This window comes from Agromyces sp. P2_B3 (assembly GCF_056404815.1).
Map to the genome: position 1 here is coordinate 111571 of NZ_JBFUDH010000001.1, position 113185 is coordinate 224755.

103 protein-coding genes and 1 pseudogene (2 of these 104 running past the window's edge) are annotated in these 113185 nt (G+C 72.6%); 48 read left to right on the plus strand and 56 right to left on the minus strand.

What is annotated here, in order from left to right; all coding sequences use genetic code 11:
- Together AC1DZA_RS00535 and AC1DZA_RS00540 are read right to left on the minus strand one after the other, a co-directional pair.
- Positions 1–1202, minus strand: partial view of a beta strand repeat-containing protein gene (locus AC1DZA_RS00535; RefSeq protein ID WP_476771270.1) — the 5' portion only. The gene continues 352 nt to the left of window position 1, outside the view; only the first 1202 of its 1554 coding nucleotides appear in the window; its start codon is at positions 1200–1202; its stop codon lies off the left edge, out of view.
- Positions 1203–1291: 89 nt separating this feature from the next.
- Positions 1292–2398: a hypothetical protein gene (locus AC1DZA_RS00540; protein ID WP_476771271.1), complete on the minus strand. Its 1107-nt coding sequence runs from the start codon at positions 2396–2398 to the stop codon at positions 1292–1294.
- 143 nt (positions 2399–2541) lie between these two features.
- Between AC1DZA_RS00540 and AC1DZA_RS00545 the strand changes: the two genes are divergently transcribed.
- Complete coding sequence (locus AC1DZA_RS00545; protein ID WP_476771272.1) at positions 2542–5886, plus strand: efflux RND transporter permease subunit; 3345 nt, start codon at positions 2542–2544, stop codon at positions 5884–5886.
- 9 nt (positions 5887–5895) lie between these two features.
- Here AC1DZA_RS00545 and AC1DZA_RS00550 read toward each other — a convergent pair whose 3' ends face one another.
- The 5 genes from AC1DZA_RS00550 to fdhD all read right to left on the minus strand — a co-directional run bounded on the left by AC1DZA_RS00550 (position 5896) and on the right by fdhD (position 12480).
- On the minus strand, positions 5896–7131 hold the full coding sequence (locus AC1DZA_RS00550; RefSeq protein ID WP_476771273.1) for a M23 family metallopeptidase: 1236 nt from the start codon (positions 7129–7131) through the stop codon (positions 5896–5898).
- 291 nt (positions 7132–7422) lie between these two features.
- Entirely contained in the window at positions 7423–8748 is a 1326-nt protein-coding gene (locus AC1DZA_RS00555; protein ID WP_476771274.1) for an RNA polymerase sigma factor, read from the minus strand.
- 1 nt (position 8749) lies between these two features.
- Positions 8750–9184 carry a YciI family protein gene (locus AC1DZA_RS00560; protein ID WP_476762959.1) on the minus strand — a complete coding sequence of 145 codons (435 nt, stop codon included), beginning with the start codon at positions 9182–9184 and terminating at the stop codon, positions 8750–8752.
- Positions 9185–9337: 153 nt separating this feature from the next.
- Positions 9338–11632, minus strand: coding sequence for an FdhF/YdeP family oxidoreductase (locus AC1DZA_RS00565; RefSeq protein WP_476771275.1), 2295 nt, complete (start codon positions 11630–11632; stop codon positions 9338–9340).
- A complete protein-coding gene (gene fdhD, locus AC1DZA_RS00570; RefSeq protein ID WP_476771276.1) occupies positions 11629–12480 on the minus strand; it encodes a formate dehydrogenase accessory sulfurtransferase FdhD in 852 nt (283 codons plus the stop codon). The genes AC1DZA_RS00565 and fdhD overlap by 4 nt, the downstream gene beginning before the upstream one ends.
- 46 nt (positions 12481–12526) lie before the next feature.
- On the opposite strand from fdhD, the gene mobA reads away from it, so the two are divergent.
- From mobA to AC1DZA_RS00585, 3 genes are read left to right on the plus strand one after another with little or no spacing between them, the layout of a single operon-like run.
- Positions 12527–13201, plus strand: coding sequence for a molybdenum cofactor guanylyltransferase (gene mobA / locus AC1DZA_RS00575; RefSeq protein ID WP_476771277.1), 675 nt, complete (start codon positions 12527–12529; stop codon positions 13199–13201).
- A complete protein-coding gene (locus AC1DZA_RS00580) occupies positions 13198–13473 on the plus strand; it encodes a DUF6457 domain-containing protein (protein ID WP_476771278.1) in 276 nt (91 codons plus the stop codon). The genes mobA and AC1DZA_RS00580 overlap by 4 nt, the downstream gene beginning before the upstream one ends.
- On the plus strand, positions 13470–14621 hold the full coding sequence (locus AC1DZA_RS00585) for a molybdopterin molybdotransferase MoeA (protein WP_476771279.1): 1152 nt from the start codon (positions 13470–13472) through the stop codon (positions 14619–14621). Before AC1DZA_RS00580 ends, AC1DZA_RS00585 begins: the two co-directional genes overlap by 4 nt.
- Positions 14622–14630: 9 nt before the next feature.
- Here the strand turns inward: AC1DZA_RS00585 and AC1DZA_RS00590 are convergent, their stop codons facing one another.
- A complete protein-coding gene (locus tag AC1DZA_RS00590) occupies positions 14631–16916 on the minus strand; it encodes a heavy metal translocating P-type ATPase (protein WP_476761442.1) in 2286 nt (761 codons plus the stop codon).
- Positions 16917–17111: 195 nt separating this feature from the next.
- Here AC1DZA_RS00590 and AC1DZA_RS00595 point away from each other — a divergent pair, with 195 nt between their 5' ends.
- The 4 genes from AC1DZA_RS00595 (at position 17112) to AC1DZA_RS00610 (ending at position 21208) form a co-directional block, all read left to right on the plus strand.
- Complete coding sequence (locus AC1DZA_RS00595) at positions 17112–18098, plus strand: NAD-dependent epimerase/dehydratase family protein (RefSeq protein WP_476771280.1); 987 nt, start codon at positions 17112–17114, stop codon at positions 18096–18098.
- A 93-nt stretch (positions 18099–18191) separates the two neighbouring features.
- Positions 18192–19139, plus strand: a complete 948-nt coding sequence (locus tag AC1DZA_RS00600; protein WP_476771281.1) for an arginase family protein — start codon at positions 18192–18194, stop codon at positions 19137–19139.
- A gap of 62 nt (positions 19140–19201) precedes the next feature.
- Complete coding sequence (locus tag AC1DZA_RS00605) at positions 19202–19684, plus strand: SixA phosphatase family protein (RefSeq protein ID WP_476771282.1); 483 nt, start codon at positions 19202–19204, stop codon at positions 19682–19684.
- A gap of 120 nt (positions 19685–19804) precedes the next feature.
- A complete protein-coding gene (locus AC1DZA_RS00610) occupies positions 19805–21208 on the plus strand; it encodes an HNH endonuclease signature motif containing protein (RefSeq protein ID WP_476771283.1) in 1404 nt (467 codons plus the stop codon).
- Positions 21209–21228: 20 nt separating this feature from the next.
- Here AC1DZA_RS00610 and AC1DZA_RS00615 read toward each other — a convergent pair whose 3' ends face one another.
- The 5 genes from AC1DZA_RS00615 to AC1DZA_RS00635 form a co-directional block, all read right to left on the minus strand.
- Positions 21229–21915: an ABC transporter ATP-binding protein gene (locus tag AC1DZA_RS00615; RefSeq protein ID WP_476771284.1), complete on the minus strand. Its 687-nt coding sequence runs from the start codon at positions 21913–21915 to the stop codon at positions 21229–21231.
- Between the two features lie 143 nt (positions 21916–22058).
- Positions 22059–22862, minus strand: coding sequence for a molybdate ABC transporter permease subunit (gene modB / locus AC1DZA_RS00620; protein ID WP_476761435.1), 804 nt, complete (start codon positions 22860–22862; stop codon positions 22059–22061).
- A complete protein-coding gene (gene modA / locus AC1DZA_RS00625; protein WP_476771285.1) occupies positions 22863–23690 on the minus strand; it encodes a molybdate ABC transporter substrate-binding protein in 828 nt (275 codons plus the stop codon). It lies immediately after the preceding gene.
- Positions 23687–24103, minus strand: a complete 417-nt coding sequence (locus AC1DZA_RS00630; RefSeq protein ID WP_476761433.1) for a TOBE domain-containing protein — start codon at positions 24101–24103, stop codon at positions 23687–23689. Before AC1DZA_RS00630 ends, modA begins: the two co-directional genes overlap by 4 nt.
- Positions 24104–24183: 80 nt before the next feature.
- Positions 24184–25851, minus strand: a complete 1668-nt coding sequence (locus AC1DZA_RS00635) for a molybdopterin-dependent oxidoreductase (protein WP_476771286.1) — start codon at positions 25849–25851, stop codon at positions 24184–24186.
- 131 nt (positions 25852–25982) lie between these two features.
- On the opposite strand from AC1DZA_RS00635, the gene AC1DZA_RS00640 reads away from it, so the two are divergent.
- From AC1DZA_RS00640 to AC1DZA_RS00655, 4 genes are read left to right on the plus strand one after another with little or no spacing between them, the layout of a single operon-like run.
- Positions 25983–27098 (plus strand): ThiF family adenylyltransferase, encoded by a 1116-nt coding sequence (locus AC1DZA_RS00640; RefSeq protein WP_476771287.1) that lies wholly within the window; start codon positions 25983–25985, stop codon positions 27096–27098.
- The gene (locus AC1DZA_RS00645) at positions 27098–28291 is read left to right on the plus strand and encodes a molybdopterin molybdotransferase MoeA (protein WP_476771288.1); all 1194 of its coding nucleotides are present in this window, start codon (positions 27098–27100) and stop codon (positions 28289–28291) included. Before AC1DZA_RS00640 ends, AC1DZA_RS00645 begins: the two co-directional genes overlap by 1 nt.
- Entirely contained in the window at positions 28288–29286 is a 999-nt protein-coding gene (gene moaCB, locus AC1DZA_RS00650) for a bifunctional molybdenum cofactor biosynthesis protein MoaC/MoaB (RefSeq protein WP_476771289.1), read from the plus strand. Before AC1DZA_RS00645 ends, moaCB begins: the two co-directional genes overlap by 4 nt.
- 7 nt (positions 29287–29293) lie before the next feature.
- The gene (locus AC1DZA_RS00655) at positions 29294–29713 is read left to right on the plus strand and encodes a molybdenum cofactor biosynthesis protein MoaE (protein WP_476771290.1); all 420 of its coding nucleotides are present in this window, start codon (positions 29294–29296) and stop codon (positions 29711–29713) included.
- A 273-nt stretch (positions 29714–29986) separates the two neighbouring features.
- Here AC1DZA_RS00655 and AC1DZA_RS00660 read toward each other — a convergent pair whose 3' ends face one another.
- The 3 genes from AC1DZA_RS00660 to moaA form a co-directional block, all read right to left on the minus strand.
- On the minus strand, positions 29987–30580 hold the full coding sequence (locus tag AC1DZA_RS00660; RefSeq protein ID WP_476771291.1) for a dihydrofolate reductase family protein: 594 nt from the start codon (positions 30578–30580) through the stop codon (positions 29987–29989).
- Positions 30581–30650: 70 nt separating this feature from the next.
- Positions 30651–30911, minus strand: coding sequence for a MoaD/ThiS family protein (locus AC1DZA_RS00665; protein WP_476771292.1), 261 nt, complete (start codon positions 30909–30911; stop codon positions 30651–30653).
- Entirely contained in the window at positions 30904–31971 is a 1068-nt protein-coding gene (gene moaA / locus AC1DZA_RS00670) for a GTP 3',8-cyclase MoaA (protein ID WP_476771293.1), read from the minus strand. Before moaA ends, AC1DZA_RS00665 begins: the two co-directional genes overlap by 8 nt.
- Positions 31972–32100: 129 nt before the next feature.
- On the opposite strand from moaA, the gene AC1DZA_RS00675 reads away from it, so the two are divergent.
- Genes AC1DZA_RS00675 through AC1DZA_RS00690 form a run of 4 tightly spaced genes read left to right on the plus strand, consistent with a single transcriptional unit; the run spans position 32101 to position 34110 of the window.
- Positions 32101–32691, plus strand: a complete 591-nt coding sequence (locus AC1DZA_RS00675; protein ID WP_476771294.1) for a sulfite oxidase-like oxidoreductase — start codon at positions 32101–32103, stop codon at positions 32689–32691.
- Positions 32688–33512, plus strand: a complete 825-nt coding sequence (locus tag AC1DZA_RS00680; protein WP_476771295.1) for an FAD-binding oxidoreductase — start codon at positions 32688–32690, stop codon at positions 33510–33512. Before AC1DZA_RS00675 ends, AC1DZA_RS00680 begins: the two co-directional genes overlap by 4 nt.
- Entirely contained in the window at positions 33512–33769 is a 258-nt protein-coding gene (locus tag AC1DZA_RS00685; protein WP_309976527.1) for a DUF6510 family protein, read from the plus strand. Before AC1DZA_RS00680 ends, AC1DZA_RS00685 begins: the two co-directional genes overlap by 1 nt.
- 44 nt (positions 33770–33813) lie before the next feature.
- The gene (locus AC1DZA_RS00690; protein WP_476771296.1) at positions 33814–34110 is read left to right on the plus strand and encodes a DUF503 domain-containing protein; all 297 of its coding nucleotides are present in this window, start codon (positions 33814–33816) and stop codon (positions 34108–34110) included.
- A gap of 50 nt (positions 34111–34160) precedes the next feature.
- Here the strand turns inward: AC1DZA_RS00690 and hutI are convergent, their stop codons facing one another.
- The 4 genes from hutI to hutH all read right to left on the minus strand — a co-directional run bounded on the left by hutI (position 34161) and on the right by hutH (position 40452).
- On the minus strand, positions 34161–35432 hold the full coding sequence (gene hutI / locus AC1DZA_RS00695; RefSeq protein ID WP_476771297.1) for an imidazolonepropionase: 1272 nt from the start codon (positions 35430–35432) through the stop codon (positions 34161–34163).
- On the minus strand, positions 35429–37120 hold the full coding sequence (gene hutU, locus AC1DZA_RS00700) for a urocanate hydratase (RefSeq protein ID WP_476762329.1): 1692 nt from the start codon (positions 37118–37120) through the stop codon (positions 35429–35431). The genes hutI and hutU overlap by 4 nt, the downstream gene beginning before the upstream one ends.
- An 89-nt stretch (positions 37121–37209) precedes the next feature.
- Positions 37210–38736 (minus strand): M23 family metallopeptidase, encoded by a 1527-nt coding sequence (locus AC1DZA_RS00705; protein ID WP_476771298.1) that lies wholly within the window; start codon positions 38734–38736, stop codon positions 37210–37212.
- 141 nt (positions 38737–38877) lie between these two features.
- Positions 38878–40452, minus strand: a complete 1575-nt coding sequence (gene hutH / locus AC1DZA_RS00710; RefSeq protein WP_476771299.1) for a histidine ammonia-lyase — start codon at positions 40450–40452, stop codon at positions 38878–38880.
- Positions 40453–40664: 212 nt separating this feature from the next.
- On the opposite strand from hutH, the gene AC1DZA_RS00715 reads away from it, so the two are divergent.
- The 3 genes and pseudogenes from AC1DZA_RS00715 (at position 40665) to AC1DZA_RS00725 (ending at position 42517) form a co-directional block, all read left to right on the plus strand.
- A complete protein-coding gene (locus AC1DZA_RS00715) occupies positions 40665–41438 on the plus strand; it encodes an IclR family transcriptional regulator (RefSeq protein ID WP_476771626.1) in 774 nt (257 codons plus the stop codon).
- An 82-nt stretch (positions 41439–41520) separates the two neighbouring features.
- Positions 41521–41856, plus strand: a pseudogene (locus AC1DZA_RS00720) (alcohol dehydrogenase catalytic domain-containing protein); the annotation flags it as partial.
- An 85-nt stretch (positions 41857–41941) separates the two neighbouring features.
- Positions 41942–42517 carry an MDR/zinc-dependent alcohol dehydrogenase-like family protein gene (locus AC1DZA_RS00725; RefSeq protein ID WP_476771300.1) on the plus strand — a complete coding sequence of 192 codons (576 nt, stop codon included), beginning with the start codon at positions 41942–41944 and terminating at the stop codon, positions 42515–42517.
- 39 nt (positions 42518–42556) lie between these two features.
- Here AC1DZA_RS00725 and AC1DZA_RS00730 read toward each other — a convergent pair whose 3' ends face one another.
- The 6 genes from AC1DZA_RS00730 to AC1DZA_RS00755 all read right to left on the minus strand — a co-directional run bounded on the left by AC1DZA_RS00730 (position 42557) and on the right by AC1DZA_RS00755 (position 48848).
- The gene (locus AC1DZA_RS00730) at positions 42557–43156 is read right to left on the minus strand and encodes an antibiotic biosynthesis monooxygenase (protein ID WP_476762548.1); all 600 of its coding nucleotides are present in this window, start codon (positions 43154–43156) and stop codon (positions 42557–42559) included.
- A gap of 25 nt (positions 43157–43181) precedes the next feature.
- Positions 43182–44540: an acyltransferase family protein gene (locus AC1DZA_RS00735; protein ID WP_476771301.1), complete on the minus strand. Its 1359-nt coding sequence runs from the start codon at positions 44538–44540 to the stop codon at positions 43182–43184.
- Between the two features lie 149 nt (positions 44541–44689).
- Positions 44690–45361 (minus strand): response regulator, encoded by a 672-nt coding sequence (locus tag AC1DZA_RS00740; RefSeq protein ID WP_476762546.1) that lies wholly within the window; start codon positions 45359–45361, stop codon positions 44690–44692.
- Positions 45358–46635 (minus strand): sensor histidine kinase, encoded by a 1278-nt coding sequence (locus AC1DZA_RS00745; RefSeq protein WP_476771302.1) that lies wholly within the window; start codon positions 46633–46635, stop codon positions 45358–45360. The genes AC1DZA_RS00740 and AC1DZA_RS00745 overlap by 4 nt, the downstream gene beginning before the upstream one ends.
- Positions 46636–46725: 90 nt before the next feature.
- Positions 46726–47757, minus strand: a complete 1032-nt coding sequence (locus tag AC1DZA_RS00750) for a YihY/virulence factor BrkB family protein (protein ID WP_476771303.1) — start codon at positions 47755–47757, stop codon at positions 46726–46728.
- Positions 47758–47834: 77 nt separating this feature from the next.
- Entirely contained in the window at positions 47835–48848 is a 1014-nt protein-coding gene (locus tag AC1DZA_RS00755) for an alpha/beta hydrolase (protein ID WP_476771304.1), read from the minus strand.
- A gap of 166 nt (positions 48849–49014) precedes the next feature.
- Here AC1DZA_RS00755 and AC1DZA_RS00760 point away from each other — a divergent pair, with 166 nt between their 5' ends.
- From AC1DZA_RS00760 to paaZ, 6 genes are all read left to right on the plus strand, one after another.
- Complete coding sequence (locus AC1DZA_RS00760) at positions 49015–49743, plus strand: hypothetical protein (protein WP_476771305.1); 729 nt, start codon at positions 49015–49017, stop codon at positions 49741–49743.
- Positions 49744–50024: 281 nt separating this feature from the next.
- On the plus strand, positions 50025–52295 hold the full coding sequence (locus AC1DZA_RS00765; RefSeq protein WP_476771306.1) for a DEAD/DEAH box helicase: 2271 nt from the start codon (positions 50025–50027) through the stop codon (positions 52293–52295).
- A 257-nt stretch (positions 52296–52552) separates the two neighbouring features.
- Positions 52553–53749, plus strand: coding sequence for an acetyl-CoA C-acyltransferase (locus AC1DZA_RS00770; RefSeq protein ID WP_476771307.1), 1197 nt, complete (start codon positions 52553–52555; stop codon positions 53747–53749).
- Positions 53749–54537, plus strand: coding sequence for an enoyl-CoA hydratase/isomerase family protein (locus tag AC1DZA_RS00775; protein WP_476771308.1), 789 nt, complete (start codon positions 53749–53751; stop codon positions 54535–54537). Before AC1DZA_RS00770 ends, AC1DZA_RS00775 begins: the two co-directional genes overlap by 1 nt.
- On the plus strand, positions 54534–55403 hold the full coding sequence (locus AC1DZA_RS00780; RefSeq protein WP_476771309.1) for a 3-hydroxyacyl-CoA dehydrogenase family protein: 870 nt from the start codon (positions 54534–54536) through the stop codon (positions 55401–55403). The genes AC1DZA_RS00775 and AC1DZA_RS00780 overlap by 4 nt, the downstream gene beginning before the upstream one ends.
- 49 nt (positions 55404–55452) lie before the next feature.
- Positions 55453–57552 (plus strand): phenylacetic acid degradation bifunctional protein PaaZ, encoded by a 2100-nt coding sequence (gene paaZ, locus AC1DZA_RS00785; RefSeq protein ID WP_476771310.1) that lies wholly within the window; start codon positions 55453–55455, stop codon positions 57550–57552.
- Positions 57553–57598: 46 nt separating this feature from the next.
- On the opposite strand, the gene AC1DZA_RS00790 is transcribed toward paaZ, so the two are convergent.
- Complete coding sequence (locus tag AC1DZA_RS00790) at positions 57599–59701, minus strand: RecQ family ATP-dependent DNA helicase (protein WP_476771311.1); 2103 nt, start codon at positions 59699–59701, stop codon at positions 57599–57601.
- Between the two features lie 43 nt (positions 59702–59744).
- A complete protein-coding gene (locus AC1DZA_RS00795) occupies positions 59745–60797 on the minus strand; it encodes an LLM class flavin-dependent oxidoreductase (protein ID WP_476761544.1) in 1053 nt (350 codons plus the stop codon).
- A gap of 124 nt (positions 60798–60921) precedes the next feature.
- On the opposite strand from AC1DZA_RS00795, the gene AC1DZA_RS00800 reads away from it, so the two are divergent.
- From AC1DZA_RS00800 to AC1DZA_RS00815, 4 genes are read left to right on the plus strand one after another with little or no spacing between them, the layout of a single operon-like run.
- Positions 60922–61161, plus strand: coding sequence for a hypothetical protein (locus AC1DZA_RS00800; RefSeq protein ID WP_476771312.1), 240 nt, complete (start codon positions 60922–60924; stop codon positions 61159–61161).
- A gap of 23 nt (positions 61162–61184) precedes the next feature.
- Positions 61185–61760, plus strand: coding sequence for a TetR family transcriptional regulator (locus AC1DZA_RS00805; protein WP_476761542.1), 576 nt, complete (start codon positions 61185–61187; stop codon positions 61758–61760).
- Positions 61757–62518, plus strand: a complete 762-nt coding sequence (locus AC1DZA_RS00810; protein ID WP_476771313.1) for an ABC transporter ATP-binding protein — start codon at positions 61757–61759, stop codon at positions 62516–62518. Before AC1DZA_RS00805 ends, AC1DZA_RS00810 begins: the two co-directional genes overlap by 4 nt.
- Positions 62515–63321: an ABC transporter permease gene (locus tag AC1DZA_RS00815; RefSeq protein ID WP_476771314.1), complete on the plus strand. Its 807-nt coding sequence runs from the start codon at positions 62515–62517 to the stop codon at positions 63319–63321. Before AC1DZA_RS00810 ends, AC1DZA_RS00815 begins: the two co-directional genes overlap by 4 nt.
- Positions 63322–63331: 10 nt before the next feature.
- Here AC1DZA_RS00815 and AC1DZA_RS00820 read toward each other — a convergent pair whose 3' ends face one another.
- The 4 genes from AC1DZA_RS00820 to paaI all read right to left on the minus strand — a co-directional run bounded on the left by AC1DZA_RS00820 (position 63332) and on the right by paaI (position 66246).
- Positions 63332–63718: a SpoIIAA family protein gene (locus AC1DZA_RS00820; RefSeq protein WP_476771315.1), complete on the minus strand. Its 387-nt coding sequence runs from the start codon at positions 63716–63718 to the stop codon at positions 63332–63334.
- A 46-nt stretch (positions 63719–63764) separates the two neighbouring features.
- Positions 63765–64412 carry a TetR/AcrR family transcriptional regulator gene (locus tag AC1DZA_RS00825; protein WP_476771316.1) on the minus strand — a complete coding sequence of 216 codons (648 nt, stop codon included), beginning with the start codon at positions 64410–64412 and terminating at the stop codon, positions 63765–63767.
- Between the two features lie 36 nt (positions 64413–64448).
- On the minus strand, positions 64449–65708 hold the full coding sequence (paaK, locus tag AC1DZA_RS00830) for a phenylacetate--CoA ligase PaaK (RefSeq protein ID WP_476771627.1): 1260 nt from the start codon (positions 65706–65708) through the stop codon (positions 64449–64451).
- Positions 65709–65826: 118 nt separating this feature from the next.
- A complete protein-coding gene (paaI, locus tag AC1DZA_RS00835; RefSeq protein WP_159601541.1) occupies positions 65827–66246 on the minus strand; it encodes a hydroxyphenylacetyl-CoA thioesterase PaaI in 420 nt (139 codons plus the stop codon).
- A gap of 140 nt (positions 66247–66386) precedes the next feature.
- On the opposite strand from paaI, the gene paaA reads away from it, so the two are divergent.
- From paaA to AC1DZA_RS00865, 6 genes are read left to right on the plus strand one after another with little or no spacing between them, the layout of a single operon-like run.
- Complete coding sequence (gene paaA / locus AC1DZA_RS00840; protein ID WP_476771317.1) at positions 66387–67376, plus strand: 1,2-phenylacetyl-CoA epoxidase subunit PaaA; 990 nt, start codon at positions 66387–66389, stop codon at positions 67374–67376.
- Positions 67376–67681: a 1,2-phenylacetyl-CoA epoxidase subunit PaaB gene (gene paaB, locus AC1DZA_RS00845; protein WP_159601545.1), complete on the plus strand. Its 306-nt coding sequence runs from the start codon at positions 67376–67378 to the stop codon at positions 67679–67681. Before paaA ends, paaB begins: the two co-directional genes overlap by 1 nt.
- Positions 67678–68556: a 1,2-phenylacetyl-CoA epoxidase subunit PaaC gene (paaC, locus tag AC1DZA_RS00850; protein WP_476771318.1), complete on the plus strand. Its 879-nt coding sequence runs from the start codon at positions 67678–67680 to the stop codon at positions 68554–68556. The genes paaB and paaC overlap by 4 nt, the downstream gene beginning before the upstream one ends.
- Positions 68557–68579: 23 nt before the next feature.
- The gene (gene paaD, locus AC1DZA_RS00855; RefSeq protein ID WP_476771628.1) at positions 68580–69107 is read left to right on the plus strand and encodes a 1,2-phenylacetyl-CoA epoxidase subunit PaaD; all 528 of its coding nucleotides are present in this window, start codon (positions 68580–68582) and stop codon (positions 69105–69107) included.
- A complete protein-coding gene (gene paaE / locus AC1DZA_RS00860) occupies positions 69107–70318 on the plus strand; it encodes a 1,2-phenylacetyl-CoA epoxidase subunit PaaE (protein WP_476771319.1) in 1212 nt (403 codons plus the stop codon). Before paaD ends, paaE begins: the two co-directional genes overlap by 1 nt.
- Positions 70319–70367: 49 nt before the next feature.
- Positions 70368–71153 (plus strand): enoyl-CoA hydratase/isomerase family protein, encoded by a 786-nt coding sequence (locus tag AC1DZA_RS00865; RefSeq protein WP_476761209.1) that lies wholly within the window; start codon positions 70368–70370, stop codon positions 71151–71153.
- A gap of 48 nt (positions 71154–71201) precedes the next feature.
- Here AC1DZA_RS00865 and AC1DZA_RS00870 read toward each other — a convergent pair whose 3' ends face one another.
- The 10 genes from AC1DZA_RS00870 to AC1DZA_RS00915 all read right to left on the minus strand — a co-directional run bounded on the left by AC1DZA_RS00870 (position 71202) and on the right by AC1DZA_RS00915 (position 83101).
- Positions 71202–72764, minus strand: a complete 1563-nt coding sequence (locus tag AC1DZA_RS00870) for a peptide ligase PGM1-related protein (RefSeq protein WP_476771320.1) — start codon at positions 72762–72764, stop codon at positions 71202–71204.
- Complete coding sequence (locus AC1DZA_RS00875; RefSeq protein ID WP_476771321.1) at positions 72761–73897, minus strand: adenylate/guanylate cyclase domain-containing protein; 1137 nt, start codon at positions 73895–73897, stop codon at positions 72761–72763. The genes AC1DZA_RS00870 and AC1DZA_RS00875 overlap by 4 nt, the downstream gene beginning before the upstream one ends.
- The gene (locus tag AC1DZA_RS00880) at positions 73887–74276 is read right to left on the minus strand and encodes a response regulator (protein ID WP_476771322.1); all 390 of its coding nucleotides are present in this window, start codon (positions 74274–74276) and stop codon (positions 73887–73889) included. The genes AC1DZA_RS00875 and AC1DZA_RS00880 overlap by 11 nt, the downstream gene beginning before the upstream one ends.
- The gene (locus tag AC1DZA_RS00885) at positions 74276–76468 is read right to left on the minus strand and encodes a hybrid sensor histidine kinase/response regulator (RefSeq protein WP_476771323.1); all 2193 of its coding nucleotides are present in this window, start codon (positions 76466–76468) and stop codon (positions 74276–74278) included. Before AC1DZA_RS00885 ends, AC1DZA_RS00880 begins: the two co-directional genes overlap by 1 nt.
- Positions 76469–76699: 231 nt before the next feature.
- Positions 76700–77062, minus strand: a complete 363-nt coding sequence (gene mnhG, locus AC1DZA_RS00890; RefSeq protein WP_476761214.1) for a monovalent cation/H(+) antiporter subunit G — start codon at positions 77060–77062, stop codon at positions 76700–76702.
- A 52-nt stretch (positions 77063–77114) separates the two neighbouring features.
- On the minus strand, positions 77115–77387 hold the full coding sequence (locus tag AC1DZA_RS00895) for an MrpF/PhaF family protein (RefSeq protein WP_309976597.1): 273 nt from the start codon (positions 77385–77387) through the stop codon (positions 77115–77117).
- Positions 77384–77995, minus strand: a complete 612-nt coding sequence (locus AC1DZA_RS00900; RefSeq protein ID WP_476771324.1) for a Na+/H+ antiporter subunit E — start codon at positions 77993–77995, stop codon at positions 77384–77386. Before AC1DZA_RS00900 ends, AC1DZA_RS00895 begins: the two co-directional genes overlap by 4 nt.
- A 20-nt stretch (positions 77996–78015) precedes the next feature.
- Positions 78016–79608 carry a Na+/H+ antiporter subunit D gene (locus AC1DZA_RS00905; RefSeq protein WP_476771325.1) on the minus strand — a complete coding sequence of 531 codons (1593 nt, stop codon included), beginning with the start codon at positions 79606–79608 and terminating at the stop codon, positions 78016–78018.
- Entirely contained in the window at positions 79605–80066 is a 462-nt protein-coding gene (locus tag AC1DZA_RS00910) for an NADH-quinone oxidoreductase subunit K (RefSeq protein WP_476761217.1), read from the minus strand. Before AC1DZA_RS00910 ends, AC1DZA_RS00905 begins: the two co-directional genes overlap by 4 nt.
- A complete protein-coding gene (locus AC1DZA_RS00915) occupies positions 80063–83101 on the minus strand; it encodes a Na+/H+ antiporter subunit A (RefSeq protein ID WP_476771326.1) in 3039 nt (1012 codons plus the stop codon). Before AC1DZA_RS00915 ends, AC1DZA_RS00910 begins: the two co-directional genes overlap by 4 nt.
- A gap of 160 nt (positions 83102–83261) precedes the next feature.
- On the opposite strand from AC1DZA_RS00915, the gene AC1DZA_RS00920 reads away from it, so the two are divergent.
- Complete coding sequence (locus AC1DZA_RS00920; RefSeq protein WP_476771327.1) at positions 83262–84119, plus strand: sulfurtransferase; 858 nt, start codon at positions 83262–83264, stop codon at positions 84117–84119.
- 1 nt (position 84120) lies between these two features.
- On the opposite strand, the gene AC1DZA_RS00925 is transcribed toward AC1DZA_RS00920, so the two are convergent.
- Positions 84121–84996, minus strand: coding sequence for a class I SAM-dependent methyltransferase (locus AC1DZA_RS00925; RefSeq protein ID WP_476771328.1), 876 nt, complete (start codon positions 84994–84996; stop codon positions 84121–84123).
- Positions 84997–85104: 108 nt separating this feature from the next.
- On the opposite strand from AC1DZA_RS00925, the gene AC1DZA_RS00930 reads away from it, so the two are divergent.
- Positions 85105–86082: an FKBP-type peptidyl-prolyl cis-trans isomerase gene (locus AC1DZA_RS00930; protein ID WP_476771329.1), complete on the plus strand. Its 978-nt coding sequence runs from the start codon at positions 85105–85107 to the stop codon at positions 86080–86082.
- 267 nt (positions 86083–86349) lie between these two features.
- On the opposite strand, the gene AC1DZA_RS00935 is transcribed toward AC1DZA_RS00930, so the two are convergent.
- From AC1DZA_RS00935 to AC1DZA_RS00945, 3 genes are all read right to left on the minus strand, one after another.
- Positions 86350–87201, minus strand: coding sequence for an energy-coupling factor transporter transmembrane component T family protein (locus AC1DZA_RS00935; protein WP_476771330.1), 852 nt, complete (start codon positions 87199–87201; stop codon positions 86350–86352).
- A complete protein-coding gene (locus tag AC1DZA_RS00940; protein WP_476771331.1) occupies positions 87198–88919 on the minus strand; it encodes an ABC transporter ATP-binding protein in 1722 nt (573 codons plus the stop codon). Before AC1DZA_RS00940 ends, AC1DZA_RS00935 begins: the two co-directional genes overlap by 4 nt.
- Positions 88920–89052: 133 nt before the next feature.
- Positions 89053–90357, minus strand: a complete 1305-nt coding sequence (locus AC1DZA_RS00945) for a glycosyltransferase (protein ID WP_476771332.1) — start codon at positions 90355–90357, stop codon at positions 89053–89055.
- Between the two features lie 204 nt (positions 90358–90561).
- Here AC1DZA_RS00945 and AC1DZA_RS00950 point away from each other — a divergent pair, with 204 nt between their 5' ends.
- Positions 90562–90978, plus strand: coding sequence for a transferase (locus AC1DZA_RS00950; protein WP_309976619.1), 417 nt, complete (start codon positions 90562–90564; stop codon positions 90976–90978).
- Positions 90979–91074: 96 nt separating this feature from the next.
- On the opposite strand, the gene AC1DZA_RS00955 is transcribed toward AC1DZA_RS00950, so the two are convergent.
- Positions 91075–92124, minus strand: coding sequence for an LLM class flavin-dependent oxidoreductase (locus AC1DZA_RS00955; RefSeq protein ID WP_476771333.1), 1050 nt, complete (start codon positions 92122–92124; stop codon positions 91075–91077).
- A 223-nt stretch (positions 92125–92347) separates the two neighbouring features.
- On the opposite strand from AC1DZA_RS00955, the gene AC1DZA_RS00960 reads away from it, so the two are divergent.
- Both AC1DZA_RS00960 and AC1DZA_RS00965 read left to right on the plus strand, forming a co-directional pair.
- Positions 92348–93805 carry an FAD-binding oxidoreductase gene (locus AC1DZA_RS00960; RefSeq protein ID WP_476771334.1) on the plus strand — a complete coding sequence of 486 codons (1458 nt, stop codon included), beginning with the start codon at positions 92348–92350 and terminating at the stop codon, positions 93803–93805.
- A 100-nt stretch (positions 93806–93905) separates the two neighbouring features.
- Positions 93906–95090, plus strand: a complete 1185-nt coding sequence (locus tag AC1DZA_RS00965) for a baeRF3 domain-containing protein (protein ID WP_476771335.1) — start codon at positions 93906–93908, stop codon at positions 95088–95090.
- Here AC1DZA_RS00965 and AC1DZA_RS00970 read toward each other — a convergent pair.
- Positions 95087–95482: a hypothetical protein gene (locus AC1DZA_RS00970; RefSeq protein ID WP_476771336.1), complete on the minus strand. Its 396-nt coding sequence runs from the start codon at positions 95480–95482 to the stop codon at positions 95087–95089. The two genes, AC1DZA_RS00965 and AC1DZA_RS00970, sit on opposite strands and share 4 nt — an antisense overlap.
- Positions 95483–95646: 164 nt before the next feature.
- On the opposite strand from AC1DZA_RS00970, the gene AC1DZA_RS00975 reads away from it, so the two are divergent.
- On the plus strand, positions 95647–96639 hold the full coding sequence (locus tag AC1DZA_RS00975) for an LLM class F420-dependent oxidoreductase (RefSeq protein ID WP_476771337.1): 993 nt from the start codon (positions 95647–95649) through the stop codon (positions 96637–96639).
- Positions 96640–96669: 30 nt separating this feature from the next.
- Here the strand turns inward: AC1DZA_RS00975 and AC1DZA_RS00980 are convergent, their stop codons facing one another.
- Complete coding sequence (locus tag AC1DZA_RS00980) at positions 96670–96948, minus strand: glutaredoxin family protein (RefSeq protein ID WP_476771338.1); 279 nt, start codon at positions 96946–96948, stop codon at positions 96670–96672.
- An 81-nt stretch (positions 96949–97029) separates the two neighbouring features.
- Between AC1DZA_RS00980 and AC1DZA_RS00985 the strand changes: the two genes are divergently transcribed.
- Positions 97030–97464 (plus strand): YdeI/OmpD-associated family protein, encoded by a 435-nt coding sequence (locus AC1DZA_RS00985; protein WP_476771339.1) that lies wholly within the window; start codon positions 97030–97032, stop codon positions 97462–97464.
- Between the two features lie 44 nt (positions 97465–97508).
- Here AC1DZA_RS00985 and AC1DZA_RS00990 read toward each other — a convergent pair whose 3' ends face one another.
- On the minus strand, positions 97509–101126 hold the full coding sequence (locus AC1DZA_RS00990; RefSeq protein ID WP_476771340.1) for a TM0106 family RecB-like putative nuclease: 3618 nt from the start codon (positions 101124–101126) through the stop codon (positions 97509–97511).
- Between the two features lie 88 nt (positions 101127–101214).
- Positions 101215–101841: a TetR/AcrR family transcriptional regulator gene (locus tag AC1DZA_RS00995; RefSeq protein WP_476763475.1), complete on the minus strand. Its 627-nt coding sequence runs from the start codon at positions 101839–101841 to the stop codon at positions 101215–101217.
- 93 nt (positions 101842–101934) lie between these two features.
- On the opposite strand from AC1DZA_RS00995, the gene AC1DZA_RS01000 reads away from it, so the two are divergent.
- The 5 genes from AC1DZA_RS01000 to AC1DZA_RS01020 all read left to right on the plus strand — a co-directional run bounded on the left by AC1DZA_RS01000 (position 101935) and on the right by AC1DZA_RS01020 (position 107586).
- Positions 101935–103500 carry a purine-cytosine permease family protein gene (locus AC1DZA_RS01000; RefSeq protein ID WP_476771341.1) on the plus strand — a complete coding sequence of 522 codons (1566 nt, stop codon included), beginning with the start codon at positions 101935–101937 and terminating at the stop codon, positions 103498–103500.
- Positions 103497–104543: an agmatine deiminase family protein gene (locus AC1DZA_RS01005; RefSeq protein WP_476771342.1), complete on the plus strand. Its 1047-nt coding sequence runs from the start codon at positions 103497–103499 to the stop codon at positions 104541–104543. The genes AC1DZA_RS01000 and AC1DZA_RS01005 overlap by 4 nt, the downstream gene beginning before the upstream one ends.
- A complete protein-coding gene (locus tag AC1DZA_RS01010) occupies positions 104540–106297 on the plus strand; it encodes an amidase (RefSeq protein ID WP_476771343.1) in 1758 nt (585 codons plus the stop codon). Before AC1DZA_RS01005 ends, AC1DZA_RS01010 begins: the two co-directional genes overlap by 4 nt.
- A gap of 19 nt (positions 106298–106316) precedes the next feature.
- On the plus strand, positions 106317–106700 hold the full coding sequence (locus tag AC1DZA_RS01015; RefSeq protein WP_476771344.1) for an HNH endonuclease: 384 nt from the start codon (positions 106317–106319) through the stop codon (positions 106698–106700).
- 130 nt (positions 106701–106830) lie between these two features.
- Positions 106831–107586 carry an SDR family NAD(P)-dependent oxidoreductase gene (locus AC1DZA_RS01020; protein ID WP_476771345.1) on the plus strand — a complete coding sequence of 252 codons (756 nt, stop codon included), beginning with the start codon at positions 106831–106833 and terminating at the stop codon, positions 107584–107586.
- Between the two features lie 2 nt (positions 107587–107588).
- On the opposite strand, the gene AC1DZA_RS01025 is transcribed toward AC1DZA_RS01020, so the two are convergent.
- Together AC1DZA_RS01025 and AC1DZA_RS01030 are read right to left on the minus strand one after the other, a co-directional pair.
- The gene (locus tag AC1DZA_RS01025; RefSeq protein WP_476771346.1) at positions 107589–108239 is read right to left on the minus strand and encodes a hypothetical protein; all 651 of its coding nucleotides are present in this window, start codon (positions 108237–108239) and stop codon (positions 107589–107591) included.
- A gap of 93 nt (positions 108240–108332) precedes the next feature.
- On the minus strand, positions 108333–110021 hold the full coding sequence (locus AC1DZA_RS01030) for a molybdopterin-dependent oxidoreductase (RefSeq protein WP_476771347.1): 1689 nt from the start codon (positions 110019–110021) through the stop codon (positions 108333–108335).
- Between the two features lie 123 nt (positions 110022–110144).
- On the opposite strand from AC1DZA_RS01030, the gene AC1DZA_RS01035 reads away from it, so the two are divergent.
- Complete coding sequence (locus AC1DZA_RS01035) at positions 110145–111089, plus strand: NADP-dependent oxidoreductase (protein WP_476761710.1); 945 nt, start codon at positions 110145–110147, stop codon at positions 111087–111089.
- Between the two features lie 10 nt (positions 111090–111099).
- Here the strand turns inward: AC1DZA_RS01035 and AC1DZA_RS01040 are convergent, their stop codons facing one another.
- The 3 genes in view from AC1DZA_RS01040 to AC1DZA_RS01050 are tightly spaced (at most 9 nt apart) and all read right to left on the minus strand, a layout consistent with a single transcriptional unit that may run on beyond the window.
- Positions 111100–111780 carry an alpha/beta hydrolase family protein gene (locus AC1DZA_RS01040; protein WP_476771348.1) on the minus strand — a complete coding sequence of 227 codons (681 nt, stop codon included), beginning with the start codon at positions 111778–111780 and terminating at the stop codon, positions 111100–111102.
- Positions 111777–112832: a DUF2207 family protein gene (locus tag AC1DZA_RS01045; RefSeq protein ID WP_476771349.1), complete on the minus strand. Its 1056-nt coding sequence runs from the start codon at positions 112830–112832 to the stop codon at positions 111777–111779. Before AC1DZA_RS01045 ends, AC1DZA_RS01040 begins: the two co-directional genes overlap by 4 nt.
- A gap of 9 nt (positions 112833–112841) precedes the next feature.
- Positions 112842–113185, minus strand: partial view of an aminotransferase class III-fold pyridoxal phosphate-dependent enzyme gene (locus AC1DZA_RS01050; protein ID WP_476771350.1) — the end only. The gene runs 2626 nt beyond the window's last position; 344 of the gene's 2970 nt are visible here — the last part of the coding sequence; its start codon lies beyond the right edge, outside the window; it ends in the stop codon at positions 112842–112844.

Sequence of the window (113185 nt, forward strand, 5' to 3'; positions counted from 1 at the left end):
TCGCCGATCACCGAGATCGCGTTGCCGCCGATCGTGATGGGCAGGGCGAGGTCAGGAATGAGCTGTGTTCCCCCGAGCAGCCCGTCCGATCCGTCCGTCGTCGCGGAACCGCCCCCGGTTCCCGGAGCCACGACCGTCGTGGCATCCGTCGACTCGCTGTCGCCGATCACCGAGATGGCGTTGCCGCCCGCGGTGATCGGTGCGACCAGGTCGGCGATGAGCTGTGTTCCCCCGAGCAGCCCGTCCGATCCGTTCGTCGTGGCGGAACCGCCCCCGGTTCCGGGTGCCACGACCGTCGTGGCATCCCTGGATTCGCTGTCGCCGATGCCCGAGATGGCGTTGCCGCCGAGCGTGATCGGCAGGCCGAGGTCGCCGAGCACCTGGGTGCCGCCGAGGATCGAGTCCTCGCCGGAGGTCCAAGCGTCGGTGCCCGAGCCGGTGTCGGCACCGGAGCCGCCGGAGGCGACCTCGGTCCATGCGCCGTCACTCGACGAGTCGCCGATGACGGAGATGGCGTTGCCGCCCAGCGTCACGGGCAGCGACAGGCCGATCAGGCCCTGCGTGCCACCGAGGATCGAGTCCTCGCCCGACGTCCAGGCGGCGTTGCCGCCGTCGGAACCGGGCGCGGATCCGGTCGCCACGGCGGTGCCGGCGCCGCTCGACTCGCTGTCGCCGATGACGGAGATGGCGTTGCCGCCGACCGTGACCGGCACCGAGATGCCGAGGAGCGCCTGCGTGCCGCCGAGCAGCGAGTCGTCGCCGCTCGTCTGGGCCACCGGCACGTCGGCCGCGGCGGTGTCGGGTGCTGCCGGCTCCGGCGCCACGGTCGTGGCGGCGTCGCTCGACTCGCTGTCGCCGATGACGGAGATGGCGTTGCCGCCCACCGTGACCGGCACCGAGATGTCGACCAGCGCCTGCGTGCCGGAGCCGATGCCGTCGTCACCGGAGGTGACGGCGACCGGTGCGGACGCGGGCTCGGAGGCGACCTCGGTCGACGCATCCGACGACTGCGAATCCCCGATGAGGGAGATCCCGTTGCCGTTCACGGTGACCGGGAGGTCGATCGAGATCCCGACCTGGGAACCCGACAGGATGCCGTCGTCGCCACTCGTCTCCGACGCGTGGGCGACCCCGGCTCCGAGGAGCGTGAGCCCCCCGGCGAAGAGGGTCGCATACAGCGCCCTCAAGGCCAATCGCTTCATGATGTAACTCCTGACTGATGTGGGATGTCTGCTCCCGAGGCAGGGAGCAATGACCGTTTCCGCCTGCGGACAGGCGGAGCGGACCCCGATCAGTCAGGGGTGGTGTCGGTGTCGAACACCGGCGACGACGGAAGTTCGTCGTCGACCGAGTTCAGCACCATCGACGCGAGGGCGTCGGCGCCGAGCGCGGCGAACGCCGCGTCGGAAGTTCCGGATGCACCGCTGGCACCGCCGGCTCCGGCTCCACCGGTTCCGCCGCCGGAGGCGGGGGAACCGGGAGCGTTGCCGCCGCTCGGAACGCCGTCGGCAGGCGCGATCGTGCCCGACAGGTCGGCGGGCACAGAAGTGGTGTCGGCGCCCGGCTGCGACGTCGTGGACAGCGCGCTGGAGTGCAGCGCGGACGGCCCGTTCGCGGGCGGCGCGGCGGCGGTGGCCGACGGCGCGGTGGCACCGAGCGGGTCGCCGAGGCCCGGAATCACGGGCGAGCCGGGCACTCCGATGCCGCCGGGCCCGCCCGGGAGGAGCGGGATCGACGGGAGCTGGGGGAGGATGCCGGAGCGGTCGGTGGGAAGCGGCCCCATCGAGCCGACGACCGCCTCGAGGGTGCCGTCGACGGTGTCGGCGACGCCGCCCACCGTCTTGCCGATGAGGCCCTTGGGCACCACGGCGCCGACCACGGGGACCGCACCGACGGTCGAGTCGACCGCGTGCCCGACGCCCTTGCCGACCGGGTGCAGGACCTTGCCGACCGCACCGCTGCCGGCGGCGGCCTTCGCGGTCGCGGAGACCGCGTTGCCGACGGTGCCGACGGCCGTGTTGGCCGTGCCGACGACCGCGTTCGCGGTGCCGGTGACCGCCGTGGTGACGGTCGGAACCGCCTCGACGACGGGCTGGACGACCGGAGCGACCGGCTCGGGAATCGCCTCGACGACGGGCTGGGTGACGGTGTTGACCGGCTCGACGACCGTCTCGACGACGGTGCCGACGGTGTCGCCCACGGCCGCGGTGGTCTGCGAGACCGCCCCGACCACGGCGCCGACGGCGCCGAGCAGTCCCTTGCCCTGGCCGTTCGGCTGGTTCTCGTCGGCCGAGGCGCCCGAGGCGCTCGCGAACAGGCTCACGGCGAGCCAGAGGGCGGCGATGATCGTGCCCAGGAGGGCGTAGCGGAGCCACGGCACCTGCCGTGTGCGATCCACTTCGATCATCGGTCTCTCACCCCCGCCCTCCGACGCTACCGTGAAAACTCTTTCCAGCCCGGCCCCCGTTCGGGGGGTTGCCATGGATGTATTCCCAGCTTCCCGTGACGTTCTCGTACGCATGCCCCTGCGAGAATCGGGGGATGCACCTGCTTGCCGCGCTCAGCATGAAGAACCGAGCGCTCATCGCGCTCGTCACCATCGTCGTCGCGATCTTCGGCGGCCTCGCGCTGTCGAGCCTCAAGCAGGAGCTCGCGCCGTCGATCGAGTTCCCGCAGCTCTCCATCGTCACGTCGTACCCGGGCGCGTCGCCCGACGTCGTGAACACGGATGTCTCGACCCCGATCGAGACCGCCATCCAGGGCATCACGGGCCTCGAGTCGACCTCGACGACGAGCTCGACCGGGCTGTCGCGGGTCGCGGCGAGCTTCACCTACGGCACCGACCTCGCCTTCGCCGAGCAGAAGCTGCTCTCGGCCGTGAACCGCATCGCGGGCCAGCTCCCCGAGGACGTCGACCCGCAGGTGCTCGCCCTCAGCCTCGACGACTTCCCGGTCATCCAAGTCGCCGTCACCGGCGCCGACGACATCAGCGCCCTCTCCGACGAGATCTCGCGCACGACGCTCGGCGAGCTCAACGACCTCGACGGCGTTCGCGAGGCCACCCTCATCGGCGACGTCGGGCAGCGTGTCACGATCACGCCGAACCCCGAGGAGCTCGCCGTCCGCGGCATCTCGCAGCAGGCCATCCGCGACGCGCTCCAGCAGAACGGCCTCCTCGTGCCGGCCGGCACGATCACCGAGGGCGACTCCACGTTCGCCGTGCAGACCGGCGTGACCCTCGGCAGCGTCGAGGACATCGCCGGGCTTCCGGTGCTCGGTGCGACCGAGCAGCAGCCGGCTCCGGATGCCGCGGGCGGCGGGTCCGACGGCGGAGCGGCGTTCCCCGGTGCCCAGGCGGGTGCCGGGGCAGCCGGCCCGGCCACGGCCGGCGTGCCCGTCGCGACGACCATCGGCGACGTGGCATCCGTGGAGCTCACCGACAACCCGGTGACCAGCATCTCGCGAGTGAACGGGGAGCCCGCGCTCACCATCGCGGTGACGAAGCTGCCGGCGGCCAACACCGTCGAGGTGTCGAACGCGGTGCGCGAGATCCTGCCCGACCTCGAGTCGTCGCTCGACACCACGAACCCGGGCGCCACCTTCACCGTCGTGTTCGACCAGGCGCCCTACATCCAGCAGTCGATCGAGTCCCTCGCGACCGAGGGCCTGCTCGGCCTGCTCTTCGCGGTGATCGTGATCCTCGTGTTCCTGATGTCGGTGCGCGCGACGCTCGTCACGGCGATCTCGATCCCGACGTCGGTACTCATCACGTTCATCGGCCTGCAGGCGTCCGACTACACGTTGAACATCCTCACGCTCGGCGCGCTCACGATCGCCATCGGCCGGGTCGTCGACGACTCCATCGTCGTCATCGAGAACATCAAGCGGCATCTCGTCGCCGGGGCGCCGAAGGACACCACCATCGTGCGCGCGGTGCGCGAGGTCGCCGGCGCCATCACGGCGTCGACCATCACCACCGTCGCGGTGTTCCTGCCGCTCGCGCTCGTCGAGGGGGTCACCGGCGAGCTGTTCCGGCCGTTCGCGCTGACGGTCACGATCGCGCTCGCCGCGTCGCTGCTCGTGTCGCTCACGATCGTGCCGGTGCTCGCGTACTGGTTCCTGAAGCCCGCGAAGCTGCACAAGCACGAGGAGGACAGCGAGGTCGCCGCGGCGGCGTTCGTCGACGAGGAGAACCCCAAGCAGGCCGTCGACGAGCTCGAGCACCCGTCGCGCCTGCAGCGCGGCTACCTGCCGATCATCGCGTGGACGCTGAAGCACGGCGTGGTGACGCTCGTGATCGCCGGCCTGGTGCTCGTGGGGACCCTGGCGCTCACGCCGCTCATGAAGACGAACTTCCTCGGGTCCTCCGGGCAGAACACGTTCCGCGTCACGCAGGAACTGCCGGTGGGCACCAGCCTCGACGCGCTCGCCGCGGCGTCGCAGCCGGTCGAGCAGGTCATCCGCGAGACCGAGGGCGTCGAGACGGTGCAGACGTCGATCGGCTCGGGCGGGCGCGGGCTCGCCGCGGCGCTCGGCGGCGGCAACGGCGCGACGATCACCTACTCGATCACCACCGACGAGGACGCCGACCAGGACGCGCTGCAGGCCGACGTGCGCGAGGAGCTCGACGACCTCGACGGCGTGGGCGACATCACGCTGGCCGCCTCGAGCGGCTTCGGCGCCTCGAACGACATCGCGGTCGACGTCACCGCGTCCAACGCGGAGGACCTGCAGGCCGCCACCGAGGCCGTGCAGCAGGAGCTCGACGGGCTCGACTCGCTCGCGCAGACCTCGTCGAACCTGTCGGAGTCGCGCGAGTACGTCGCCGTCGAGGTGAACCGGGCGGATGCCGCGGCCGCGGGCTACTCGGAGGTCGCCCTCGGCGGCTTCGTCTCGGCCGCGATGCAGCCGCAGTCGGCGGGTTCGGTCGTCATCGACGAGAAGACGCTCACGATCTACCTCGCCTCCGACAACCCGCCCGTGTCGGTGGAGGAGCTCTCGGCGCTCGAGGTGCCGACGCCGACCGGGCTCGTGCGCCTCGACTCGCTCGCGACCGTCGAGCAGGTCGAGGGGCCTTCGTCGGTCACGACGGTACAGGGCCTCCGCAGCGCCACGGTCTCCGCGACGCCGAACGACGACGACCTCGGCACCGCGAGCGCCGAGGTGTCCGCGGCGGTCGAGACCGCCGACCTGCCGGCCGGCGCGACGGCGTCGATCGGCGGCGTCTCGGCCGACCAGCAGGAGTCGTTCTCGCAGCTCGGGCTGGCGCTGCTCGCCGCGATCCTCATCGTCTACATCGTGATGGTGGCGACCTTCCGCTCGCTGCTGCAGCCCCTGCTGCTGCTCGTGTCGGTGCCGTTCGCGGCGACCGGTGCGATCGCGCTGCAGGTCATCACCGGCATCCCGCTCGGCGTCGCATCGCTCGTCGGCGTGCTCATGCTCGTCGGCATCGTCGTGACGAACGCGATCGTGCTCGTCGACCTCGTGAACCAGTACCGCGATCGCGGCATGAATGTGCGCGACGCGCTGCTGCACGGGTCGTCGCGACGTCTGCGGCCGATCCTCATGACCGCGCTGGCCACGATCTTCGCGCTCCTGCCCATGGCGATCGGCCTCACGGGCCACGGCGGGTTCATCTCCCAGCCGCTCGCGCTCGTCGTGATCGGCGGCCTCGTGTCGTCGACCGCGCTCACGCTCATTGTGCTGCCGGTGCTCTACGACCTCGTCGAGGGCGGACGCGAGCGTCGTCGGGCGCGGCGCGCGGCGAAGGCGGCGGGCACGGATGACGCGGGCGGCGGCCCTGCCGGGGGCAGCCCCGTGGACGGCCCCGCGGATGGCCCCGACGCACCGGCGCCCGAGCCCCTTCCGGTGCCCGAGAACGCCTAGCTGCCCGGGTCAGGGCGCGTTGTCGGAGGTGGCGGTCGCGCCGGTCGCCGGCTGCTCGCAGGCGTCCCCGAAGGTGTGCGGCACCGACGGCCCCCAGTCCACGGAGTCCGCCTGCACCTGGAAGTGCAGGTGCGGACCCGCCGTGCGCCCGGTGTTCCCCGAGCGTGCGATCGCCTGGCCCTGGCGCACCTCGTCGCCGACCGCGACGAGGACGCCGTCGTTCTGGATGTGGAAGTACCAGGTCGTGAACCCGCCGGCGTGCCGGAGGCGCACGGCGTTGCCCCAGTTGCGCAGGTCCCCGTCGGGGAACGGCGTGTTGTCGGGGCCGACGTCCTTCGTCGGGTTGAAGGTCCCCGTGAGGTTCTCCTGCAACCACTCCACGGTGCCCGCGCGCGCGGCTCGGATCTCGGTGCCCGCGGGCATGTCGAAGTCGAACGCCCAGGCCTGCACGCCCGTGTGTGACCCGCCCGCCGGCGAGTTGTTGCCCTGGCCGACCGTGTACGAATCGCCGCCCCTCCACGGGTAGCGGTACGCCCCGACCGGGTCGTCGTGCAGGACGAGGCAGGCGATCCGGAGGCCCCGGGCGAAGTACGCGCCGTCCTCCGTCGAGAAGTCGACGCCCCCGCGCCCCGCGCTCCACCACTGGGTGCCCTCGCCCGGTCGCCAGACCGCCGCGAAGCGACCGTGGTCCACCACGAGCGAGGTGATGCGCAGCCCGTCGGCGAAGTACGTGGCATCCGCCGCGCCGAACTCGTCGGCGCTCATGCCCCACTTGACCCACTGGGTGCCCTCGCCGGGTCGCCAGACGGCGGCGATGCGCCCGTTCTCGACCTCGAGGGACGTGACGCGCAGGCCCTGCGGGAAGTACTCGTTGTCGGCGGCGATGAAGTCGTCGTCGGTCATGCCCCACTTGACCCACTGGGTGCCCTCGCCGGGCCGCCAGACGGCGGCGATGCGCCCGTCGGCGATGTCGAGGGACGTGATGCGAAGGCCCTGCGGGAAGTACTCGTTGTCGGCGGCGATGAAGTCGTCGTCGGTCATCCCCCACTTGACCCACTGGGTGCCTTCGCCGGGTCGCCAGACCGCGGCGATGCGCCCCTCGTGGAACTCGAGCGACGTGATGCGCAGGCCCTGCGGGAAGTACTCGTTGTCGGCGGCGATGAAGTCGTCGTCGGTCATCCCCCACTTCACCCACTGCGTGCCGTCCCCCGGCTGCCAGACCGTGCTGAACGCGACGTCGGCCATGGGTCCCCCTCCCATCGATGGTGACGCGGGGTCACTCCCGATGGGACCGGCCGCGAGCCACCCCGCCATTCTCTGCCGCGAGCCGGGCGACTTCAATGGATGCCGACGAATCCTCAGGTCGCTCGTCCGGGCGTGGGCGCCCCCGCGCCGCGCGGCTCAGCGCGGCAGGTCGTGCCCGCGGTGAGCGTCGAGCGGGCGAAGTTGGCGAGGTCGCGGTCGCCGCGTCGCCAGGATCGCCCACTCGCGGAGCTTGCGCGGTGGAATGTGGCGCGGCGGTGGCGGCGACGCGGCTCAGCGCGGGAGCGCCGCCGCCTTCGCGAGCAGCGCGGCCCGCTCCCGCTCGTTGCCCGTGAGGCGGGCGGCGGCCTCGAGCTCGCCGCGCGCCTCCTGGTCGCGGCCGAGGCGGGCGAGCAGCTCGCCGCGCACGGCGGGCAGCCCCGGATACCCGGCGAGGCGGCCCGACCGCTCCAGCTCGTCGACGACGCGCAGTGCGCTCGCCGGACCCGTCGCCATCGCCACGGCCACGGCGCGGTTGAGCTCGACCACGGGCGACGGCGCGATGCGTCCGAGCGCCTCGTAGAGCAGCACGATGCGGGACCAGTCGGTGTCGTCCGCCGAGGGCGCGACCGCGTGGCACTCCGCGATCGCGGCCTGCAGCCCGTACGAGGCGCGGCCGCGGCCGATCCGGTCGGCGCGCGCCAGGGCGGCGCGGCCGCGCTCGATCTGCGCCCGGTCCCAGCGGCTGCGGTCCTGCCGGTCGAGGGGGATCGGCGTGCCGTCCCGGCCGACCCTGGCTCCGAAGCGTGACGCCTGGAACTCCATCAGGGCCACCAGCGCGTGCGCCTCGGGCTCCCGCGGCATGAGCTCGGCCACCATGCGCGCGAGCCGCAGCGCCTCGGCGGAGACATCCGGTCGCACCCAGTGCTCGCCCGCCGCGGGCAGGTACCCCTCGTTGAAGACGAGGTAGAGCACGCTCAGCACCGACCCGAGCCGCGCAGCGTACTCCTGCGGCTCGGGCACCTCGAACGGCACGTTGGCCGCGGCGAGGGTCTTCTTCGCCCGCACGATGCGCTGCTGGATCGTGGCGACCGGCACGAGGAACGCCCGCGCGATCTCCTCAGAGCTGAGGCCGCCGACGATGCGGAGCGTGAGCGCGATCTGCGCCTCGCGTGAGAGCACGGGGTGGCACGCCACGAACACGAGCCGCAGCACGTCGTCGTCGATGGTGTCGGGGTCCCAGAAGGTGCCGGATGCCTCGCCGTCCTGCTGCTCGAGGTCGCGGGCCATCGCGGCGTACCGCTCGTCGAGCCGCTCCCGCCGACGCCACCCGTCGATCGCGCGGCGCTTCGCGACCGCCGTGAGCCACGCGCCGCCGTTGCGGGGCACGCCCTCGGACGGCCACTGCCGCAGCGCCTCGAGCATCGCCTCCTGGGCGAGGTCCTCGGCCTGGCCGACGTCGCCGACGAAGCGGGTGAGCGTGGCGACGATGCGCGCGGACTCGATGCGCCAGACGGCGGCCAGGGCGCGGCGGGCGTGGTCGGCGTCGGCGCCCGCCGCAGCGTCCGCCCCCACGCCATCCGCGGGACGCGCCGCGCCCGGGGCATCCGTCGCGCTCATGTCAGCTCGCCGTGCCCGCCGCCTTGGCCTCGGCCTCGGCGCGCCAGCCGGCCTCCTTCTGGATCCACTCGTTGTCCTGCGGGAAGTCCTCGAGCTCATTCACCCGGCGCACTTCGAGTCGGGCGCCGGGGCCGAGCGGGCAGCGCTTCGCCCACTCGACGGCCTCCTCCTTGCTCGAGACGCCGATGATCCAGAAGCCGTTGAAGAGCTCCTTGGCCTCGGCGTACGGGCCGTCGGTGACGACCGGCGGGGTCGCGTCGAAGTCGACGACGAAGCCCTCCTTCGCGTCGGCGAGGCCCTCGCCGGCGAGCAGCACGCCGGCCTTGATGAGCGACTCGTTGTACGCGCCCATCGCCGCGATGACCTCGGCGAAATCCATCTGCTCGTAGTTGGCGATGCCCTCGTCGTCGGCCCGCATGATCAGCATGTACTTCATGGTCGTCTCTCCTTGATGGTGTGGATCGTGGCGGGCCGTGGTGCCCGCCTCACCCTTGCGTCGAACGGCCGTGGTGCCGGATCGACATCGGCGCGAAGGTTTTCTCCGACATGGTTGCACGCACCCGCCGACGCGACGAGGACGGCGTCGACCTCAGGATGCCGCGTGCGGCACGAGGCGCACGATGACGGCTTTCGACACGGGCGTGTTGCTCTCCTCCGCCGCGCTCTCGAGGGGCACGAGCACGTTCGCCTCGGGGTAGTACGCGGCCGCGCAGCCGCGGGCGGTCGGATACGCGACGATCCGCTGGTTGTGCAGCACCCGGTCGGCGTGCCCTCGCCACTCGCTGTGCACGTCGACCCGCTGGCCGTCGGCCAGCCCGAGCTCGGCGAGGTCGTCGGGGTTCACGAAGACGACGTCGCGTCCCTTCCGGATGCCGCGGTACCGGTCGTTGAGGCTGTAGATCGTCGTGTTGAACTGGTCGTGCGCCCGCAGCGTCTGCAGGATGAGCCGGCCCGCCGGCCGCTCGAGGTGCTCGAGCTCGTTGACGGTGAGCACCGCCCTGCCCGATGCGGTGTCGAAGCGGCGCTCGTCGCGCGGTCCGTTCGGCAGCACGAAGCCGTCCTTCCGCCGCACGTCCTCGTTGAACGACTCGAATCCCGGCACGACCCGCGAGATCCGGTCGCGGATGACGTCGTAGTCGTCCTCGAAGTCCTGCCAGGGCAGGTCGCCGCCGTCGCGCTCGCCGAGGGTCGCCCGCGCGAGCCGGCAGACGATCGCCACCTCCGAGAGCAGTCCCGGGGCCACGGGCGGGATCGCGCCGTGGCTCGCGTGCACCGCGCAGACGCTGTCCTCGACCGAGACGAACTGCGGATGCCCCTGCTGCAGGTCGACCTCGGTGCGGCCGAGCGTCGGCAGGATGAGCGCCTCCTCGCCGGTCACGACATGGGAGCGGTTGAGCTTCGTCGACACTTGCACGGTGAGCTTCGCGCCGCGCATGGCGGCCTCGGCGACGGCGGTGTCGGAGATGGCGCCGACGAAGTTCCCGCCGAGCGCGAAGAACACGTCGATCTCGCCGTCGCGCAGTCCCCGCACCGTGCGCACGGCGTCGGCCCCGTGGGCGCGCGGCACCGGGAAGCCGAACTCGGCTTCGAGCGCCGAGAGGAACCGTTCGGGCATCCGCTCCCAGATGCCCATCGTGCGGTCGCCCTGCACGTTGCTGTGGCCGCGGATCGGCGAGGCGCCGGCACCGGGCTTGCCGATGTTGCCGCGCAGGAGCAGCAGGTTGACGATCTCCTTGATCGTCGGCACGGCCTTCCTGTGCTGGGTGAGCCCCATCGCCCAGGTGATGATGACGCGATCGGCGGCGAGGTACTCGGCGGCGAGGTCGTCGATCTCGTGCGAGGCGAGGCCGGTGGCGGCGAGCACGGCGGCCTCGTCGAGGTCGGCGAGGTGCGTGCGAAGCGCCTCGAGGCCGACGGTGTGCTCGGCAAGGAACGCGTGGTCGAGCACGGTGCCGGGTGCGGCGTCCTCGGCGTCGAGCACCCGCTTCGACACCGCCTGCAGCAGCGCCATGTCGCCGCCCGAGCGGATCTGCAGGAAGCGGTCGGCGATGGCCGTGCCCTTCCCGACGATGCCCCGCACCCGCTGCGGGTTCTTGTAGCGGATGAGCCCCGCCTCGGGCAGCACGTTCACCGAGACGACCCGGCCGCCGTTGCGCTTCGTCTCCTCGAGCGCGGTGAGCATGCGCGGGTGGTTGGTGCCGGGGTTCTGCCCCATCACGATGACGAGGTCGGCCTTGGCGAAGTCGTCGTACGCCACGGTGGACTTGCCGATCCCGATCGTCGCGGTGAGCGCCGTGCCCGTCGACTCGTGGCACATGTTCGAGCAGTCGGGCAGGTTGTTCGTGCCGAACGCCCGCACGAAGAGCTGGTAGACGAACGCCGCCTCGTTCGAGGTGCGGCCGCTCGTGTAGAACGCCGCTCGGTCGGGGGAGTCGAGCGCGTTGAGGCGGTCGGCGATGAGGCGGAACGCGGCATCCCACGAGATCGGCTCGTAGTGATCGGATGCCGCGGCCTTGTGGACCGGCTCGGTGAGCCGGCCCTGCTGGCCCAGCCAGTATTCGTCCTTCTCGAGGAGCGAGGTGAGCGAGTGCTCGGCCCAGAACGAGGTGGGCACGGTGATCGGCGTCGCCTCCCAGGTCGTGGCCTTCATGCCGTTCTCGCAGAACTCGAGCACGTTGCGGTGGCCGGGATCGGGCCACGCGCAGCTCATGCAGTCGAAGCCGTTCTTCTGGTTGATGGCGAGCGCGAGTCGTGCCGTGCGCGCGGGCCCCATGGTGGCGAGCGCCGGTTCCATCGAGTGCAGGATGCCGGGCACGCCGACCGCCCACTGCTTGGCCGGATGCACCTCGAGGTCGGGGTACGGCTCACGCTCGCGCTCGCTCACGCGGCGCCTCCCTGGGCCGCGCCGACGGGCGCCGCGATGCGCTCGGCGCCCGCGTAGACCACCATCGAGTCGCCGCGGAGGAACCCGACGAGCGTCAGCCCGGCGTCCTTCGCCTGCTCGACCGCGAGCGACGACGGCGCCGAGACCGCGGCCAGCACCGGGATGCCGGCCATCGACGCCTTCTGCGCGAGCTCGAAGCTCGTGCGGCCCGACACCTGCAGCACCATGCCACGCAGGGGCAGCAGGCCCTCGCGGGCGGCCCAGCCGATGACCTTGTCGACCGCGTTGTGCCGTCCGACGTCCTCGCGGAGCACGAGCAGCTCGCCGGTGCGGCCGTCGAACAGGGCCGCCGCGTGCAGTCCGCCGGTCTTCTCGAAGACGTCCTGCCCGGCGCGGAGCCGTTCGGGGAAGGTGACGAGGAGTGCCGGGTCGACGCGCAGGTCGTCGTCGATGGGATGGGCCGATCGGGTGCGCACCGCCTCGATGCTCGCCTTGCCGCACACCCCGCACGAGCTCGTCATGTACGTGCTGCGCCGGGTCGAGGCATCCGGAGCCGCGACGCCGGGCGCGAGCGTCAGGTCGAGCACGTTGTAGGTGTTCTCGCCGTCGGGCCCCGCGCAGTGGATGGCGGCCGCGACCTGGTCGCCGCGCGCGATGACGCCCTCGGAGACGAGGAAGCCGACGGCGAGGTCGACGTCGTGCCCCGGCGTGCGCATCGTGACGGCGAGGGGTTCGCGGCCGACCCGGATCTCGAGGGGCTCCTCGACGGCCAGGAGGTCCTCCCGGCGCGAGGTCGGCCCGCCCACCGTGATGCGTGTGACCCGCGTCCTCGTCGTGATCCTGCCCATGCGTCCTGCCTATCACGGACGGCCGTGCGCGGGATGGGTTCGTTCCGTGACGCGCGCCCGTTCGGCCGCGACGGATGCGCTCTACAGTGAAGCCGTGCTGGTCGTGGACGCGGTGATCCTCATGGGCGGTCGCGCGACCCGCCTCGACGGCGTCGCGAAGGGCGAGCTGCGCGTCGGCGGGCGCACCCTGCTCGAGCGGGTGGTGGACGCGGCGGCGGTCGCCCGGAACCGCGTCGTCGTCGGGGAGCCGGGCGTGTCCGTGCTGCCGACCGGCGTGCGGGTCGTGCGGGAGGAGCCGCGGTTCGGCGGTCCCGCGGCGGCGGTCGCCGCGGGCGTGGCGGCGCTGCCGACCGATGCCGATGCCGTGCTGCTCCTCGCCGGGGACCAGCCGTTCGTGGCCGAAGCCGTGCCGCTCCTGCTGGCGGCGCTCGACGACGACAGCGCGCACGAGAACGTGCACGACGGCGTGCGAGCGGTGGATGCCGCGGGCCGGGCGCAGCACCTCACGAGCGTCATCCGCCGGTCGGCCCTGGTCGCCGCGATCACGGCGGCAGGCGATGCCGGTGCCGGTGCTGCTGCCTCGCTCGACGGCGTGGCGATGCGCCGGCTGCTCGAACCGCTGCGGCTGCTCGACGTCGAGGTGCCCGAGGCTGCCACCATGGATGTCGACACGTGGGCCGACGCGAAGGCGGTCGGCGCGACGGGAGGAGAGGGATCATGAGCGTCTCCGACGAGGAGTTCGACCGGGTGCTCGAGGCGTGGGCCGTGAAGGTGCGCGCCGAGCTCGCCATTCCCGATGCGCCGCTCGACCTCCAGCAGGTGCTCGGGGTCGCCGGCGTGGCCGCGCACGCGGTGATGCGCCCGGCCGCCCCGATCACGACCTACCTGGCCGGGTACGCGGCCGGCGTGGCCGCAGCCGGCGGTGCCGACCCCGAGGCCGCGGCTCGCGACGTGCTCGACCGCGTGCGCCGCCTCGCCGCCGCCGCCAAGTGAGCCGAGGAGTCGACTGGCGGCAGGCCAGGGCCGCCGCCGCCCGCGCGGCACCGACGGCTCGCGCCGAGCTCGTCGGACTCGCCGACGCCCTGGGACGCGTGCTCGCCGAGGATGTGCACACGCCGATCCCGCTGCCGCACTATGCCTCGTCGGCGATGGACGGCTGGGCCGTGGCCGGCACGCCGCCGTGGCGGATCGTCGACCGCCCGGAGCCTGGGCCGGGGGAGGCCGTCGCGATCGTGACCGGCGGCCTCGTGCCCGCCGGTGCCGAGGCGATCCTCCGTGCCGAGGCCGGCCGCGTCGACGGCGACGCGCTCGAACCCGTCGGCGAGACCGGGCGCCGCGACGTGGCCGAGCATCGCCACATCCGCCCGGCCGGAACGGAGGCCGAGGCCGGCGACACGCTGCTCGCCGCGGGCGCCCTCCTGACGCCGCCGCGGGTGGCGCTCATCGCCGCCACGGGCGCCGACGCGATCGGGGTGCGACGCCGCCCGCGCGTCGCACTGGTGCTCACGGGCGACGAGGTCGTCGAGGCCGGCGTGCCGGCGCCCGGCTTCGTGCGCGACAGCTTCCGCGTCGCGGTGCCGGCGGTGCTCGACGAGCTCGGGGCCGAGGTCGTCGCGATCCACCGCGTCGGCGACGACACCGAGGCGACCTTCGCCGCGCTCACCGCCGACGCGGTCGACCTCGTCGTGACCACCGGCGGCACCGGCGGCTCGCACGCCGACCAGGTGCGTCGGGCCGTCGAACGGCTCGGCGCCGAGTTCGTGGTGCCGTCGGTCGCGATGCGTCCGGGCGGACCGACGTTCCTCGCGCGGGGCGTAGACCGCCTCGTGCTGGGGCTTCCGGGCAATCCCCTCGCCGCGTTGCTCGGCCTGCTCGCCGTCGGCGGTCCGCTGCTCGAGGCCTGGACCGGCCGCGACCCGGGCACGGCGACCGTCACGGTGTCGGAGCGGCTGGAGGGGCGGGCGGGAACCACCCGCCTCGTTCCCGTGACCGTGGGCGACGGCGTCGCGACCCCGACCCCGCACGCCGGCTCGGCGATGCTGCGGGGCATCGCCGAGGCCGACGCGGTGCTCGTCGTTCCCGAGTCGGGTGTCGCGATCGGCGGGGTTGCCGAGGCGCTGCGACTCCCCTGGCCGAGCTGAGCCGCCGGCCTAGGCGGCGACGGTCGTGCGCGGCGCCGGCGCGGCATCCGGAGCACCGCCCGATCGCCCGAGCACCGCACGGGTCGACGCCTCGGGGCGCAGGTCGAGCCGGCGCAGCAGCTGCGCGTTGGCCGCCACGATCACCGTCGACAGCGACATGAGGATCGCACCGACCGACATCGGCATGACGAAGCCGATGGGCGCGAGCACGCCCGCCGCGAGCGGCACCGAGACGAGGTTGTAGCCGGCCGCCCACCAGAGGTTCTGCTGCATCTTGCGGTAGCTCGCCCGCGACAGCTCGATGACCGAGATCACCGAACGCGGGTCGGATGACGCGAGGATGACCCCGGCCGACGCGATCGCGACATCCGTGCCGGCGCCGATCGCGATGCCGACGTCGGCCTGCGCGAGCGCGGGCGCATCGTTCACGCCGTCGCCGACCATCGCGACGCTGAGGCCCTCGGCCTGGAGCTCCTGCACCTTGGCGGCCTTGTCCTCGGGGCGCACGCCCGCGTAGACCCGGTCGATACCGAGCTGTGCGGCGACCGTGCGGGCGACGGGCTCGGCGTCACCGGTGATCATCACGACCTGCACGCCGAGCGCGTGCAGCGCGTCGACGGCCTGCTTCGACTCGGGCCGCACCTCGTCGGCCAGGGCGATGGCTCCCGCGATCTCGCCGTCGACGAGCACGTGCAGCACGGTCTGGCCGCGTTCGCTCCAGCCGGCGGATGCCGCAAGCGGCGCGGTGCCCTCACGGGCGAGCAGCCCGGGGCCGCCGACCTGCACGGTGCGTCCGCCGACCGTGGCGTGCACGCCGACCGCGGCCGACGCCGTGAAGCCCGACGCGACCGGGATGGTGAGGCCGCGGCGCGCGGCATCCGTCACGATCGCCTTGGCGAGCGGGTGCTCGGAGTCGGTCTCGGCCGCGGCGGCGAGCGCCATGACCTGGTCGGGGTCGAATCCGGATGCCGCGAGCGCGTCGGTGACCGCCGGCTCGCCCTTCGTCAGGGTGCCGGTCTTGTCGAACAGCACGGCGCCGACCGTGCGCATCGTCTCGAGGGCGAGGCGGTCCGTGACGAGCACGCCGCCGCGCGCGGCACGCTCGGTGGCGATCGACACCACGAGTGGGATGGCGAGGCCGAGGGCGTGGGGGCACGCGATCACGAGCACGGTGATGGTGCGCACGACCGCGTCGTCGGGGTTGCCGAGCATCGTCCACGTGATCGCGGTGATCACGGCGGCGCCGAGCGCGAACCAGAACAGCCAGCCGGCCGCGCGATCGGCGAGGCGCTGGGCGCGCGAGCTCGACGCCTGCGCCTTCGCGACGAGGCGCTGGATGCCCGCAAGCGCCGTGTCGTCGCCGACCGCGGAGACCCGCACGCGGATCGCGGTGTCGGTCGCGACCGTGCCGGCCACGACGTGCTCGCCGGGGCCACGGCTCACGGTGGTGGACTCGCCGGTGATCATCGACTCGTCCATCGCCGCCGTGCCGTCGACCACGTCGCCGTCGGCTGGCACGCGGCCGCCTGGGCGCACGATCACGACGTCGCCGACTCGGAGGTCGGAGGGGGCGACGATCTCGGTGGTGCTGGCGGTCGCGGCCCCGCCGTCAGCGGCATCCGTCACGCGCTCGGCCTCGTCGGGCAGCAGTGCCGCCAGTGCGTCGAGGGCGCTGGACGCCTGCATGATCGAGCGCATCTCGATCCAGTGGCCGAGCAGCATGATGACGATGAGGAGGGCGAGCTCCCACCAGAAGTCGAGCTCGTGGTCGAGCAGCATGAGGCTCGCGCCGAGCGACGCGACGTAGGCGACGGTGATGGCGAGCCCGATGAGCAGCATCATGCCGGGCTGGCGCGCCTTCAGCTCCGACCAGGCGCCCGTCAGGAAGGGTCGGCCGCCCCAGAAGAACATGACGGTGCCGAGCACGGGGGAGATCCACGGGACGATCGGGTTGTCGGGCAGCGAGTACCCCAGGATCGACGCGAACATCGGACTGAACGCGATCGTCGGGATCGCGATGACGAGCATGACCCAGAACAGGCGGCGGAACTGGCCGACGTGGTCGCCGTGGCCGCCGTGCCCCGCGTGAGCGGCGTGAGCGTCGTGCCCGGCATGGTCATGGCCAGCGTGCATGTCGTGGCCGGCGTGGTCGTGGCCAGCGTGAGCGTCGTGGTCGGCGTGGTCGTGGCCGGCGTGCATGTCGTGCCCAGCGTGCGCCTCGTGGCACGCGTGCATGTCGTGCCCTGCGTGCTCCGCGTGGTCGTGCGCGTGCTCGTGCGGCTCGTCGCGCGTCATACTCATCGATCTTCCCTTCACCGGTTCGAGATCAGCATACCCCCATGGGGTATCTGTCACGTCAACGGTCGGAATCGTCGACGCATTCCCGAGCGGGAAACGTCCCCTCCACTGCGGCCCCTCGCCCCGCGCGCGCCGGTTCGCGCTGCGAGAACACGCGTGACGGCGGCATCCGTCGCGTGCTGGGATGGCGGGATGGACCTGCTCATCCTCGGCGGCACGCAATGGCTCGGACGCACGCTCGCCGAGGAGGCGCTCGCTCGCGGGCATCGGGTGACGTGCCTGGCCCGCGGCGAGGCGGGCGAGGTGGCCGCGGGCGCCGAGCTCGTGCGCGCCGACCGCTCGGCCTCCGGTGCCTACGACGAGGTCGCAGGGCGTCGATGGGACGCCATCGTCGACGTGACGCGCCAGCCGGGGTTCGCGCGTCGAGCGGCCGCCGAGCTCGGTCCGTCGGCCGCGCACTGGACTTTCATCTCGTCGGGCAACGTGTACGCCCGGCATGACCAGCCCGGCGCCGAGGAGACGGCGGAGCTCATGCCGCCGCTGGAGTCCGACGAGTCCGACCCCGAGACGTACGGCGAGGCGAAGTCCGCGATCGAGCAGGCATACCGCGATGCGGTGGGCGACCGGCTGCTCGTCATCCGCCCGGGCCTCATCGTGGGTCCGGGCGACCCCTCGGGTCGGGGCGGCTACTGGGTCGCGAGGGCGGCTCGCGACGACGAGCCGATGCTCGTGCCCGACATCCTCGACTCGCCGATGCAGGCCATCCACGTCGACGACCTCGTGCGATTCACGCTCGACGCGATCGAGCGGCGTCTCACCGGCGCGTTCAACGCCGTCGGCGATCGTGTCACCTTCGAGGACTGGCTGGAGCTGTCGCGCGCCGCCGCGGGCCACGAGGGTGAGGTCGTCGCCGTCTCGCCCGAGTGGCTCGCCGAGCAGGGCGTCGCCGAGTGGTCGGGTCCCGAGTCGCTGCCGCTCTGGATCATCGATCCCGAGTGGCAGGCGTTCCTCGATCGGTCGAACGCGGCGGCGAAGGCGGCCGGCCTGCAGTTGCGGCCGCTCGAGCAGCTCCTCGCCGAGATCCTCGAGTGGGAACGGAGCCAGGGCCTCGACCGCGAGCGTGGCGCCGGATTGTCGGCTGACCGCGAGCGGGAGCTGCTGGCGGCGCTGCGGGGCTGAGCCCGGCTCGCGCCGGCGTCGCGTCCGGGATCGCAGACATCGCAGCCGACGGATGCCTCGGCCGGCGGCATCCGCGATTGCTAGCGTCGTGCCATGGCGACCCTCGCGCACGACCCCCTCTGGCCCCGCGCGGGCGGATGGCCCGCACTCGCGGAGCTCGAGCCCGCGGCATCCGTGGATCTCGTGCTGCTCGGCGTTCCCGCGTGGCGCACGTCGCTGTCGCCCACGAACGCGCACGCCACGCCCGCCGCGATCCGCGAGGCGCTGCGGCGGTACAGTCCCGCGCTGATGCCCGACCGGCGTGCGCCCGAGGGGGCGGCGGCACGCGTCGGCCGGGATCTCGGCGAGCTGCGGTTCGCGGATGCCGGCGACATCGACGAGCCCGACGGCGCCGAGGGCGAGGCGCGCACGATCGCCGCGACGGCGGCCGCGCTCGAACGCACGACCGCGCTCGTGGCGCTCGGCGGCGACAACTCGGTGACCGTGGCGACCGCGCTCGGCGCGTGGGGCCACGACCTCGGCCGGGCCGGCCTCGTCACGATCGACGCGCACTACGACCTGCGCGACGGCGTCTCGAACGGATCCCCGGTGCGCCGTCTCGTCGAGGCGGGCCTCGATCCGCGCCGCATCGTGCAGATCGGCATCGCCGACTTCGCGAACTCCGCCGCCTATGCGCGGCGCGCGGCCGAGCTCGGCATCACCGTCATCCACCGCGACGAGCTGCACGGCCGGCGACCCGCCGACGTCATGGCCGAGGCGCTCGAGATCGCGGGTGCCGCCGGCGGTCCAGTTCACCTCGACGTCGACGTCGATGCCTGCGACCGCTCGGTCGCGCCAGCCTGCCCGGCGTCGGTGCCGGGTGGCCTCGCGGCGTGGGAACTGCGCGAGCTCGTGCGTGCTGCGGCATCCGATGCCCGCGTGCGCAGCGCCGACCTGGTCGAGATCGATGCGACGACGGATGCCGCAGACGGCCGCACGGTGCGGCTGGCGGCGCTGTGCGTGCTCGAGTTCGCGGCGGGGCTCGCGGCGCGGGGCGTGTAGGCGGCGGCTCGCGGCTCGCGCTCGCCCTCGCGGACCGCTGCCGACGGTGGCAGACTCGCCGCATGAAGACGCTGGTGCTCGTGCGACACGCGAAGTCGGCCTGGGATGCGCCGGGCCTCGACGATCACGAGCGGCCCTTGGCTGAGCGCGGCCTGCGCGATGCGCCCGAGATGGGGCGGCGCCTCGCCGAGCGGGGACTGGTGCCCGACATCATCCGCTCGAGCACGGCCATTCGCGCCCGCACCACGGCGAAGCTGCTGGCGCAGGCGCTCGGCGTCGGCGCCGACCGCGTGGAGCTCGACGAACGGCTCTACGGCGCCATGCCCGAGGAGATCCTCGACGTCGTCCGCGACTTCGACGACGCCGCCGACACGGCGATGGTCGTGGCCCATGACCCGGGACTCTCCGACCTCGCCTTCGCGCTGTCGGGCACGATCGAGCACATGCCGACGTGCGCGGTCGCGGAATTCACGTTCGACGTCGGAAGCTGGGCGGAGGCCGTCGAGGCGGATCCGGTGGAGAGCCGGTTCGACACCCCTCGGTGAGCGGGTCACGCGACTCGTCCTCCACAGCCGCTGACGGAGCCGAGATATCCACAGAGAAACATCGACTGACCTGCGATTTCCCGGCCCGGCAATGTCAGTGGCCGGTGCTTGACTCATCTCATGGACACCCCGCCCGACCTCGACGCGCGAGCTCGATTGCGTGTCGAGCTCGACCGCATCGTCGAACTCGAGCGCGCTGTGCGCTCGGCGCAGGCCGAGCAGTTACGCCGCATCGAGACCGCCCGGCAGTTCGCCGCCGAGGTCGAGGGCGTGACGGATGACTCGTCATTCGGGGATCGCGAGTTCGCGACGCGTTCCTTCGTCGCCGAGCTGGCGACGACGCTCGTCGTGCACGAGGCGACGGCTGGCCGGCTGATCGCCGATGCCACACAGCTGTGCGGCACGTTCGCCGCCACGCTCGATGCCCTGTCGGCCGGCACGATCGGCGTTCCGCAGGTGCGATCCCTGCTCGAGGTCGCGAGTGGCCTGCCTGCGGATCATGCCGGGGCCTTCGAGGCTGCCGCGCTCGTGGGCGCGGCTCGAGAGACGCCGTCGGCCTTCCGTCGCCGCATTCGCCGGCTTCGAGAGCGCATGCATCCCGAGCCGCCTGACATGCGCCACGAGCACGCTCGCGACGAGCGTCGCGTCATCCTCGAGCCCGCCGACGATGGCATGGCGTGGCTGAGCATGCACCTCGAGGCCGAGCGCGGCGTGGCGATCATGGCTCACCTCGATGCGCTCGCTGGTGCCGCATCCGACTCGGATGGAGATGCTCGCACCCATCGGCAGCGCCTGGTCGACCTGGCGGGCGATCTCCTGCTCGGCCGCCCCATCGGGGCCGCAGTGGGCATCGCGCGAATGCCGGGCGCCGAGGGACCCGACCCGTCCCCGCTCGGCGTGGTCAGGCCGCGCGTCTACGTCACCGTGCCGGTGCTCACGCTGCTCGGACACAGCGACGAGCCCGCCGAGCTTGATGGGCACGGACCCATCCCCGCCGAGACGGCCCGCCGGTTGGCGGCGCACGCGCCGTCCTTCCATCGCATCCTCACGCACCCCGAAACCGGTGCCTACCTCTCCTACGGCCGCACCCGCTACCGTGTTCCCGCCGACCTCGCCGGATACCTTCGCGTCCGCGATGGGGGATGCCGATTCCCCGGCTGCTCCCGTCGCGCCGCAGGCACCGACATCGACCACACTCGCGACTGGGCGGCGGGCGGCACCACCCGCCACGACAACCTCGCCCATCTCTGCCGCAAGCACCATCGACTGAAGCACCACACCGGATGGCGCGTGTCGCAGCTGCCCGACGGAGACATCCGGTGGACGTCTCCGGCTGGTCGTGCGCACGTGTCGACACCCGACCGGCCGTTTGCGCCGCCCGACGTGGGGGAGTCGCGGGCGCCGCAGCACACGTGGGAGCGAGAGGGCGTCGACGCTGCGCTGCTCTTCGACGGGGACGCTGAACCGCCGTGGGCCGCGCATCGACCTGGATCCCGCGCTGCGGGCGCGGTCCCAGCGGCATGATCCGACGTTGGGGGTGCCGGTCAGTCGGCGGATGCCGCGAGCATCCGCCGCACGTAGGGCGTCGCCGGCGCGGCCCGCAGCTCGTCGAGCGTGCCGCGCTGGGTGACGCGTCCCGACTCGAGCACCATGACCTGGTCGGCGAGCGCCGCGGCATCCGCCGGACTGTGGGTGACGAGCACCGTGGCACCGCCGAACTCACGCACATGGGTGGCGAGCTCCATGCGCATCTCGGCGCGAACCTCGACGTCGAGCGCCGACATCGGCTCGTCGAGCAGAAGTACCTCGGGCTCGGCGGCGAGCGTCCGCGCGAGTGCGACGCGCTGCGACTGGCCGCCCGAGAGCTCCGCGGGAAACCGCCCGGCCAGCGGTGTGAGCCCGTACCGTTCGAGCCACGGCTCGGCCGCCGATCGCGCCGCGGCGCGCGAACCTCGCATCCGGGTGGCGAACGCCACGTTGTCGTGCACCGTGAGATGAGGGAACAGCACGTAGTCCTGGAACACGACCCCGATGCGCCGACGCTCGGGCGGCATTGCGTCGACGGTGCGGCTCCCGATCACGATCCGCCCTGACCGCAGTGGAACAAGGCCGGCGATCGCCGCCAGGATGCTCGACTTGCCCGCGCCGTTCGGTCCGATCAGCGCGAGCGGATCCCCCGGGCGCACGTCGAACCGCGCCGCGATCGCTACCTCGCCACGCAGCAGGGCCACGTCGACATGCAGCGCCGGCCGAGTGGCATCCGGCCCAGCGGCGTCCGGCCGAGCGGCGTCCGGCGCCGTGGCATCCGGTCCAGCAGCATCCCGCCCAGCGGCATCGCGCCGGCCGCGCCCGCGCTCGGGATCCCCGCGGTCGGTCACGCCCGCACCCCCGGCAGCCAGCGGTCACGGAGTCCGAGCAGCACGATGACCGATACGGCGAGCAGCAGCAGCGCGAGCGCGATGGCCTCGTCGGGGTCCGACTGCATGGCGAGGTAGCTCGCGATGGGCAGCGTGCGCGTCACGCCCGGAAGGGATCCGGCGAACGTGATCGTGGCACCGAACTCGCCGAGCGCCCGGGTGAAGCAGAGCACCGCGCCCGCCGCGACACCGGGCGCGACGAGCGGGAGGGTGACGAACCGGAACACCTGCCAGCGGGACGCGCCAAGCGTCGCCGCAGCCAGCTCGGTGCGCCGGTCGGCCGAGCGGAGCGCGCCCTCGACGGCGAAGACGAGGAACGGCAGCGCCACGAACACCTGCGCGAGCACGACGGCTCCGGTCGTGAAGGGCACCGTGATGCCGAACCACTCGTCGAGCGCACCGCCGATGAGGCCTCGCCGTCCGAGGAGCAGTAACAGGGCGATGCCGCCCACCACCGGCGGCAGTACCAGCGGCACGGTGACCGCCGCGCGAAGCGCCCGACGGGGAAGGGTCGGCCAGTCGGCGGCCCGCGCGAGGAGCGCGGCGAGCGGAACCCCGAGCACGAGGCACACGCCCGTGGCGAGGGTCGCCGTGGCGAAGGAGAGCACGAGCGCCTGCAGCACCGACTCGCGTGTCATCAGGTCGGCGAGATCGCCCCACGGGGCGCGCACGACCAGCGCCACGAGCGGCAGCATGAGCACGGCGAGCGCGACGCCCGCCACCACGGCGACCGGCCAGGCGAGCCGGCCCGTCCTGCCCACCTAGGGGGCTCCGAACCCGGCGTCGGCGAGCACGGCCCGACCGGCCTCGCCGGTCACGAACGCCACGAAGTCGGCCGCGGCCTCGCCTCGCCCCGCATCCGGATCCGCCGCCGCGCCGACCGCGGCGATCGGGTAGCGGTTCACCACGGATGCCGCGCCGGGCACCTCGATGCCCACGACGGCGTCGCCGGCGGCGCGCGCGTCGGTGCGGTAGACGAGGGCGGCGTCGACCTCGCCGAGCACCACCTTCGTGAGCACGGACTTCACCTCGGACTCGAGGGTGTCGGGGGAGGCCGTCACGCCCTCCTGGCCGAGCAGGGCGTCGGATGCCGCACCACACGGCACCGTCGGATCGCAGAGCGCGATGCGCAGGTCGGGGTCGGCGAGGTCCGCGAGCCCCGTGATCCCGGCCGCATTGTCGGCGGGGGTGACCAGCTCGAGCGTGTTCGTCGCGAACACGACCGGGTCGTCGGCGAGCCCGGCCTTCACCACGACCGCCATCGGCGGCTCGGCCGCCGAGGCGAACACGTCGACCGGAGCGCCCTCCACGATCTGCTGCGCGAGCGCGGCGCTTCCGCCGTAGCTCAGCGAGACCTCGATGGCCGGATGCTCCGCCTCGAAGTCCGCGGCGAGTGCGTCGAACGCCTCGGTGAGCGACGCGGCGGCGAAGACGGTGAGGGTCGTCGGTGCGGCATCCGTCTGGGGGATGGTCGACCTCGATGCAGCCGACCCGCCGCCCGCGGCGCAGCCCGTGACGGAGACCGCCAGCGCAACGGCGACGGCCAGGCCCAACGCCGGAACGGCGGCACGCGGCATCCGGAAGCTCATGCCTCGCCTCGCGGGGGCAGCTCGATCGTCACGTTCGTGGCCTTCGCGCTCGCCGCGGCGAGCATGCCCGGCTCCAGCCCGAGCTCGTCGGCGGCCTCGCGGCTCATGAGCGACACGATGCGGAACGGCCCCGCCTGCAGGTCGACCTGCGCCATCACGCCGTCGCGCTGCACGCGGGTCACGAGGCCGACGAAGCGATTGCGGGCGGACGCGCGAGCCAGTGGGAACGCCTCGGCGAGCGCTCCGCCCGACGCGGCCTCCTCCATGAGCGGCACGAGGTCGACCCCGTCGACCACCTGCATGCCGTTCGCCGCCTTCCGCAGCGTGAGGCGGCCGTGCTCGCCCCACCGTCGCACGGTGTCGTCGCTCACGCCGAGCAGCGCGGCCGCCTCGCTGACGCGGAACTGGGTCACGAGCGGATCCTCAACTGCGGCGCCACACCCTCACTGTAGCCGCGAACACGGCGATGGGCGAGGCGTACCTCCGCATCGCGCTACGACGTGACCGTGAGCAGCGTGCGCTGCCAGCCCGTGGATCCGTCGGGGGCGATCGCGGTGCGCTCCTCCGCCTGGCGCGTGCCCGCGGCATCCGTCGCCCGCACGGTGACGTAATGCGTGCCGGGCGTCGCCTCCCAGTCGACGAACCACTGCACCCAGGTGCTGCCGTTGAGCGGGGTGGACAGGGTCGCCGGATGCCACGGCTCATCGTCGATGCGCACCTCGACGAGGTCGACGCCCACCGGCTGCGCCCACGCCACCCCCGCGATCTTCGTGGGGCCCGCGACGATCGGCGTGCCCGACCGGGGCGTGTCAATACGTGACGACAGCTTGATGGGCGCCGTCGCGCTGTACCCGCGGGGCGTCCAGTACGCCTCGTCGTCGGCGAACGTCGTGACCTTCAGCTCGGTGAGCCACTTCGTCGCCGAGACGTAGCCGTAGAGGCCCGGCACGACCATCCGCACCGGGAAGCCGTGCTCGAGCGGCAGCGGCTCGCCGTTCATGCCGACCGCGAGGATCGCGTCGAGGCCGGCGTCGGTGAGCGCCTCGAGCGGGGTGCCCGCAGTGAACCCGTCGACGCTGCGCGAGAGCACCATGTCGGCGCCCGAGCGGGGCCCCGCGAGCTTCAGCACGTCGCGCACGGGGATGCCCAGCCAGTTCGCGGTGCCGAGGAGTCCCCCGCCGACCTCGTTCGACACGCACGTCATCGTGATCGCGTACTCGTCGAGCCCCATGCCGACGAGCTCGTCGAAGCCCAACTCCACCCGGCGGTCGACGAGGCCGTCGATGACGAGCCGCCAGCCGGCGGGGTCGACCTCGGGCACCGTGAGCGCCGTGTCGACGCGGTAGAAGTCTCGGTTCGCGGTGAACAGCGGCGAGATCCCCGGGATGTCGAGCTCGGCACCCGCGGGCACGGCCACGGTCGTGCGGGGCGCCGGCAGGCGGAGAGCGCGCCGCACGGCGGCGATCGAGGACGTGGTCGCCCCCGCGACTCGCGCACCGAGGCCGACGACGATGGCGGATGCCGCGGCGGCACCCGCGAGCAGGAAGAACCCGCGCCGGTCCACGGCTGAGCGCGGCGGCTCCGAGGGGAAGGCGGCGGCGGCAGCGGGCTCGGCAGGGTCGCCGGGATCAGCCTCCGACCCGGCACCCGCCGCCGCGGCATCCGCGCGCCTGCGCTCGGCCCCCAGTTCGAACTGCCAGGCGCGGAGCCGGAGCACGAGCAGCACGAGCACGACGCTGCCGACGACCGTGCCGGCGATGGGTGGCACCGCCCCGAACGGCGTCGCCCCGGCACGCGTGACGACCGCCGCGACGGAGAGCGCACCCGCGATGCCGAGCGCGACCACGCCGAGGGGCGGCCGCACGAACTGCAGCACCCCGATGACCGCCGCCGCGACAAGCACCGCGAGCGCCAACCCGATGAGGAGCGCGACCTTGTCGTACGCGCCGAAGGTCGCGATCGCGAACTCCTTGAACGGCTGCGGCACGATGTCGATCACGAACGACCCGACCGCGAGGATCGGGCTGCCGTCGCGGGCGACCAGCAGCGCGAACAGCTCGGCGAGGGCGAGGAACACCCCGGCGCTCACGATCCCGGCGACGGCGGCCCATCCCCACCATCGCCAGGGACGGGGGGTGCGCCTCGGGCTCGTCGTCGCCATGCCGCCGCCTCCGCATCCCGGGCGCGGGTGCGCTCGCAGGGGTGGTTCGTCACCCGGGGCGCCCCGGATTGCCGCGGCGCCGACGGCGGCCCGCTGGACGCGCCGCCGTCCGCGCCTGCGAGAATCGAGGAATGGCCCTCGATCCCGCTGATCCCCGCTACGCCCGGCAGCGCGTGCTCCCGGGGTGGGGCATCGATGCGCAGCAGCGCCTCGCCGACGCGCACGTCGTCGTGCTCGGCGCCGGCGGACTCGGCAGCGCCGTCGTGCCCGCGCTCGTCGCGGCCGGAGTCGGTCGACTCAGCATCGTCGACCACGACCGCGTCGAGGTCACCAACCTGCACCGCCAGACCCTGCACACGCCGGCCGACGTCGGCCGCGACAAGGTCGCATCGGCAGCGGATGCCGCGGCGGCGCTCTCGGATGAGACGATCGTGCTCCCCGTGCCGCACGCCTTCGACGCGCGCAACGCCGACGAGCTCCTCGCCGACGCCGACCTCGTCATCGACGGCACCGACGACCTCCTCACGCGCTACGTCGCCGACGACGCGGCCGCGCGCGCCGGCATCCCGCTCGTGTGGGGTTCGGCGGCGAAGTTCTCGGGCCAGGTCGGCGTCTCGTGGGACGCGCGCGGCGTCTCTTACCGCGACCTCTTCCCCGAGCCTCCCGCCGACGCCGGCCTCAGCTGCGAGATCGACGGCATCCTGCCGACGGTGTGCACGGTCACGGGCGGGCTCATGGCCGGCGAGGCGCTGAAGCTGCTCACCGGCATCGGCGAGCCGCTGCTCGGCCGGGTCGTGGTGTTCGAGGCGCTGTCGGGCCGCACGCGCGAGATCGTCTACCGACGGTCGGCGGATGCGGCGGCCAGGCCGGCCGCGGCCGTGCCGGCATCAGTGCCTGTGCCTGCGCCTGTGCCCACGCCGACGGCCGTGCCCGGCGAGGTCGACGCCGGCACCCTCTCGGGCGAGCTCCACTCGGAGGCCCCACCGGTGCTCCTCGACGTGCGCGAACCCTGGGAGGCCGACATCGCCACCATTCCCGGCTCCACGCTGATCCCGCTCGGGGAGCTCGATGCCCGAACGGCGGAGCTCGACCCCGCGGCATCCGTCGTCGTCTACTGCCACCTCGGCGTTCGGTCCGAGTACGCCGCGCGATCGCTGGCCCGCGCGGGCTTCGCGAGCGTGCGCAACCTGGCCGGCGGCATCGACGCCTGGTCGCGCACCGTCGACCCAAGCGTGGTGCGGTACTGATGGCCGGCCGCATCCCGGTCGACGAGCACGCGGCATTCGTGCGGTCGCTGCTCACCGGCCTCGGCGCCAGGCCGACCGAGCGAGTGGCCCTCGCCGACGCGCTCGGTCGCATCACCGCCTCGCCCGTCGAGTCGCCCATCGCCCTGCCGCCGTTCCGCAACTCGCAGATGGATGGGTTCGCCGTCCGTGCCGTCGACGTGACGGATGCCCCGGTGTCGCTGCCGATCACCGGAGAGGTCGCCGCGGCGGCCGGCGCACCCGGCCCGCTGGCGCCCGGCACCGCGGTGCGCATCATGACGGGCGCGGCGGTGCCGGAGGGCGCCGACGCGATCGTGCCCGTCGAGGACACCGAATCCGACGGCACGCGCATCCGCATCCTGCGCCCGCGCGCGGCCGGCGAGTACGTGCGCGAGGCGGGCGCCGACCTCGCCGCAGGCGACGACGTGCTGCCGCCGGGGCTCAAGCTCGCGTCGCGGCACCTCGCCGCCGCCGCGGCATCCGGACTCACTGAGCTGCTGGTGCGCGAACGCGTGCGCGTCGCCGTCGTGAGCACGGGCAGCGAACTCGTGCCGCCGGGGTCCGCGCTTCAACCGGGCGAGATCCCCGACGCGAACGGCGTCGCGCTCGCCGCGGCCGTGCGCGCCGTGGGCGCCGTCGTGGTGCACGAGGGTCGCGTGCGCGACGACGTCTCACGGCTGCTCGCCGAGCTCGATGCCGCCCGCGACGCCGGCGCCGAGCTCGTGCTCACGAGCGGCGGCGTCTCGATGGGCGCCTACGAGGTGGTGCGCGAGACCCTCGAACCGCTCGGCGGCTGGGTGGGCAGCGTGGCGATGCAGCCGGGCGGTCCGCAGGCGACGGGCGCCTACCGCGGTATGCCCGTCATCGGATTCCCCGGCAACCCCGTGAGCGCCCAGCTCTCGTTCGAGCTGTTCGTGGCGCCCACGCTCCGCGCCATCGCGGGACTGCCGCCGGCGCGCACCGAGCGCCTCCCGCTCGCGGCGCCGCTCACCTCCGTGGCGGGCAAGCGGCAGTTCCTGCGCGGCCGCCGCGCCGACGGCGGAAGCGCGGAGGTCGTGGGCGGACCGGGATCGCACCTCGTGGCGGCGCTCGCGGCATCCGAGCTGCTCATCGTGGTTCCCGAGGACGTCACGTCACTCGACGCCGGCGCCGTGGTCGATACCGTGTTCCTATGACCTCGCTCACCCATCTCGACGACGACGGCCGTGCTCGCATGGTCGACGTCGGCGGCAAGCCGGTCACCCGCCGGATCGCGATCGCCGAGGGCCGCCTCGACACTACCGCCGAGGTCGTGGCGCTCGTGCGCAGCGACGGGCTGAAGAAGGCCGACGTGCTGTCCACCGCGCGCATCGCGGGCATCTCGGGGGCGAAGCGCACGAGCGAGCTCATCCCGCTCGCGCACATCGTGCCGCTCGACGCCGTGTCGATCGACTTCGGCTTCGAGGAGGCCGCCGTCACGATCCGTGCCACCGTCTCGACCACGGCCCGCACCGGCATCGAGATGGAGGCACTCACCGCCGTCGCCATCGCCGGACTCACCCTGCACGACATGGTGAAGGCCGTCGACCCGGCCGCGCAGCTCGGCGGCATCCACCTGGTCGAGAAGCGTGGCGGCAAGCGCGGCGTCTGGCGAGCGGATGCCGCGGCCGACGCCGGCGGCCTCGCCGACCCGGCCCACCACCCCGGCGTGGCCACGGTGCTCGTGGCGTCCACCCGGGCGGCGGCCGGCACCGCCGACGACACGACCGGGCCCGTGATCGTGGCGTGGCTCCGGGAACGCGGCTTCGACGTCGACGAGCCCGTCGTGGTCGCCGACGCCGACGTCTCCGACGCGGTCCGCGGGGCGGTCGCGGGATCGCCCTCCGTGCTCATCACGACGGGCGGCACCGGCGTGAACCCCGGCGACCGTACTCCCGAGGCGACACTTGCCGTGCTCGACCGCGAGCTGCCGGGGGTGGCCGAGGCGATCCGGGCCGCCGGACGCGTCGCCACGCCGACCGCCGCCCTGAGCCGGGCGCTCGCCGGCGTGGCCGGGCGGACCGTCGTCGTCAACCTCCCCGGATCGCGCGGCGGAGTCGCCGACGGCCTCCGCGTGCTCGACGAGCTGCTCCCCCACCTCCTCGACCAGGTCGCCGGAGGCGACCATGCGCCGCGAGGTTCGGATGCCTGAGGCGCGCATGCCTGGCCCCGACGTGCTCGCGGTCGTCACGACGGAGCCGCTCGACCGCACGGCGATCGAGGCGTTCGTGCAGTCGCGGCAGGACGGCGCGCTCGTCACCTTCGAGGGCGTCATCCGCGATCACGACCACGGCGCATCCGTGACCCTGCTCGAGTACGAGGCGCATCCCGAGGCGGAGCGCTTCCTGCGGGAGACGTGCGTCGAGGTCGCCCTCGAGACCGGCCTGCGGGTCGCCGCCGCCCACCGCATCGGCACCCTGGCCATCGGGGACGTCGCGCTCGTGGCATCCGTCGCGGCACCGCACCGCGCCGAGGCCTTCGCGGCCTGCGCCCTGCTCGTCGACCGCATCAAGGAGCGCACGCCCATCTGGAAGCGCCAGCACCTCGAGGGCGGCACCACCGAGTGGGTGAATCTCTGACCTGCGTCCTCTGACCTGGGCTCGCGCCCTGGCTTCGCGTCGAGCTCGGACCCTCGTGGTCGTGGCGAGGCCGAGGACGAGCTGAACGAGTCCTCCTTCCAGGACGTGGCGGCACTTCGGCACTTCGGCACCGGTTTCCGTGAGGGAAGCAGGTGTCGGTTTCCGTGAGGGAGATGTGCGTCCGTCGCCGTGCGGGGGAACGTGGGTCGACTTCCGTAACGGAAGCATGTGTCGGTTTCCGTGAGGGAGATGTGCGTCCAACAGCGCCGGGGCTCAACCGCGCTCGACCGGGTACCGCAGGTGCAGCACGCGCCGGCCCTGCACGACGGCCGTCGGGTCGCCGAGCCGCGCCGGGCCCGCGTCGCCGAAGTACCGCTTGCCCGATCCCATCACGACCGGCACGAGGTCGATGGCCACCTCATCGACGAGTCCGGCGTCGAGCGCCTGACCTGCGATCGTGCCGGCGGCGAGGGCCACGTTGCGCTCGCCGGCGATCTCCCTCGCCCGGTCGACCGCCGCGGTGATGCCCTGGGTGACGAAGTGGAAGTCCTCGGAGCCCGGGTACGACCAGTCGTGGGGCGGCTCGTGCGTGAGCACCACGATCGGCACGCCGATGGGATGCTTCCCGTGCCAGCCGTCGGTGACGTCGAACAACTCGCGGCCGACGACGAGCGCGCCGATCGAGTCGACCCATGACCGCCAGTAGTCGGCGCTGGCCTGCGTGACGTGGAACGGCGGCAGCTCGCCCTCGTTCACGATCTCGACGTCGCCGTTCTCGTACCACTCGAACAGCTCGCCGATGCCGTTGTCGTCGAAGGCGATGAATCCGTCGAGCGACATGGAGGCGTTCGCGATGACCTTGCCCATGCCGGCACGGTAGCGCCGTGGCGCGCCGGCCGGAAGGGGTTCGGCGGCGCCGGGCGGCCGGCGGGTGCGATCAGCCGCCGGCGAACGGCGGCAGCACGTCGACGTTCGAGCCCAGCGCGGCCCCGGCGTCACGTCGCACGACGCCGTCGACGAGGAACGACCCGTTCGCCACGACCCGGGCCATCGTCGGGCCGTAGCGCTGGACGAGGCGCTCGCGCAGCTCGCCGACCGTCGTGCCGGCCTCGGATGCCGCGAGGGTCTCCTGTTCGATGCCCGCGGCCTCGGCGGCAGCAGCGAAGTACCGCACCGTGACGGATGCCACGTCAGCCACCGATCCCGCCCATCGACCGCACCGGGCGGTGGAAGTCCGCGGCGTCGATGCCATGACCGGCCTGCTTGCCCCACATCGCCGCGCGCCACCGGTCGGCGAGCTCGGCGTCGGACGCGCCGGCCCGCAGCATCCCGCGCAGGTCGGTCTCGTCGTCGCTGAACAGGCACGACCGCACCGAGCCCTCGGCCGTGAGCCGCGTGCGGTCGCAGGCGGCGCAGAAGGAGCGCGTCACCGACGCGATGATGCCGACCGTGGCCGGACCGCCGTCGACCAGCCACTCCTCCGCGGGCGACGACGGGTCCTCGCGGGCGACGGCCTCGAGTTCGAAGTGCTCGCCGAGCACCGCGAGCAGCTCGTCGGCATCGACCATGTTGTCGCGCTTCCACTGCTCGTCGGCGTCGAGCGGCATCTGCTCGATGAAGCGCAGGCGGCAGCCGTGCTCGACCGCCCAGGCGAGCAGGGCGGGCGCGTCGTGCAGGGTCTCGCGCATCGCGACCGCGTTGACCTTGAGGGGACCGAGGCCTGCCCGGTGCGCCGCGGCGATGCCGTCGAGCACCCGCGGCAGGCGGTCACGGCGGGTGAGCCGCGTGAAGTGCTCGCGATCCAGGGTGTCGAGCGAGACGTTGACCCTGGTGAGCCCGGCATCCTTGAGCGCCTGGGCCTTGCGGTCGAGCCCGATGCCGTTCGTGGTGAGGGCGAGCGGGATACCCGGCGCTGCGGCGGAGCTCAGAGCGATGATCTCGACGAGGTCGGCCCGCGTCAGCGGCTCGCCGCCCGTGAACCGCACCTCGCGCACGCCGAGGTCGTGCACGGCGATGCCGACGAGCCGGGCGATCTCGGATGCCGACAGCAGTTCGTCGTTGGGGATCACCGGCAGGCCCTCGGCCGGCATGCAGTACGTGCAGCGCAGCGAGCAGGCCGAGGTGATCGACACCCGTAGGTCGTGGGCGACGCGGCCGAAGCGATCGACCAGCCCCGCGGCATCCGGACGCCCCTCGATCGAGGGCGCAGCCGAAGGCGGCCGGCGCGCGGCCGGCATGCCGAGGGAGAGGGCGGCCATGCCCTCCACACTAGGCGCTTCCACGTTTCGCGCCGATGTCGATCTGCTGATCATGTCGCGCCCGATGGCCCCGGAACGATGACAGCGGATGCCGTGGTCACTATCGTTGACGAGTCGGGAGGAGACGTCATGTCGTTCATCACTCGAGGGTTCAGCGGGCGAAGTCGCGAACGCGACGATCGCCTGCCACCCGGCCAGACCCTCGTCAGCGACTTCCCAGTGCTCTCGGCCGGGCCGACGCCAGAGGTCGAGACCGACGAGTGGGAGTTCGCGATCCGCACCGAGTCGGGCGTGCACCGCTGGAACTGGGACGAGTTCATGGCGCTGAAGATCGACGACGTCGACACCGACATCCACTGCGTCACGCACTGGTCGAAGCTCGGCACGAGCTGGCGCGGCGTCTCGCTCGACACCCTCTTCGAGGACATCGAGACCGAGCAGGAGTACGTCATGGCGCACAGCTACGGGGGGTACACGACCAACGTGCCGCTCGACGAACTGCTTGACGGCAAGGCGTGGGTCGCGTTCGAGTTCGACGGCGAACCGCTCGACCCCGAGCACGGCGGCCCCGCGCGGCTGCTCGTGCCGCACCTCTACTTCTGGAAGAGCGCCAAGTGGGTGCGTGGGCTCACGATGATGGACCAGGACGAGCCCGGCTTCTGGGAGCAGAACGGCTACCACATCCACGGCGACCCGTGGAAGGAAGAGCGCTACTGGTGAGCGACACGACGGCGCCGGTCGCGCAGGCTCAGGGGCAGCCCCAGGCGCAGACCGCCGCGCTCAGCGCCGCCCTGCGTGCGGTGCCCCGCTCGGGCTGGCACGCCGCCACGGTCGCCGCCGTGCATCGTGAGACGCCGAACGCCTCGCGCCTCGAGCTCGACGTCGACGGCTGGCCCGGCAATGCGGCGGGGCAGCACCTCGACGTGCGGCTCACTGCGCCCGACGGCTACACCGCGACGCGCTCGTACTCGATCGCCTCGTCGGGCTCCTCGACGCGCGTCGTGCTCGCGGTCGACAAGCTGCCCGACGGCGAGGTCTCGCCGTACCTCGTCGACGAGGTGCGCGCGGGCGACATGCTCGAGGTGCACGGCCCGCTCGGCGCGTTCTTCGTCTGGGCGCCCGCCGCCGAGACCGGCGACGCCCGGCCGGTGCAGCTCATCGCGGGCGGCTCCGGCGTGGTGCCGCTCTACGCGATGGCGCACGCGCACGCCGAGGCCGACGACCCCACCCCGTTCCGACTGCTCTACTCGGTGCGCACGCCCGACGACGTGTACTTCGCGGACGAGCTCGACGCGCTCGCCGCGGCATCCGCGCCCCTCCACCTCGACTTCGTCTACACGCGCAGGGCGCCCGACGGCTGGGCGGGTGCCCCGGGGCGCATCACCCGCGAGGCGCTGGAGGCCGCGGTGCTGCCCGCGTCGGAGCATCCGCGGGTCTATGTCTGCGGCTCGACCGGGTTCGTCGAGCTCGTCGCCGACTGGCTCGTGGGCCTCGGCCACGACCCGAGGTCGATCCGCACCGAGCGTTACGGAGGCACCTGATGCAGCACGTCGACGGCAACGCCCTCGCCGGCCCGCTCGCCGAGTTCTTCTCGTTCGATGTCACGATGGCGACCGCCCGGTGCAACGGCTGCGGCACGATCGCCGAGCTCGCCCGCGCGATGGTCTACCGCAGTGGTGCGGGCACGGTGGTGCGCTGCGGGTCGTGCGACCACGTGCTCGCGACGCTCGTCGAGGCGGGCGACCGCGCCTGGATCGGCTTCAGCGGCGTGAGCGCGATCGAGGTTCCGCGAGGCTGAGGTGTCGCGCCGCTGCGCGCGGGGCGCTTCGGGGAGGTGCGCCGATGTGGATCGGCTGGATCGAGTTCGACGTGCTCCTCGGTGACATGCACACGCTGAAGGAGAAGCGAGCGATCGTCCGCCCGATCCTCGCCGACCTGCGGCGCACGACGGAGGCGAGCGTCGCCGAGGTCGGCGACCAGGACCTGCACCGGCGCGCCGAGGTCGGCGTCGGCGTGGTCGCGTCGGGCGCCGACCGGGTGACCGAGGTCCTCGATCGCGCCGAGCGGCTCGTGGCGGGCCGTCCCGAGATCACGCTGCTCTCGGCGCGCCGGCGGCTGCGGCAGAGCGACGACGACTGAGCGGATGCCGCGGGGCGCGCCGATGCTGCCGGCCACACTCGGCGCACGGCTCAGGCGACGCCCGCGCCGTCCTTCCACACCCGCGCCACGAGCGGCACCCCCGGACGGTAGGCGAGGTGCACGTGGCTCGGCGCGTCGAGCAGCGTGAGGTCTGCGCGCATGCCCGGGCGGATCGCCCCGACATCCGTGCGCCGCAGCGCCGCCGCACCACCGGCGGTCGACGCCCAGAGCGCCTCGGCCGGCGTCATGCCCATGTCCCGCACGGCGACGGCGATGCAGAACGGCAACGAGCTCGTGAAGCTCGACCCCGGATTGCAGTCGCTCGCGAGCGCGACGGTGACGCCCGCGTCGATGAGCCGGCGCGCGTCGGGGTAGGGCTGCCGGGTCGAGAACTCCACCCCCGGCAGCAGGGTCGCGACCGTGTCGGATGCCGCGAGCGCCGCGACATCCGCGTCGCTCAGGTAGGTGCAGTGGTCGACGGATGCCGCACCGAGCTCGACCGCGAGCTGCACACCGCCGCCCTCGCCGAGCTGGTTGCCGTGCACCCGCGCGCCGAGGCCCGCGGCGGCGCCCGCCTCGAGGACCCGCCGGGACTGCTCGGGCGTGAACGCGCCGCGCTCGCAGAACGCGTCGACCCAACGCGAATGGGGCGCGCAGGCGTCGAGCATCTCGCCGACGACGAGGTCGACGTACGCGTCGGGCCGGTCGGCATACTCCGCGGGCACGACGTGCGCGCCGAGGAAGGTCACCTCGTCGGTGACCTCGCGGGCGAGGCGCACGATCCGCTCCTCGGACGCGACGGAGAGCCCGTAGCCCGACTTCACCTCGAACGTGGTCGTGCCCTGGGCGTGCAGCTCGGCCACGAAGCCGGCGAGCCGCGCCCGCAGCTCGTCGTCGCTCGCAGCACGGGTGGCGGCGACGGTCGAGCGGATGCCGCCTGCCTCGTAGCGCTGCCCCGCCATGCGCGCGGCGAACTCCTGGGCCCGGTCGCCGCCGAACACGAGGTGCGTGTGGCTGTCGACGAACCCGGGGATCACCGCGCCGCCGCCGACGTCGACGATCTCCACGTCGGCGTCCCAGAGGGTGCGGTGCTCCTCGGCCTCGCGGCGGTCGGCGCGCTCGGCGGGGCCCGCCCCGCCCGCGAGATGCGCCTGCGCGTGCAGGGCGTGGCCGACCCAGGCGATGCGCCCGTCCTCGACGAGCAGGGCCGCGTCGCGCACGATGCCGAGCGGCCCGCCGTCGCGGTCGGGTGCCGGGTCGTTCGTCACGAGCTCGGCGACGCCCGTCAGCAGCATGCGTGTCGCTGCGGCGCCGTCGCTCATGCGTCGAGCATAGGCACGCGCAGCCCGCGCTCGCGAGCGACCTCGACGGCGCGGTCGTAGCCCGCGTCGACGTGGCGCATGACGCCGGTGCCCGGGTCGTTCACGAGCACCCGGGCGATCTTCTCGGCGGCGAGGTCGGTGCCGTCGGCCACGACGACCTGGCCGGCGTGGATCGAGCGGCCGATGCCGACGCCGCCGCCGTGGTGGATCGAGACCCAGGTCGCCCCCGACGCCGTGTTGAGCATGGCGTTCAGCAGCGGCCAGTCGGCGATCGCGTCGGAGCCGTCGGCCATCGACTCGGTCTCCCGGTACGGGCTCGCCACCGAGCCCGAGTCGAGGTGGTCGCGGCCGATCACGACGGGCGCGCTGAGCTCGCCCGAGGCCACCATCTCGTTGAACTTCAGGCCGGCGAGGTGCCGTTCCTGGTAGCCGAGCCAGCAGATGCGTGCGGGCAAACCCTCGAAGTGCACCTTCTCGCCGGCCTGGGTGATCCAGCGGCGCAGGTGCTCGTCCTCGGGGAAGAGCTCGAGGATCGCGCGGTCGGTCGCGGCGATGTCGGCCGGGTCGCCCGAGAGCGCGGCCCAGCGGAACGGTCCCTTGCCCTCGGCGAAGAGCGGCCGGATGTAGGCGGGCACGAAGCCGGGGAACTCGAACGCGCGGTCGTAGCCGGCGAGCTCGGCCTCGCGACGAATGGAGTTGCCGTAATCGAACACCTCGGCGCCCGCGTCCTGGAAGCCGACCATCGCGGCCACCTGCTTGGCCATGCTCCCCCGTGCGCGATCGGTGAACCCCTCGGGGTCCCGCTCGGCCTCGGCCTGCCAGTCCTCGAAGGGGACCCCCACGGGCAGGTACGACAGCGGGTCGTGGGCGCTCGTCTGGTCGGTCACGATGTCGACGGCGATGGCACCGGCGCGATGACGCAGCAGCAGCTCGGGGAACACCAGGGCGGCATTGCCGACCACGCCGACGGAGCGAGCCTCGCCGGCGTCCTTCGCCGCGACCACCCGGGCGATCGCCTGGTCGAGGTCGGTGTGGTACTCGTCGAGGTAGCCGTGTTCCACACGGCGCCGGAGGCGCGACTCGTCGACGTCGACGATCAGCACGGCGCCGCCGTTCATCGTGACGGCGAGCGGTTGCGCGCCGCCCATGCCGCCGCAGCCGCCCGTGAGCGTCAGGGTGCCGGCGAGGCTACCCCCGAACCTGGCCCGGGCGATCGCGCCGAACGTCTCGTACGTGCCCTGCAGGATGCCCTGCGTGCCGATGTAGATCCACGAGCCGGCGGTCATCTGGCCGTACATGGTGAGGCCGAGCTGCTCGAGCCGGCGGAACTCGGGCCACGTCGCCCAGTCGCCCACGAGGTTGGAGTTGGCGATGAGCACCCGCGGCGCCCACTCGTGCGTGCGGAACACGCCGACGGGCTTCCCGGACTGCACGAGGAGCGTCTCGTCGGCCTCGAGGTCTTCGAGGGTGCGCACGATCGCGTCGAACGCCTCCCAGTTGCGGGCCGCCTTGCCCGTGCCGCCGTAGACGATCAGGTCCTCGGGACGCTCGGCGACGTCGGGGTCGAGGTTGTTCATGAGCATGCGCAGGGGCGCCTCGGTCTGCCAGCTCTTCGCGGTCAGCTCGGTGCCGCGGGCGGCGCGGACGGTGCGCGGGCCGGTGACGGCTGCGGTGGGTGCGTCGGTCATGCCTCGATCTCATCGCACGCGGCATCCGGCGACAACGGATGCCACGGGGTGCCCGTCTGGGATGCCAGACGAACGGTGCGAGCCCCGGGTCAGCCGAGCGGGATGCCGCGGGCCGCCATGAAGGGCACCGCGTCGACGGCGACCCCGTCGAGGTGCACCTCGAAGTGGAGGTGGCATCCCGTGGAGGCGCCCGTGCTGCCCACCGCGCCGATCAACTGGCCGGCGGTCACCGTCTGGCCCGGTACCACGAAGGTGCCGCCCGAGACGAGGTGGCCGTAGCCCGTGGCGACGCCCGAGCCGTGATCGATGAGGATCCAGTTGCCGAGGCTGCCGTTCGGTGCGGCGTCGGCCACGACGCCGTCGGTCGCCGCGTACACCGGGGTCTCGCACGCGGCCGCGAGGTCCGTGCCGCGGTGGAAGTCGTTGACGCCGGGAACCGGCTTGACCGGGCGAAGTCCGAAGCCGTCGGTGATGTGTCCGGCCACGGGAAGCGCCCAGCCCTGGTCGCTCAGCTGCCCGGCGTCGGCCGGCAGCGACTGGATGAGGGAGATGCTGCTGGCTGCGACCCGGCTGTCCTCCGCGGCCCTGGCCTGCACGTCCTCGAGGTCCTGTCGGGCATCGGCGAGGGCCTGCTCGGCGTTCGCCACATCGTCTTCGAGGGCATCGACCGGCACCTCGTCGACGGCGGTCCAGGCGGCGTCGGCACGCTCCTGCGCGGTCTCGGCCTCGGCGGTGCGCTTCTCGACGATGGCGAGCAGCTTGTCGGCATCGCCGGAGATCTGCTCGACTCGGGCGAACCCGCCGAGTCCGGCGAGGAGGTCATGGCCCGCACCGAACGCCGCGGGCATCGAGGAGAGCGTGGCGCTGTCGCCGCCGCGTGCCGCGGCGACGTAGACGCGCTTCGCCGCATCGACGTCCTGCTGGGCGGCGTCGGCGACGTCCTGCAGTCGCTGCGCGACCGAGCGGGCCACCTCTTGCGTGGCGCGGGCGTCGGCGAGGGCGGCCTCGGCCTCGCGCAGCTCGGTCGTGGCTCGCGTGATCGCCGAGCGGGCGGCGACCAGTGCGGCGTTCTGGGCCTGGGCCGCTGCCGACACGGTGCGCGTGGTCGGACGGTACGACGAGCTCGTGCGCGGCGAGCCGGCGGAGGGTGCGGGCGCCTCAGTGCCGGGCGCCTCCGTGCCAGGCGGCGGCGTCGGGTCGCCGGTGGCCGGAGGCTCGGTGGGCTCAGGGGTCGGCGTCGGGTCGGGCGTGGGCGTCGGCGTCGGATCCGGAGTGGGCGTCGGAGTGGGCGTCGGATCGGGGGTCGGCGCCGGCGTCTCCGTCGGCGGAGCGGGCTCCTCGGTCGCTACGGGGTCGCTCGGCTCGTCGGTCGACGGAGGGTCGGTGGCCTCGTCGGTCGCGGGCGGGGTCGGCGCCGGCGTCTCGGTCGCCGTGGCATCAGACGACGTGCTCTCCGAGGTCTCGGGGGGCGGGGTCTCTTCCGCGTAGGCGGGGGCCGCGCCGAACGCGCCGAACATGACGACGACGGTGGCCGCCGCGAGGGCGACGCCACCACGACGCGCGCCCCGGGCGTACCAGGGGCGATCCTCGCCGAAGTCCGTGCAGCGTTGCGTCATGTGGTTCCGTTCGGGTCACGGCCGAGGCCGCTGCCGTCCAGTCTGTCATCGAGGCGGGAGGGAGACAACCGTTCTGCCCCTTCGTGCCTGCCCCAGTCGGGGGGACGTCCTGATCACCCCGGAAGAACCTTTTCGCACGTTTCAGTCGAGCGCGCCGGTCGCCTCCGAGGCCCGCGCGACGACCGCGCCCGACGCCACGAGTGCCGTGAGCGCCTCGATCTCGGGGGAGAGGAAGCGGTCGGCGCCGGGCACCGCACCCACCTCGGCGGCCAGCGCCACGACGCCACCGGTGGCGTCGCCCGGCTCGAGCGGCGCGCGCAGCGCCAGCCCTCGGGCGGCGGTCATGACCTCGATCGCGAGCACCCGGGTGAGCCCGTCGATCGCGCGGCGCAGCTTGCGCGCGGCGGCCCAGCCCATCGACACGTGGTCCTCCTGCATCGCCGACGACGGGATCGAGTCGACGGATGCCGGCACGGCGAGCCGCTTCAGCTCCGACACGATGCCCGCCGCGGTGTACTGCGCGATCATGAGGCCCGAGTCCACGCCGACCTCGTGTGCGAGGAAGGGAGGCAGGCCCTGGTTGCGCGCCCGGTCGAGGAACCGGTCGGTGCGCCGTTCGCTCATCGACGCGACATCCGCCACCGCGATCGCGAGGAAGTCGAGCACGTAGCCGACCGGGGCGCCGTGGAAGTTGCCGTTCGACTCGACGCGGCCGTCGAGGGTCAGCACGGGGTTGTCGACGGCGCTCGCGAGCTCGGCCTCGGCGACGGATGCCGCGTGCGCGAGGGTGTCGCGGGCCGCACCGTGCACCTGCGGCGCGCAGCGCAGGGAGTAGGCGTCCTGCACTCGGGTGCACTCGGGGCCCTTGTGGCTCGCGACGATGGGCGACCCGGCGAGCAGGCGTCGGAGGTTCGACGCCGACACCGCCTGCCCGCGCTGGGGACGCAGGGCGTGCAGGTCGGCGGCGAACACCGCGTCGGTGCCCATGAGTCCCTCGACGCTCATCGCGGCGGCCACGTCGGCGGTCGTGAGGAGCATCCGCAGGTCGTCGATCGCGAGGGCGAGCATGCCCAGCATGCCGTCGGTGCCGTTGATGAGGGCGAGGCCCTCCTTCTCGGCGAGGCGGAGGGGCGTGATGCCGGCCGCCGACAGCGCGCTCGCGGCATCCGTCGCCTCGCCCTGCGCGTCGCGCACCTCGCCCTCGCCCATCGCGACGAGGGCGCAGTGCGACAGCGGCGCGAGGTCGCCCGAGCAGCCGAGCGAGCCGTACTCGCGCACGACGGGGGTGATACCCGCGTTGAGGATCGCCGCGTAGGTCTCGGCGGTCACGCGGCGCACGCCGGTGCGGCCGGTCATGAGGGTGGAGAGGCGCAGCAGCATGAGCGCGCGCACGACCTCGCGCTCGACCTCGGCGCCCGAGCCCGCGGCGTGCGAGCGCACGAGGCTCGCCTGCAGCTGGGCGCGGCGGTCCTCGGCGATGAAGGTCGTGGCGAGCGCGCCGAACCCGGTCGAGATGCCGTAGTGCGGCTCGGGATCGGCGGCGAGGCCCTCGACGATCGCGCGGCTCGCGGCGACGCCGTCGAGCGCCGCCGGGTCGAGCACGACGGATGCCCCGTGCCGGGCCACGGCGACGACCTCGCCGATCGTGAGGGGGCCGGTGCCGACGGTGACGGATGCCGCGGCGGTCGCGGGCTGGGCGGGCGCGATGGTGCTCATGCCTCCGATTCCACACCGCCGTCGCGCGCGCGGGAATGCTGCCGCCGCGGCATCCGTCCGGTATCCCGGACGCGCGGGTAAGATTGGGTGCGCCGACACGACGCCGCGCCGGCGAAGCGTCGTCGAGAGGTCGCGAAGTGCTGGATTCCACGCCGCCGAGCGACCATTCGCGACCACTCGGCGCGCGCGACGGCGGGTCGTCCGGCTCGAAGGTGCCTGCGGCCGACCAGACGCTCGCGATCCTCGCGCACCTCGCCGCGCAGCGCGGCCCGGTGCCCGCGGCGACGATCGCGCACGCGCTCGGCCTGCCGCGCTCGACGGTGTACCACCTGCTCGCCGTCATGCAGGAGCGCGGCTTCGTCGTGCACCTGCCCGAGGACCGGCGCTACGGGCTCGGCATTGCCGCCTTCGAGCTGTCGAGCGGCTTCAGCCGCCAGCAGCCCCTCGCGCGGCTCGGCCGCCCGCTCGTCGCCTCGCTCGTCGACCGGCTGGGCGAGTCGGGCCACCTCGCCGTGCTGCACGGACGCGACGTGCTGTACCTCGTCGAGGAGCGCGCCCCCCGCCGTCCGTCGCTCGTCACCGACGTGGGCGTGCGCCTCCCCGCGCACCTCACGGCGACCGGCCGGGCAATGCTCGCCGAGCTTCCGCCGGCGCAGCTGCGCGCGCTCTATCCCGATCGGGCGGCGTTCGCGGTGCGGCATCCGCAGGGCGAGACGGCCGAGGCGGAGGCCGCCGGCTGGAGCTACGGGCGGCTGAAGCGCGTGCTCGCCGACGTGCGTGCGCGCGGCTGGGCGGACGAGGACGGCGAGGTCACCACCGGGCTCGCCTCGGCGGGGGCCGCCGTGGTCGACCACCTGGGGTGGCCGGCCGCCGCCATCGCGGCGACGTTCCCCGACGACGCGGCGCCCGAGTTGCAGGACCGCGCGGTCGAAGGCGTGCGGGAGGCAGCGGCGACGCTCTCGCGGCGCATCCGCGGCATCCGCTGACCGGCGCATCTTCGAAGTCCCCGCCAGCACTCCAAGGAGCCCAGTACTCTCGAGGTCCCACGTCACGCGATGAGGAGCCAAGATGACAAGCCCGCGCCGCCGGATCCGCGTCGCCCGCTTCGGCGGCCCCGAGGTGCTCGAGCTCGTGACCGACGACGCCGGGGAGCCGCGGCGCGGTCGCGTGCGCGTGCGCATCACCCACGCTTCGCTCGGCTCGACCGACGCACTCGCCCGCCAGGGAGGCTATCTGCTGCAGCCGCGGGCGGGATTCACCCCGGGCTACGACTTCCTCGGGGTGATCGAACGCACGACAGCGGATGCCGCGGCACGCGGGCTCGTCGAGGGCGCCCGCGTCGCCGCCTGCCTGCCGCGCATGGGTGCCCACGCCAACCTGATCGACGTGCCGGCGAGGCTGCTCGTGCCCGTGCCCCGACGCCTTGGACTCCGCGGTGGCGGCTTCGCTTCCAATCGACGTGGTCACGGCCGCACTGGCATGGTCGCTGATGCACCCGAAGGCCGGTCGCGCCGTGCTCGTGCAGGGGGCGAGCGGCTCCGTCGGCCGACGGGTCGCCGCGCAGGCGATCGCAGCGGGGCATCCGGTGTTCGGCACCGCGTCAGCCTCGAACCGCGACGCGATCGAGGCGCTCGGCGCGACGTGGATCGACTATCGCGAGGCCGGGTGGATCGAGCGGCTTCGCGCCGCCACCGGCGGCGTGAGCGCGGCCGTCGACCACACCGGCGACCCTGCCGTGCGTCGGGCCGTGTCGCCGGACGGCAAGGTCGTCCGGCTCTCGTTCGTGGGCCGTCGCGGCCACGAGCGAGGCGATACGGTCAGGGGCGGCCTTGGCGCGGTCTGTCGATCCTTCGCGCATCCCGCGGAGCGCGTCGTCTCGGTGCCGCTGTTCGTCGCGACCTGCCCGGGCCGCTATCGCGCACTCCTCGCAGGGCAACTCGAGCGTGCGGCGCGCGGCGAGATCGTCGTTCCCGAGGTGGAGGTGCTGCCGCTGGGCGATGCTCGGGCCGGTCACGCCCGCCTCGACGCGAGGCTCACCGGCCACAAGCTCGTGCTCGCGCCATGAACCCACCCCGGGGTCGGATGCCGCGCGAGCGCCGCGGCCTCAGGCGTGCGGCGCGAGCCAGCGCCGCAACGTCCGCGTGACGAACGGGAGCACCCAGTACGTCATGATCGGCGTGAGCACGAGCGTCGTCGCGAGCACCTTCCACACCACGGCGAGCTCGTTCCAGCCCGGCACGAACGCGGTGACGAGCAGCGTGAACACGAGGTTCACCGGGAAGAAGCCGAGCCAGATGGTGACCGCCTGCTTCCAGCGCGGCGGGGCGGGCGGCAGCTCGAGGTCGCCCTCGGCGCCGGTCGTGGCATCCGCCGCGGGCACCGAGCCGGTCGCCGGCTCGTCGAACCAGCCCTCGATGCCCGTGCGCCGCCGGCTTCGCTCCGACTTCACGAAGCCCTCGCCCATCGACAGCCACCAGCTGCGCTCGGTCGACCGCTCCCACGCCTCGAGGGTCTCCTCGCTCGCGAAGCGGTAGAGCATGTGCCACACCTGCGAGCGCTCGCCCGCGCGCACCCAGCCCGAGCCGAGGAAGCCCGGGTACTTGTTCGCGAGGTTCACGCCCGTCTGCACCCACGCGGTCGCCTCCGCGATGTGCGCGGGGTCGACCTCGCGCCGGATCGACACGGTGATCGGATCAGTCGCCATGGACCCATCCCACCGCATCGCGGTTTCAGTGCGGTAACGGATGCCGCGGGCTGAGGGCCGCGCCGAGCCGGGCGACGATCCGGTGGCTGCCCCGCAACGCGACCCACAGCAGCAGGAGCGCGACCGCCGCGGGAACCGGCCAGAACCCCGCCACGAGCAGCACCGCCACGCCCGCGACCCCGCAGATGACGTCGATCGCCGTCGTCGCGGTGCTGGCCCGCGCGGCCGATGCGTCGACCGTGCCGTGCGGCCGCTCGAAGCGCGCGAAGCCGAGCGTGACCGGCACGACGGCCGCCGCGGCGACGCCCAGCCACAGCGGCCGCGTCGCCCACCACTCGATGCTGAGCGGCTCGGGCAGCGGCATCCCGACGAGGGCGTTCGCGACCAGGCTGAGGCCCGCCAGCGCGACGAGCACGGGCAGGTGCCAGAGGTAGACCGTCATGGCGCGTTCGCCGACGGACGAGATGAGCCGCGAGGCATCCGCTCGCTCGACCCACGCCGCGATGCGCGGGCGGGCGAGCTGGAAGAGCGCGAGCTGCGCGACGCCCAGCACGACCAAGCACACGGTGGGCGGGTTGAGGTTGACCAGCATGTCGACGGGGTAGGGGCCCGCAACGGTGAGCGCCAGGTTGGCAGCCACGGCGCCACCCGCGAACGTGAGCAGCCTGCCGGGAGCGAGCCCGTCGAGCGTGCCGTCGGCCAGGTGGAAGCCGAGCTGCTGCACGAGCAGCCACACGAGCAGGAGGTTGGCGAAGCCGATCGCCTCGACGCCGGTCGCCATCCGCACGATGTCGACGGCGACGACCGCCGCGAGGAGTGCCAGCGGCGTGAGGATCCGCGCACGCTCGTGGGCGCGCAGCATCACCGGCACGAGCGCGGAGATCGCGATGTACACGCCGAGGAACCAGAGCGGCTGTCCGATGCGGTACCCGGCCGTCGCGACGAGGTCGGCGGGCAGGCCGGCGACCGCCAGCGCAGCGAGCGCTGCGGACACCACCACCACGAGCGCGACCGCCGGACGCACGAGCCGCTCGAGCCGGGAGCGCACGTAGTCGGCCGGCGTCGCGCCCCGCGCCCGCATGGAGCGCCAGTGGTGGAAGCTCGAGAACCCGCCCGCGATGAAGAACAGCGGCATGATCTGCACGACCCAGCTCACCGGGCCGAACCACGCCTGGCCCTCGAGCGCGTTCTCGAGCACCGGGCCGGCCGCGCCCACGCTGACGCCGCACATCATCGCGTGCAGGAGGAAGACCGCCACGAGCAGCACGATGCGGACGGCGTCGACGCTCGGGTCGCGGGCGACCCGCGTGCCCCCTGCGATTCGCGCAGCGGATGCCGCTGGCGGGGCGGATGCCGCAGCGCGGCGCTCGATCGTGTCGGTCATGGTGCCCCATCCCGGGCGGCCCGTCCGCCCTCGCGGGGCAGGTTAGGGACGCGGCGATGAGCGGGGCATCACCCGGCGGAGCCGTCTCGCACCCCTACCGGCGTAGGGGCCGGACGCGTGCGGCGCGGTGCCGTGCGGGGCGGGGGGCGCTATGCGCCCGGCTGCACGAGGCCGGTGTCGTACGCGAGCACGACAGCGTGCACCCGGTCGCGCAGGCCGAGCTTCTGGAGGATCTTCGACACGTGCGTCTTCACGGTCTGCTCGGCGATGAACAGGGCCGACGCGATCTCGGAGTTCGACATGCCGCGACCGACGAGCGTGAGCACTTCACGCTCCCGGTCGGTGAGCTGGGCGAGCCGGTTGCCCGACGGCTTGGGTGCGGGCGCAGACCGGGCGAAGTCCTCGATGAGCCGGCGGGTCACGCTCGGCGCGAGCAGCGCGTCGCCGCCCGCGACGATCCGTACCCCCGCCACGAGCTCCTCGGGCATGGCGTCCTTGAGCAGGAACCCGCTCGCGCCGGCGCGCAACGCCTCGTACACGTACTCGTCGATGTCGAACGTCGTCAGCATCAGCACGCGCGGCACGTAGTCGCTGCTGCGTGGCGGCGTCTGCAGCGCACGCGTCGCCTCGATGCCGTTCAGCTGCGGCATCCGCACGTCCATCACGACGACGTCGGGGCGCAGCTCGCGCGCGAGTGCGACGGCCTCGGCGCCGTCGGCGGCCTGTCCGACGACCTCGATCCCCGGTTGGGCGGCGAGGACGGCCGCGAATCCGGCGCGCACCATCGCCTGGTCGTCGGCGATGAGCACCGAGATCGTCACGCCGTTCCTCCGTCCGCGCCGAGCGGCAGGGTCGCGAGCACACGATAGCCGCCGCCAGGGAGCGCCCCGTGCTCGGCACGCCCGCCGAGCAGGGTGGCGCGCTCGCCGATGCCGACGAGCCCGTGGCCGCCGCCGACGGAGTCGGGCGCCGTGTCATCCGACCCCGAGGCATCCGGAGCGCCCGGGGCCGGATCGTTCTCGACCGAGACGACGAGGTCGCCCGCGAGCACCTCCACGCCGACGTGCGTCGTCGCCCCGGGCGCGTGGCGCACCACGTTGCTCAAGGCCTCCTGCACGATGCGGTACGCCGCCGTCGACGCGAGGCCGTCCTGCGGCAGGTGCTCGCCGAGCTCGAGCGTCACGGGCACGCCGGCGCGTTCGACGGATGCCGCGAGCGCGCCGAGCTCGCCGAGCCCGGGCTGCGGGGTGGTCTCCGGAGCCGCCTCCGCGCTGCGCAGCACCCCGAGGAGCTGTCGCATCTCGGTCATCGCACTTCGGGCGGATGCCGCGATCTCGGCGAACTCCGCCTTCGCCGCATCGCTCAGCCCCTCGACTCGGTACGGCGCACTCGTCGCCTGCACGTGGATGATCGACAGGCCGTGCGCGACCACGTCGTGGAGCTCGCGGGCGATGCGGTTGCGTTCCTCCACGAGCACCCGCCGCTCCTGCTCGGAGGCCGAGTGCGCCCGCTCGCGGAAGAGCTCCGCGGTGACGACCCTGCGCTGTGTGATGAGCAGCGCGATCGGCAGGGCGATCGCCGTGATCGCGGCCGCGGCGATCTCGTTCGCTGCCGCGCCCACGTCGACGAAGGCGAACGGCACCGTGACCACCACGCCCGCGAGCCAGACGCCGAACATGCCGGCCCAGCTCACGCGCATGAGCCCCAGCACCAGCAGCAGTGCGAACTGGCCGATGATCGTCGTGACCGGCCACGGCCACGGGGCGCCCTCAGACGGGGCGGACAGCACGGCGAAGGCGAGGATGCCGGCCGTCGCGAGTCCGGCCGCCACCCAGTGGAAGCGCACGGCCAGCGGGATCGCGGCCGACAGCGCGAGGCTGGTCGCGAAGGCGGCGAGCAGGTGCACGCCGTAGAGGGTGGCGGCGAGCGGCACCGAGACGGCGAGGAGCAGCACGGCCAGCACGCACGTGGCGAGCCAGAGCCAGGCGCGCAGGCGCCGATCGTCGGCGAGCGCCCACCCCACGGTCGCCCGGCCCGCGGCGTGCGGCGGATCGGGTGCGATCGGAGGTGCGGCAGGATGCTGGGTGTCGTCCATGGTGCCAGCAGCCTGTCACGGCGAGCGGGGCCGTGGCATCCCTCGCCGGAGCGAACCCCAGCCCGTACCGCAGTAGGGGGCAGGGGCGCCTCAGCCCCGCTGCGACTCCTCGGCCGACGGCACGAGTCCGTCGACCGCCGTGGGAGGCCGCATCGCCGCCGACGCCCGGACGTCGCGGGCCAGCTGCTCGCGGTTCTTCGCGATGAGCCGGTCGTCGCGCAGCGGGAGCTGCACGTGCTCCTCGGCGATCACGCCGGCGCGCAACTGGCGGGCTCGCTCCACCTCGGTGTCGAGCACGGCGCCGAACAGCATCGCGAGGTTCGACATCCAGAGCCAGAGCAGGAACGCGATCACGCCGCCCACGACCCCGTAGGTGCGCTCGTACTGCCCGAGCCCGAAGACGTACACGCCGAAGAGCGTGGTCGCGAGCACCCAGGTCAGGAGCGCGGCGACCGCACCGACGCTGAACCAGCGGAGGTGGCGTCGGCGCACGTTGGGGGTCGCCCAGTACAGCAGCGCCATCACGACGATGCCGATGCCGGCGAGCACGGGCAGCTTCAGCAGGTCCCACCAGAAGACGACGCCCACGTCGAGGCCGAACACGTGCGCGACCGACTCGGCGACCGGTCCGGTGAGCACCAGTCCGACGGCGGCGATCGCGACGAGCACGACGACCACGGCGGAGGTGGCGATCATCTTCGGCCGCATCTCCCAGAACGGCCGGCCCTCCTCCACGCCGTAGATGCGGTTCATCGCGCGGCCGAACGAGCCGAGGTAGCCCGACGCCGCCCAGAGCAGCGCCACGATGCCGGTGATGAAGGCGAGGGTCGCGTGCGAGGCATCCACGAGTCCTGCGAGAGGTTCCTGCATGGCGCCGGCGAACTCGCTGCCGCCGAGGTCCTCGACCACCTGCAGCACGTTCTTGGCGCCCGACTCCGCGCTGCCGAAGACCCCGACCGCGGCCAGCGTCGCGAGGAGCGCGGGGAAGATCGACAGCACGCCGTAGTAGGTCAGGGTCCCGGCGATGTCATAGGCCTGGCTGATCCGGAAGGAATGCCACGTGCGGGTCAGGATGACGCGCCAGTCGCCCGTCGAGAGCTGCACTGGTGAGTCGTCGGACATGGTGTCCTCCCTGATGGACCGGCCCCCGCGAGCCTACGGGCGGGCGCGGCGGGGCGGACAGGGGTTGCCGGGGCGGGTCAGCCGAGATACGCGTGCAGGAACGCTGCGACGCGGGGGCGCAGCGCGTCGTCGAGGATGCCGATGGAGTGGTTGGCGCCCGGCACCACCTCGAGCCGCACCGGCACACCCGCTGCGTTGAGGGTGTCGGCGAACCGTTGCGACTGCGCGAGCGGCACGATCTCCTGCTGCGCGTGCCCGATGAAGAACGGCGGATCGGTCGGGTCGACCCGGTTCGCCGGCGAGGCCTCCGCCTGCTGCGGGCAGGCCTCGAGGCCCGAGCCCGGATCGCAGCCGAGGTACTCGCCCACGATCCCGCTGAGCCACGCCGACCCGCCGTCGGCGGCGAGCTCGGCCGCCGAGAGCCCGACCGGGCCCGACAGCTCCGCGACCGCCGCGACGCGCGAGCCTTCATCGAGCGGCCCCTCGCCCGTGGTCCCGAGCAGTGCCGCGAGGTTGCCGCCCGCCGACCCGCCGAACGCGCCGATGCGCGCCGGGTCGATGCCGAACCGCTCGACCTGATCGGGGGCGCGCAGCCACTCGACCGCGAGCGCCACGTCGTCGATCGCGGCGGGGAAGCGCGCGTCGGGCACGAGCCGATAGTTGACGGATGCCGCGACGAAGCCCTCGCTCGCGAGCCACTCGCACACGTTCCGCCAGTCGGCGTTGGCCTTGTCGCCGCGGGCCCAGCTGCCGCCGTGGATCGAGACGACCGCCGGACGTGCGGCGACGAGCGCGTCGGGCGCGGGGCTGCACACGTCGAGCGTGAGCAGGGTGCCGTCCTCGCGGGTGCCGTACTCGAGATCGGCCTGCACGTCGATGCCGGCGGGCGGCGTGAAGGTGCGGATGCCGATGATCTCGGCGCTGCCGACTTCGCTCGCGGCATCCGGACCTGATGGATCGATCTCGCGCAGCTGCGTGTGGAACCCGGAGAGCGCTCCCACGCCGACGATGGCCGCGATGGCGGCCAGCGCGGCCGCGGCCGCCCGCCTGAAGCGGGTGCCTCGACCGCCTGCGATACGGGTCGAGGTCACACCGGGCTCCGGGTTCAGGGGTGCCAGTGATGCTATCTCACCTTCGCGATTTCATGCAGTCTGCGTGGCGTCGGCCTACGGGCCGCTCACTACGCTGGGCGCGACGTGCCTGGGGTCCGCACATCGACGGTTCGACCCGGAGCGCGAGAACGCGAGGGGGCTCCACATGACCGACGACCCGCAGACCACGCCGAACCCCTCCACGCCACCGCCGGCAGGGGCTTCCGCCGCAGAGACCGGTCCCGCCGCCGAGCCGAAGCGCTCGTCCGGCGTGAGCCGCGGCTTCCTCATCGGCGTCGGCGTCGCGATCGTGCTGCTCTCCTTCCTCGCCTCGTTCCTCGGCGCCTCGCTCGCGCGGTCGAACGACACGGTCGAGGCCGCGCCCACGCCCACGGCGACGGAGGCGCAGCTCGACGAGGCCGCCTACGAGGAGGCGATCAAGGAGATCCTGCCGGCGGGTTCGGCCGTGCGTGCGGGTACCGGGGTGCCCACGGCGGGCAAGGGCTACGAGGGCGACGTCTACATCGACATCTCGAACTCCGACGTCTACCTCTTCAAGGACGGCGAATGGACGCTCGTCGGCAACATCCGCACCTCGGCGGCCGAGAACCTCACCGGGGCGACCGGTGCGACCGGGGCCACGGGCGAGACCGGCGCCACCGGCGAGACCGGGGCGACGGGCGAGGCCGGAGCACCGGGCGCGCCCGGCACGCAGATCCTGCTCGGACAGGGCGAGCCGGAAGCCGACGCCTGCACGGCGGACGGCGACATCTACATCGACACCGCGACCGCGCCGGTCTCGTTCTACCAGTGCGGCGAGGGCGCGTGGACGCTGGTCTACCCGCCGGCCACGACGGAGCCGACGGCGGAGCCCACTCCCGCGCCGGAGGGCTGATTCGCGGAACGACGTCACCGAGCGGCATCCGACATCGCGGGTGCCGCTCGGCGCTTTCCCAGCCGATTTCCGGTATCGTTGCCGAGTCGGTTCTGGACACCGCGCTGTGCGCGGATGGGTTTGTGAGTCCAAAGGGCCGGTTTCGAGGCGAACGGCCCTCGGATAGTCACCGTATGTGAACGGCCCCGGTCGACGATGTTCCGGGTTCTCAGACCTGCTGCGCGCTTCGTGCGCCCGGCGGGCCTGCCATGTACTTCAGTACAACCCAGGAAGTGTCACCCATGCCCAAGAACAAGAAGCCCGCCGGCGGACGACCGGCCAAGAACTTCGATCCCTCGTACGCGAAGGACGGCTCCAAGGGCGGCCCGGCGCGCGCCGGATCGGCCAAGCCCGGCTCGCGCAGCGCGGGCCACCGCGGCTACCGCCCCGAGGAGGACGCCCCCCGCAAGGAGCGTTGGTCGCGCGACGAGCGCGTCGCCACCGGCCGCGCCCCCCACCGCTCGGTGCGTGACGGCCGTGACGAGCGCGCCCCCCGCTCGTTCGACCGCGACGACCGCGCCCCCCGCCGCGACGACCGCGACGCACGTCCGGCTCGCTCGTTCGACCGCGACGACCATGCGCCCCGTCGCGAGTTCGACCGCAACGACCGCCCGGCTCGCTCGCACTACCGCGAGGACCGTCCGGCCCGTTCGTTCGATCGTGACGACCGCGCGCCTCGGCGCGACGACCGCGCTCCCCGTTCGTTCGACCGTGACGCGCGTCCTGCGCGTTCGTTCGACCGCGATGCGCGCCCCGCTCGTTCGTTCGATCGCGACGACCGCGCGCCCCGTCGCGAGTTCGATCGCAACGACCGCCCGGCTCGCTCGTTCGACCGTGACGCGCGCCCGGCGCGTTCCTTCGATCGTGACGACCGTGCGCCTGGCCGCGACCGCGACGACCGCCCCGCGCGTTCGTTCGACCGTGACGCGCGCCCGGCCCGTTCGTTCGACCGTGACGCGCGCCCGGCGCGTTCCTTCGATCGTGACGACCGTGCGCCTCGCCGCGACCGCGACGACCGCCCCGCCCGCTCGTTCGACCGCGATGCGCGTCCCGCCCGCTCGTTCGATCGCAACGACCGTCCGGCTCGGTCATACGACCGCGACGACCGCGCGCCCCGCCGCGACGTCGACCGCCCCGGCTTCAAGGACTCCGGTCGTCGCGAGTCGAGCTTCTACCCGGCCAAGGAGCAGGGTCACCGCTTCTCGCCGAACGACGACGTCGTGCTCGAGCGGCTCGAGGCCGACGCCATCCAGGCGACCGAGGTCGACGGCGTGACGTTCGCCGACCTGGGCCTGGGCGCCAACGTCGTCCGCGTGCTCGCGGAGCTCGGCGCCGAGTCGCCGTTCCCCATCCAGGCCGCGACGATCCCCGCCGTGCTCGAGGGCCGCGACGTCCTCGGCCGCGGCAAGACCGGATCGGGCAAGACGATCGCCTTCGGCGCCCCCACCGTCGAGCGCCTCATGACGCTCTGGGCGGAGTCGGGCAAGGCGGGCGGCAAGCGCCAGATGGGACGCAAGCCCCGCGCCCTCATCCTCGCGCCGACCCGTGAGCTCGCCCTGCAGATCGACCGCACGGTGCAGCCGATCGCGCAGAGCGTCGGCCTCTTCACCACGCAGATCTACGGCGGCGTGCCCCAGGCCCGCCAGGTGGGCGCCCTCCAGCGCGGCGTCGACATCGTCATCGGCACGCCGGGCCGCATCGAGGACCTCATCGAGCAGCGTCGACTCGACCTGTCCGAGGTCGTCGTCACCGTCATCGACGAGGCCGACCACATGTGCGACCTCGGCTTCCTCGAGCCGGTGCAGCGGATCCTCCGCCGCACGGCCCAGGGCGGCCAGAAGCTGCTCTTCTCGGCCACCCTCGACAAGGGCGTCGCGACGCTCGTCGACGAGTTCCTCGTCGAGCCGGCCGTGCACGAGGTCGCCGGTGAAGACCAGGCCTCCTCGACAATCGAGCACCGCGTGTTCATCATCGAGAACCGCGAGAAGCGCGACATGGTCGCCCAGCTCGCCAACCGCGAGGGCAAGACCCTCGTGTTCTCGCGCACCCGCGCCTTCGCCGAAGACCTCACCGAGCACCTCGAGGACTACGGCATCCGTGCCGTCGCGCTCCACGGCGACCTGAACCAGTCGCGCCGCACGCGCAACCTGCAGCAGCTCACGAGCGGCCGGGTCAACGTGCTGGTGGCGACGGATGTCGCGGCCCGCGGCATCCACGTCGACGACATCGACCTCGTGATCCAGGCCGATGCTCCCGACGAGTACAAGACGTACCTCCACCGCTCGGGCCGCACGGGCCGCGCCGGCAAGGAGGGTCGCGTCGTCACGCTCATCCCCGGCAACCGCCAGCGTCGCATGACCGACCTCCTCGGTCGCGCCGAGATCGACGTCGACTTCGAGCGCGTCGCGCTCGGCGACGACGTCTGGGGCGAGTCGGTCGAGTTCGTGGCCGAGGTCGAGACCGTCGAGGTCGTCGAGGTTGCGACCGACGAGGACGCCGCACCGGCCGTCTGACCCATCCGCTCGCACTGAGCATGCGAAGGCCCGTCTCCCGAGTGGAGGCGGGCCTTCGTCATCCCCAAGGAGCAGGCGGTCCGACCGGGACCACGGTCGGCGACTGGCGCACGCGGCATCCGTTTGCCATAATTACTACCTGAACGGTCGGTCAGGAATTCTTGACCGGATGCCGGGACGCCGCCCGCCTACGCTGGGAACGCGGCGTTCGATCCGAGACAGTGCGGTCAGGAGACTCTGTGTCCAGAAGTGTTGGCATGGCCGAGGCCTACCTCGTCGGCGGAGTGCGCACCCCGGTCGGCCGCTACGGCGGCGGCCTGGCGGGAGTGCGACCCGATGACCTCGCGGCCCTCGTGGTCGGCGAGCTCGTCCGGCGCACCGGGCTCGACACGGCCGGTGAGCTCGGCGCGATCGACGAGGTGATCCTCGGCGCCGCGAACCAGGCCGGCGAGGACAACCGCAACGTCGCCCGCATGGCGGTGCTGCTCGCCGGCCTTCCCGACGAGGTGCCCGGCGTGACGCTCAACCGGCTCTGCGCCTCGGGCATGTCCGCGATCACGATGGCCGCGCAGGCCATCCGCGCGGGCGACGCCGACCTCATCATCGCGGGCGGCGTCGAGTCGATGACGCGGGCGCCGTGGGTGCAGGCCAAGCCCGACAAGGCGTGGGCACGTCCGGGCGCGGCCTACGACACGTCGATCGGCTGGCGCTTCCCGAACCCGAAGCTGCAGGCCCGTGACAAGGCCACGTACGCCATGCCCGAGACGGCCGAGGAGGTCGCCCGCGTCGACGGCATCACGCGCGCCGACGCCGACGCGTTCGCCCTGCGCAGCCAGCAGCGGGCGGCCGCCGCCATCGCGGCGGGGCGGTTCGAGGCCGAGATCGTCGGCGTGCCGACGCACAAGCGCGAGGTCCTCGTCGACGAGGGTCCGCGCCCCGAGACCACGCTCGAGGCGCTCGCCGGTCTGCGGCCCGTCGTGGCCGGTGGTTCCGTGGTCACGGCCGGCAACTCGAGCGCGCTGAACGACGGAGCCTCCGCGATCCTCGTGGCGAGCGGCGCCGCGGTCGAGCGACTGGGCCTCACGCCGCGAGCCCGGGTCGTCACCGGCACGAGCGCCGGCCTCGCTCCCGAGATCATGGGCCTCGGCCCCGTGCCCGCCACCGAGAAGGCCCTCGAGCGCGCCGGCCTCGACCTCGACGAGATCGGCTCCGTCGAGCTCAACGAGGCCTTCGCCACGCAGTCGCTCGCGTGCATCCGCCGCCTCGGCCTCGACCCCGAGCGCGTGAACGCCGACGGCGGGGCGATCGCCCTGGGGCATCCGCTCGGCTCGTCGGGCTCGCGGCTCGTCGTGACCCTGCTCGGCCGCATGGAGCGCGAGGACTCGCGCTACGGACTCGCCACCATGTGCGTGGGCGTCGGGCAGGGCACGGCGCTCATCGTGGAGCGCGTGTGATGGGCGCGGCGCATCCCCTGCCCGAGGGCGACGCCGCCGACGGCCCGCTGCGGGTCGAGCGGTTCGACGACCGCGTGGTCGCCACGCTCAACCGGCCCGAGAAGAAGAACGCGATCGACCAGGCCACGATCGACGCGCTGCACGTGCTCTGCGCCGAGCTCGAGGCGATCCCGCGCATCCTGATCCTCACGGGCGTCGGCGGCGTGTTCGCCTCGGGCGCCGACATCGCGGAGCTTCGTGAACGGCGAGCGGATGACGCGCGCCGCGGCATCAACGCGAACGCGTTCGTGCGCGTGCACGAGCTGCCGATGCCCGTCATCGCCGCCCTCGACGGGTACGCCCTCGGCGGCGGCGCGGAGCTCGCCTACGCGGCGGACATCCGCATCGCGACGCCGCGACTGCGCATCGGCAACCCCGAGACCGGGCTCGGCATCATCGCGGCGGCCGGTGCGAGCTGGCGCCTGAAGGAGATCGTGGGCGAGGCCCGGGCGATCGAGCTGCTGCTCACCGGGCGGGCGATCGACGCCGACGAGGCGCGCGAGATCGGGCTCGTCAGCGAACTGCATCCCGTCGACGAGCTCCTGCCCGCCGCGCACGCGATCGCCGATCGCATCGCCCGGAACGACCCGGCGGCGACGATCGCGACGAAGCGGGTCTTCCGCGCGCCGCGCGCCGACCACCCCGCCGTCGACCTCGAGACGCAGGCCGCGCTCTTCGAGAGCCCCGAGAAGTTCCGTCGGATGACCGAGTTCCTGGAGCGACGCGCCACCGAGAGGAAGTACACGTGACCGAGACCGCGACCGGTGCCCCGTCCGACGTCGGCGTGCTCGGCGGTGGACGCATGGGCGCGGGCATCGCGCACGCGTTCCTGCTCGCCGGGTCGCGCGTCACGGTCGTCGAGCGCGACGCGGATGCCGCAGCCGCGGCTTCGACGCGCGTGCTCGAGTCCGTCGCGGCATCCGTCGCCCGCGGAACCGCCGACGATGAGGAGTCGGCCATCGCCGCCCGGTTCGCCACGAGCACCGAGGTGCGGGACTTCGCCGGCTGCGGGCTCGTCGTCGAGGCCGTGCCCGAGGACCTCGAGCTGAAGATCGACGCGCTCACCCGCGTCGAGGCGGTGCTGCCGCCCGAGGCCGCGCTCGCCTCGAACACGTCGTCGATCTCGATCGACCAGCTCGCCGCCCTGCTCGAACGCCCCTCGCGGTTCCTCGGGATGCACTTCTTCAACCCCGTGCCCGCGTCGACGCTCGTCGAGATCGTGCGCGGCGCGGCATCCGACGGCGTGCTCGTGGCGGAGGCGCGCGAGTGGGTGCACGCGATCGGCAAGACCCCGATCGTCGTGACGGATGCCCCGGGCTTCGCGTCGTCGCGGCTCGGGGTGGCGCTGGGGCTCGAGGCGATCCGCATGCTCGAGGACGGCGTGGCCTCGGCGGAGGACATCGACGCGGCCATGACGCTCGGCTACAAGCATCCGGTCGGGCCGCTGCGGCTGACGGACATCGTCGGGCTCGACGTGCGCCTCGGGATCGCCGAGTACCTGTCGTCGACGCTCGGCGAGCGGTTCGCGCCGCCCGCGCTGCTGCGTCGCATGGTCGACGAGGGCAAGCTGGGCCGCAAGTCGGGCGAGGGCTTCTACCTGTGGGATGCGCCGTGATCCACGGACACTCGAATACGACGAAGACGACGAAGACGGGGAACGAACGATGAGCCAGACGAACGAGATCCTGCCGAGCTACGTGAAGGGTGCGTGGTGGTCCCCCGATGCGGCCGCCGTCGACGCCGCGGGCGGGGCGACCGAGGTGCGGGACGCATCGACCGGCGACGTCGTCGCGCGCGTCTCGACCGAGGGCCTCGACCTCGGCGGGGCGCTCGAGTACGCGCGCACGGTCGGACAGGCCTCCCTCGGCGAGCTCACGTTCCATCAGCGGGCCGTGCTCCTCAAGCAGATGGCCCTCGCCCTCACCGAGCGCAAGGCCGAGCTGTACGAGCTGTCGAGCCGCACCGGCGCCACGAAGCAGGACTCGTGGGTCGACATCGACGGCGGCATCGGCGTGCTCTTCACCTACTCGGGCAAGGGCCGTCGCGAGATGCCGAACTCGAAGGTCTACGTCGACGGCAACGTCGAGAACCTGTCGAAGGACGGCTCGTTCCTCGGCCGGCACATCTACACGCGGCTGCCGGGCGTGGCGGTGCAGATCAACGCGTTCAACTTCCCGGTGTGGGGCTCGCTCGAGAAGTTCGCGCCCGCGTTCCTCGCCGGCATGCCGACGCTCGTGAAGCCGGCGACGCCGACCGGCTACGTCGCCGAGGCGTTCGTGCGCATCCTCGTCGAGTCGGGGCTGCTGCCGGAGGGCTCGCTCCAGCTCGTGTCGGGCAGCGTGCCCGACCTCTTCGATCACCTGCGCCTCGGCGACCTCGTGGCGTTCACGGGCTCGGCGTCGACCGCCGAGCGCCTGCGCCAGCACGAGGCCGTGCAGACCGGCGGCGTGCGGTTCACCGTCGAGACCGACTCGATCAACGCGAGCGTGCTCGGCTCCGATGCGGTTGCGGGAACGCCCGAGTTCGACGCGTACGTGAAGCAACTCGTCGTCGAGATGACGAGCAAGGCGGGCCAGAAGTGCACGGCCATCCGCCGGGCGATCGTGCCCGCGGCATCCGTCGACTCGGTGATCGACGCCGTGCGCGCGCGCATCGCCGAACGCGTGGTGCTCGGCGACCCTCGCGCCGAGGGCGTCACGATGGGTCCGCTCGCGTCGACCGGGCAGCGCGACGAGGTGCTGCGCCAGGTCGCGAAGCTGCAGGCGTCGGGCGGCGAGCTCGTGATCGGGTCGACGGACGCCCCGAGCGTCGTGCAGGCCGACGGCGCGACCGGTGCGACCTCCGACGGCGCCTTCGTCGCCCCCATGCTGCTGCGGTTCACGGATGCCACGAGCCCTGCCCTGCACGAGGTCGAGGCGTTCGGGCCGGTCGCGTCGATCGTCGGCTACGACTCGCTCGCCGAGGCCTCCGCGCTCGTGGCGCGCGGCGGCGGATCGCTCGTCACGAGCGTCGCGACCCACGACCCGGAGGTGGCGATCGCGCTGGCGACGGGGATGGCCGCCTACAACGGTCGCGTGCTGTTCCTCGACCGCGACGACGCCCGCTCGTCGACGGGTCACGGCTCGCCGCTGCCGAACCTCGTGCACGGCGGACCGGGTCGCGCCGGCGGCGGCGAGGAGCTCGGCGGCATCCGTGCGGTGCTGCACCACATGCAGCGCACCGCGGTGCAGGGGTCGCCCGAGATGCTCACCGCCCTCACGGGCGTCTGGCACCAGGGCGCGGCGTCGCAGCCCGGTGGCGAGCACCCGTTCCGCAAGTCGCTGGCGGAACTGCGCATCGGCGACCAGGTCGTGTCGGCGTCGCGCACCGTGACGCTCGAGGACATCGAGACGTTCGCCGCGTTCACCGGCGACACGTTCTACGCGCACATGGACGAGGAGGCCGCCGCCGCCAACCCGTTCTTCCCGGGCCGGGTCGCGCACGGCTACCTGCTCGTGTCGTGGGCGGCGGGGCTCTTCGTGGACGCGGCACCCGGTCCCGTGCTCGCGAACTCGGGGCTCGAGAACCTGCGGTTCATCACGCCCGTGTCTCCCGGTGACACGATCCGCGTCGAGCTCACGGCGAAGCAGATCACGCCGCGTGAGACCGACGAGTACGGCGAGGTGCGCTGGGACGCCGTGCTGAAGAACCAGGACGACGAGCTCGTGGCGACCTACGACGTGCTGACGCTCGTGGCGAAGGAGCTGGCGCCCGAGGCGGCGTAGGCGCCCCTCGGTCGAGCGGCGCGGCTCGGTCTGGTGCGGCGGCCCGTCAGCCGCGCAGCGCCAGCACGAACGGCAGCACCTCGGTGGCGCCCGCCTGGCGCAGGGTTCGTGCGGCGATCGTGAGCGTCCAGCGGCTGTCGGCCTGGTCGTCGACGAGGAGCACGCCGCCGGCGGGCACGTCGATGCCGTCGGCGGTGAACCGGTTCCAGAGCCCCGCGAGGCGGAAGGCGCTGTTGCCGCCGGGCTGCCCCGTCGGGCCGCCGTCGACCGGGGCGAGGGCGCCGAGGTAGGGGAGCCGCCCGACCTCGGCGAGCCCGCGGGCCAGCGAGTCGACCAGCAGTGGCCGTGAGCGCGACGGCACCGAGACGACGGCGACCGGCCGTTCGGCCCAGCCCCAGTCGGCCAGCACCCGCACGCAGGCCGCGAGCACCTGTGGGGGCACGGCCGCATCGGGAGCGCCGGCGGCGAACAGCTCGCGCAGGGTGCCGCCCCAGCCGAGGTCGGTGAGCCGAGCGAGCGCCCGCCCCTCGCCGGCCTGCTCGGCCGGTGCGATACGGCCCTTCACCGGCACGCCGAGCCGGTCGGCGCCGGTGGGCCAGGCGCGTCGGGGCTCGATGGGCACGCCCACCCGGTCGAGGGATTCCGCGGCAGAGGCGGTCGCAGATGCCTCGATCTCACTGGGGAACCAGACTCCCGCGCAGTTGTCGCAGCGTCCGCACGGTGCGGCCGTCTCGTCGTCGAGGGAACGCTGGAGGAACTCCATGCGGCATCCGTCGGTCTGCTCGTACTCGATCATGTGCTGCTGCTCCGCCTCGCGCTCGGCAGCGATGCGGGCGTAGCGCTCGGCGTCGTAGACCCAAGGCGCACCGGTCGCGACCCAGCCGCCCTGCACCCGTCGCACCGCACCGTCGACGTCGAGCACCTTGAGCAGGAGCTCGAGCGGGGAGCGCCGGATGTCGACCATGGCCTCGAGCGCCGGCGTCGACACGGGCGCGTCGGACAGCGCGGAGATGACCCGCTCGGCCCGCTCACGGTCGGGCATCGAGGCGGTCGCGAAGTAGTGCCAGATGTCGCCGTCCTCGGTGCCGGGCAGCAGCAGCACGTCGGCGCTCTCGCTGGCCCGGCCCGCGCGGCCGACCTGCTGGTAGTACGCGACGGGCGACGACGGCGCGCCCAGGTGCACCACAAAGCCGAGGTCGGGCTTGTCGAAGCCCATGCCGAGCGCGCTCGTGGCGATGAGCGCCTTCACCTCGTTGCGCTTCAGCATGCCCTCGGACTCGGTGCGCTCGTCAGTGTCGGTCTGTCCCGTGTAGGCCCGCACCTCGTGCCCGCGTTCGCGGAGCAGGCGGGCGGTGTCGTTCGCCGCGGCGACCGTCAGCGTGTAGATGATGCCCGACCCCGGCAGGTCGTCGAGGTGGCTGAGGAGCCAGGCCAGGCGGCTCGGCGAGTTCGGAAGGCGCAGCACGCCGAGTCGCAGCGAGGCGCGGGCGAGCGGTCCGCGGATGGTGAGCACCTCGCCGGCCGCGCCGAGCTGCTCGGCGACATCCGCCACCACGCGGCTGTTGGCGGTCGCGGTCGTGGCGAGCACCGGCACGCCGGCCGGCATCTGCGCGATGAGGTCGCGGAGCCGCCGGTAGTCGGGCCGGAAGTCGTGCCCCCAATCGCTGATGCAGTGCGCCTCGTCGACGACGAGCAGGCCGATCCGCCGCACGAGCGCCGGCAACTGCTGCTCGCGGAACGAGGGGTTGTTGAGCCGCTCGGGGGACACGAGCAGCACGTCGACCTCGTCGCGGTCGAGCTGTGCGAGCACGTCGGCCCACTCGTGGGCGTTCGTCGAGTTGATCGCGACCGCGCGCACGCCGGCTCGTTCGGCGGCGGCGATCTGGTCGCGCATGAGCGCCAGCAGGGGCGAGACGAGCACCGTCGGCCCGGCGCCGCGCCGGCGCAGCAGCAACGTCGCGACGAAGTAGACCGCCGACTTGCCCCAGCCTGTGCGCTGCACCACGAGCGCGCGCCGCCGCTCCTCGACGAGCGCCTCGATCGCCTCGAACTGCCCGTCGTGGAACTCGGCGTCGTCGCGGCCGACGAGTTCGCGCAGGGCGGCGAGCGCCGCGGCTCTCGTGTCGGCGTGCGTGGAGGCGGGGGTCATGCCCCCACTCTGGTCCATCCCGCCGTCAGCCGTCGCCGCATGCTCAGCGCCAGCCGAGCTCGGGAGCGACGTGCGTGAGGATCGCCTCGAGCACGTGCGCGTTGTAGTCGACGCCCAGCTGGTTGGGAACCGTCAGCAGCAGGGTGTCGGCGGCGGCGATGGCCTCGTCCTCGCGCAGCTCCTCGATCAGCGCCTCGGGCTCGGCGGCGTAGCTTCGGCCGAACACGGCGCGGTAGTCGTCGATGACCCCGAACTGGTCGGAATCCTCGCGCCGGCCTCCGCCGAAGTAGGCGAAGTCCTCGTCGCTCACGAGCGCGAAGATCGAACGGCTCACCGAGACGCGCGGCTCGCGCTCGTGTCCCGCCTCCGTCCATGCCTGCCGGAACGCCTCGATCTGCTTGCGCTGCTGCACGTGGAACGGCTCGCCCGTCTCGTCGGTCTTGAGCGTCGAGCTCATGAGGTTCATGCCCTGCTCCGCCGCCCAGACGGCGGTCGCATCGGAGGCGGCGCCCCACCAGATCCGGTCGCGGAGCCCCGGCGACTGCGGCTGGATGCCGAGCGGGCCGGGATGCGCGTTCGGGAACATGGGGCGCGGATTCGGCTCGGCGAACCTGGCGCCGTCGATCACCTTGAGGAACACCTCGGTGTTGTTGCGCGCGACATCCGCCATCGTCTGGCCCTCGGGGGCCTCGTAGCCGAAGTAGCGGTACCCGTCGACGACCTGCTCGGGTGAGCCGCGGCTGACGCCGAGCTGCAGTCGGCCGCCCGCGATCAGGTCGGCGGCGGCCGCGTCCTCGGCCATGTAGAGCGGGTTCTCGTAGCGCATGTCGATCACGCCCGTGCCGAGCTCGATGCGGTTCGTCTTCGCCCCAGCGGCCGCGAGCAGCGGGAACGGGCTCGCGAGCTGGTTCGCGTAGTGGTGCACGCGGAAGTACGCGCCGTCAGCCCCCAGCTCTTCTGCGGCGACGGCCAGGTCGATCGACTGCAGCAGCACGTCGGACGCGTTGCGGGTCTTGGAGCCGGGAGTGTCAGACCAGTGGCCGAATGAGAGGAATCCGATGCGTTTCGTCACATCCGGTACAGCGCCCTGCGGCATCCGCTCATTCCCCTCGCCTGAGGCCCGACGGCCGTCGTGCCCACGAAGATACGGCATCCGACCGATCCCGGGCACCCGCCTTAGCGAGGAACGTGACCGGTACGAACACGAACCGGAGCGAACCATGCTGATCACCGAGCAGTCCTTCCCGCACCTGCAGGCCGCCCACGACGCTCGCCTCGAGCAGGAGCTCGAGCGGCGTCGCGTCGCGCGGGAGCGGGTCGAGGAGGCGGCCATGGCCGGCGCGACGACCGGGTCGCCGACGCGACGTCGTCACGCCTGGTGGCAGCGATCAGGCGAGCGGATGCCGCGTGGGCACGCCGTGACCCACGAGACGACACTCGGCGCGCCCTTGCCGCAGTGAATGTTAGCGACTAACATTCCTGCATGACCTCAGCGCCGGCGCGGACGCGACCCACGAAGCGGGAGCGCACCCTCGCTGCGCTCCTCGATGCAGGACTCGACCTGTTCGAGCAGCAGGGCTACGACCAGACCACGGTGGCCCAGATCGCGCACGCCGCCGGCGTGACGGAAATGACGTTCTTCCGCTACTTCCCCGCGAAGGAGCACCTGCTCCTCGACGACCCGTACGATCCGCAGATCACCGCGGCGATCGCCGCCCAGCCGAAGGAACTCCCGCCGTTCCTCCGCGCGGCGCGCGGCGTCCGCGCGTCGTGGCGCTCGCTGCCCGAGCCCGAGGCACCCGTCATCCGGCGCCGGGTGCGCATCGCGGCGAGCACGCCCGCCCTCCGAGGGGCCGTCTGGCGCTCGACCGGCAACACCGAGCAGGCGATCATCGACCAGCTCGTCGCCGACGGCGCCGCCCCCGACGTCGCGCGGGTGGCCGCGGCATCCGTGCTCGCGGCTCTCGTGGCCGGCCTGTTCATCTGGGCCGAGGACGAGCGGCGATCGCTCGGGGAGGCCATCGAGCAGGCCCTCGACGTGGTCGAGGTGGCGGCATGACCACGCAGCCCGGGGCGGTGCTGCGACTCGAGGGCCGCGGCATCGTACGCACGTTCCGCGGCGGGGCGGGGCTTCGCGGCGTCGACCTCACCGTGGCCGCCGGCGAGATCCACGCGATCGTCGGCCTCAACGGTGCCGGCAAGACGACGCTCATGCGCGTGCTGCTCGGCATGCTCCGGCCCGATCGCGGCGAGGTGTTCGTCGACGGCGTCGCGATCCGATCGGCGGATGCCGCGACGTGGGCCCGCGTCGGCCACCTGGTCGAGCAGCCGCTCGCCTACGCCGAGCTCACCGCCCGCGGCAACCTCGAGATCGCGGCACGCCTGCACGGCATCGACCCCAGCCGAGTCCTCGGCCTCGTGGACCGCGCGATCGCCGAGTTCGACCTCGAGCGGTACGCCCCGGTGCGCACCAGCCGGCTCTCGCTCGGCAACCGGCAGCGCGTCGGCCTCGCGGCGGCCCTGCTGCACGATCCCGATGTTATCGTGCTCGACGAGCCGACGAACGCGCTCGACCCCGCCGGCGTGATCCTGCTGAGGGAGTCGCTCCTGCGCCGGGCCGCCGCGGGCGCCGGCATCCTCGTCTCGAGCCACCATCTCGACGAGGTCGCCCGCGTCGCCGACCGGATCACCGTGATCAACGACGGCCGCGCGATCGGCGCGCTCGCCCCCGACGGCGCCGACCTCGAACGCGCGTTCTTCGACCTGGTGCTCAGCGACGACGCCGCCCGCGACGACACCTCCAGGAGCGCGGCATGACCGCCGCGGCAGCAGCGGGCACCGCCGGCCGCGCCGCCCCGCGTGGCCTGCTCCGCGCGGCGATCGCCGTCGAGGCGCGCAAGTCGCGGTCGGCCCACGTGATGCTCTGGACGACCGTGCTCCTCGTCGTCGGCATCGGCGCCCTGACGCTCGGGATCCTCGCCGCAGTGGCAGCCGGTGAGGAGCAGGTGATCGCCAAGCTCGGACCGCTCGCGGGCGTGGGCGGCTGGGCCGGCCTCGTCGGCATCGTCGTGCAGGTCACCGCCGCCGGCGGACTCGCGGCGTTCGGCGTGGCCCTCAGCTGGATGTTCGGGCGCGAGTTCGCCGACGGCACCGTGGCCGCACTGTTCGCCCTGCCCGTGCCGCGTGCCGCGATCGCCCTCGGCAAGCTCATCGTCTTCGCGGTCTGGTCGGTCGTGGTCGCCGCGCTGCTCACGATCGTCGTCGCGGGCGTCGGCCTCGTGCTGGGGTACGGGGCGACGGATGCCGCGGGGTTCGGCGAACTCGCCCGCCTTCCGGTGCTCGTGGTGCTCACGGCGCTGCTCGCGGTGCCCGCCGCATGGGCGTCGACTCTCGGGCGCGGCCTGCTCCCCGGGATCGCGACCACGATCGGGATCATCGTCGTCGCACAGGTGCTGGCCATCGCCGACGTCGGCACCTGGGTGCCGATCGTGGCACCGGCGCTCTGGGCCATCGCGCCCGACACGGAGCCCGCCGCAGCGCTCCTCACCGTGCCCAGCGTGCCGCTCGTGTTCGGCGCGTTGTGCACCCTGGCGTGGTCGCGCCTGCAGCTCGACCGCTGACGCGACCGGATCAGGCCGGAGGCGTCGGCTGCTCCGCCGCAGCGACCCACGCGACGGCCTCGGCCTGCTTCGCGAGCGGGAACACCCGGAACTCGCCCGGCACCAGCCCGCCGAACGCGGTGGCGATGCCGGCCAGCCCGTCGTGGTCCGTCACGAACGCCGACCGCCCCCACGCGTCGCGCGGCATGCTGATGAGCCTCGCGTCCTCGAGCATCGCCCCGAGCGAGACGTGGTCGAAGTCGTCGCCCATCACGACGACGCAGTTGATGCGGCCGTACTCTTCGAACGCGTCGTCGAACGCGGGCGTGAGCACGTCCCGGTAGTCGGATGCCTCGATAGTGCCGACAGCGCGGAAGCCGACCACGTCGGCGGGCAGGCGCTCGAGCGGTTCGAGCATGTGGTTCCCCCTTCCGCCGGGCGGCGCCTCCGCCCGGGACGCCGCGTCAGCCGAGCAGTTCCTGCACCCGGTTGGAGGTCGGCATGCGCAGGCCGTCGAGGGCGACGGCGACCACGTCGTCGGCGAGCGTGTCGGCGTCTTCGGCTCCGCCCGGGCGGTACCACTCCACGATCGAGTTGATCATGCCGAAGGCGAGGCGCGACACGACGCTCGCGTCGAGGTCGCTGCGGAGCGACCCCTCGGACTGCGCCTCGGACACGAGTGCGGTGACCCGCTTGTCGAACGCGCGCCGGCGCGCGAGGGCGCGTCGCTCCACGTCGGTGTTGCCGCGGACCCGGAGCAGCAGGGTGACGTAGGGCAGCTTCTCGACGAGCACGTGCACGGCGCCGCGCAGCACGAGGTCGAGCCGGTCGGCGGCGCGGCCGCCCGCGGCATCCGTCTGCTCGAGCACGCCCTCGAGCGCGCCGAGTGCGGTGTCGAGCGCGCGGTCGAGGATCTCGTCCTTCGACGTGAAGTGATGGTAGATCGCCGACTTCGAGAGGCCCAGGCGGTCGGCGAGCACGCCCATCGACGTCGCGTCGTAGCCGTACTGGATGAACGCGGCCACGGCGACGTCGAGGATCCCCTGCTGGTCGTACCCGGGGCGTCCCCGCCGGAGCGCGCCGTTCGCGCCGCTCGTTGCGTTCTCAGACATCGCCCTCAGTCTGGCACTCGCCGCCGCGGCATCCGCTCACTTCGCGCGCAGGTCGTAGACCCGCTGGTACTTGCCCTCGCTGCGGGGCAGCGTGCTGGGCTCCTCGAGGCGCACGGTGACGGATGACCCGATGAACTCCTTGATGCGCCCGGCGAGCACGACCGTGGCGGCCTGGCACACCTCGACGTCGAGGTCGGGGTGCCGTTCGATGCGCACGGTGAGGTCGTCCATGGTGCCCGTACGGGTGAGCTCGAGGATGAAGTGCGGGGTGAGCTGCTCGATGCCGAGCACGAGCTCCTCGATCTGGGTGGGGAAGAGGTTCACGCCGCGCAGGATGATCATGTCGTCGTTGCGGCCGGTGATCTTCTCCATGCGCCGCATGCCGGGGCGGGCGGTGCCGGGCAGCAGGCGGGTGAGGTCGCGCGTGCGGTATCGGATGACGGGGAACGCCTCCTTGGTGAGCGACGTGAAGACGAGCTCGCCGAGCTCGCCGTCGGGCAGCACCGCGCCCGTCTCGCCGTCGATGATCTCGGGCAGGAAGTGGTCTTCCCAGAGGTGCGGGCCGTCCTTCGTCTCGAGGCACTCGTTGCCGACGCCCGGGCCCATGACCTCGCTGAGGCCGTAGATGTCGAGCGCGTCGATGCCCAGGCGCTGCTCGAGCTCGTGGCGCATCTCGTTCGTCCACGGCTCGGCGCCGAGCACGGCGACCTTCAGCGAGGTGGAGCGCGGGTCGATGCCGGCCGCGACCATCGCGTCGGCGATCGTGAGGAGGTAGCTCGGGGTGCAGAGGATCGCGTCGGGCTCGAAGTCGCGAATGAGCTGCACCTGGCGCGCGGTCTGGCCGCCCGACATCGGGATGACCGTGGCCCCGAGCTGCTCGATGCCCGCGTGGGCGCCGAGCCCGCCGGTGAAGAGCCCGTAGCCGTAGGCGTTGTGCACCCTCATGCCCGGTCGGATGCCGCTGGCTCGCAGCGATCTCGCGACGAGCGTCGCCCAGCGCTCGAGGTCGCCCGTCGTGTAGCCGACCACGGTGGGCCGGCCCGTGGTGCCGCTCGACGCGTGGATGCGGGCGACCTGCTCCATCGGCACGGCGAACATGCCGAACGGGTAGGTCTCGCGCAGGTCCGCCTTGGTCGTGAACGGCAGCTTCGCGACATCCGACAGCGACCGGATGTCGCTCGGGTGCACGCCCGCCTCGTCGAACTTGCGCGTGTAGAGGGGCACGTTCGCGTAGGCGTGCCGCACGGTCTGCTGGAGCCGCTCGAGCTGGAGGGCCTCGATCTCGGCTCGCGACATCCGCTCTTCGGGGTCGAGTTCCGCGGCGGACACGGGCTCGAGGCCCGAGACGGTGGGGGAGATGGTCGTCGTCGACACGTGGGGCTCCGAAGGCTTGCGGCCGCGCGCGGCCGGGTGGTCAGATGGTGCGGTTCGTGGAGATGGACCGGCCGCGGAACTCGGCGACCGCGTCGCCGTGCTCGTCGACGACCGACACGTCGTAGAGTCCGGTGCGGCCCGACCGGGTGCGGCGGACAGCGGTCGCGGTGAGGGTCTGCCCCGCGACGGTGGACTTCAGGAAGGTGATGTCGGCGCCCGCCGCGACGGTGACGGTGTCGTCCTCGTTGCAGGCGATCGCGAAGGCCGTGTCGGCCAGGGTGAAGACGAGCCCGCCGTGGGTGATGCGGAAGCCGTTCGTCATGTCGTCGCGCACGCGCATCGACACGACCGCGAGACCCGGTTCGTCGCGTTCGACGACCATGCCGAGGGCGGCCGAGGCGAGGTCGCGCTGCATCATGGCGCGATTCGCGGTGGTGACGTCGGTCGCGGCATCCGTCATTCGAGGCTCCTCGTCGAGTTCCCGGCGCCGTTGCTGCGGCGCTCGACTTGACTATATACTAACTGAACGATCGGTTAGTAATACCGGATGCCGCAGCAGCAGATGCGGGTCCGGATGCCGCGAAGACTCAGGAGTCGACGATGACCTCTCCCGCTGACCTCAGCGTGGTCGAACGAGAGCTCTCCCCCGAGGAGGAGCAGTTCGACGACCTCATCGCGAAGGACTCGCGCATCGAGCCGCGCGACTGGATGCCCGACGCGTACCGCAAGACGCTGATCCGCCAGATCAGCCAGCACGCGCACTCCGAGATCATCGGCATGCAGCCCGAGTCCAACTGGATCACGCGCGCGCCGAGCCTCAAGCGCAAGGCGATCCTCATGGCCAAGGTGCAGGACGAGGCGGGCCACGGGCTCTACCTCTACTCCGCCGCCCAGACGCTCGGCATCTCGCGCGAGGAGATGATGCAGCAGCTCATCGAGGGGAAGGCGCGCTACTCGTCGATCTTCAACTACACGACGCCCACCTGGGCCGACATGGGCGCGATCGGCTGGCTCGTCGACGGCGCCGCGATCTGCAACCAGGTGCCGCTGTGCCGGGCGTCGTACGGCCCCTACGGCCGGGCGATGGTGCGCATCTGCAAGGAGGAGTCGTTCCACCAGCGGCAGGGTTTCGAGATCCTGCTCGAGCTGATGCAGGGCACGCCCGCGCAGCGCGAGATGGCACAGGACGCCGTGAACCGCTGGTACTGGCCGTCGCTCATGATGTTCGGGCCGCCCGACGACCAGTCGCCGAACTCCGCCCAGTCGATGGCGTGGAACATCAAGCGCTTCTCGAACGACGAGCTGCGCCAGCGCTTCGTCGGCATGCTCGTGCCGCAGGCCGAGGTGCTCGGCGTGACGCTTCCCGACCCCGAGCTCAGGTTCAACGAGGAGACCGGCGAGTACGACATGAGCGAGATCGACTGGACCGAGTTCAACGAGGTGCTCGCCGGCCGCGGTCCCGCGAACGCCGAGCGCCTGCGCCGTCGCCGTGAGGCCCACGAGGAGGGCGCCTGGGTGCGCGAGGCCGCGCACGAGTACGCGCGCAAGCAGGCCGAGCGTGCGCTCGCGGCATCCGGGGCGGTGGCCTGATGTCGACCCCCGGTGAGATGGGAACCGAGGCCTGGCCCCTCTGGGAGGTCTTCGTGCGCGCGAACCGCGGCCTGTCGCACGTGCACGTGGGCTCGCTGCACGCCCCCGACCCCGACATGGCGGTGCGCAACGCCCGCGACGTCTACACGCGCCGCAACGAGGGCGTGTCGATCTGGGTGGTGCCCGCCGACGCGATCACCACGAGCGACCCCGACGCGAAGGGCGCCTTCTTCGAGAGCCCGGCCGGCAAGAACTACCGGCACGCGCGCTACTACGTGAAGAGCGAAGGGGTGAAGCACCTGTGAGCGGCACCGACTTCGACCCGCACGGCGCGGACCTCGACGTGCACGGCCAGGTCTCGGTCGACGAGGTCGAGCTCGCCGAGGAGCTCGCGGGCGCCGGCATCACCGGCACGGGTGCGACGGCGTCGGCGGATGCCGCGGAGTACGCGCTCCGGCTGGGCGACGACGCCCTCGTGCTCGCCCAGCAGCTGGGCATGTGGATCGCCCGCGCCCCCGAGCTCGAGGAGGACGTGGCCCTCGGCAACATCGGCCTCGACCTCATCGGGCATGCGCGCTCGCTCCTGCACTACGCGGGCACCGCGTCGGGTCGCAGCGAGGACGACCTCGCGTACTGGCGCGACGAGCCCGAGTGGCGCAACGCCTGGCTCTTCGAGCAGCCCAACGGAGACTTCGCGCACACGATCGCGCGGCAGCTCGTGGCCGCCACCTACCTGGTCGAGCTCTACGCCGCGCTCGCCGAGTCGACCGACCCGACGCTCGCGGCGATCGCGGCCAAGGCCGTCAAGGAGGTCGACTACCACCGCGACCACGCCACCCAGTGGACGCTCCGGCTCGCCGGCGGCACCGAGGAGTCGCGTCGTCGCATGAGCGTCGCGATCGCCGACACGTGGCCCTACATCGACGAGCTGTTCGTCGACGACGAGCTCGTCGAGCGGCTCGCTGCCGAGGGCGTGGCGGTGCTGCCGTCGTCGCTGCGACCTACCTTCGACGCCGTGATCGACGCGGTGATGGCCGAGGCCGAGCTGGAGCCGCCCACGGGGCGCACCGCGTTCGTGGCGTCCGGCGGCGGACGTCGCGGCAGCCACACCGAGCACCTCGGGCCGCTGCTCGCCGAGATGCAGGTGCTGGCCCGCCAGCACCCGGGGGCATCGTGGTGAGCGCGGCCGTCGCAGGTGGCGCCGTGCGCGAGGCATCCGTCGCCCGGCCGCTGCCCGACGACCCGGCCGCCCGTCGCGCGTGGGACGTCGCCGCGACCGTGACCGACCCCGAGATCCCGGTGCTCACCATCGAGGACCTCGGCGTGCTGCGCTCGGTGGAGGTCGGCGACGACGACGTTGTGCGGGTGCAGCTGACCCCCACGTACAGCGGATGCCCCGCCATGGAGGCCATGCGCGACGACGTGCTGCTCGCCCTCACGCATGCCGGCTACGCCGACGTGCGCGTCGAGCTCGTGCTGGCGCCCGCGTGGACCACCGACTGGATGAGCGAGGCGGGCAAGCAGAAGCTCCGCCGCTACGGCATCCAGGCGCCGACCGGCAACGCGCCGGCGCGCGGGTCGGGCCCGGTGCGGCTGCAGCTCGCGGTGAAGTGCCCCCGCTGCGACTCGCTGAACACCCGGGAGCTCGCCCGCTTCGGCTCGACGTCGTGCAAGGCGCTCTACGAGTGCCGCGACTGCCTCGAGCCCTTCGACTACTTCAAGGTGCTCTGATGGCGGCCCGCAACCTCGGGTCGATGACGACCCGCACCGACGCGCGCGCGGTGGCCGGTTCTGCGGATGCCGCGGTGGCGTCGGCGTTCCTCTCCTCGACAGTCGGTGGCGAGCACCAGCCGAAGCGGCACCGCGCCCGCTTCCACACGTTGGAGGTCGCCGAGGTGCGGCCGCTCACGGCCGACGCCGTGGAGGTCACGTTCGCGGTGCCCGACGAGCTCGCCGATGACTACACCTACCTGCCCGGCCAGTACGTCGCCCTGCGCGCCGAGCTCGATGGACACGAGCGCCGCCGCAGCTACTCGATCTGTCGCCCGCCCGAGCGCGGCAGCCTCTCGATCGCGATCAAGCGCGATCTCGGCGGTGTCTTCTCGACGTGGGCGAACTCCGAACTGAAGGCCGGCGACACGCTCGACGTGATGAGCCCGCAGGGCACGTTCACCTCGACGCTCGACGCCCTCGACGGCAAGCACGTCGTGGGCATCGCCGCGGGCAGCGGCATCACGCCCCTCATGGCGCTCGCGCACACGGTGCTCTCGCGGTCGGCGACGTCGGAGTTCGAGCTCGTCTACACGAACCGGTCGACCCTCGACGTGATGTTCCTCGAGGAGCTGGCCGAGCTGAAGGACCGCTACCCGTCGCGCCTCGCGCTGCATCACGTGCTCTCGCGCGAGCAGCGCACGGCACCGCTGCTCTCGGGCCGCATCGACGCGTCGAAGCTCGATCAGATGCTCGACGTGCTCATCCGTCCCGAGACGGTCGACGAGTGGTTCCTCTGCGGCCCGTTCGAACTCGTGCAGCTCGCCCGTGACACCCTCGCCGGCAAGGGCGTGCCGGTCGAGCACGTGCGCTACGAGCTCTTCACGACCGACGCCGACCGCGTCGAGCCGCGCCACGGCCGACCCGTCGAGGTGCAGCAGGGCGAGCAGACCGTCGCGATCGAGTTCACGCTCGACGGCCAGTCGACGACCGTGGAGAGCCCGGTGTCCGCGAACGAGTCGATCCTCAACGCGGCGCTCCGCGTGCGGCCCGACGTGCCGTTCGCCTGCGCGGGCGGCGTGTGCGGCACCTGCCGCGCGCGGGTCGTCGAGGGCAGCGTGAACATGACCGAGAACTACGCGCTCGAACCCGACGAGCTCGAGCGCGGCTACGTGCTCACCTGCCAGTCGCATCCGAAGTCCGACCGCGTCGTCGTCGACTACGACGTCTGACGCGGGTAGCCTGCGAGCGGGTCGACGGCGACCCGCTGAACGGAGCCCAATGATCGAACTCACCGTGGCCGACGGCGTCGCCGAGGTCGTGCTGAACGCCCCCGAGAAGCTCAACGCGCTCGACGCGGCGGCGCTCGCCGAACTCTCGGACGCCTACGGCGAGGCCGAACGGCTGGCCGCAGCCGGCGACGTGCGCGCGCTCGTCCTGCGCGGCGAGGGCCGGGCGTTCTGCGCCGGCCGCGACATCTCGGGAGTCGACCCGCGCGACGACGACGTGCTGGGCTACCTCGGCGGCCGGGTGCAGCCGCTCCTCGAGCGCATGGCGTCGCTGCCGGTGCCCACGTTCGCCGTGGCGCACGGCGCCTGCCTCGGCGTCGGACTCGGACTGCTCATCGCGAGCGACATCGTCTACGTCGCCGACACGGCGAAGATCGGCTCGCCGTTCGCGAACCTCGGCGCGACCCTCGACTCAGGCGGCCACGCCCTCTTCGTGGAGCGCCTCGGCGCCCACAAGACCATGGACCTCATCGTCACCGGCCGGCTCATGTCGGGCACCGAGGCCGTGACCTGTGGACTGTTCTCCCAGGTGTTCCCGGCCGACGAGGTGACGGATGCCACCCGCGTGGCGGCCCGGGCCGCGGCATCCGGGGCCACCCAGGCGTTCATCGCCTCGAAGGCGCTGGTCGCCGCACTCCGCGACGACCGCCTCGGGCTCTGGCAGTCGATGGACCAGGAGAACCGGGCGCAGGCGGCGCTGTGCGACACGGCCGACTACCGCGAGGGGTTCGCGGCGTTCCAGCAGAAGCGCAGGCCGGCGTTCAACGGCCGCGGCTGAGCGGTCGCAGGCCGGCGCGATCTCGAATCGTCCATGCCCGCCCCCGGGCTACTCGGGCAGCGGGGCGAGCTCGCCGGCGGACGCCGCTTCCTCGAGCAGCACCCGCCGGGCGCGTTCGTAGAGCTCCATCGCCTGCTCGGCGGTGTCGGCGACTGCCGTCATGCCGACCCGGCCGTGCTCCGTGATCGCGCTGATCATGTGGAACACGATGCCGGCCTGCCTCGACTGGTCGTAGTGCAAGCCGCTCCTCGCGATGACGTCGAACAGGTCGCCCACCGAGAGCGCCTTGAGCTCATCGGCGTCCAGGTGGTCGGTCGCGACCAGGTGCTTCTCGACGCCCTCCGGGGTCAGGAAGCGCCCCGATTCGGCGTCGTACCGCCCGTCGGTCAGGAACTGCAGGGTCAGGAACGGATGCGTCGTGCCGCCCTTGCGCAGGTTGATCTCGATCGCGTGCGCCGTCCAGTCGCCCGCGGCATCCCGAACCACGACGAAGTCGACGGCGAAGCGCCCGAGCACGCCCTCGGCGGCCAGTCGCTCGCCGATGGCCATGGCCGGTTCGCTGATCAGCCGTGAGTACGCGGGGTCGGCGGGGAAGACGCAGCCGAGGTAGCTCTGCCCGGTGACACCCCCGAGCAGTTGGTCGTGCGTGGAGAGCAGCTCCACCGTGCCGCCGGGAAGGGCCCGCAGCTGCACGCTCGGGCTCAGGAGCTCCTCGCCGACGATGCGCTCCTCGACGATGCCGCCGTCGGCCTCGAGCGCTGACTCGTACACCTCGAACGGCGTGTCCGGCGCCTCCAGCTGCATCGCCCGCACGCGTTCCGCGATCGCCTCACGCCGCTCGGAGGTCGGCCGTTCTGCGACGCCACGAAGGTCGACCAAGGCATTGCCCGAGCCCGAGACGCCCTCGTTGAGCTTCACGATGACCTCGCCCATGCCGGGCTTCACGACCAGAAGCTCGTCGAGCGCATCGACGACCTCGCCGATGCCGTGCAGGTCCTCCGCCCCAAGCGGATGGTTCACGCCGACCTCGGCGAAGAGCCTGCGGCAGCCGGTCTTGCTGCCGAGACCGGCCAGGCGCGGGTCGGCTCCGTACATCGGGATCCCGAGCGTCAGGGCGATGTCCCGTTCGAGCTCGGTCGTGTTGTACGGCACGAGGTGGCTGTGCGCGCGGTTGGGGATGAGCGCGGCGATCTTCGCCAGCAGCCTCGGGCGCTCCAGCACCTTGCGGCTGAGCGACCGCGGCGACGCGTCACCCACCGACAGCATGGTGAGCCGGGCGAGCGCGTGGCTCGGGATGACGCCCGGCAGCAGCGCCAGGTAGTACTCGATGATCCGCGGATCGACGGGCATCGAGGTCACGTAGACCATCCGGAGCCGGGGCTGGCGCAGCAGCAGGAGGAGGAAGAGGAACCGCTCCTCGAACGCCTGCGTCATGCTGCCGCTGCCCGCGACCGTGCGGCTCACCGGCACGGACGGGATGATCACGACCGACTCGTCGTCGACATCGAGGTTCATCGCCTCCCAGACCGACCGCATCCGTTGCTGCAGCCTCGAGAACCGGATGCCACGGGCCTCGTCGTCGAGATCGGCAAGCGTCTCCGTCGCGCTCATGTCGCCACCTCGGCCTTCGTCTCGTCGATCCCGGTGACCGCGAAAGCCCGCACCGGCCGGCTGAAGCCCTTCAGGTCCAGTTCGCCCACCGGTTCGCCGGACGCCAGGCCCTCGGTGGCGGAGTGCACGCGAGGAGCCACGAGGATCTGCCAGGGTCCGGCCTCACCGCACAGGCGTGCGGCGAGGTTCGTCACGCTGCCGATGGCCGCATAGTCGAAGCGACCTTCGAAGCCGATGCGGCCGAGCGTGGCGAAGCCCTGGGCGATGCCGATGCCGAACCCGAGGTCGTGGCCCTGCCTGGTCCACCCCTCGGCGAGCTCGCCGACCCGGTCGCGCATCGCCACGGCCATCGTGACCGCCCGCCCGGCCGGGTCGTCGCAGGGCAGCGGATCGTTGAAGAACACCATCAGGCCGTCGCCCGTGAAGCGTTCCAGGGTTCCCTCGAAGCGGTAGATCAGCTCGCCGAGGGCCGTGTGGTACTCGGCGAGCACGCCCATGACCTCCTCCGGCTCGCTCGACTCGGCGAACCGGGTGAACCCGCGGAGATCGCAGAAGACGACCACGATCTCGCGACGGTGACTGCCGAGGAATCCCTCATCGCCCGAGTCGATCACGAGGTCGACCAGCTGGGGCGACAGGAAGCGTCGGAGTCGATTGACGCGCTGCAGCTCGGCCACCTGCGCGTCGACGCGGGCCGCGAGCTCGGTGTTCCATGCGGCGAGCTCGGCGGCCTGCCGCTCGATCGTGTCCTGGTATCGCTTGACCCGAGCGAGCGACGCGACGCGGGCGAGCAGCTCGCCCTGGTTCAGCGGCTTCGTCACGAAGTCGTCGGCGCCTGCCTCGATCGCCCGCACCTTCTCCTGGTCGCCGCTCGCCGTGATCATGATCACGGGGAGGAACTCGAACCCGGCCGTGCTGCGGATGCGGCGGCACACCTCGTAGCCGTCGATGCCTGGCATCACGATGTCGAGGAGGACGAGGTCGGCACCCGACGAGGGGAGCAGTGCGAGCGCCTCCTCCCCGGAGGTCGCCGTGACCATGCGGTACCCGCGCGGGCTCAGGATCGCGTCGAGGAGCCGGAGGTTCTGCGGCAGGTCGTCCACCGCGAGCAGGGTGATCTCGTCAACGGCCATCGCCGTGCCCGTTGTTCAGGAAGTCGTCCACCTGACCGGGGAGCGCCCGGACGCTGATCGGCTTGTCGAGGTACCCGTCGAAGCCCTCTCGGGCCGTGCGCTCTCGGTCCTCGCGCATGGCGAAGGCCGTGACCGCGACAACCGGGACGTCGCCCAGGCGCGGGTCCTGCCGGAGCAGGTGGAGTGCCTCGTAGCCGTCGATCCCCGGGAGCTGCAGGTCCATCAGCACGAGATCGGGATCGCAGCTCGCCGCGAGGGCGACGCCCTCCTCGCCCGTCTGCGCCTCGACCACCTCGTACCCCGATGCGGTGAGCACGTCCCGGACGAGCTTCAGGTTGAGCGCGTTGTCCTCCACGACGAGGATGCGGCGGCCGGGCATCAGGGCGCCTCCTCCGGTCGGGCCGCGACGGGCGCGCTCGCCGCCGACAGCGATCCCGCGTGCACGGCACCCACCCGGCGCAGGGCCCCGACGAGCTCCTCCCGGCCGACGGGCTTCACCAGGTAGTCCGCGGCGCCGAGGGTCAGGCCGCGCGACCGCTCGTCGAGGATCGACACGATGATCACCGGCACCGCACTGGTGGCCTCGTCCTCGCGGACCCGGGTCAGCACCTGCCAGCCGTCGAGTCCCGGCATCCGGATGTCGAGCACCACCGCCGCGGGCCCGAGCGCGTGGATGAGTTCGAGCCCCTCCTCGCCGTCGCGCGCGTGCACGACCTGCACGCCGAGGCCGTCGAGGTACGCCGTCATCAGGTCGAGCGACGCGCGGTCGTCATCGATGACCACGACGACGGGCAGGTGCGTCTCATCGGCCGGCGCCGGCGGAGGCTCGGGCGCGGGGCCGCGCATCGGCACGGTGAACCCGAAGCTGCTGCCGACGCCGATTTCCGACTCCAGCCACATCCGTCCCCCCAGCAGCGAGACGATGCGCCGGCAGAGCGTGAGCCCGAGGCCGGTGCCCTCCTCATGCTGTGCTCCCCGGCGGCCCTGCTGGAACGACTCGAAGATGCGTTCCCGGTCCTCGGCCGGGATGCCGGCGCCGTCGTCCGTCACCGTGACCGCCAGGTCCTCGTCGACGCGCCGGGCGGCCACGGCGATATGCCCTCCGTCGCCGGTGAACTTCACGGCGTTGCTCAGCAGGTTGAGCAGCACCTGTTTCAGCCTGAGCTCGTCGGAGACGATCCCGTCGATGGTCGGATCGACCTCGAGCGTGATCGTGATGCCATGCAGCGCGGCCCGCTCGCGCACCATGGAGATGCCGTACTCGAGGACCGCCCGCACCGAGAACGTCGAGTTGGCGAGTTCCATCCGGCCCGCCTCCACCTTCGAGAGGTCCAGGATGTCGTTGAGCAGCTGGAGGAGGTGCCGCCCGGAGCTGAGGATGTCGTGGAGGTACTCGTCCTGCCGCTCGTTGAGCTCGCCGAACATCCGCTCCAGGAGCACCTCGGAGAAGCCGATCACGGCGTTCAGCGGCGTGCGGAGCTCGTGCGACATGCTCGCGAGGAACTCGGACTTGTGCTGGCTCACCACCTCGAGCTCGGCCGTCTTCGTCTCGAGCTCGCGGAACAGCCGTGCGTTCCACACGGCGAGCGCGGACTGGCTCGCGAACGTCTCGAGGAATTCGACGGTCTCGTGCGAGAAGCCGCCGGGGGTCTTGCGGCGCACGACGAGCGCACCGATGATCCGGTCGCCCCGCAGCACCGGCACGGCGAGCACCGACCGCCAGCCGTCGCCGTGCAGGAGCTCCAGGTGCGGGTCGAGTTCGACCGTGTCGAGGTCGGCGACGGCCAGCGGATGCCCCTCGAGTGCCGCGCGGCCGACGAGGGTCGTGTCGAGATCCACTCGGATGCCGCGCAGCCGGTCGAGGAGTGCGGCGCTGGTCGCGTAGGCGCTTCGCACCGAGAAGCTGCGGTCCCCCTCGACGTACTCCATGATCGAGCCGCCGTCGCAGCCCGAGAAGCGCACGGCGTTCATGATGATGTTCGAGAGCACCTCGTCGAGCACCAGGCTCGAGCTCACCACGCCGCCGACCTCGCTGAGCGCCTCGAGCTGCGCGACCCGTCGCGCGAGCTCCTGCCCGCGCTCCTCGAGTGCGCGGACGAGGTGCACGTTGCGCACGACGACCGCGGCCTGGGCGGCGAACGCCTCGAGCAGGGCCATGGCCCGTTCGTCGAACGGGTCGACGTGGGTGCGGAACAGCGAGAGCGCGCCGACGACGTCGTCGTCCAGCAGCATCGGCGCTGAGATGAGCGTGCGGAACCTGCCGATCTCCTGGAGGTCCTGGCGCCCGTACTCGGGGTCGACGAGCACGTCGGCCACCTGGCTCATCGTGCGATCCTCGGTCACCCGGCCCACGAGCGTGCGTCGGTCCAGCTTCATGGGGTTCGCCTCGATGTAGCTCACGAACTCGCTCGTGAGCCCGACCGAGGAGGAGAGCACGAAATGGTCGTCCTCGATGAGGTAGATCGCGGCGGCGGCGCTTCGGCACAACCGCCGTGCGCTCTCGACCACGGTGTCGAGCACCGCATCGGGGTCCGCCGAGGATCGGCCGAGTGCGGTGAGGACCTCGTTCATCGCGGCGAACTGCTCGGTGGCGTCGCTGTAGTCCCGCTGGAGGCTCTGGAACGCCTCCGGGCTGATCGGGTGTGCTCGCTCGCTGATGGCGGCCTCCCTTTCGAGACCTTCGCGCGACCGCGATGTCAGCCCACATCATCCTCGCGGCGTGCGCCGCCCGCAACGGTCAGGGGACGCACGCCGCCGAGACCGCGGTCGGTCCTGGGACGGGCGCAGCATGCCGGGGCCGGCTCAGCGTGCCGCGCCCTCCTCCTGGTCGTGCTCCTCGATGTCGTGTCCGAGGTCGTCCTCGATGAGCAGGTCGAAGCGCACGTGGTCGCTGCGGTACGCCGACCGTCCGAGCATGTGCGCCGTCATCGGCTGGGTGAGCAACTGGAACGTCATCACGAGCACGGCCGTGGTCAGCACGCCCCACGTCGGCACCTGCAGCACGATCGCGACGAGCACTGCGGCGAGGCCGAGCACCTGCGGCTTGGTCGCGGCGTGCAGCCGGGTCAGCACGTCGGGGAACCGCACGATGCCGATGCCCGCGGCCATCGACAGGAAACCGCTGACCAGGATCAGCAGCCCGACCGCGATCTCGGCGGCGCTCATCGAAGCCTCCCGGACTCAGCGCGCGGCGCGACAGCCGCGATCTCGGCGGCGCTCACGAGGCATCCTGCTTCGCCATGAACCGGGCGATCGAGATCGAACCGACGACCGCGAACATCGCCAGCACGAGCATGACCACGAGCGTGTCGGTGTGCTTGTTGACCGCCATCTCGGCGCCGAGCGCGCAGATCGCGATGGCGAGCAGCACGTCGGTGGCCAGTGCGCGGTCGAGGATCGAGGGCCCGCGGATGATCCGGTAGACCGCGGCGAGGGCGCCGATGCCGAACATGATGCCGGCGGCGACGCTGACGACGGTGAGGAAGGTCATCGTGATTCCTCCTTCTGGGATGCGGTGCCGGGCGCTGATGCGGTGCGCTGCCCCGATGCTGCCCGGCGGTCGCGTCGCGCCTCGCGGACGGATGCCGCCTGCGCTCGCGTGCCGATGGCGAGCACGATCCGCTCCTCGGTGCCCAGCACGGCGTTCCGCACCCGGTCGATGTCGGCGTGGGTGCGCGTGTCGAGGGCATGCAGGTAGAGCAGCCCGCGCTCCCGGTCGATGTCGACGACGACCGTGCCGGGGACCACCGAGATCGCCTCGGCGGTGAGCGTCGTCACGAGGTCGGAGCGCGTGAGCAGCTGCACCGCGATGATCGAGCTGATCGGCTGCCAGCGCGGGTTCACGGCGAGGAACGCCACCTGCAGCGAGGCGACGACGACGTCGAACATCATCCGGAGGCCGAGCAGCAGCCCCCGCCACGGGTTGAACCGCCCGCTGAGCAGCACCGGCGGCAGGTAGAGCACGCGCGTGACGCCGATCGCGAGGAGGACGCCCGTGACGATCGTGAGCGCATCGATGTGGTCCCACAGGAACAGCCACAGCGCCACGAGACCGACGAGCAGGGGCAGCTGCCGCCACACCGAGCCCCACCGTGACACGGACGTCTCGTGCCGCGGGCTCATCGGATGCCTCCCGGGAACACGAGCGACACGTACACGTCGGGGTCGATGAGGTTCGCCGCCGCCCGATCGGTGAACTCGAAGATGGGTCCGGCGAACACGGTGAGCAGCAGGGTCACCACGACGAGCGCGGTCGTCGCCGCGACCATGAGCACGGGCGTCGTGCGGGTCGCGGTGACGGTCGCCCCCTCGGGCGCCTCCTGCACCGACCCGAGCAGCACCGATTCATAGCCCTCGAGCTCGTCGCGTCCGCGCCAGAACGCCATGTTCCAGAAGCGCGTCAGGGCGTAGAGGGTGATGAGCGAGGTGATCGCGCCGGCGGCGATCACCGCCCAGACGAGCCAGGCCGGCCCTGCGGCATCCGTCGCATTCGCATCGTCGGCGCCCGCCAGGAACAGGCCGATCTTGCCGAGGAAGCCCGAGAACGGCGGGATGCCGCCGAGGTTCAGGGCCGGGATGAAGAACAGGATGGCGAGGTACGGCGACGCCTTCAGCAGCCCCGCGAGCCGGTTGATGGATGTGGCGCCGCCGAACCGCTCGATGAGCCCCGTCGTGAGGAACAGCGTCGTCTGCACGGTGATGTGGTGCACCACGTAGTAGATGGTCGACGAGTAGCCGAGCTGGGTGCCGACTCCGATGCCGAAGATCATGTAGCCGATGTGGCTCACGAGGGTGAACGAGAGCAGGCGCTTCACGTCGGCCTGGGTGAGCGCGCCGAGGATGCCGATGAGCATCGTGAGTCCCCCGACCACCAGCAGCAGCACCGTCAGGTCGTTGTCGGCGAAGATGACGGTCTCGGTGCGGATGATCGCGTACACCCCCACCTTGGTGAGCAGGCCGGCGAACACGGCGGTGACCGGAGCCGGAGCGGTCGGATACGAGTCGGGCAGCCAGAACGACAGCGGGAAGATGGCCGCCTTGATGCCGAACGCGATGAGCAGCAGCAGGTGCAGGATGAGCTGCACGTTCTCGGGCAGCTCCGCGATGCGCACCGAGAGCTGGGCCATGTTCGCCGTGCCGGTCGCGCCGTAGATCAGGGCGATCGCGCTGAGGAAGAACAGCGACGAGACGAGGCTCACGATGATGTACGTGACGCCGGCGCGGATGCGCTCGCCCGTGCCGCCGAGGGTCAGCAGCACGTAGCTGGCCGACAGGAGGATCTCGAACGCGACGTAGAGGTTGAACAGGTCGCCGGCGACGAACGCGTCGAACACGCCGGCCGACAGGACCAGGTAGCTGGGGTGGAAGATCGACACCGGGGTCTCGCGATGCCGGTCGGCGACGCCCTGCCCGACGGCGTACACGAGCACCACGAGCAGCACGATGGCCGAGATGAGCAGCATGATCGCCGAGAGCCGGTCGACGACGAGCACGATGCCGAACGGCGGTTCCCAGCCGCCGATCGCCACCACGGTGGGTTCGCCGGCGTCGACGGCCACGAGCAGCAGCGCCGCGATCACCGCGACGCTCGCGAGCACCGTGGCGCTCACCGCCATCTGCGCGCGCCGGTGGCGTCCGAGGATGAGCGCCGTCGCGGCGCCGAGCAGCGGCAGCAGCACGACGAGCGGAACGAGCACGCCGGTCGCGGTCATCGGGGCACCTCCTCGGGCTCCTCGTCGCTGGCGTCGATGAGGTCCTGGATCGCGCGGTCGTCGGCGGCCGACGACCTGATGAGGTCGGCGGCCTGCTCGGCGTCCTCGATGTCCTCCGAGACGTCGTCGACGAGATCACCCTTCTCCCCGAGTCGGGCCAGCCACCACGACCGGTAGATGAGCGCGAGCATGAACGCGGTGATGCCGAGGTTGATGACGATGGCCGTGAGCACGAACGCCTGAGGCAGCGGGTCGGAGATCTCGTCGGGATCGACCCCCTCGCCGAGGATCGGCGCGAGGCCCGGGGCGCCGCTCATCAGGAAGATGAGGATGTTCACGGCATTGCCGACGAGCAGGAAGCCGATGAGCACCCGCGTGAGGCTGCGCTCGAGCATGATCGAGATGCCGGCGCCGAACAGCACGGCCATGAGCACGACGAGGGTGAGCGATGCGGTCATCGGGCCAGCTCCTCGGCGAGCTCGGGACCCTCGCCCTGCTCGACGGCGTCGATGCCGGATGCCGCGTCGCGGCCGCCCGAGTCCAGGTCGCCGCCCTCCTCGCCCTCGTCGCCCGCGAGCTCCTCCTGCCGGTCGACCTCGCCGCCGAGCGAGCGGAGGATGTCGAGCACGAGCCCGACGACGACGAGGTAGACGCCGAGGTCGAAGAGCGTGGAGGTGCCGATCGAGAGGGTGCCGAGCACCGGCACCTCGGCCTCGAACCACGCCGACTCGAGCGGGATGCCGCCGAAGAACAGCGACGCCGTCGCGGTGCCGGCCGCGAGCAGCAGGCCCGTGCCGAGCAGCCGGCCGGCGTCGACCGGGGCCGCCTCGCCGAGCTCGTACCGCCCGCCGGCGAGGTAGCGCGCGACGAGCGCGAGGCCGGCGAGCAGGCCGCCGGCGAAGCCGCCGCCCGGTGCGTTGTGGCCGACGAAGAGGAGGTAGACCGACACGATGATCGCCGGGTGGAAGAGCAGGCGCACGAGCACCTCGATGAGGATCGAGCGGTTGCGCGGCGAGAGGGTGCGCCCCGCGAGGAGCCACGTCTGCCGGGTCGAGGCCGCGTCGGCTGCGGCATCCGTCTCGCCGTCGGTGTCGGCGAGGCTCGTGCGGGGCGCGCGGATGCTCGAGGCGGGCTCGGGGACGGGCTGCAGGCGCTCGCGGCGGTTCACGGGCGTCACGTCGTCGTCGAGGTCGTCGAGGCGCGGCGCTCCGCCCGTGCGGCCCGACACGAAGATGAGGCTCGCGACGCCGGTGGCCACCGCGACGAGCACCGAGATCTCGCCGAGCGTGTCCCAGGCCCGGATGTCGACGAGCATGACGTTCACGATGTTCTTGCCGTGCGCCTCGAGGGCGAGGGCCGGCAGGCCGCCGGCGATCGTGGGCTGGATGCGCGCGCCGAGTGCGATGAGTCCGACGATGCCCATCACGATGCCCGCGAGCGCGCCGATGATGCCGCGCGCCAGCTTGTGCACGGGCGGGTTGCGCTGGGCGATCTGCTTCGGCAGCCGGCGCAGCACGAGCACGAAGACCACGACGACGATGGTCTCGACCAAGGCCTGCGTGAGCGCGAGGTCTGGCGCGCCGGCCATGCCGAACAGCAGCACGAGCCCGTAGCCCGTGACGCTGACGAGCAGCACCGCGGTCATGCGCTGGCGCACGGTGGCCGCGGCGACGGCGGCGATCGCCATCACGAAGGCGAGGAACGGCTGCGACGGGTAGTCCCAGGGCCGCAGCTCGTCGGGCCACGTGGTGTTCATGATCGACGCGGCGCCGAGGCCGCCGATGAACACCGTGATGATGATCGCGAGGTAGCCGGGCAGCCCGCGGTGCTGGATGGCGGTCGTGACGGATGCCGCGACCCGGTCGACGACCGACACGATGCCGAGGTAGCCCCGGGCCGAGTCGACCACCGGGGAGACCGCCGCCTGCAGGCGTGCGACCCGACGGCGCTCCCACACGAGCAGGCCGCCGAGCGCGAAGACCACCAGCGAGAGGTACAGCGCCGGCTCGAGGCCGTGCCAGAGTGCGAGGTGGTAGGCCTCGGAGCCCGGCAGCTCGTCGGCGTAGGCGGTGAGCAGCGGTTCGATGAACCCGATCGCGAACGCGAGCACGATGCTCGCGGCCGAGAGGATGCCCGGCGCGATGCCGATCGCCCGGCTCGGTGCGTGCAGCGGCGTGGGGTCGAGGCCCTCGCGGGTGAAGAACGCGCCCCACACGAACCGCACCGAGTAGGCCACGGTGAGCACCGAGCCGAGGAACGCGCCCACGAGGGCGATCCACGCCCACGGCTCCGAGGCGGCGACGGCCTCGAGGAACGCCGTGAAGACGGCCTCCTTCGCGACGAAGCCGAGCAGTGGCGGGAGGCCCGCCATGGAGGCGGCGGCGACGATCGCGATGGTCGCGATCACCGGCATCCGTCGCCCGAGCGCTGAGAGCTTGCGCCAGTCGCGGGTGCCGGCCGAGTGGTCGACGATGCCCACCACGAGGAAGAGCGAGGCCTTGAACAGCGCGTGCGCGAGCAGCAGCGCGACGCCCGCGAGCGCGGCGTCGCGGGTGCCGAACCCGGTCACGAGCACGAGGAAGCCGAGCTGGCTGACGGTGCCGTAGGCGAGCAGCAGCTTCAGGTCGTACTGGCGCAGGGCGCGCCATCCGCCCACCAGCATCGTGAGCACGCCGAGCACGATGACGATCGGATGCCACACCTCGAGGTCGGCGTAGCCGGGGGCCAGTCGGGCGACGAGGTAGACGCCCGCCTTCACCATGGCGGCGGCGTGGAGGTAGGCCGACACGGGCGTGGGCGCGGCCATCGCGGCGGGCAGCCAGAAGTGGAAGGGCACCAGCGCGCTCTTCGAGATCGCTCCGACGAGCACGAGCGCGATCGCCCATTCCCCGGCCGTGCCCGTGACGGGATGCGCGACGAGCTCGGACAGCGAGCTCGTCCCTGCGGCGGCCACGAGCACGACGAGCCCCACGAGCATGGCGAGGCCGCCGAACGTGGTCACGGTGAGCGCCTGCAACGCCGCGCCGCGGCTCTCCTTTCGGCCGGTGTAGTGCCCGATCAGGAGGTACGAGAGCACGCTCGTCGCCTCCCAGAAGATGAAGAGGAGGAACACGTCGTCGGCGGTGACGAGGCCGAGCATCACGCCCGCGAAGGCAAGCAGCAGCCCGGCGAACCGCCCGAGGGCCGGCTCGTCGTCGGCGAAGTAGTGCGTGCAGTAGAGGAGCACCAGTGCCCCGACGCCGGTGACGATGAGCGCGAGCAGCAGTGCGAGCGCGTCGAGTCGGAACGAGAGGGCCAGGTCGAGCTGTGGCACCCAGGGCACGAACTCGACCACCGGGTCGCCCGCGAGCACGCCCGGGAGCCAGGTGAGCAGCAGCACGAACACGGAGGCCGGCACCAGCGCGATGACCGCGAAGACCCGGCGCCCGAGCAGCCTCGCGGCGAGCGGCGTCAGCAACGCGACGGCCGCGAACGCAGCGAGGCAGGCGATCATCCACACTCCTCGCGCTCGCACCGTTCCGTCCTGTAAGTCTACCGAGGGGGTTCCGCGACGTCCGGGGCGAGTCGTATGCCGAGAGCGGAATCGAGAGGGTTGACGGATGCCGCGAGCGGGACATAGCGGACGGGGGTCGTGACCCGGGCAGGATGGAGGCATGCCGATCCTCATCTCCGCCGACGAGCTCGCCCACCGTCTCGAGGAGGAGCGCGACGGGCACTCCGCCTCCCGCACCGTGGTGCTCGACGTGCGGTGGAGCCTCGCGGTGCCCGACGGGCGCCCGGCGTTCCGCGCCGCGCACGTTCCCGGCGCCGTCTACGTCGACCTCGACCACGAGCTCGCCGACCACGACGCGATCGGGGAGGGGCGGCATCCGCTGCCGTCGGAGGACTCGTTCACCGCGGCGATGCGGCGCTGGGGCCTCCACGACGGCGACACCGCCGTGGTCATGGACGACCTCGGCAACCAGTCGGCCGCTCGCGCCTGGTGGCTGCTGCGGCACGCGGGCTTCGCCGACGTGCGGATGCTCGACGGCGGCCTCGCCGCCTGGGTCGCGGCGGGGCATCCGCTCGCCACCGGTGACGACGTGCCCGAACGGGGCGACGCCACCGCGCACTTCGGCGCGATGCCGGTGATCGACGCCGACGGAGCCGCGGAGTTCCCCGCGAACGGCGTGCTGCTCGACGCCCGGGCTGCCGAGCGCTACCGCGGCGAGGTCGAGCCGATCGATCCGCGGGCCGGCCACGTCCCCGGCGCGCGGTCGCTGCCGACCGCCGGCAACCTCGACGCCGACGGGCGATTCCTGCCGCCCGAGCTGCTGCGCGCACGCTTCGCCGAGGTCGGGATCACGGCCGGCACCCCCGCCGCGGCCTACTGCGGCTCGGGCGTCACCGCCGCGCACGAGGTCGCGGCGCTCGCGCTGGCCGGCATCGACGCCGCGCTCTACGCCGGCTCGTGGAGCCAGTGGTCGAACCAGGACGAGCGGCCCGTCGCGACCGGCGCCGAACCCGGCTGAGTCACTCGGGGCGGTGACCCACCGCGATCAACGTCGCCAGGTCGACACGCTGCACGTCGTGCTCGACGATGCCCGCGAGGAACCGCTCGCGCACGTCTGCCTGCGCCGCCTCGTCGAGGCCGGAGAGCATGGCGCGCATGCCGGTGCCCTGCACGAGCCTCCACGCCAAGTCGGGCGTGAGGTCGACGTGGCGCTGCACCGCGTCGGCGCGGACCCCGACGAGCCCGAGCTCGGTGAGCCGGTGCGCGAGGGTGCCCGCGGTGTCGGGGATCGCGGTGGCGTGGTCGTCGTTGTCGTCGCCGGTGTCGTGGTCGCCGGGGTCTCCGGTGTGGTCGTCCGTTTCGTCGTCGTCGTGATCGCCCGCGTCGGCGCCGTGCTCCTCGGACAGCGCAGCCGCGAGCAGCCCCGGCAGCGGCTCGAGGGCGCCCTTCGCCCACGCGGTGATCGCCACCCGCCCGCCGGGACGTGCCCGCTCGATCAGGTGCCGCATGCCCGCGTCGAGCTCGGCGAACCGTTCCAGGCCCAGCACGCACTGCACGACGTCGTAGCCGGTCGGCTCCCACGCGGCGACGTCGTCGACGTGCAGCCGCAGCTGCGGCATCCGCTCGCCCGCTCGCTCGCGAGCCAGCGCGACGCGCGACTCGTCGTCATCGACCGCGTCGACGAGGCCGCCGATGCCGACGAGCTCCGCGGTGGGCAGGGCCGACGCCCCGTCGCCGCAGTACGCGTCGAGCACGCGTTCGTCGAAGCGTGGATGCGAGCGCGAGACCGCCGCGGTCGAGATCGGATCCCAGAGCACCCCATCGAGTTCCGCCGACGAATCCACCGCATCGGCGGACTCCTCAGCGAAATCGGGTACGGTCGTCGTGTCCCCCATCTGCCCATTGTCGCCCTGATCTGGTGCAAATCGCAGATTCAGGCAATCGAGATGTGGAACGGGCAGACTTGGACCTTCGTGTTCCCAAATCGAAACGAGCATCTTCACATGAACCGTGCCCTGCGCCGCGCCGCGCCTGTCGCGCTGGTCTCCGCCGCCGCCCTGCTCCTCGCGGGCTGTGCAGGCAGCACCAGCCCCGAAGCCTCCAAGACGCCGACCGCCGAGGCGGCCGAATGCATGGACCTGTCGTCGGGCGACCTCAGCGACGGCGTGACGGTCGAGGGTGACTTCGGCACGTCGCCGACCGCCACCTTCACCACGCCGCTCGAGGCCGACGAGCTCGAGCGCACGGTCGTCATCGAGGGCGATGGCGAGACCACGAAGAAGGGCGACAAAGTCAACGTCGTCGTGACTGCGTACTCTGGCACTACGGGGGAGCAGGCATTCTCAGATCAGGCAAGTATTGCGGTTGGTTCGCCGATGCTTGAGGGATTTGCAGCGGGCTTCGATTGCGTCGCTGTGGGCTCGCGAACAGTGACAGTTGCACCCGCGGCGACCGTCTACGGCGAGGACGGCAATGAAAGCGTGGGGATCGCTCCTGGTGACAACCTGGTGATCGTCATGGATGTCGTCGAGATTGCCAAGCCGTTGAAGCCCTCTTCGTGGACGGAGAATGTGCCGGAAGTCAAGTTCGCGGCCGAGGGCGAAATGCCCACCGTCACCCTCCCGGCAACCCCGCCGCCGACTGAGTTGCAGTTGAAGGTGCTCGAAGAGGGCGACGGGGATGTTGTTGAGGAAGGTGACAGTGTCACCGTTCAGTACCTCGGCACCAGCTGGGAGACGGGCGACGTCTTCGATAGCAGCTACGAGCGCGGCGAGGCTGCGACGTTCACCACCGACGGAGTGATCCCTGGTTTCGGCGCAGCACTCGTGGGACAGAAGGTCGGCACCAAGCTGATCGTCACCATCCCGCCGCAGTACGCCTACGGCACTGAGCCCGCTTCAGAGCAATCACCGCTCTCGGGCCAGACGCTGGTCTTCCTCGTGGAGATCCAGGACACCGCGCCGGCGACCGACGCGAAGTAGCCGAACGACGAAGGGCCCGGGCGAGTGATCGCCCGGGCCCTTCGTCGTCGGCGCCGGTCCTCGCCACCCCGTCGGCGCCGGTCCTCGCCACCCCGTCGGCGCCGTGCTCTTCGCCGAGATGGAGGAACGACCAGCCGACACGCCGGCTCGGGCGTCCCGACACACCGCCGGCTGCCCGGTTCTTCCTCCATTTCGGCGACGCGGATGCCGCAGCAGCGCCGCGCGCAGGCGTGGGGGCGCGGTGGCGCCGCGGCGGCGGGGCTCGCGTCAGTGCGCGCCGGCGGCCAGCGCGACCGCGAAGATCGCCGCCGACGCGAGCTGGAACGCCACGACGAACACGGTGTCACGTGCCCGCCACCGGCTGACCGTGCGCTCGGTGCGGGTCGGATGCGCCCCGAACGCGCGCGCATCCATCGCGAGCGCCACCCGCTCGGCATGCCGGATGGCGCTCGCGAGCAGCGGGATCGCGTACCCGGTCGCCCGCCGAAGCGCGGCGATCGGACCGCGTCCGCGGTCGGCGCCGCGGACCCGGTGCGCGGCACGGATGACCTCGAGCTCGTGTCCGAACCGCGGCACGAACCGCAGGGCCGCGAGCGCGGTGTATCCGACCCGGTAGGGCACGCGCAGGTTCTGCACGAGCGCCCGCACGAGCTCGGGCCCGGTCGTGGTGAGGCCCGCGATGAGCGTCAGCATGAGGATCGCGGCGATCCGCAGGGCGGTCGCCACGCCGATCAGGTAGGCGCCGAGCGTGAACGTCCAGTCGCCGACCTCGATCAGCACCACGGATGCCGCGGGGCCGGCGGTGTCCACGCGGGCCGGGTCCACCCACAGCCCGAGGCTCAGCCCGAGCAGCGCCACGCCCACCGGCGTCGCGATGAGCAGCACGGCCACGACGCGCCCGGACAGGCGAGCGCCGACGAGGAGCAGCACCAGCCCGAGCACCGCGAAGGCGAGCGGGATCGCGAGGCCTCGCGTGAAGAGCAGCCCGATGATCGCCGGGAGGGGCGCGGCGATCTTGGCGATCGGGTTCAGTCCGTGCAGGAACCGCGCAGGCGGCGCCGGCCGCGCCGCCGCGTACGGGTCGCGCGCGGCGGTGACCGGCGCGGTCGGGGCGCTCATCGGGCGACCCGATCCGAGCGGGGGAGCTGCGACATCCGCGTCACCGTCTGCCACTCGGGATGGCGCACGAGGCTCCGCATCGCACGTGCGAGGGGCGGATGCCGCAGCCCGGCCTCCTCGATGAGCGGACCCGCGAGCACCTCGTCGGTCGTGCCGGTGCCGACCACACGGCCGTCCTGCATCACGGCGACCCGGTTCGCGTAGTCGGCCACGAGCTGCAGGTCGTGCGTGACGACGAGCACCGTCGTGCCCTCGCCGTTCAGCGTGCGGAGCAGGTCGAGGAGCTCGGTCGCGCGGGCGCGGTCCTGGCCGAAGGTGGGTTCGTCGAGGGCGAGCACGGGGGCTCCGGCGACGAGGGCCGTGCCGACCGAGAGTCGCCGCTTCTGCCCGCCCGACAGGAGGAACGGATGCCGGCCGGCGTGCTCGACGAGATCGAAGCGCCGCAGCATCCGCTCGATCTCATCGTGTCGTTCCGCCTCGGGAACGCCCTGGAACCGGAGGCCGGTGTCGAGCTCACCGGCGACGGTGTCGGCCACGAACTGGTGCTCGGGATTCTGGAACACGAAGCCGATGCGCTGTGCGCGGTCGCGCGCGTCGGCCCGTTGCGGGTCCATGCCGAGCACGTCGACGAGCCCGCCCGTGCGGGGCGCCACGCCCGCGATCGCCTGCAGCAGGGTGGTCTTGCCGGCGCCGTTCGTGCCGACGATGGCGAGGAAGTCGCCGGATGCCACGTCGAGGTCGACCCCGTGCACCACGACCGGTCCGCGGCGGCCGCCCCGACGCACCGACACGTCGCGCACCGTGATGGCGGGTGCGGCAGAGGGTGCGAGCGCGGTCGCGGGCGTCGTGATGGGTGCGGGCAAGACGTCGATCGCCTCGAGCGCACCGGCGAGCTCGGACGGCGTGAGCGGAAGCGGATCGATCGCCACTCCCGCCGACCGCAGGCGCATGGCCGCGAGGGTCGAGACGGGCAGCCACACGCCGAGTTCGAGCAGCTCGCCCGCCCGGCCCTGCAGCACGTCGCGCACGGCTCCGTCGATGACGAGGCGGCCCGCCGCGTCGAGCACGACCACCCGGTCGACGAGGTCGACGGCCGCGTCGAGGTTGTGCTCGATCAGCACGATGGCGTGGTCGCGGTCGTCGGCGAGCTCGCGGAGCACCGCGTACACCTCGTCGATTCCAGCCGGGTCGAGGTTCGCCGTCGGCTCGTCGAGCACGAGCACCGGTGAGGCCAAGGCGAGGGCGCACGCGATCGCGAGTCGCTGCCGGCCGCCGCCCGACAGCACGTCGGGGTTGTCGCCCCGGCGGTCCCACAGCCCGACGAGCTTCAGGGCGCGCTCGGCACGTTCGAGCACCTCGGCCGCGGGAACGAGCCGGTTCTCGGGGCCGAACGCGACCTCGTCGAGCAGGGTGCCCGTCACGACCTGGGCGTCGGGATCCTGGAAGACCATGGCGACGTGCTCGCTGAGCTCCGCGACCGTGCGCTCGCGCGTGTCGGCGCCGCCGACCCGCACCGACCCCTCGAGCTCGGCCGCCACGGCGTGCGGCACGAGACCGTCGAGCGCGAGGGCGAGCGTCGACTTGCCGCATCCCGACGGCCCGAGCACGAGCACGACCTCGCCGGCCCGGATGTCGAGTGACACGCCGTCGGGCGTCGCGCGGGCGGTGCCCTCGTGCCGGATGCGCACGGCATCGAGCTCGAGCAGCGGGGCGGTCATGGAGCGGCTCCCGGTTCGGAGCCGGCGGGGGCCGGCGGAGCGGAGACATCGCCGACGATGCCGGCTTAGGACAGCCTAACTTGCCGCACCGACGGTCGATCGGCGGCCGGCGAGCGCACCGACCCGTGGGGCGTCAGCCGACCCGCGTGCCCACAGTTCTCGCTGCCGCCGCCTCGAGCTCCGCCGCGATCATCCCGAACGTGTCCATGTCCCGGATGCGGCGGGCGAGAGCCCGCGCCCGCTCCCGGTATCCGGGGTCGCCGAGCACGCGCTCCACGCCCGCACGGACCTCGGCGGCCGGCGGCGTCCCCGTCTTCAGGTTCACGCCGACGCCGGCCCACTCGACGCGCGTCGAGACCTCGGGCTTGTCCTCGGTGTCGCCGGCGGCGACGATCGGCACGCCGTGGCTCAGCGCGTACTGGGTGCCGCCGAACCCGGCGTTCGTCACGAACACGTCGACCTTCGGCATCAGCAGGTCGTAGGGCAGGAACTCGGCGGCGCGCGCGTTCGACGGCAGCGGGCCGACCTCCTCGACCGGCCGCCCACCGGTGGCGACGACGACGAGCACGTCGCCGCCGTCGAGCGCGTCGAGCGTGGGACGCACGAGGCGGCCGAAGTCGGCGTTGTCGATGGTGCCCTGGGTCACGTGCACGACCGGTCGATCGCCGTCGAGCTCGTCCCACCACGCGGGAAGGGCGCCGGCCACGGGCGCCGGGGGCAGCACCGTGCCGACGAAGCGCAGGTTGGGCGACAGGTCGCTGCGCGGATACTCGAACTCGGCGGGCGAGAGCTGCAGGAACCGGTCGAACCGGCGCGAGAAGTCGAGCACGAACGCGTCGAGGTCGGGCCGGCCGAGCGAGCGCATGGTCTCGTTCGCGAGCCGCTGCGTGGCCCGGAACAGCACGCGCTGCACGAGCACGTTCAGCACGCGGTTGCGGAGCCGCCCGACACGCCCCGGCATCGGCGCGAGGCCGAGCCCGTAGGGCGCGACATCCGGGCTCGACTGGCTGAGGGGTACCACCCCGACAGCCAGCACGGGCGGGCGGGTCGCCGGATCGTCGAGGAGCAGCGGCAGGATGCCCGCGAACGCGGCGTCGACGAGGATCGCGTCGGGAGCGACCTCCGCCAGGGCGGCCTCGACCCCGCGGAACTGGTCGGGCACCGTCTTCACGAAGATGGTCTGCACGTCGTACTGGAGCTTGCCGATGCCGCGGTGACGGTCCCGGTCGGGCAGGTGCTCGGCCATGCGGCGGTCGTCGAGGTCGGCGATGCCGCCCAGGGCGCGGTGGGCGGCGCCGGTCGCGACGACCGCGTCGTGGAACCGGGAGCCGGTGAGCACGGTGATGTCGTGGCCACGCGAGACGAGGTCGCGGGCGATGGCGAGCAGGGGCGCGACGTGACCCTGGATGGGGCTCGCGCACAGCAGGTAGGTGGACATGTGCAGCGAAGCTACGAGCGTCCGGATGCCGCGGCAAGCGATTCGGGCCCCGTTCGGTGCTGTCCCGGGCGAAGTTCAGGGCTGGCACCGAGCGGATTCGCAGCAGACGGTAGGTTTTGGAGCGCAGTCTCGGGAATGCCCAGATCAGCCCAGAGGTTGTATCAATGTCCGGACGTGGAGCCACCACGTCGGAAGGAGGAGAACGTGGGCATCAGTTACGTCGAGTTCGAAGACGAAGCCGGAGTCCTGCGTCGCTACCGCAAGCACGCGAACGGGCGCGGCCTCGTGGCCACGACCGCGAAGGTGGACGCGACGGCATTCGTCGACCCGACCGCCTACGTCGACCCCGGTGCCGAGGTGCAGCGCGGAGCCCAGATCGGGCACGGCGCCTGGATCGACCGCGACGCCATCGTCGCGGAGCGGGCCGTGGTGGGCGTCAACGTCCACGTCGGCCGTCGGGCCGTGGTCGGCCGCAACGCCGTCATCGGTCCCTACGCCAGCGTCGGCGACGACGCGCGCGTGCAGAACGGCGCACGGGTCCCCCGTGAGATGACGGTCGCCGAGGGCGACGAGTTCCGGGCGACCGGCGACGACCTGCGCCGGCTCGGCCTCGCGGCCTGACGGCGCCGGTACGGCACGCGGAACCGCAGCAGACAGACGGATGCCCCGGGCGAGTGCCCGGGGCATACTCATGCCCGGCGGCTCACGCCCTCAGCGTCAGCCGAGCAGTTCGCCCGCCAGCAGCTCGAGCGTCTGCTCGCGGCCGGGCGCGGCATCCGTCGGCTCGGACTCGTGCGAGCCCGCGATCGGGGCGACCATGACCTCGTCGATGCCGTGCCGCGCGGCGAGGCGCCGCAGTTCGGAGGCAGCGCCGGCGGCATCCGCGATGATCCACCGCTGCTCCATCGCGGCGATGAGCTCGTCGCCGAGGGAGTCCGCGGGGGCCGCGGCCGCCTCCTCGATCGTCTCGAGCGGACGCATCGGGCGGTTGGTGCGCAGGCGCGCCATCGACCGCAGCTGCGGCAGGGCGCGAGCCCGCGCCTCCTCGACGGTGGGAGCGACGGAGGCGTTCACCGTCAGGAACGTCTCGGGCATGGGGTGCGCCTCGCTCGGCTGGTACTCGGTGCGGTAGAGCTCCAGCGCACGCTCGAGCCCCTCGCCCGAGAAGTGGTTCGCGAACACGTAGGGCAGGCCGAGCGACGCGGCGAGCTTCGCCGAGTAGTCGCTCGAGCCGAGCAGCCACAGCGTCGGCACGTCGGCCGCCGCGGGCGTTGCGGTGATCGCGTACTCGCGCCCGCTCGTGAGGCGCAGCGAGGCGCCGTCGGGGGAGAGCAGGCTGAGGATGTCGGCGATGTGATCGGGGAACCGGTCGACGTCGGCGGTCGGCCCCGAGATGCGCAGCAGCTGCGTGATCACCGGGTCGCTGCCCGGCGCGCGGCCGATGCCGAGGTCGATGCGCCCCGGTGCGAGCGCCTCGAGCGCGGCGAACTGCTCGGCCACGACGAGCGGCGCGTGGTTCGGCAGCATGACGCCACCCGACCCGACGCGGATGCGCTCGGTGCGCGCCGCGGTCGCCGCGATGAGCACCGGAGGCGTCGTCGAGGCGACGGCCGGCATGTTGTGGTGCTCGGCGAACCAGTAACGGGTGTAGCCGGTGCGGTCGGCGAGTTGCGCCAGGCGCACGGATGCCGCGACGGCGCCCGCGCTCGTCTGGCCGGTCCGCACGGGAACGAGGTCGAGCACGGAGAGTCGGAGCGTGTCAGTCATCGCTGGTGCCAACGGAGGGCGGGGGCGCGCTATTCCGTGTTCCGGGACAACCCTGAGGTGCTCGGAGGGCGACCCCTGACGCGCGCGGCATCCGCTCGCCCTGGAATGGAGCTTGCGTTCGTGCGAGCCGCCGGGATCCCCCGCGGCCGCCCGCCCTCTGGAGGGCCGCCCTCCCGAGCGAGGAGCAGGGCCCGCGACCGCGCCACCTCGAAAGGAAGCATCCGTGAACACCCCTGTGCCCGCCGCCACCGTGGCCCGCGCCGACGACGAGATCACCACCTTCTCGCTGCAGGAGGGCCTCGCCCTCCTCGACGACCGGATCGCCGGGCGCGTGTACCTGCCCGGCGACCGCGACTGGGACGACGCCCGCCGCGCCTGGAACCTCGCCGTCGACCAGCGGCCGCTCGCCGTCGTGGTGGCGCGTTCCGTCGACGACCTCGCCGAGACCGTGCGCGCGGCGGCACGGCTCGGGCTCGCCGTGGCCCCGCAGGCGACCGGCCACAACGCCGGACCGCTCACCGCGGGCGACGGCCTCGCCGACGTGCTGCTGCTGCGCACCTCTGAGCTGCGCGGCGTGCTGGTCGACCCCGACCTGCGCGTCGCGCGCGTCGAGCCCGGCGCGCTCTGGAGCGATGTGGTCGCCGCGGTGACCCCGCACGGGCTGGCCGCGCTCGCCGGATCGTCGCACGACGTCGGCGTGGTGGGCTACACGCTCGGCGGCGGCCTGAGCTGGCTCGGCCGATCGCACGGCCTTGCCGCGAACTCGGTGCTCGCCGTCGAACTCGTCACCGCCGACGGCGTGCGCAGGCGGGTCGACGCGGAGCACGACCCCGAGCTGTTCTGGGCCGTGCGCGGCGGCGGCGGCGACTTCGGGGTGGTCACCGCCCTCGAGTTCCGCCTCTATCCGATCGCCGAGGTCGTGGCCGGCACCCTCTTCTTCCCGCTCGAGCGGGCCGACGAGGTACTGCAGGCCTGGGCGGCGTGGACCACGACGGTGCCGCGGAGCGTCACCTCCGTCGGCCGGGTGCTCCGCTTCCCGCCGATGCCCGACCTGCCGCCGTTCCTGTCGGGCCGGTCGTTCGTGGTGGTCGAGACGGCCGTCCAGGAGACGCCCGAGCGCGCCGATGAACTGCTCGCGCCGCTCCGCGCACTCGGAGCCGAGATCGACACGGTGCACCGGCAGCCCGTCGCCGAGCTCCTCCAGCTGCACATGGACCCGCCCGGCCCGATGCCCGGCGGCGGCGACGGCATGCTGCTCGCCGACCTGTCGCCCGCGGCGGTGCGCGCGTTCCTCGCGGCGGTCGGGCCCGGAGCCGACACCGCCCTGCTGTCGGCCGAGATCCGTCATGTCGGCGGCGCCCTCGCGCCCGAGGCCGCAGCCGATACCGCCGCCGAGCGGCGCACCCCGGCCCCCGGCGCCGTGGCAGGCTTCGACGCCGAGTACCTCCTCTTCGCCGTCGGAATCGCCGGGCCGGGCACGGAGGAGGCGCTCGCCGCATCCCTCGGCCGGCTGCTCTCCCGGATGGAGCCGTGGCGGGCACCGGTCGACTACGCGAACTTCGCTGAGCACGCCCGGCCGGCCGAACGGCTCTTCGGGGACCGCGTGCAGCGCCTGCGTGCCGTGAAGGAGGCGGTGGATCCGTCGCGGCTCATCCGTTCCAACCATCCCGTGCATCGCTGATCCGGTCCCGGGTCGTCCACGGGGACTGTCGCTCGTGCCCCGCCCTTCATAGGCTGGGGTGCGAGCGACGTCGCTGTCGCGAGACCTGGGGGAGGAACGCATGACGGTCCACTACGAACTGCCCACGACCGCCGATTTCGCCGCGCTGGCGGGCCCGCACCATCCGGCGATCACCGTCTACGCCTCGACGTCACCGGTCGTCAGCGAACGGGAGCGCGCCGAGGTCGCGGTGAAGAGCGCCTTCGACGAGGCCATCGAGCAGGTGAAGGCGTCGGGCGCATCGACCGCCGAGCTCGAGGCGCTGCGCCGGGCCCGCGACGGGATCATCGCCGACCAGGATCTCTGGGCCGGACTCGCCAGGTCGCTGGCCATCTTCGTGGCGCCCGACTTCACCGAGGTCTTCGTGCTGCCCAACCAGCTCGACGACGCGCTGCACGTCGGCTCGCACTTCACCCTCGGGCAACTGCTGCGTGCACCGAGCCAGGACCAGGAGGCGTACGCCGTGGCCGTGTCGGCCAATGAATGGGCGCTCTGGCACGCCACGCCCACCGACCGGGCCGCGCAGATGCCGACCGACCCGACGCTGCCCAAGAATGCCGACGAGGCGGCGAACCGCGAGGCGGGCGATGCCGGCACGCGTCGGGTGGGCGGTCACGGCGACCGCGGCGCCAGCGAGGACGACCGTCGTGCGTCGACCCTCGACATCTACGCCAAGCGCGTCGCCGACGCCGTGAAGCAGGAACTCCAGCTGCACGATCCGGGCGATCGGGTTCCGCTGTTCGTGTTCGCCGCCGAGCCGACCCTCAGCCAGTTCATCGAACGCGCACGCAACCACCGCCGGGTCGTCCCGGTGCCGGGCGCGCCCGACCGACTCGGCGCCGCCGAGATCGACGAGGCCGTGCGGCACCAGCTCGCCGCCCTGAACATCAGCGAGGCCGACGCGGCCCTGCACGGGCTCGCCGAGGGCAGCGCCGGCCGCGTCGAACGCGACCTCGCGGCGATCGGACGCCTCGCCGCGGACGGCGCCGTCGAGACGCTGTGGTTCGACTTCACCACCTCGGTCAACGGCACGCTCGACCAGGAGTCGGGCGCGATCGAGTTCGCCACCGGCAACGGCGAGGGCGACGCGCTGCACGACGGCACGCACGCCGGTGACCTGCTCCCCCAGCTGGCGCTCCTCGTCATCGCGAAGGGCGGCAAGGTGGTCACGGTGCGCAGCGACGACCTCGACGGCAACGTGTGGTCGGGTCCGGCGATGGCCGAGCTGCGGTTCGCGCTGGCCTAGCGGGCGGCTGCGACCGCGGCGTCCGCACGGCGTCGCGCGGCGCCGCCGGAGTGCTGGGCGGGTGCCGACGCAGGCACCACCGGAAGGGTGAAGCCCTCACGCCAGCGGAAGCGGATCTGGACCTCCTGGGCGTGCGAGTCCTCGACCATCACCTCGACGCCGGTCGCGGTGACGGCATGGGGACCGCGGGTCGCTGGGTCCTCCCGGAGCTCCAGCCAGAGGCTCTCGGGGTGGGGCACCACGCCCGGGTTGGCGGCCACGAGCCGCAGCTCCCACCCGCCCGAGGGGCACAGCCCGCTTCCGGTCACCCGGATGAGGCGGCCCTCAGAGCTCTCGATGGCGATGGCCTCGAAGTCGTCCGCAGAGAAATCGCAGTGGTTCGGCGCAGTCATGCGTGCGACGTTAGGCCGCGTCGCCCGCGTCGGCGTCAGGGCTGACGCTGAGATCCGGATGCCGCGGGCGGCGGCGCGCGGCATCCGCTCGGGTTCGCTGACCACACCCGGCCACGGTTGGCAAGCGCCTTCCACGGTGGGCGCGTCGCCCTAGGCTGGTCCGCATGCGATTCGGAATGTTCGTTCCCCAGGGTTGGCGTCACGATCTCGTCGGCATCGAGCCGGCCGAGCACTGGGAGGCCATGCGCGGCCTCGCGGAGTTCGCCGATGCCGGCCCGTGGGAGTCGATCTGGGTGTACGACCACTTCCACACCGTGCCCGTGCCGAGCGAAACCGAGGCGACCCACGAGGCATGGACGCTGATGTCCGCCTACGCGGCAACGACCTCGCGCGTGCGCCTCGGCCAGATGTGCACCTGCATGAGCTACCGCAACCCCGCCTACCTCGCGAAGGTGGCCGCGACGGTCGACGTCATCTCGGGCGGACGCGTCGAGATGGGCATCGGCGGCGGCTGGTACGAGCACGAGTGGCGCGCGTACGGCTACGGATTCCCGCCCGTGCCCGAGCGCCTCGCACGGCTCCGCGAAGGCGTCGACATCATGCACCAGGCGTGGACCACGGGCACGGCGACGCTCGACGGCGAGCACTACCAGGTCGACGGCGCGATCGTGCGGCCGCTGCCGCTGCAGGAGGGCGGCATCCCGATCTGGGTCGCGGGCGGCGGTGAGAAGGTGACGCTGAAGATCGCGGCGAAGTACGCGTCGTACACGAACTTCGCCGGCAGCCCCGAGGAGTTCACCCACAAGAGCGAGGTGCTCCGCGGGCACTGCGAACGGCTCGGCACGGAGTTCGAAGCGATCACGCGGTCGTCGAACTTCAACACCGTCGTCGGCGTCGACGAGGCGGACGTGGAGCGGCGCCTCGCCGCGATCGAGGAGCGGGTCGCACCGTTCCTCGGCCCGCGGAAGACCGCCGACTACCTCGCGGACTTCCGCAGCCCGAACGCCGCCGTGGGCACGCCCGAGCAGGTGATCGCCAAGCTCGAGGAGCGACGCGAGCTCGGGCTCGGCTACGTCATCTCGTACTTCCCCGAGGCGGCCTACGACCGCTCGGGGCTCGAGCTGTGGGCGTCGGAGGTCATCCCCGCGCTGCAGTAGCGCGGGGACGACCTCGACACGACGGCCGGGCTAGGCCGCGATGGCCTCGTCGAGCTTCTCGGAGAGCTCGGCGTCGGTCGGCTCGGTGAAGTGCGTGCCGTCGGGGAAGACCACGACGGGGATCTGGGTGCGGCCGCTGATGGCCTTCGCGCGGTCGGCGCCGTCGATGACGACCTCGAGGTCGACGTAGTCGTAGTCGACGCCGCGCCGGTCGAGCAGCGCCTTCGAGCGGCGGCAGTCGATGCACCACTCGGCGCCGTACATCGTGATGCGGGCAGGGTTCAGGTCGGGATTCGCAGGGGAGGTCATACCGAGAACCTACGCATCGCGCCTGTGCGGTATTCCCAGCTTCGCTTCCGGGTGCGCCGGTGCCGGTGGCAGACTCGGCGCATGCGGTTCGAGACCACCATGCTCCTGACCGGCAACAACACCGGCATCGAGGTGCCGCCCGACGTGATCGAGGCGCTCGGCGCCGGGCGCAAGCCGGCGGTGACGGTGAGCGTCAACGGCTACGAGTACCGCAGCACGGTCGCGGTGATGGGCGGCCGGCACCTCATCCCGTTCAGCTCCGACAAGCGGGCCGCCACCGGCATCCAGGGCGGCGACCCGATCGTCGTCGACGTGGAGGTCGACACGGCGCCGCGCACGGTGGAGGTACCAGAGGACCTCGCAGCCGCGCTCGATGGGACGCCGGGCGCACGTGCGGCGTTCGATGCGTTGTCGCCGAGCGCCAGGAAGGCGCACGTCACCAATGTGGAGTCGGCGAAGGCCCCCGAGACCCGGCAGCGCCGGGTCGACGCGATCGTCGCGAAGCTCGCCGGCTGAGGCGCACTAGAGCCGTCGCGTCTCGGGCCGAGTCCGGCGAATGCCTACGGGCTCGTGCTCGTGAGCGCCGGCTCGGGCGGCGTCTCGAGGCCGGCACCACGCGGCAGGTCGGCGTCGACCAGGCGCACGAACGCGCTCAACTGGGCGACGCCCTCGGGCGTGCGGGGCAGCGCGTCGAGCAGCCCGGGGGAGTAGACGAGATAGGCCGCCCACTTCGCGCGGGAGATGGCCACGTTGAGCCGGTTCTTCAGCAGCAGGAACTCGATCCCGCGTGGTGCCGCTGCGGCGGACGACGCGGCGAGCGACACGATGGCCACCGCGGCCTCCTGGCCCTGGAACTTGTCGACCGTGCCGACGGGGACGTCGGGGTACCCGGCGGCGTCGAGCGCCGCCCGTACGACCGACAGCTGGGCGTTGTAGGGAGTGACGACGATGAGGTCGCGCTGCGCGAGCGGCCGGGCGGCGGCGGCCGCGACCGCATCGGAGGCGTCGACCCAGGGTCGCCCGATGAGCTCGCGGACGAGCCCGACGACCACTGCGGCCTCCTCGGGCGACTCGGTGGCGTTGCCCGCGTGCTCGACGGGCACGGCGGTGAGGCCGGGTGCCACGCCCTCGAGGGAGCGCATCGACGCGACGGCATGCGAGTGCAACGCGCCGTCGTAGGACAGGTGCGACACCGGATCGGAGACCGCCGGGTGCATGCGTCGGCTCTCGGCGAGGAAGTAGCCGAACTCGGGGGGCAGCACGTCGTGGCCGTCGGCGACCCATCCGAGCGCGGATTCGTCGACCGGCTCGGGGTGGTTGCCCTGGCTCACCTGCGGCAGCTGCTGCGGGTCGCCGAGCAGCAGCAGGTTGCGGGCGGCCACGCTCGACGCGATCGTCGCGGCCAACGAGAACTGGCCGGCCTCGTCGATGACGAGCAGGTCGAGCGAGCGGCGGGGGACGCGGTCGGCGTTAGCGAAGTCCCACGCGGTACCGCCGATCACGAATCCGGATGCCGCGTGCGCGCCCGTGTACTCGGCCACGCCGTCCTTCGCGATGATCGTGTACTCGTGGTCGCCGGGCTGGTTGCGGTCCTTCGGCGCCTTGGCGACGAGGTCGGGCGCAAGGCCCGCACGGACCACGGCGTCGAGCACGTTCTCGACGACCGCGTGGGACTGCGCGACGACGCCGATGCGCCAGCCGTGCTGCGCGACGAGCCGGGCGATGGTGTGCGAGGCGACGTAGGTCTTGCCCGTGCCGGGAGGGCCCTGCACGGCGAGGTAGGAGTCGTCGAGCCGTCGCAGTGACGCGACCGCCGCGGCGACGTAGTCGTGCTCGGCGTTCAGCGGCGCGAGGCCGTCGGTCTCGGGGCGCGTGCGCGTGCGCGGGGGCGTGCGTCGCAGGATGTCGATGCCGGGGTTCTTCGGCCACGCGAAGGGGTACAGGCTCGACAGCTCCTGCGCCCACTCGAGGATCGCGTCCTTCTGCCGGCCGGCGGGCGGCGGGGTGCCGGGCACCACTGCCATGGGCAGCTCCGACCAGGTGACGCCCGCGACCGAGCGCTCCTCGACCACGAGGCCGTCGTCGAGTACCTCGAGCACGCGCACCGAGTTCGGCGTGCGGGAGCCGGGGCGCAGTCCCTGACGGGGGAACGGCGCCGGCGAGTCGTAGAGCACGAACAGCTCGCCCCCCACGCCGAACCGCGAGCCGGGCGCGATGCGCCCGCGGAGTCGAAGCTCACGACGGTCGGTGCGGTGCTGGTCTTCGCGATACCAGCGCTGCGACACCTCCGACGCGGCCGGGTCGACGACGAGGACGTCACGGTGGTCCTCCCAGGCCTCGAGCGGCTGCTCGACGCGGAAGAAGTGCCCCCACCAGAAGGTCTTCGCCTCGCGGTCGTGGTAGTCGATCGCGGCGGCGGCCAGCGCGAGCGCGGTGTGATCGGGATCGCGGTCGGGATCGTCGGTCGGACCGGCGAGCCGCTGCAGCTCGACCGCGAGGGGCGAGGCGGCGTACACCTTGCCGGCGGCCTTCGCCGCCTCGACGAGGAGCGACTCGGGCACCGGCTCGACACCGAAGCGCCGGGCGATGGCGAGCAGCCAGTCGCGCAGGCGCAGCGTCGACACGCAGTCGTAGCGGTTGTAATCGGCCAGGTCGTCGAGCACGTGCTGCGCGGCCTCGGCGCCGACGAGGCCCGTGGCCGGGTCGAGCTCCCCCGTCGCGAGCAGCTCGCGAGCGCGCACGTACTCGAGGATCGAGTCGCCGCCCGACTTCACCTCGGCCTCGCGCAGTTCGGTGCCCATGTAGAGCGGCTCGAGCTTCTTGATCGAGTACGACCGGCTGCCGACCCGCACGGCACGCTTGACGATGGGGTAGAGGTCGACGAACACGCCGTCGGCGAGCAGTTGGTCGACGGCGGCCTCGCCGACGCCGTGACGCGCCGCCATGGTGAGCAGGTGGGTGCGCTCGTAGCTCGCGTAGTGGTAGATGTGCATGTTCGGGTGCGCCGCACGCCGGGCCGCCACGAGGGCGAGGAACTGCTCGAGCGCCACGCGCTCCTCGGCGAACGAGTGCGCCCAGATCGGCGTGAAGCGCTCGTCGGTGTCGACCATGCCGAACAGGTAGTCGATGCCCCAGTCGGTGGCCGCGCCCTCGGTGTAGAGCGGGTCGCCCTCGAAGTCGAAGAACAGGTCGCCGGCATCGGGCTCGGGGATCGCCGCGAGCGACGCCGCGTCGCGCACGACCACGGGTGGCGGCAGCGGGGGGTCGTCGGGCGAGCGCCCGCCTGACGCCTCGATCACGGCTGCCGTCGCCTCGGCCTCGAGCTGCAGGCGCGCCTGGATGCGGAGGTTCTCGAGCGTCGCGTCGAGGATGCCGGGCACCGGGCCCTCGGATGCCGCGAGCGCGTCGATCGTGGTGATGCCGGCGTCGAACAGGGCCACGCGCTGGGTGACGCGCAGGCTCGCGACGAGGAGCACGTCGCGGTGCGCCTGCACCTCGAGGTCGCACGTGGGGCAACGCCCGTCGAGGGTGTAGCGGGGATCGCCCCACTCGACCGGCCCGTCGGCCCGGAGACGCTCCGCGACGATCTGCCCGAGGCGCGCGCGGCGCAGGCGGTAGACGGGCTCGATGTCGTCGAGCCGGTGCACGCTCGTGGTGCCGTCGCCGAGGAGGAGCTCGACGGTGTCGGCGCACGGCACGCCGAGGCGCTCGAGCTGCTCGGCGTAGGCCGCGAGCTGCAGGAGCGCGGTGACCCGGGCGCGGCGCGCGAGCTTGGAGTCTTGAACGAGGTAGCGGCCGTCGGGCTGGCGCACGATGAAGTCGGCGAAGCCGATGAACCCGTCGTCGACGAAGGTCGCCTGGAACACCACCGGCACACCCGCCGCGAACGCGTCGCGCGTGGCGGTGACGGCCGCCGCGACGGCATCGGGATCGCGGAGGTCGGGCCGCTCGATCTCGACGACGCCGTCGCCGAGCTGCTCGCGGTAGGCCTCGAGCACGCGCAGCTCGTGCGCGTCGCCCATGCGGCCGGCGCGCTCGAGCATGGCGTCGGCGACCGGCTCGAAGAGGGTGTCGCGACCGAGCTTCACGTCGAGCTCGCGCAGGAACGCGAACTCGCACTCCGAGGCCTTCTTGAGGTCGCTCGCGCTCGTCACGACGGTGCCGTCGACCACGTACATTTGCGGCATCCCTTCGTCGTCCCGGTGTTCACCGTAACCCCGGCCGCCGACATCGGCGCCGGGCCCGCCGCATCGCGTCGGGCGCGCTTCAGCGGCCCGCGAGCGCTCCCCGCCCGAGCCCGAGCATGCCCTCGACGGCGTGCCCGATCCGGGAGCCGCGGTCGTCGGCGTCCTCCCAGCGCACGAGCGCGTGCGCGTTGAGGCCGTCGATCATGCCGAGCAGCTGCCAGGCGACGGATGCCGCGTCATCCGTCTCGAACTCGCCGGCGGCGATGCCCGCCTCGACGATGCCCTGCACGAAGGCGCGCCACGCGTCCATCTCGTCGCGGACCCGGGCGGCGAGGGCCTCGTTGCGCCGCCCGAGCGCCCACGCCTCGACCCACACCACGGTGACGTCGTCGCGACTGCCGTCGAGCAGCGTGTCGAGCAGCACGGCGAGGCGCACGCTGGGCGAGGGGAGCGGCTCGACGAGCTCCTCGACCTCCTCGAGCTCGGCCGAGACGATGACTCCGAACGTCGAGGCGACGAGCGCGTGCATGTCGGGCTGGTAGTGCGCGACCAGGGCCGGAGCGACGTCGATGCGGGCGGCGACGGCGCGCAGGGTCACGGCGTACAGGCCGTGCTCGAGGGCCACGTCGCGCGCGGCATCCGCGATCTCGGCGGAGCGTTCTGCCGGCGACTTGCGGGCGGCCTTCTTGCGGGGGGCTCTTGACATCGTGACCTCAGTGTAGGTAACGTCACTGCATCTTATTGATCGTGTGATCAATAGTAGGTCGAGTCCCCGGCCGTGTCGAGAGAGTCCCCCATCATGCGCAACGAAGCGATCGAACCGGCCATCGAGCCGCCTCCCGTGCCGTCCGCCGAGCCGGCCGCGGATCGCGCCGGTCACGTCGAGCAGCACGGCATCGACGTCATCCCGCTCTCCGACCGGCACGGCCGGCCCCGTGAGCTGTTCTGGGTGTGGATGTCCGCGAACGTCAACTACCTCTACTTCGTGCTCGGCGGCGTGCTCGTGCTGCTCGGCCTCTCGATCTGGGAGGCGCTCGCGATCACCGTGATCGGCAACCTCTGGTGGGCCGCCGTCGGCTGGCTCGCGGTGAGCGGCCCGGCGTCGGGCACGCCGAGCGTCGCGATCATGCGCGCCATGTTCGGCATCCGCGGCAACCGCGTCTTCGGGGGCGGACTCGGCGTGGCGATCGGCCTCTTCTACGAGATCATCAACATCGCGGTCGCCACCCTGGCCGCGAACGCCCTGCTCGGCATCCTCGGCGTGCCGCTGCCCGCCGGCGCCGAGTGGATCGTGCTCGTCGTGGTCGCGGCGCTCAGCTTCGTGCTCAGCGTCTACGGGCACGCCACCATCCTGAAGCTCGCGCCCGTGTTCTCGGCGGCGCTCGCCGTGGCGTTCGTGGTGCTCGCCGTCTTCGTGCTCGGCGCCGCCGACTTCTCGTACACGCCGGCCCCCATGCCCGTCGGCGAGCACTGGGCCATGCTGCTGCTCGGCTACGCGATCATCGCCTCGGGCCCGCTGTCGTGGGGCACCGGCGCCGACTACGCCCGGTACCTGCCGCAGTCCACGTCGAAGCGCGCGGTCGCGTGGTGGACGGCGCTGGGCGGCTTCATCCCCGCGGTGCTCATCGGCACCCTCGGCATCGTCGCCGCGACGGCGATCGACATGACCGATCCGCAGCTCACCATCGGCGAGATCGTGCCCGGCTGGTTCACCCCTGTGTTCCTCGCCATCGTCGTGCTCGGCAGCATCACGAACAACGTGCTGGTCGCCTACTCGACGGGACTCTACGCACAGGGCCTCGGCTTCCGCGTCTCGCGTGCCGCGACGGTCGTGGTCACCGGCCTCGTCGCCACGGTGCTCGCCGGCTGGGCGGTCTTCCTCGCGCCGAGCTTCCTCGACACGCTGAACGCGTCGCTCGAGCTCAGCGTCACGGTGCTCGGCCCGCTCGTGGCGGTCTACGCGGTCGACATCTGGTTGCGCCGCAACCGCTACGACGGCGTCGCGCTGAGCGACGAGCGCCGCACGAGCCCGTTCTGGTACTCGGGCGGCTGGTTCTGGCCCGGCACGATCGCCATGGTCGTCGCCACGACGGTCGCGGTGCTCATGGCGAACACGACGCTCTACGTCGGTCCCATCGCGGCGGCGCTCGGCGGAGCCGACCTCTCGGCGTTCGCGGGGCCGATCCTCGGCGGCGGCATCTACGCCGTGCTGTGGCTCACGACGACGCCGTACCGCGACCCGGCGCGGCGGCCCGCGGCATCCGCAGACCTCGCCACGGACCCCGCCACCGACCACGACGACCATGATGAGAGCACGACGGATGCCGCGGCATCCGCTCACCGCAACCAGGAGGTTCCCGCATGAGCTGGCGCATGCCCGCAGAGACCGCCCCGCACGACCGCACGTGGATGGCGTTCCCGCGCGAGGGGCTGACCCTCGGCGAGCGCGAGTCCGATCGCGAGGCCGGCTACGCGGCCTGGAGTGCGGTCGCCAACGCGATCGTGCCGTTCGAGCCGCTGGTCATGGTCGTCGACCCGTCCGAGACGGCCCGGGCCCGCCGCATGCTCGATGGGGCCATCGAGCTCGTCGAGGCCCCGCTCGACGAGTTCTGGATGCGCGACTTCGGTCCGACGTTCGTCCTCGACGACGAGCGCCCGGGCGTGCTCGGCGCCGTCGACTGGATCTTCAACGGCTGGGGCGCGCCCGACTGGGCCGAGTGGACGAAGTCAGCCGAGATCGCGCGCTTCGTCGCCGATCGCGTGGGTGCCGAACTCGTCTCGAGCGTCCTCGTGAACGAGGGCGGCGGCATCCACGTCGACGGCGAGGGCACGGTGCTCCTCACCGAGACGGTGCAGCTCGACCCGCGCCGCAATCCCTACGCCGACCGGTCTCGCGTCGAGGCCGAGCTCGCGCGCACGATCGGCACGACGAAGGCGATCTGGCTGCCGCGCGGGCTCACGCGCGACTACGACGACTTCGGCACGAACGGCCACGTCGACATCGTCGCGACGATCCCGTCGCCCGGCCGCCTGCTCCTGCACGCGCAGCGCAACCCCGAGCACCCTGATTTCGAGGTGACGCGCGACCTGCGCGCGCAGCTCGAGGGCGAGACGGATGCCGCGGGCCGCCCGTTCGAGATCGTCGACCTCCCGGCTCCGGACACCCTCCGCGATCACGAGGGCTTCGTCGACTGGAGCTACGTCAACCACCTCGTCGTCAACGGCGGCGTGATCGCCTGCGGCTTCGGCGAGGAGCGGGCGGATGCCGCGGCGAGCGAGATCCTCGCCGACGCGTACCCCGGTCGCCAGGTGGTCACGATCGATGCGCGCGAGATCTTCGCCCGCGGCGGCGGCATCCACTGCATCACGCAGCAGCAGCCGGCACTCACCGTGGAGGTGACGCGATGAGCGGTGCGCCGTTCGACGTCGTCGAGGCCTCGATCGCCGACCTGCGGGCCGCGCTCGACGCCGGACGCGTGACGAGCGAGCAGCTCACGCGCGCGTACCTCGACCGCATCGAGGCGTACGACCGGCCCGGCACCCCTACGGCGTTGAACGCGCTCGTCGTGATGAACCCGTCGGCGCTCGATGACGCCCGCGCCTCGGATGCGCGCCGCGCCCGTGGCGAGACGCTCGGTCCGCTCGACGGCATCCCGTACACCGCCAAGGACAGCTATCTCGCGGAGGGGCTCACCGCCGCCGCCGGCAGCCCAGCGTTCGAGCACCTCGTCGCCCAGCGCGACGCGTTCACGATCGAGCGACTGCGGGCCGGCGGCGCCGTGCTCATCGGGCTCACGAACATGCCGCCCATGGCGAACGGCGGCATGCAGCGCGGCGTCTACGGCCGAGCCGAGAGCCCGTACAACGCCGAGTACCTCACGGCCGCGTTCGGCTCGGGCTCGTCGAACGGCTCGGGCACCGCGACGACGGCGTCGTTCGCGGCGTTCGGCCTCGGCGAGGAGACCTGGTCGTCGGGCCGCGCGCCCGCGTCGAACAACGCGCTCTGCGCCTACACCCCGTCGCGCGGCGTCATCTCGGTGCGCGGCAACTGGCCGCTCGTGCCCACGATGGACGTCGTCGTGCCGCACGCCCGCACCATGGGCGACCTGCTCGCCGTGCTCGACGTGATCGTCGCCGACGACCCCGAGACGCGCGGCGACTTCTGGCGCGTGCAGCCGTGGGTGTCGATCCCGCGATCGTCCGAGGTGCGGCCCTCGTCGTACGTCGCGCTGCAGCCGACGGATGCCGCGGGCGCTCCGGATGCCGCCGCCGCCGGCGCCGCGCTCGCCGGCAGGCGCCTCGGCATCCCGCGCATGTACGTCAACGCCGACCCCGACGCCGGCACGGCCGAGCCCGGGCGCAGCCCCGGCATCGGGGGAGCCACCGGGCAGCGCATCGACACCCGGGCATCCGTCATCGAGCTCTGGGAGGCGGCCCGCCGGGACCTCGAGGCGGCCGGTGCCGAGGTCGTCGAGGTCGACTTCCCCGTCGTGTCGAACTACGAGGGCGACCGCACTGGCGCACCCACCGTCGCAACGCGCGGCCTCGTCTCCCCCGAGTACCTCCGCCGCGAGATCGTCGACCTGTCGGCGTGGTCATGGCACGACTTCCTCGACGCCAACGGCGACCCCGCACTGCGCTCGCTCGCCGATGTCGACGGTGCCCGGATCTTCCCGCACCCCGAGGGCGCCCTGCCCGACCGGTACACGGGCTTCGACGACGACATCGCCGAGTACCCCGAGTGGGCGCGCACCCACCCTGGCGCCACCCTCGCCGACATGCCCGAGCTCGAAGCCGGGCTGCGCGGCCTCGAGGAGACCCGACGCGTCGACCTCGAGGCATGGATGGACGACCTGGGTCTCGACGCGGTCGTGTTCCCCGCGGTCGCCGACGTCGGCCCCGCCGACATGGACGTGAACCCGGCCTCCGCCGACCTCGGCTGGCGCAACGGCGTCTGGGTCGCGAACGGCAACCTCGTGCCACGGCACCTCGGCATTCCGACGGTGACCGTGCCCATGGGCACGATGCGCGACATCCGGATGCCGGTGGGCCTCACGTTCGCCGGACGCGCCTACGACGACACGGCCCTGCTCCGCCTCGCCGCGGCCTTCGAGGCGACCGGTTCCCGGCGCACCCCGCCGCCGCGCACGCCGCCGCTCTGACGACGGCTATTCTGCGGGCATGGCGGCCAGTCGATCACGGGCTGCGGTGTACGCGCGACGACGCAAGCGCCGCATGGGCCGGGTCGCGCACGACCTGACCGATCGCCAGTGGTCGGCGCTCACCGTCGAGTGGGGCGGCTGCGCCTACTGCGGCGTCGGGGATCGCGCCCTGCAGCGCGACTGCGTGCTGCCCATCTCACGCGGTGGCCGGTACACACTCGAGAACGTGGTTCCGGCGTGCGGGTCGTGCAACGCGAGCAAGTGCAACGACGAGGTCACGTCGTGGCTGCGACGCAAGAAGCTCGACGAGCGCGGCTTCCTGCTCCGGCAGCGTGAGATCGCCCTGCTCCTGCTCGCACGCTTCGCGGACCCGGATGCCTCTCCGGATGCCGCGACGCCCTGATCGTTCGAGGCGAACGCACTTCGTCCGGTTCGTCAACCCTGGCGTCGAGGCCGCTCGAGGTCCCTAGGCTGGCTGTGGACGGGCCGCCCGAGAAGGGTTCCCGGCTCCGCGCCCGCCCGGGGAGGCCACCATGGCCACGTATGACGTATCCGGACGCTCGGCGATCGTGACGGGCGCGGGCAGCGGCATCGGGCGCGCGATCGCCCTCAGGCTCGCCGACAGCGGCGCCGCGGTGATCGTGAACGACCTCGACGGCGACCACGCGAAGTCGGTCGTCTCGGAGATCACGGATGCCGGTGGCCGAGCCGAGGCATCCGTCGGCGACGTGACGGACACCGCGTGGATCGACTCCTCCGTCGAGGCGGCCAATCGGCTCGCCCCGCTGCGGATCGCCGTGAACAACGCGGGCATCGGCGGCGCCTCCGCCCTGATCGGGGAGTACCCCGACGACAGCTGGGCGAAGGTCATCGACATCAACCTCAACTCGATCTTCCACGGCATGAAGCGCCAGCTCCCGGCCATCGCGGCGAACGGCGGCGGCGCCATCGTGAACGTCGCGTCGATCCTGGGCAGCGTGGGATTCGCGAACTCATCGGCGTACGTCACCGCCAAGCACGGCGTCGTGGGTCTCACGAAGAACGCCGCGCTCGAGTACGCCGACCAGGGCGTGCGCGTGAACTCGGTGGGCCCGGGCTTCATCAAGACGCCGCTCATCGATGCGAACCTCGATGATGCCGCCCAGCAGTTCCTGGTCGGCATGCACCCGCTCGGCCGCCTCGGCGAGGCCGACGAGGTCGCGCACCTGGTGGTGTTCCTCGCGAGCGACGGGGCGAGCTTCATCACGGGCAGCTACCACCTCGTCGACGGTGGCTACACCGCCCGCTGACGTTACAGGGGCTGGGACCCGGCGAGTGCTCGCTCGAGGCGAGCGGCGTCGAAGAGGCGGAGGGCCGTCAGCGACAGCACCGTGACGCGGCTCCGCAGCACCCGCCGCGCCACCTCCTCGAGCACGGGCACGGCGCCTCCGCCAGCGTCGAGATCGGTGTCGGCGAGCAGCAGGATCTCCTCGAACGCCAGGTCCTTCGAATCCATCTCTCCGGACGCGTATCTCGGGTCTCGCTCGAACACCCGAACGTTCGTGCCGCCGTGCCGCGCGAACTCCCGGATCAGCTCGCTCCGCCGCAGCGCGAGTCGCTCATACGGATCCAGATCGTCGAAGGTCCGCCCGCCCACCGCGCCCGCCGCGCTGGCTCCCACGCGGCGATGGCGTGATTCCGCGCAGTCGGCGACCGCCTCCCGCACGATCGACTTCTTTGAACCCCGCATGAAATAGGCCAGCTGCGTGACGAGCTCGTCGGTGTGCTCGTCGATCTTGATCGTCTTCTCCTGCACGGCCGTGCCTATCCCTCTCGTCCCTTTCGCGGGCTCGTCCTGTCGCCCCCGCGCCGATGCGCTCGGATTCGAGTGATGTTTCCCTTTGAAAAACCGGTGCCGAAGTGCCGAAGTGCCGAAGTGCCGGAACTTCTCGAAGGGAAACATGTCTCGGAATTCAAGCCGGTCCCGGCGATCACGATGGATTGTGCCGCGACGGGCCGGCCGAAGGGCCAGCTGGCAGTGTGTGGGGAGGAGCGGTCAGCTGACCTGGACGCTGCGCTCGTCGAGGCCGGTGGCCCCGTCGGGGACGACGCCCTGCTCGTCGGCGGTCTGCACCTCGCCGTCGGCCGCGGTCGCACGGACGCGGAGTGTGTGGCCGCCCGACGTCGCGTCCCAGTCGTAGCGCCACTGCACCCAGGTGTCATCCGAGATCGCCGTGGCCAGCGTCGCCGGCTCCCACGGGCCGTCGTCGACCTGCACCTCGACCCCCTGCACGCCCACGTGCTGCTGCCACGCCACGCCCGCAACGGTGACCGGGCCGGCGGTGAGCGACTGGCCGGTGCGGGGCACGTCGATGCGGGACGAGAGCTTGATCGGGCCGCGCTCGCTCCAACCGCGGTCGGTCCAGTAGGCGGTGGCGGCATCGAACCGCGTCACCTCGAGGTCGACCACCCACTTCGTCGCCGACACGTAGCCGTACAGCCCCGGCACCACCATGCGCACCGGGAACCCGTGCTCCGCGGGCAGGGGGTCGCCGTTCATGCCCACGGCGAGGATCGCGTTGCGGTCGTCCTGGAGCACCGTGAGGGGTGTCGACGCAGTGAAGCCGTCGACGCTGCGCGAGAGCACCATGTCGGCGTCGGCCGTCGGCGCCGCGCGGGCGAGCAGCTCGCGGATCGGGAAGCCGAGCCACACCGCGTTGCCGATGAGTCCGCCGCCGACCTCGTTCGACACGCACGTGAGCGTCGTGACGCTCTCCTCGAGGGGGAGTGCGAGCAGCTCGTCCCACGTGAGGGTGACCTCGTGGTCGACGAGGCCGTGGATGCGCAGGCTCCAGGTCGACGGGTCGACGGCCGGCACGGCGAGGGCGGTGTCGATGCGGTAGAACTCGGCGTTCGGCGTGACGACCGGCGGCAGGCCGTCGATGTCGAACTGCGCCGACGCGGGCACCGTGACACTCGTCACCGGCTTCGGAAGCGTGATCGCCTCGCGGATCGCAGTGACGGCCCGCGTGCCCGCCTGCAGGGCGTACCCACCGGCTGCGGCGAGGACGCCGAGCACGGCCGCGCCGCCCGCCCAGCCGAGGAAGCGCCGGCGGTCGACGCCGGAGGGCTCCGGTGCGGTCGGCTGGGGTGCGGGTGCGGGTGCGGGTGCCGGTGCGAGCTCGGACGCGGGCGGCGCAGGTGCGGGCTCGGTCGCGGCATCCGGCACCATCGCGGCATCCGGCACCATCGCGGCATCCGGCACCATCGCGACGGCCGGCACTGGCGCGACCACCTCGCGGGGCAGCCGCTGAACGAGGAGCCGCAGCGCCATCACGCCGGCGATCGCCGCGAGTGCGGAGGGGGCGATCGCGAGCATGGGCGCATTGGCGCGCGTCGACGCGGCGATCGCACCGACCAGGCCGATGAGTCCGATCAGCACCTGTCCCCACGGCGGACGCCGAGCCTCGAGGATCCCGGCGCCGGCGGCGACCGCCAGGAGGACCAGCCCGATGCCGACGAGCAGCGCGGCCTTGTCGCCGGTGCCGAACAGTGCGATCGCGGCATCCTTCGCCCACGGCGGAGCGAGGTCGATGAGCAGGGAGCCGACGACGACGAACGGGCTCGACGCCGAGGCCAGCACCGCCGCCGCGAGCTCGCCGATCCCCACGCCGAAGAGGACCGACGCGACGCCCGCCACCCCGGGCAGCACCCAGCCCCGGGGGCGACCACTCGTCTGCGGCATGGGCACAGCGTATGGCCGATGCCTGCGTGCCTGCTTCGAGGTCCGGGTGCGCCGTGATCGGGCCGGGAGCGACGGTTAGGGTGGGCGAAGCATCTCCGAGTCCGCACGAATGAGAGGTCCCGCATGCCCCACGCCATCGAATACGACCGTCTGGGCGGACCCGAGGTGCTCGAATACCGCGAGATCCCGTACGAGCTGCCGGGGCCGGGCGAGGTCCTCATCGAGGTGCGCGCCGTCGGCGTGAACCCGATCGACTGGAAGCTGCGTTCCGGCGCCCGGCCGTCGAAGCCCATCACGACCCCGCGACGGCTCGGGTCCGACGCAGCGGGGGTCATCGCGGGCGTCGGGGAGGGTGTCGACGGCTGGGCCGTCGGCGACGAGGTCATCGTCGCGCGCATCTCGAACGCCTATGCGACCGACCTGGTCGTCGACGCATCGAAGCTCACCGCCAAGCCGGCCGAGCTCGGCTGGGAGGCCGCGGCCGCCATCCCCGTGCCCGTGTCGACCGCCCACCAGGTTCTCGCCTCACTCGAGGTGGGCGACGGAGACACCCTGCTGCTGCACGGCGGCTCGGGCGCCGTCGGCCAGGCCGCGATCCAGCTCGCCCGGCGGCGCGGCGCGACCGTGATCGCCACCGCGAGCGAGGGGAACCACGACCGGCTGCGCGAGCTCGGCGCGATCCCCGTCGCCTACGGCCCGGGGCTCGCCGACCGGGTGCGGGCCGCCGCGCCCGAGGGCGTCGACGTGGCCCTGGACGCCGCCGGCACCGACGAGGCGATCGAGGTCTCGAAGGAGCTCGTCGCCGACCACGACCGCATCGGCACGATCGTCCTGGGCTGGCGTGCGGCCGAGCTCGGCATCCGGGCGTGGTCGGGCGGCAGCCCCGTGCCGCTGACACCCGAGGAGAGCGCCCTGCGCGCCGAAGCCATCCCACTCGCCGCCCAACTGGCTGCCCGCGGCGAGTTCGAGCTCGAGATCGCGCATCGCTATCCGCTCGCTGAAGCCGCCGAAGCCCATCGGCAGAGCGAGACCGGGCACGTACGCGGCAAGATCGTGCTCCTCCCGTAGCGCGGGCGGCTCAGGCGTGCACGCGCAGGAACGCGGCGACGCGCGGCGCGAGCCCGGCCGCGACCTCGGCGGCCGGCCGCTTCGCGCCCTTGACCTCGAACGAGTGGTTCGCGTCCTCGATCCACTCGAGCGTCGCTGAGGCGCCGTTGCGCGCCACGACCTCGTCGAGCTGAGCGTTCGGAATCGCGAACGGGTCGTTGCGGCCCTGCAGGAACAGCATCGGCGCGGAGATTCCGGGCAGGTGCTCGTCGCGCGCCTTCTCGGGTCGCCCGGGCGGATGCAGCGGATAGCCCAGGTACACGAGCCCCGCGGCCGGCATCCCGTCGGCGACGGCCATCGACGCCATGCGTCCGCCGAAGGACTTCCCTGACGCCCAGATTGGTTCGTCGGGCGACCCGGCGTCCGCGGCGAGGGCCGATGCCGCATCCATGACCGTACGCCACGTCGCGATCGCCACCGGCGGCCGGTCGGGGAACCGGCGCTTCGCCTCGCGGTACGGGAAGTTGAAGCGCAGCGTCGCGAAGCCCTCGTCGTGCATCGCCCGAGTGAATCCCGACATGAACGGATGCTCCATGCCGGCGCCGGCGCCATGCGCCACGATGATCGTGCCCGCGGCATCCGCCGGCCGCGAGGTCACCGCCGAGATCGGCGTGCCGTCGACGTCGATGCTGATCGCCGTCTCGTCGCTCACGAGCTGAAGACCTCGAAGATCCCGCCGATGCCGTCGACCACGGCGCCGCCGGAGTCGACCAGGTCGCCGACCGCCGCCGTGAGCTCGAGCACCGAGCCCGCGGCGTCGAGCGCGGTGGCCACCTCGACGGTCACGTCGACCGCGTCGGCGAGGGCGTCGAGGTTCGCACGATCGAGGGCGGCGTGCTCGAGCTTGAGCTTCGCGATCCACTCGCGCTCCAGGCCGAAGAGCACGGCATAGGGGAGGAGCCGTTCGTGCAGGTGGAAGCGGGCGAGGGGCTCGTCGGGCTCCTCGGCCGCGGCATCCGTGGGCCGCAGCTCGGCCCCGCTCGGCGACTGCAACACCCGGAGACGCTCCGCCTCGGCGAGCGAGAGGTACCGGCGCAGGCCCTCGAGGTGCTCGCGCCTGGGCCGAGCCGGAGGCAGGTAGCGCCGCCACGAGGCCGGGGTCACGAGGATCGTCGCGATCGTGGCCGCGAGCGCCACCACGGTCGCGATGAGGGCGGGCCAGTCGCCGTCGATGAGGGCGAAGACGATGAACAGCGCCTCGACGAGCATGCCGAGGTAGGCGAGGATCCTGAGGGTGGTGCCGGGCCAGGTCATGCGCCGCGGGGCGATGAGCCCGTCGCGGGCGAGGGCGTGCTCGGTGTGCTGCACGACCGTTCGCAGCCGCGCCGCGAGCGCGCGTCGGTCGGAGGAGAACCGCCGCACGCGACCGGGCGTGTGCTCGGGGCCGAAGAGCGCCTCGAGCAGCGCGAGCTCGTCGGCCGTGAGCACCACGTTCGGCGCCATCTCGACGCCGATCGGCTCGCGCTTCGACCCGGCGATGAGCCGCACCTTGCGCTTCACGGCCAGGTCGATCAGGGCCGCGGATGCCGCCCGGCGGTCGGCGTCGACGAGCAGGGCGTCGCGCAGCACGGTCGTGTCGCGCTCGGGTGCATACTGCACCACGAGCGCCGTCACCCGTTGCGCGGCGACGGCGCGCGCCACGATCCCCAGCACGAGGATGACGAGCGCTGGCGCGACCGCGAGCAGGATGACGGCAGGAAGCACGCGCCCAGTCTAGGGATGCGCTCGCGACCAGCCGTCGCGGAGCACCAGGTCGAGCGTGTCGACGAAGAAGTCGGCCGACGCGCGATCGAGGCAGAGCGGTGGCTTCACCTTCAGCACGTTCCGGTGGTCGCCGGTCGGCTGCATGACGATGCCGAGCTCGAGCATCCGGTCGCAGATCGCCGCCGTCTCCTCGGTCGCCGGTTCGAGGGTCGCGCGGTCGCGCACGAACTCGACGCCCAGGTAGAGGCCCAGGCCGTGCACCATGCCGATGAGCGGATGCCGCGTCGAGAGCTCCTCGAGCCGGCCCTTCAGGTGCGCGCCGACCGCCGCGGCGTTCTCCTGCAGTCCCTCGT

Coding starts and splice junctions, on each gene's coding strand:
- AC1DZA_RS00545 (WP_476771272.1), top strand. CDS start 2,542: ATGCACCTGCTTGCCGCGCTCAGCATGAAGAACCGAGCGCTCATCGCG.
- AC1DZA_RS00550 (WP_476771273.1), bottom strand. CDS start 7,131: ATGGCCGACGTCGCGTTCAGCACGGTCTGGCAGCCGGGGGACGGCACG.
- AC1DZA_RS00555 (WP_476771274.1), bottom strand. CDS start 8,748: ATGAGCGCGACGGATGCCCCGGGCGCGGCGCGTCCCGCGGATGGCGTG.
- AC1DZA_RS00560 (WP_476762959.1), bottom strand. CDS start 9,184: ATGAAGTACATGCTGATCATGCGGGCCGACGACGAGGGCATCGCCAAC.
- fdhD (WP_476771276.1), bottom strand. CDS start 12,480: ATGGGCAGGATCACGACGAGGACGCGGGTCACACGCATCACGGTGGGC.
- AC1DZA_RS00580 (WP_476771278.1), top strand. CDS start 13,198: ATGAGCGTCTCCGACGAGGAGTTCGACCGGGTGCTCGAGGCGTGGGCC.
- AC1DZA_RS00590 (WP_476761442.1), bottom strand. CDS start 16,916: ATGACGCGCGACGAGCCGCACGAGCACGCGCACGACCACGCGGAGCAC.
- AC1DZA_RS00595 (WP_476771280.1), top strand. CDS start 17,112: ATGGACCTGCTCATCCTCGGCGGCACGCAATGGCTCGGACGCACGCTC.
- AC1DZA_RS00600 (WP_476771281.1), top strand. CDS start 18,192: ATGGCGACCCTCGCGCACGACCCCCTCTGGCCCCGCGCGGGCGGATGG.
- AC1DZA_RS00605 (WP_476771282.1), top strand. CDS start 19,202: ATGAAGACGCTGGTGCTCGTGCGACACGCGAAGTCGGCCTGGGATGCG.
- AC1DZA_RS00610 (WP_476771283.1), top strand. CDS start 19,805: ATGGACACCCCGCCCGACCTCGACGCGCGAGCTCGATTGCGTGTCGAG.
- modA (WP_476771285.1), bottom strand. CDS start 23,690: ATGAGCTTCCGGATGCCGCGTGCCGCCGTTCCGGCGTTGGGCCTGGCC.
- AC1DZA_RS00635 (WP_476771286.1), bottom strand. CDS start 25,851: ATGGCGACGACGAGCCCGAGGCGCACCCCCCGTCCCTGGCGATGGTGG.
- AC1DZA_RS00640 (WP_476771287.1), top strand. CDS start 25,983: ATGGCCCTCGATCCCGCTGATCCCCGCTACGCCCGGCAGCGCGTGCTC.
- AC1DZA_RS00645 (WP_476771288.1), top strand. CDS start 27,098: ATGGCCGGCCGCATCCCGGTCGACGAGCACGCGGCATTCGTGCGGTCG.
- moaCB (WP_476771289.1), top strand. CDS start 28,288: ATGACCTCGCTCACCCATCTCGACGACGACGGCCGTGCTCGCATGGTC.
- AC1DZA_RS00655 (WP_476771290.1), top strand. CDS start 29,294: ATGCCTGGCCCCGACGTGCTCGCGGTCGTCACGACGGAGCCGCTCGAC.
- AC1DZA_RS00660 (WP_476771291.1), bottom strand. CDS start 30,580: ATGGGCAAGGTCATCGCGAACGCCTCCATGTCGCTCGACGGATTCATC.
- moaA (WP_476771293.1), bottom strand. CDS start 31,971: ATGGCCGCCCTCTCCCTCGGCATGCCGGCCGCGCGCCGGCCGCCTTCG.
- AC1DZA_RS00675 (WP_476771294.1), top strand. CDS start 32,101: ATGTCGTTCATCACTCGAGGGTTCAGCGGGCGAAGTCGCGAACGCGAC.
- AC1DZA_RS00685 (WP_309976527.1), top strand. CDS start 33,512: ATGCAGCACGTCGACGGCAACGCCCTCGCCGGCCCGCTCGCCGAGTTC.
- AC1DZA_RS00690 (WP_476771296.1), top strand. CDS start 33,814: ATGTGGATCGGCTGGATCGAGTTCGACGTGCTCCTCGGTGACATGCAC.
- hutI (WP_476771297.1), bottom strand. CDS start 35,432: ATGAGCGACGGCGCCGCAGCGACACGCATGCTGCTGACGGGCGTCGCC.
- hutU (WP_476762329.1), bottom strand. CDS start 37,120: ATGACCGACGCACCCACCGCAGCCGTCACCGGCCCGCGCACCGTCCGC.
- AC1DZA_RS00705 (WP_476771298.1), bottom strand. CDS start 38,736: ATGACGCAACGCTGCACGGACTTCGGCGAGGATCGCCCCTGGTACGCC.
- hutH (WP_476771299.1), bottom strand. CDS start 40,452: ATGAGCACCATCGCGCCCGCCCAGCCCGCGACCGCCGCGGCATCCGTC.
- AC1DZA_RS00725 (WP_476771300.1), top strand. CDS start 41,942: ATGCACCCGAAGGCCGGTCGCGCCGTGCTCGTGCAGGGGGCGAGCGGC.
- AC1DZA_RS00730 (WP_476762548.1), bottom strand. CDS start 43,156: ATGGCGACTGATCCGATCACCGTGTCGATCCGGCGCGAGGTCGACCCC.
- AC1DZA_RS00735 (WP_476771301.1), bottom strand. CDS start 44,540: ATGACCGACACGATCGAGCGCCGCGCTGCGGCATCCGCCCCGCCAGCG.
- AC1DZA_RS00745 (WP_476771302.1), bottom strand. CDS start 46,635: ATGGACGACACCCAGCATCCTGCCGCACCTCCGATCGCACCCGATCCG.
- AC1DZA_RS00750 (WP_476771303.1), bottom strand. CDS start 47,757: ATGTCCGACGACTCACCAGTGCAGCTCTCGACGGGCGACTGGCGCGTC.
- AC1DZA_RS00760 (WP_476771305.1), top strand. CDS start 49,015: ATGACCGACGACCCGCAGACCACGCCGAACCCCTCCACGCCACCGCCG.
- AC1DZA_RS00765 (WP_476771306.1), top strand. CDS start 50,025: ATGCCCAAGAACAAGAAGCCCGCCGGCGGACGACCGGCCAAGAACTTC.
- AC1DZA_RS00770 (WP_476771307.1), top strand. CDS start 52,553: ATGGCCGAGGCCTACCTCGTCGGCGGAGTGCGCACCCCGGTCGGCCGC.
- AC1DZA_RS00775 (WP_476771308.1), top strand. CDS start 53,749: ATGGGCGCGGCGCATCCCCTGCCCGAGGGCGACGCCGCCGACGGCCCG.
- paaZ (WP_476771310.1), top strand. CDS start 55,453: ATGAGCCAGACGAACGAGATCCTGCCGAGCTACGTGAAGGGTGCGTGG.
- AC1DZA_RS00790 (WP_476771311.1), bottom strand. CDS start 59,701: ATGACCCCCGCCTCCACGCACGCCGACACGAGAGCCGCGGCGCTCGCC.
- AC1DZA_RS00795 (WP_476761544.1), bottom strand. CDS start 60,797: ATGCCGCAGGGCGCTGTACCGGATGTGACGAAACGCATCGGATTCCTC.
- AC1DZA_RS00800 (WP_476771312.1), top strand. CDS start 60,922: ATGCTGATCACCGAGCAGTCCTTCCCGCACCTGCAGGCCGCCCACGAC.
- AC1DZA_RS00805 (WP_476761542.1), top strand. CDS start 61,185: ATGACCTCAGCGCCGGCGCGGACGCGACCCACGAAGCGGGAGCGCACC.
- AC1DZA_RS00810 (WP_476771313.1), top strand. CDS start 61,757: ATGACCACGCAGCCCGGGGCGGTGCTGCGACTCGAGGGCCGCGGCATC.
- AC1DZA_RS00815 (WP_476771314.1), top strand. CDS start 62,515: ATGACCGCCGCGGCAGCAGCGGGCACCGCCGGCCGCGCCGCCCCGCGT.
- AC1DZA_RS00820 (WP_476771315.1), bottom strand. CDS start 63,718: ATGCTCGAACCGCTCGAGCGCCTGCCCGCCGACGTGGTCGGCTTCCGC.
- AC1DZA_RS00825 (WP_476771316.1), bottom strand. CDS start 64,412: ATGTCTGAGAACGCAACGAGCGGCGCGAACGGCGCGCTCCGGCGGGGA.
- paaK (WP_476771627.1), bottom strand. CDS start 65,708: ATGTCGCGAGCCGAGATCGAGGCCCTCCAGCTCGAGCGGCTCCAGCAG.
- paaI (WP_159601541.1), bottom strand. CDS start 66,246: ATGACGGATGCCGCGACCGACGTCACCACCGCGAATCGCGCCATGATG.
- paaA (WP_476771317.1), top strand. CDS start 66,387: ATGACCTCTCCCGCTGACCTCAGCGTGGTCGAACGAGAGCTCTCCCCC.
- paaB (WP_159601545.1), top strand. CDS start 67,376: ATGTCGACCCCCGGTGAGATGGGAACCGAGGCCTGGCCCCTCTGGGAG.
- paaE (WP_476771319.1), top strand. CDS start 69,107: ATGGCGGCCCGCAACCTCGGGTCGATGACGACCCGCACCGACGCGCGC.
- AC1DZA_RS00865 (WP_476761209.1), top strand. CDS start 70,368: ATGATCGAACTCACCGTGGCCGACGGCGTCGCCGAGGTCGTGCTGAAC.
- AC1DZA_RS00870 (WP_476771320.1), bottom strand. CDS start 72,764: ATGAGCGCGACGGAGACGCTTGCCGATCTCGACGACGAGGCCCGTGGC.
- AC1DZA_RS00875 (WP_476771321.1), bottom strand. CDS start 73,897: ATGGCCGTTGACGAGATCACCCTGCTCGCGGTGGACGACCTGCCGCAG.
- AC1DZA_RS00880 (WP_476771322.1), bottom strand. CDS start 74,276: ATGCCCGGCCGCCGCATCCTCGTCGTGGAGGACAACGCGCTCAACCTG.
- AC1DZA_RS00885 (WP_476771323.1), bottom strand. CDS start 76,468: ATGAACGAGGTCCTCACCGCACTCGGCCGATCCTCGGCGGACCCCGAT.
- mnhG (WP_476761214.1), bottom strand. CDS start 77,062: ATGAGCGCCGCCGAGATCGCGGTCGGGCTGCTGATCCTGGTCAGCGGT.
- AC1DZA_RS00895 (WP_309976597.1), bottom strand. CDS start 77,387: ATGACCTTCCTCACCGTCGTCAGCGTCGCCGCCGGCATCATGTTCGGC.
- AC1DZA_RS00905 (WP_476771325.1), bottom strand. CDS start 79,608: ATGACCGCGACCGGCGTGCTCGTTCCGCTCGTCGTGCTGCTGCCGCTG.
- AC1DZA_RS00910 (WP_476761217.1), bottom strand. CDS start 80,066: ATGACCGCATCGCTCACCCTCGTCGTGCTCATGGCCGTGCTGTTCGGC.
- AC1DZA_RS00915 (WP_476771326.1), bottom strand. CDS start 83,101: ATGATCGCCTGCCTCGCTGCGTTCGCGGCCGTCGCGTTGCTGACGCCG.
- AC1DZA_RS00920 (WP_476771327.1), top strand. CDS start 83,262: ATGCCGATCCTCATCTCCGCCGACGAGCTCGCCCACCGTCTCGAGGAG.
- AC1DZA_RS00925 (WP_476771328.1), bottom strand. CDS start 84,996: ATGGGGGACACGACGACCGTACCCGATTTCGCTGAGGAGTCCGCCGAT.
- AC1DZA_RS00930 (WP_476771329.1), top strand. CDS start 85,105: ATGAACCGTGCCCTGCGCCGCGCCGCGCCTGTCGCGCTGGTCTCCGCC.
- AC1DZA_RS00935 (WP_476771330.1), bottom strand. CDS start 87,201: ATGAGCGCCCCGACCGCGCCGGTCACCGCCGCGCGCGACCCGTACGCG.
- AC1DZA_RS00940 (WP_476771331.1), bottom strand. CDS start 88,919: ATGACCGCCCCGCTGCTCGAGCTCGATGCCGTGCGCATCCGGCACGAG.
- AC1DZA_RS00945 (WP_476771332.1), bottom strand. CDS start 90,357: ATGTCCACCTACCTGCTGTGCGCGAGCCCCATCCAGGGTCACGTCGCG.
- AC1DZA_RS00955 (WP_476771333.1), bottom strand. CDS start 92,124: ATGACTGACACGCTCCGACTCTCCGTGCTCGACCTCGTTCCCGTGCGG.
- AC1DZA_RS00965 (WP_476771335.1), top strand. CDS start 93,906: ATGACGGTCCACTACGAACTGCCCACGACCGCCGATTTCGCCGCGCTG.
- AC1DZA_RS00970 (WP_476771336.1), bottom strand. CDS start 95,482: ATGACTGCGCCGAACCACTGCGATTTCTCTGCGGACGACTTCGAGGCC.
- AC1DZA_RS00975 (WP_476771337.1), top strand. CDS start 95,647: ATGCGATTCGGAATGTTCGTTCCCCAGGGTTGGCGTCACGATCTCGTC.
- AC1DZA_RS00980 (WP_476771338.1), bottom strand. CDS start 96,948: ATGACCTCCCCTGCGAATCCCGACCTGAACCCTGCCCGCATCACGATG.
- AC1DZA_RS00985 (WP_476771339.1), top strand. CDS start 97,030: ATGCGGTTCGAGACCACCATGCTCCTGACCGGCAACAACACCGGCATC.
- AC1DZA_RS00990 (WP_476771340.1), bottom strand. CDS start 101,126: ATGTACGTGGTCGACGGCACCGTCGTGACGAGCGCGAGCGACCTCAAG.
- AC1DZA_RS00995 (WP_476763475.1), bottom strand. CDS start 101,841: ATGTCAAGAGCCCCCCGCAAGAAGGCCGCCCGCAAGTCGCCGGCAGAA.
- AC1DZA_RS01000 (WP_476771341.1), top strand. CDS start 101,935: ATGCGCAACGAAGCGATCGAACCGGCCATCGAGCCGCCTCCCGTGCCG.
- AC1DZA_RS01005 (WP_476771342.1), top strand. CDS start 103,497: ATGAGCTGGCGCATGCCCGCAGAGACCGCCCCGCACGACCGCACGTGG.
- AC1DZA_RS01010 (WP_476771343.1), top strand. CDS start 104,540: ATGAGCGGTGCGCCGTTCGACGTCGTCGAGGCCTCGATCGCCGACCTG.
- AC1DZA_RS01015 (WP_476771344.1), top strand. CDS start 106,317: ATGGCGGCCAGTCGATCACGGGCTGCGGTGTACGCGCGACGACGCAAG.
- AC1DZA_RS01020 (WP_476771345.1), top strand. CDS start 106,831: ATGGCCACGTATGACGTATCCGGACGCTCGGCGATCGTGACGGGCGCG.
- AC1DZA_RS01025 (WP_476771346.1), bottom strand. CDS start 108,239: ATGTTTCCCTTCGAGAAGTTCCGGCACTTCGGCACTTCGGCACTTCGG.
- AC1DZA_RS01030 (WP_476771347.1), bottom strand. CDS start 110,021: ATGCCGCAGACGAGTGGTCGCCCCCGGGGCTGGGTGCTGCCCGGGGTG.
- AC1DZA_RS01035 (WP_476761710.1), top strand. CDS start 110,145: ATGCCCCACGCCATCGAATACGACCGTCTGGGCGGACCCGAGGTGCTC.